At 66.6% G+C, this 108756-nt stretch carries 120 protein-coding genes, 1 pseudogene and 1 riboswitch (2 of these 122 running past the window's edge); of the genes and pseudogenes, 58 read left to right on the top strand and 63 right to left on the bottom strand.

Annotation, left to right across the window (positions count from 1 at the left end):
- From ACT2FV_RS09835 to ACT2FV_RS09825, 3 genes are all read right to left on the bottom strand, one after another.
- On the bottom strand, positions 1 to 1560 hold the 5' portion of the coding sequence (locus tag ACT2FV_RS09835; RefSeq protein ID WP_444503768.1) for a DNA polymerase II. 813 nt of this gene lie to the left of the window's left edge; 1560 of the gene's 2373 nt are visible here — the first part of the coding sequence; it begins with the start codon at positions 1558 to 1560; its stop codon lies beyond the left edge, outside the window.
- A gap of 216 nt (positions 1561 to 1776) precedes the next feature.
- A complete protein-coding gene (locus tag ACT2FV_RS09830; RefSeq protein ID WP_444503767.1) occupies positions 1777 to 3423 on the bottom strand; it encodes an EAL domain-containing protein in 1647 nt (548 codons plus the stop codon).
- Positions 3424 to 3778: 355 nt separating this feature from the next.
- Complete coding sequence (locus ACT2FV_RS09825; RefSeq protein WP_059605184.1) at positions 3779 to 4090, bottom strand: hypothetical protein; 312 nt, start codon at positions 4088 to 4090, stop codon at positions 3779 to 3781.
- Between the two features lie 368 nt (positions 4091 to 4458).
- Here ACT2FV_RS09825 and ACT2FV_RS09820 point away from each other — a divergent pair, with 368 nt between their 5' ends.
- Positions 4459 to 4740: a transcriptional regulator gene (locus ACT2FV_RS09820; RefSeq protein ID WP_444503766.1), complete on the top strand. Its 282-nt coding sequence runs from the start codon at positions 4459 to 4461 to the stop codon at positions 4738 to 4740.
- A gap of 60 nt (positions 4741 to 4800) precedes the next feature.
- The gene (locus ACT2FV_RS09815) at positions 4801 to 5052 is read left to right on the top strand and encodes an energy transducer TonB family protein (protein ID WP_059604880.1); all 252 of its coding nucleotides are present in this window, start codon (positions 4801 to 4803) and stop codon (positions 5050 to 5052) included.
- A 193-nt stretch (positions 5053 to 5245) separates the two neighbouring features.
- On the opposite strand, the gene ACT2FV_RS09810 is transcribed toward ACT2FV_RS09815, so the two are convergent.
- Both ACT2FV_RS09810 and ACT2FV_RS09805 read right to left on the bottom strand, forming a co-directional pair.
- Positions 5246 to 5680, bottom strand: coding sequence for a phosphatase (locus ACT2FV_RS09810; RefSeq protein ID WP_124627747.1), 435 nt, complete (start codon positions 5678 to 5680; stop codon positions 5246 to 5248).
- A 325-nt stretch (positions 5681 to 6005) separates the two neighbouring features.
- Positions 6006 to 7364, bottom strand: a complete 1359-nt coding sequence (locus ACT2FV_RS09805; RefSeq protein WP_444503765.1) for an NAD(P)/FAD-dependent oxidoreductase — start codon at positions 7362 to 7364, stop codon at positions 6006 to 6008.
- A gap of 100 nt (positions 7365 to 7464) precedes the next feature.
- On the opposite strand from ACT2FV_RS09805, the gene ACT2FV_RS09800 reads away from it, so the two are divergent.
- On the top strand, positions 7465 to 8418 hold the full coding sequence (locus ACT2FV_RS09800) for a LysR family transcriptional regulator (protein WP_124627743.1): 954 nt from the start codon (positions 7465 to 7467) through the stop codon (positions 8416 to 8418).
- A gap of 49 nt (positions 8419 to 8467) precedes the next feature.
- On the opposite strand, the gene ACT2FV_RS09795 is transcribed toward ACT2FV_RS09800, so the two are convergent.
- The gene (locus ACT2FV_RS09795) at positions 8468 to 8665 is read right to left on the bottom strand and encodes a hypothetical protein (protein WP_444503764.1); all 198 of its coding nucleotides are present in this window, start codon (positions 8663 to 8665) and stop codon (positions 8468 to 8470) included.
- 192 nt (positions 8666 to 8857) lie between these two features.
- Between ACT2FV_RS09795 and ACT2FV_RS09790 the strand changes: the two genes are divergently transcribed.
- Both ACT2FV_RS09790 and ACT2FV_RS09785 read left to right on the top strand, forming a co-directional pair.
- Complete coding sequence (locus tag ACT2FV_RS09790; protein ID WP_444503763.1) at positions 8858 to 9763, top strand: helix-turn-helix domain-containing protein; 906 nt, start codon at positions 8858 to 8860, stop codon at positions 9761 to 9763.
- A 198-nt stretch (positions 9764 to 9961) separates the two neighbouring features.
- Positions 9962 to 10849, top strand: coding sequence for an NAD(P)H-binding protein (locus tag ACT2FV_RS09785; protein ID WP_444503762.1), 888 nt, complete (start codon positions 9962 to 9964; stop codon positions 10847 to 10849).
- 34 nt (positions 10850 to 10883) lie between these two features.
- Here the strand turns inward: ACT2FV_RS09785 and ACT2FV_RS09780 are convergent, their stop codons facing one another.
- Together ACT2FV_RS09780 and ACT2FV_RS09775 are read right to left on the bottom strand one after the other, a co-directional pair.
- Positions 10884 to 12086, bottom strand: a complete 1203-nt coding sequence (locus ACT2FV_RS09780) for a benzoate/H(+) symporter BenE family transporter (protein ID WP_444503761.1) — start codon at positions 12084 to 12086, stop codon at positions 10884 to 10886.
- A gap of 229 nt (positions 12087 to 12315) precedes the next feature.
- A complete protein-coding gene (locus ACT2FV_RS09775) occupies positions 12316 to 13341 on the bottom strand; it encodes a fatty acid desaturase (RefSeq protein ID WP_151047169.1) in 1026 nt (341 codons plus the stop codon).
- 313 nt (positions 13342 to 13654) lie between these two features.
- Here ACT2FV_RS09775 and ACT2FV_RS09770 point away from each other — a divergent pair, with 313 nt between their 5' ends.
- Positions 13655 to 14479 carry a phosphate/phosphite/phosphonate ABC transporter substrate-binding protein gene (locus ACT2FV_RS09770; protein ID WP_444503760.1) on the top strand — a complete coding sequence of 275 codons (825 nt, stop codon included), beginning with the start codon at positions 13655 to 13657 and terminating at the stop codon, positions 14477 to 14479.
- Between the two features lie 23 nt (positions 14480 to 14502).
- Here the strand turns inward: ACT2FV_RS09770 and ACT2FV_RS09765 are convergent, their stop codons facing one another.
- Complete coding sequence (locus ACT2FV_RS09765) at positions 14503 to 15243, bottom strand: GntR family transcriptional regulator (protein WP_059604908.1); 741 nt, start codon at positions 15241 to 15243, stop codon at positions 14503 to 14505.
- 1 nt (position 15244) lies between these two features.
- Entirely contained in the window at positions 15245 to 16930 is a 1686-nt protein-coding gene (locus tag ACT2FV_RS09760) for a sigma 54-interacting transcriptional regulator (RefSeq protein ID WP_444503759.1), read from the bottom strand.
- A gap of 133 nt (positions 16931 to 17063) precedes the next feature.
- Between ACT2FV_RS09760 and ACT2FV_RS09755 the strand changes: the two genes are divergently transcribed.
- The 17 genes from ACT2FV_RS09755 to ACT2FV_RS09675 all read left to right on the top strand — a co-directional run bounded on the left by ACT2FV_RS09755 (position 17064) and on the right by ACT2FV_RS09675 (position 31567).
- Positions 17064 to 17450: a phenol hydroxylase subunit gene (locus ACT2FV_RS09755; RefSeq protein WP_444503758.1), complete on the top strand. Its 387-nt coding sequence runs from the start codon at positions 17064 to 17066 to the stop codon at positions 17448 to 17450.
- Between the two features lie 16 nt (positions 17451 to 17466).
- Positions 17467 to 18462, top strand: coding sequence for a phenol hydroxylase (locus ACT2FV_RS09750; protein ID WP_124903239.1), 996 nt, complete (start codon positions 17467 to 17469; stop codon positions 18460 to 18462).
- Positions 18463 to 18498: 36 nt separating this feature from the next.
- Positions 18499 to 18768, top strand: a complete 270-nt coding sequence (locus ACT2FV_RS09745) for an MmoB/DmpM family protein (protein WP_059604920.1) — start codon at positions 18499 to 18501, stop codon at positions 18766 to 18768.
- 38 nt (positions 18769 to 18806) lie between these two features.
- Complete coding sequence (locus tag ACT2FV_RS09740; RefSeq protein WP_444503757.1) at positions 18807 to 20357, top strand: aromatic/alkene/methane monooxygenase hydroxylase/oxygenase subunit alpha; 1551 nt, start codon at positions 18807 to 18809, stop codon at positions 20355 to 20357.
- Between the two features lie 69 nt (positions 20358 to 20426).
- The gene (locus tag ACT2FV_RS09735; RefSeq protein ID WP_444503756.1) at positions 20427 to 20783 is read left to right on the top strand and encodes a phenol hydroxylase subunit P4; all 357 of its coding nucleotides are present in this window, start codon (positions 20427 to 20429) and stop codon (positions 20781 to 20783) included.
- Positions 20784 to 20808: 25 nt separating this feature from the next.
- The gene (locus ACT2FV_RS09730) at positions 20809 to 21873 is read left to right on the top strand and encodes an NADH:ubiquinone reductase (Na(+)-transporting) subunit F (protein WP_124627727.1); all 1065 of its coding nucleotides are present in this window, start codon (positions 20809 to 20811) and stop codon (positions 21871 to 21873) included.
- Between the two features lies 1 nt (position 21874).
- The gene (locus tag ACT2FV_RS09725; protein ID WP_059604931.1) at positions 21875 to 22231 is read left to right on the top strand and encodes a 2Fe-2S iron-sulfur cluster-binding protein; all 357 of its coding nucleotides are present in this window, start codon (positions 21875 to 21877) and stop codon (positions 22229 to 22231) included.
- Positions 22232 to 22256: 25 nt separating this feature from the next.
- Entirely contained in the window at positions 22257 to 23201 is a 945-nt protein-coding gene (locus ACT2FV_RS09720) for a catechol 2,3-dioxygenase (protein WP_444503755.1), read from the top strand.
- A 20-nt stretch (positions 23202 to 23221) separates the two neighbouring features.
- Complete coding sequence (locus tag ACT2FV_RS09715; protein ID WP_124627723.1) at positions 23222 to 23671, top strand: GlcG/HbpS family heme-binding protein; 450 nt, start codon at positions 23222 to 23224, stop codon at positions 23669 to 23671.
- Positions 23672 to 23731: 60 nt separating this feature from the next.
- On the top strand, positions 23732 to 25243 hold the full coding sequence (locus tag ACT2FV_RS09710) for a 2-hydroxymuconic semialdehyde dehydrogenase (RefSeq protein ID WP_444503917.1): 1512 nt from the start codon (positions 23732 to 23734) through the stop codon (positions 25241 to 25243).
- Positions 25244 to 25270: 27 nt separating this feature from the next.
- Complete coding sequence (gene dmpE / locus ACT2FV_RS09705; protein WP_444503754.1) at positions 25271 to 26053, top strand: 2-oxopent-4-enoate hydratase; 783 nt, start codon at positions 25271 to 25273, stop codon at positions 26051 to 26053.
- Between the two features lie 41 nt (positions 26054 to 26094).
- Complete coding sequence (locus ACT2FV_RS09700; protein WP_124903227.1) at positions 26095 to 27015, top strand: acetaldehyde dehydrogenase (acetylating); 921 nt, start codon at positions 26095 to 26097, stop codon at positions 27013 to 27015.
- A gap of 45 nt (positions 27016 to 27060) precedes the next feature.
- Positions 27061 to 28107: a 4-hydroxy-2-oxovalerate aldolase gene (gene dmpG, locus ACT2FV_RS09695; protein ID WP_444503753.1), complete on the top strand. Its 1047-nt coding sequence runs from the start codon at positions 27061 to 27063 to the stop codon at positions 28105 to 28107.
- Complete coding sequence (gene dmpH, locus ACT2FV_RS09690; protein WP_059604954.1) at positions 28104 to 28892, top strand: 2-oxo-3-hexenedioate decarboxylase; 789 nt, start codon at positions 28104 to 28106, stop codon at positions 28890 to 28892. Before dmpG ends, dmpH begins: the two co-directional genes overlap by 4 nt.
- A 24-nt stretch (positions 28893 to 28916) precedes the next feature.
- Positions 28917 to 29111 (top strand): 2-hydroxymuconate tautomerase, encoded by a 195-nt coding sequence (locus tag ACT2FV_RS09685; RefSeq protein WP_257129466.1) that lies wholly within the window; start codon positions 28917 to 28919, stop codon positions 29109 to 29111.
- A 36-nt stretch (positions 29112 to 29147) separates the two neighbouring features.
- Entirely contained in the window at positions 29148 to 29978 is an 831-nt protein-coding gene (locus tag ACT2FV_RS09680) for an alpha/beta fold hydrolase (RefSeq protein ID WP_059604957.1), read from the top strand.
- Between the two features lie 206 nt (positions 29979 to 30184).
- Positions 30185 to 31567: an OmpP1/FadL family transporter gene (locus ACT2FV_RS09675; protein WP_444503752.1), complete on the top strand. Its 1383-nt coding sequence runs from the start codon at positions 30185 to 30187 to the stop codon at positions 31565 to 31567.
- Between the two features lie 51 nt (positions 31568 to 31618).
- Here ACT2FV_RS09675 and ACT2FV_RS09670 read toward each other — a convergent pair whose 3' ends face one another.
- The 7 genes from ACT2FV_RS09670 to ACT2FV_RS09640 form a co-directional block, all read right to left on the bottom strand.
- A complete protein-coding gene (locus ACT2FV_RS09670) occupies positions 31619 to 33397 on the bottom strand; it encodes a sigma-54-dependent Fis family transcriptional regulator (RefSeq protein WP_226115330.1) in 1779 nt (592 codons plus the stop codon).
- 211 nt (positions 33398 to 33608) lie between these two features.
- Positions 33609 to 34610: a 2Fe-2S iron-sulfur cluster-binding protein gene (locus ACT2FV_RS09665; protein WP_444503751.1), complete on the bottom strand. Its 1002-nt coding sequence runs from the start codon at positions 34608 to 34610 to the stop codon at positions 33609 to 33611.
- A 56-nt stretch (positions 34611 to 34666) separates the two neighbouring features.
- Positions 34667 to 35653, bottom strand: a complete 987-nt coding sequence (locus tag ACT2FV_RS09660) for an aromatic/alkene monooxygenase hydroxylase subunit beta (RefSeq protein ID WP_151047145.1) — start codon at positions 35651 to 35653, stop codon at positions 34667 to 34669.
- 12 nt (positions 35654 to 35665) lie between these two features.
- On the bottom strand, positions 35666 to 35980 hold the full coding sequence (locus ACT2FV_RS09655; protein ID WP_059604967.1) for an MmoB/DmpM family protein: 315 nt from the start codon (positions 35978 to 35980) through the stop codon (positions 35666 to 35668).
- Positions 35981 to 35998: 18 nt separating this feature from the next.
- Positions 35999 to 36334 carry a Rieske 2Fe-2S domain-containing protein gene (locus tag ACT2FV_RS09650; protein WP_059604970.1) on the bottom strand — a complete coding sequence of 112 codons (336 nt, stop codon included), beginning with the start codon at positions 36332 to 36334 and terminating at the stop codon, positions 35999 to 36001.
- A gap of 7 nt (positions 36335 to 36341) precedes the next feature.
- Positions 36342 to 36602, bottom strand: a complete 261-nt coding sequence (locus ACT2FV_RS09645; protein ID WP_059605196.1) for a toluene-4-monooxygenase system B family protein — start codon at positions 36600 to 36602, stop codon at positions 36342 to 36344.
- A gap of 24 nt (positions 36603 to 36626) precedes the next feature.
- Positions 36627 to 38132 carry a toluene monooxygenase gene (locus ACT2FV_RS09640; RefSeq protein WP_059604973.1) on the bottom strand — a complete coding sequence of 502 codons (1506 nt, stop codon included), beginning with the start codon at positions 38130 to 38132 and terminating at the stop codon, positions 36627 to 36629.
- A 340-nt stretch (positions 38133 to 38472) separates the two neighbouring features.
- Between ACT2FV_RS09640 and ACT2FV_RS09635 the strand changes: the two genes are divergently transcribed.
- On the top strand, positions 38473 to 38889 hold the full coding sequence (locus ACT2FV_RS09635) for a LysR substrate-binding domain-containing protein (RefSeq protein WP_444503750.1): 417 nt from the start codon (positions 38473 to 38475) through the stop codon (positions 38887 to 38889).
- Positions 38890 to 38918: 29 nt separating this feature from the next.
- Here ACT2FV_RS09635 and dbpA read toward each other — a convergent pair whose 3' ends face one another.
- The 5 genes from dbpA to ACT2FV_RS09610 all read right to left on the bottom strand — a co-directional run bounded on the left by dbpA (position 38919) and on the right by ACT2FV_RS09610 (position 43954).
- On the bottom strand, positions 38919 to 40316 hold the full coding sequence (dbpA, locus tag ACT2FV_RS09630) for an ATP-dependent RNA helicase DbpA (RefSeq protein ID WP_151047143.1): 1398 nt from the start codon (positions 40314 to 40316) through the stop codon (positions 38919 to 38921).
- Entirely contained in the window at positions 40313 to 40510 is a 198-nt protein-coding gene (locus ACT2FV_RS09625) for a hypothetical protein (RefSeq protein WP_059604979.1), read from the bottom strand. The genes dbpA and ACT2FV_RS09625 overlap by 4 nt, the downstream gene beginning before the upstream one ends.
- Positions 40511 to 40905: 395 nt before the next feature.
- A complete protein-coding gene (mqo, locus tag ACT2FV_RS09620) occupies positions 40906 to 42567 on the bottom strand; it encodes a malate dehydrogenase (quinone) (RefSeq protein WP_444503749.1) in 1662 nt (553 codons plus the stop codon).
- Positions 42568 to 43069: 502 nt separating this feature from the next.
- Positions 43070 to 43399 carry a hypothetical protein gene (locus tag ACT2FV_RS09615; protein WP_124627703.1) on the bottom strand — a complete coding sequence of 110 codons (330 nt, stop codon included), beginning with the start codon at positions 43397 to 43399 and terminating at the stop codon, positions 43070 to 43072.
- A 66-nt stretch (positions 43400 to 43465) separates the two neighbouring features.
- Positions 43466 to 43954 (bottom strand): Lrp/AsnC family transcriptional regulator, encoded by a 489-nt coding sequence (locus ACT2FV_RS09610; RefSeq protein ID WP_124627701.1) that lies wholly within the window; start codon positions 43952 to 43954, stop codon positions 43466 to 43468.
- Positions 43955 to 44080: 126 nt separating this feature from the next.
- On the opposite strand from ACT2FV_RS09610, the gene ACT2FV_RS09605 reads away from it, so the two are divergent.
- Complete coding sequence (locus ACT2FV_RS09605) at positions 44081 to 45118, top strand: histone deacetylase family protein (RefSeq protein ID WP_124627815.1); 1038 nt, start codon at positions 44081 to 44083, stop codon at positions 45116 to 45118.
- Positions 45119 to 45188: 70 nt separating this feature from the next.
- Entirely contained in the window at positions 45189 to 46334 is a 1146-nt protein-coding gene (locus ACT2FV_RS09600; protein WP_444503748.1) for a branched-chain amino acid ABC transporter substrate-binding protein, read from the top strand.
- Positions 46335 to 46395: 61 nt separating this feature from the next.
- Here the strand turns inward: ACT2FV_RS09600 and ACT2FV_RS09595 are convergent, their stop codons facing one another.
- The 3 genes from ACT2FV_RS09595 to ACT2FV_RS09585 all read right to left on the bottom strand — a co-directional run bounded on the left by ACT2FV_RS09595 (position 46396) and on the right by ACT2FV_RS09585 (position 48964).
- Positions 46396 to 47271, bottom strand: coding sequence for a mechanosensitive ion channel family protein (locus tag ACT2FV_RS09595; RefSeq protein ID WP_444503747.1), 876 nt, complete (start codon positions 47269 to 47271; stop codon positions 46396 to 46398).
- Between the two features lie 371 nt (positions 47272 to 47642).
- Positions 47643 to 48377, bottom strand: coding sequence for a fucose-binding lectin II (locus tag ACT2FV_RS09590; protein WP_124903207.1), 735 nt, complete (start codon positions 48375 to 48377; stop codon positions 47643 to 47645).
- 197 nt (positions 48378 to 48574) lie between these two features.
- Complete coding sequence (locus ACT2FV_RS09585; protein ID WP_059604998.1) at positions 48575 to 48964, bottom strand: fucose-binding lectin II; 390 nt, start codon at positions 48962 to 48964, stop codon at positions 48575 to 48577.
- A 453-nt stretch (positions 48965 to 49417) separates the two neighbouring features.
- On the opposite strand from ACT2FV_RS09585, the gene ACT2FV_RS09580 reads away from it, so the two are divergent.
- Positions 49418 to 49822: a hypothetical protein gene (locus tag ACT2FV_RS09580; protein ID WP_059605000.1), complete on the top strand. Its 405-nt coding sequence runs from the start codon at positions 49418 to 49420 to the stop codon at positions 49820 to 49822.
- Positions 49823 to 49937: 115 nt separating this feature from the next.
- On the opposite strand, the gene ACT2FV_RS09575 is transcribed toward ACT2FV_RS09580, so the two are convergent.
- Together ACT2FV_RS09575 and ACT2FV_RS09570 are read right to left on the bottom strand one after the other, a co-directional pair.
- Positions 49938 to 50747 carry a TlpA family protein disulfide reductase gene (locus tag ACT2FV_RS09575; RefSeq protein WP_444503746.1) on the bottom strand — a complete coding sequence of 270 codons (810 nt, stop codon included), beginning with the start codon at positions 50745 to 50747 and terminating at the stop codon, positions 49938 to 49940.
- A 229-nt stretch (positions 50748 to 50976) separates the two neighbouring features.
- Positions 50977 to 51990 (bottom strand): hypothetical protein, encoded by a 1014-nt coding sequence (locus ACT2FV_RS09570; RefSeq protein ID WP_444503745.1) that lies wholly within the window; start codon positions 51988 to 51990, stop codon positions 50977 to 50979.
- Between the two features lie 153 nt (positions 51991 to 52143).
- Between ACT2FV_RS09570 and ACT2FV_RS09565 the strand changes: the two are divergent.
- Positions 52144 to 52248, top strand: a pseudogene (locus tag ACT2FV_RS09565) (class I SAM-dependent methyltransferase); the annotation flags it as partial.
- 47 nt (positions 52249 to 52295) lie between these two features.
- Here ACT2FV_RS09565 and ACT2FV_RS09560 read toward each other — a convergent pair.
- On the bottom strand, positions 52296 to 52772 hold the full coding sequence (locus tag ACT2FV_RS09560) for a GNAT family N-acetyltransferase (protein WP_444503744.1): 477 nt from the start codon (positions 52770 to 52772) through the stop codon (positions 52296 to 52298).
- A gap of 131 nt (positions 52773 to 52903) precedes the next feature.
- Between ACT2FV_RS09560 and pdxR the strand changes: the two genes are divergently transcribed.
- From pdxR to ACT2FV_RS09535, 5 genes are all read left to right on the top strand, one after another.
- Positions 52904 to 54382: a MocR-like pyridoxine biosynthesis transcription factor PdxR gene (gene pdxR, locus ACT2FV_RS09555; protein ID WP_444503743.1), complete on the top strand. Its 1479-nt coding sequence runs from the start codon at positions 52904 to 52906 to the stop codon at positions 54380 to 54382.
- A 125-nt stretch (positions 54383 to 54507) separates the two neighbouring features.
- Positions 54508 to 54807 carry an ArsR/SmtB family transcription factor gene (locus tag ACT2FV_RS09550; protein WP_059605012.1) on the top strand — a complete coding sequence of 100 codons (300 nt, stop codon included), beginning with the start codon at positions 54508 to 54510 and terminating at the stop codon, positions 54805 to 54807.
- A gap of 20 nt (positions 54808 to 54827) precedes the next feature.
- Positions 54828 to 56180: a pyridoxal phosphate-dependent decarboxylase family protein gene (locus ACT2FV_RS09545; RefSeq protein ID WP_444503742.1), complete on the top strand. Its 1353-nt coding sequence runs from the start codon at positions 54828 to 54830 to the stop codon at positions 56178 to 56180.
- A 140-nt stretch (positions 56181 to 56320) separates the two neighbouring features.
- Positions 56321 to 56788 carry a cupin domain-containing protein gene (locus tag ACT2FV_RS09540; RefSeq protein ID WP_124627681.1) on the top strand — a complete coding sequence of 156 codons (468 nt, stop codon included), beginning with the start codon at positions 56321 to 56323 and terminating at the stop codon, positions 56786 to 56788.
- 69 nt (positions 56789 to 56857) lie between these two features.
- The gene (locus tag ACT2FV_RS09535; RefSeq protein ID WP_444503741.1) at positions 56858 to 57679 is read left to right on the top strand and encodes an SDR family NAD(P)-dependent oxidoreductase; all 822 of its coding nucleotides are present in this window, start codon (positions 56858 to 56860) and stop codon (positions 57677 to 57679) included.
- A 105-nt stretch (positions 57680 to 57784) separates the two neighbouring features.
- On the opposite strand, the gene surE is transcribed toward ACT2FV_RS09535, so the two are convergent.
- The 3 genes from surE to ACT2FV_RS09520 all read right to left on the bottom strand — a co-directional run bounded on the left by surE (position 57785) and on the right by ACT2FV_RS09520 (position 59787).
- Positions 57785 to 58564, bottom strand: a complete 780-nt coding sequence (surE, locus tag ACT2FV_RS09530; RefSeq protein WP_151047125.1) for a 5'/3'-nucleotidase SurE — start codon at positions 58562 to 58564, stop codon at positions 57785 to 57787.
- 193 nt (positions 58565 to 58757) lie between these two features.
- Entirely contained in the window at positions 58758 to 59060 is a 303-nt protein-coding gene (locus ACT2FV_RS09525) for an AzlD family protein (RefSeq protein ID WP_162999222.1), read from the bottom strand.
- Positions 59050 to 59787, bottom strand: coding sequence for an AzlC family ABC transporter permease (locus ACT2FV_RS09520; RefSeq protein ID WP_444503740.1), 738 nt, complete (start codon positions 59785 to 59787; stop codon positions 59050 to 59052). Before ACT2FV_RS09520 ends, ACT2FV_RS09525 begins: the two co-directional genes overlap by 11 nt.
- Before the next feature lie 125 nt (positions 59788 to 59912).
- Between ACT2FV_RS09520 and ACT2FV_RS09515 the strand changes: the two genes are divergently transcribed.
- Together ACT2FV_RS09515 and ACT2FV_RS09510 are read left to right on the top strand one after the other, a co-directional pair.
- Positions 59913 to 60371, top strand: coding sequence for an Lrp/AsnC family transcriptional regulator (locus ACT2FV_RS09515; RefSeq protein WP_006486309.1), 459 nt, complete (start codon positions 59913 to 59915; stop codon positions 60369 to 60371).
- A 216-nt stretch (positions 60372 to 60587) separates the two neighbouring features.
- On the top strand, positions 60588 to 61157 hold the full coding sequence (locus ACT2FV_RS09510) for a hypothetical protein (protein WP_059685249.1): 570 nt from the start codon (positions 60588 to 60590) through the stop codon (positions 61155 to 61157).
- An 80-nt stretch (positions 61158 to 61237) separates the two neighbouring features.
- On the opposite strand, the gene ACT2FV_RS09505 is transcribed toward ACT2FV_RS09510, so the two are convergent.
- The 3 genes from ACT2FV_RS09505 to ACT2FV_RS09495 form a co-directional block, all read right to left on the bottom strand.
- On the bottom strand, positions 61238 to 62098 hold the full coding sequence (locus ACT2FV_RS09505) for a hypothetical protein (protein WP_151047121.1): 861 nt from the start codon (positions 62096 to 62098) through the stop codon (positions 61238 to 61240).
- 62 nt (positions 62099 to 62160) lie between these two features.
- Positions 62161 to 62493: a DUF2322 family protein gene (locus ACT2FV_RS09500; protein ID WP_124627670.1), complete on the bottom strand. Its 333-nt coding sequence runs from the start codon at positions 62491 to 62493 to the stop codon at positions 62161 to 62163.
- 44 nt (positions 62494 to 62537) lie between these two features.
- Entirely contained in the window at positions 62538 to 63230 is a 693-nt protein-coding gene (locus tag ACT2FV_RS09495) for a flavin reductase family protein (RefSeq protein ID WP_444503739.1), read from the bottom strand.
- Positions 63231 to 63435: 205 nt separating this feature from the next.
- Between ACT2FV_RS09495 and ACT2FV_RS09490 the strand changes: the two genes are divergently transcribed.
- Both ACT2FV_RS09490 and ACT2FV_RS09485 read left to right on the top strand, forming a co-directional pair.
- Positions 63436 to 63762 carry a thioredoxin family protein gene (locus ACT2FV_RS09490; protein ID WP_124903189.1) on the top strand — a complete coding sequence of 109 codons (327 nt, stop codon included), beginning with the start codon at positions 63436 to 63438 and terminating at the stop codon, positions 63760 to 63762.
- A gap of 10 nt (positions 63763 to 63772) precedes the next feature.
- On the top strand, positions 63773 to 64192 hold the full coding sequence (locus ACT2FV_RS09485; RefSeq protein WP_059605044.1) for a secondary thiamine-phosphate synthase enzyme YjbQ: 420 nt from the start codon (positions 63773 to 63775) through the stop codon (positions 64190 to 64192).
- A 57-nt stretch (positions 64193 to 64249) separates the two neighbouring features.
- Here the strand turns inward: ACT2FV_RS09485 and atsR are convergent, their stop codons facing one another.
- Genes atsR through ACT2FV_RS09470 form a run of 3 tightly spaced genes read right to left on the bottom strand, consistent with a single transcriptional unit; the run spans position 64250 to position 67498 of the window.
- Positions 64250 to 66061: a hybrid sensor histidine kinase/response regulator AtsR gene (gene atsR / locus ACT2FV_RS09480; protein ID WP_444503738.1), complete on the bottom strand. Its 1812-nt coding sequence runs from the start codon at positions 66059 to 66061 to the stop codon at positions 64250 to 64252.
- 9 nt (positions 66062 to 66070) lie between these two features.
- On the bottom strand, positions 66071 to 66571 hold the full coding sequence (locus ACT2FV_RS09475; RefSeq protein ID WP_059605050.1) for a molybdopterin-dependent oxidoreductase: 501 nt from the start codon (positions 66569 to 66571) through the stop codon (positions 66071 to 66073).
- 48 nt (positions 66572 to 66619) lie between these two features.
- Positions 66620 to 67498: a response regulator gene (locus tag ACT2FV_RS09470; RefSeq protein ID WP_151047117.1), complete on the bottom strand. Its 879-nt coding sequence runs from the start codon at positions 67496 to 67498 to the stop codon at positions 66620 to 66622.
- A 353-nt stretch (positions 67499 to 67851) separates the two neighbouring features.
- Between ACT2FV_RS09470 and ACT2FV_RS09465 the strand changes: the two genes are divergently transcribed.
- Positions 67852 to 68442: a tetratricopeptide repeat protein gene (locus ACT2FV_RS09465; protein ID WP_151047115.1), complete on the top strand. Its 591-nt coding sequence runs from the start codon at positions 67852 to 67854 to the stop codon at positions 68440 to 68442.
- Between the two features lie 120 nt (positions 68443 to 68562).
- Positions 68563 to 69390 (top strand): hypothetical protein, encoded by an 828-nt coding sequence (locus tag ACT2FV_RS09460; protein ID WP_059605061.1) that lies wholly within the window; start codon positions 68563 to 68565, stop codon positions 69388 to 69390.
- 217 nt (positions 69391 to 69607) lie between these two features.
- Here the strand turns inward: ACT2FV_RS09460 and ACT2FV_RS09455 are convergent, their stop codons facing one another.
- On the bottom strand, positions 69608 to 70624 hold the full coding sequence (locus ACT2FV_RS09455) for a 1-aminocyclopropane-1-carboxylate deaminase (RefSeq protein WP_124903185.1): 1017 nt from the start codon (positions 70622 to 70624) through the stop codon (positions 69608 to 69610).
- 191 nt (positions 70625 to 70815) lie between these two features.
- Between ACT2FV_RS09455 and ACT2FV_RS09450 the strand changes: the two genes are divergently transcribed.
- Positions 70816 to 71316 carry an Lrp/AsnC family transcriptional regulator gene (locus tag ACT2FV_RS09450; protein WP_444503737.1) on the top strand — a complete coding sequence of 167 codons (501 nt, stop codon included), beginning with the start codon at positions 70816 to 70818 and terminating at the stop codon, positions 71314 to 71316.
- Between the two features lie 290 nt (positions 71317 to 71606).
- Positions 71607 to 73328, top strand: coding sequence for a ubiquinone-dependent pyruvate dehydrogenase (gene poxB / locus ACT2FV_RS09445; RefSeq protein WP_124903311.1), 1722 nt, complete (start codon positions 71607 to 71609; stop codon positions 73326 to 73328).
- Between the two features lie 22 nt (positions 73329 to 73350).
- On the opposite strand, the gene ACT2FV_RS09440 is transcribed toward poxB, so the two are convergent.
- Positions 73351 to 74268, bottom strand: coding sequence for a LysR family transcriptional regulator (locus tag ACT2FV_RS09440; protein WP_151047111.1), 918 nt, complete (start codon positions 74266 to 74268; stop codon positions 73351 to 73353).
- A 121-nt stretch (positions 74269 to 74389) separates the two neighbouring features.
- Here ACT2FV_RS09440 and ACT2FV_RS09435 point away from each other — a divergent pair, with 121 nt between their 5' ends.
- Together ACT2FV_RS09435 and ACT2FV_RS09430 are read left to right on the top strand one after the other, a co-directional pair.
- Positions 74390 to 75373, top strand: a complete 984-nt coding sequence (locus tag ACT2FV_RS09435; protein WP_059605075.1) for an aldo/keto reductase — start codon at positions 74390 to 74392, stop codon at positions 75371 to 75373.
- 223 nt (positions 75374 to 75596) lie between these two features.
- Entirely contained in the window at positions 75597 to 76187 is a 591-nt protein-coding gene (locus ACT2FV_RS09430) for a class I SAM-dependent methyltransferase (protein WP_444503736.1), read from the top strand.
- A 57-nt stretch (positions 76188 to 76244) separates the two neighbouring features.
- On the opposite strand, the gene ACT2FV_RS09425 is transcribed toward ACT2FV_RS09430, so the two are convergent.
- On the bottom strand, positions 76245 to 77381 hold the full coding sequence (locus ACT2FV_RS09425; RefSeq protein ID WP_151047109.1) for an acyltransferase family protein: 1137 nt from the start codon (positions 77379 to 77381) through the stop codon (positions 76245 to 76247).
- Between the two features lie 429 nt (positions 77382 to 77810).
- Between ACT2FV_RS09425 and ACT2FV_RS09420 the strand changes: the two genes are divergently transcribed.
- Both ACT2FV_RS09420 and ACT2FV_RS09415 read left to right on the top strand, forming a co-directional pair.
- Entirely contained in the window at positions 77811 to 78182 is a 372-nt protein-coding gene (locus ACT2FV_RS09420) for a hypothetical protein (protein WP_444503735.1), read from the top strand.
- A gap of 119 nt (positions 78183 to 78301) precedes the next feature.
- Positions 78302 to 78868 (top strand): hypothetical protein, encoded by a 567-nt coding sequence (locus tag ACT2FV_RS09415; RefSeq protein ID WP_444503734.1) that lies wholly within the window; start codon positions 78302 to 78304, stop codon positions 78866 to 78868.
- 30 nt (positions 78869 to 78898) lie between these two features.
- On the opposite strand, the gene ACT2FV_RS09410 is transcribed toward ACT2FV_RS09415, so the two are convergent.
- Positions 78899 to 79774: a LysR family transcriptional regulator gene (locus ACT2FV_RS09410; RefSeq protein WP_059605089.1), complete on the bottom strand. Its 876-nt coding sequence runs from the start codon at positions 79772 to 79774 to the stop codon at positions 78899 to 78901.
- 160 nt (positions 79775 to 79934) lie between these two features.
- Here ACT2FV_RS09410 and ACT2FV_RS09405 point away from each other — a divergent pair, with 160 nt between their 5' ends.
- Both ACT2FV_RS09405 and ACT2FV_RS09400 read left to right on the top strand, forming a co-directional pair.
- Positions 79935 to 81254 carry a DUF3422 family protein gene (locus ACT2FV_RS09405; RefSeq protein WP_444503733.1) on the top strand — a complete coding sequence of 440 codons (1320 nt, stop codon included), beginning with the start codon at positions 79935 to 79937 and terminating at the stop codon, positions 81252 to 81254.
- 43 nt (positions 81255 to 81297) lie between these two features.
- Positions 81298 to 81501, top strand: coding sequence for a hypothetical protein (locus tag ACT2FV_RS09400; protein WP_151047101.1), 204 nt, complete (start codon positions 81298 to 81300; stop codon positions 81499 to 81501).
- A 76-nt stretch (positions 81502 to 81577) separates the two neighbouring features.
- Here the strand turns inward: ACT2FV_RS09400 and ACT2FV_RS09395 are convergent, their stop codons facing one another.
- The 6 genes from ACT2FV_RS09395 to ACT2FV_RS09370 all read right to left on the bottom strand — a co-directional run bounded on the left by ACT2FV_RS09395 (position 81578) and on the right by ACT2FV_RS09370 (position 85426).
- Positions 81578 to 82813 carry a hypothetical protein gene (locus tag ACT2FV_RS09395; RefSeq protein ID WP_444503732.1) on the bottom strand — a complete coding sequence of 412 codons (1236 nt, stop codon included), beginning with the start codon at positions 82811 to 82813 and terminating at the stop codon, positions 81578 to 81580.
- 15 nt (positions 82814 to 82828) lie between these two features.
- Positions 82829 to 83284: a DUF3304 domain-containing protein gene (locus ACT2FV_RS09390; protein WP_444503731.1), complete on the bottom strand. Its 456-nt coding sequence runs from the start codon at positions 83282 to 83284 to the stop codon at positions 82829 to 82831.
- Positions 83278 to 83769: a DUF3304 domain-containing protein gene (locus ACT2FV_RS09385; RefSeq protein WP_444503730.1), complete on the bottom strand. Its 492-nt coding sequence runs from the start codon at positions 83767 to 83769 to the stop codon at positions 83278 to 83280. The genes ACT2FV_RS09390 and ACT2FV_RS09385 overlap by 7 nt, the downstream gene beginning before the upstream one ends.
- Entirely contained in the window at positions 83763 to 84347 is a 585-nt protein-coding gene (locus ACT2FV_RS09380; protein WP_444503729.1) for a hypothetical protein, read from the bottom strand. The genes ACT2FV_RS09385 and ACT2FV_RS09380 overlap by 7 nt, the downstream gene beginning before the upstream one ends.
- 85 nt (positions 84348 to 84432) lie before the next feature.
- A complete protein-coding gene (locus ACT2FV_RS09375) occupies positions 84433 to 84888 on the bottom strand; it encodes a DUF3304 domain-containing protein (RefSeq protein ID WP_059605221.1) in 456 nt (151 codons plus the stop codon).
- 196 nt (positions 84889 to 85084) lie between these two features.
- On the bottom strand, positions 85085 to 85426 hold the full coding sequence (locus tag ACT2FV_RS09370; protein WP_444503728.1) for a hypothetical protein: 342 nt from the start codon (positions 85424 to 85426) through the stop codon (positions 85085 to 85087).
- Between the two features lie 219 nt (positions 85427 to 85645).
- On the opposite strand from ACT2FV_RS09370, the gene ACT2FV_RS09365 reads away from it, so the two are divergent.
- On the top strand, positions 85646 to 86080 hold the full coding sequence (locus ACT2FV_RS09365) for a GNAT family N-acetyltransferase (protein WP_444503727.1): 435 nt from the start codon (positions 85646 to 85648) through the stop codon (positions 86078 to 86080).
- Positions 86081 to 86096: 16 nt separating this feature from the next.
- On the opposite strand, the gene ACT2FV_RS09360 is transcribed toward ACT2FV_RS09365, so the two are convergent.
- Entirely contained in the window at positions 86097 to 86993 is an 897-nt protein-coding gene (locus ACT2FV_RS09360; RefSeq protein ID WP_444503916.1) for a LysR substrate-binding domain-containing protein, read from the bottom strand.
- A 122-nt stretch (positions 86994 to 87115) separates the two neighbouring features.
- On the opposite strand from ACT2FV_RS09360, the gene tam reads away from it, so the two are divergent.
- A complete protein-coding gene (gene tam / locus ACT2FV_RS09355) occupies positions 87116 to 87901 on the top strand; it encodes a trans-aconitate 2-methyltransferase (protein WP_444503726.1) in 786 nt (261 codons plus the stop codon).
- A 41-nt stretch (positions 87902 to 87942) separates the two neighbouring features.
- Here tam and ACT2FV_RS09350 read toward each other — a convergent pair whose 3' ends face one another.
- Positions 87943 to 88533: a GNAT family N-acetyltransferase gene (locus ACT2FV_RS09350; RefSeq protein ID WP_059605117.1), complete on the bottom strand. Its 591-nt coding sequence runs from the start codon at positions 88531 to 88533 to the stop codon at positions 87943 to 87945.
- 291 nt (positions 88534 to 88824) lie between these two features.
- On the opposite strand from ACT2FV_RS09350, the gene ACT2FV_RS09345 reads away from it, so the two are divergent.
- Positions 88825 to 89157 carry a hypothetical protein gene (locus ACT2FV_RS09345; protein WP_444503725.1) on the top strand — a complete coding sequence of 111 codons (333 nt, stop codon included), beginning with the start codon at positions 88825 to 88827 and terminating at the stop codon, positions 89155 to 89157.
- Here the strand turns inward: ACT2FV_RS09345 and ACT2FV_RS09340 are convergent.
- The 4 genes from ACT2FV_RS09340 to ACT2FV_RS09325 all read right to left on the bottom strand — a co-directional run bounded on the left by ACT2FV_RS09340 (position 89147) and on the right by ACT2FV_RS09325 (position 93654).
- Complete coding sequence (locus tag ACT2FV_RS09340) at positions 89147 to 91597, bottom strand: phosphocholine-specific phospholipase C (RefSeq protein WP_444503724.1); 2451 nt, start codon at positions 91595 to 91597, stop codon at positions 89147 to 89149. The two genes, ACT2FV_RS09345 and ACT2FV_RS09340, sit on opposite strands and share 11 nt — an antisense overlap.
- 91 nt (positions 91598 to 91688) lie before the next feature.
- A complete protein-coding gene (locus ACT2FV_RS09335; protein ID WP_239007155.1) occupies positions 91689 to 92018 on the bottom strand; it encodes a hypothetical protein in 330 nt (109 codons plus the stop codon).
- The gene (locus ACT2FV_RS09330) at positions 91994 to 92674 is read right to left on the bottom strand and encodes an HAD family hydrolase (protein WP_151047208.1); all 681 of its coding nucleotides are present in this window, start codon (positions 92672 to 92674) and stop codon (positions 91994 to 91996) included. The genes ACT2FV_RS09335 and ACT2FV_RS09330 overlap by 25 nt, the downstream gene beginning before the upstream one ends.
- A gap of 35 nt (positions 92675 to 92709) precedes the next feature.
- On the bottom strand, positions 92710 to 93654 hold the full coding sequence (locus tag ACT2FV_RS09325; protein ID WP_151047085.1) for a choline ABC transporter substrate-binding protein: 945 nt from the start codon (positions 93652 to 93654) through the stop codon (positions 92710 to 92712).
- Positions 93655 to 93915: 261 nt separating this feature from the next.
- On the opposite strand from ACT2FV_RS09325, the gene ACT2FV_RS09320 reads away from it, so the two are divergent.
- Positions 93916 to 94596 carry an MgtC/SapB family protein gene (locus tag ACT2FV_RS09320; protein WP_124905974.1) on the top strand — a complete coding sequence of 227 codons (681 nt, stop codon included), beginning with the start codon at positions 93916 to 93918 and terminating at the stop codon, positions 94594 to 94596.
- A 43-nt stretch (positions 94597 to 94639) separates the two neighbouring features.
- Positions 94640 to 95407, top strand: a complete 768-nt coding sequence (locus ACT2FV_RS09315; RefSeq protein ID WP_124627620.1) for a DeoR/GlpR family DNA-binding transcription regulator — start codon at positions 94640 to 94642, stop codon at positions 95405 to 95407.
- Here the strand turns inward: ACT2FV_RS09315 and ACT2FV_RS09310 are convergent.
- The 4 genes from ACT2FV_RS09310 to ACT2FV_RS09295 all read right to left on the bottom strand — a co-directional run bounded on the left by ACT2FV_RS09310 (position 95362) and on the right by ACT2FV_RS09295 (position 99391).
- Entirely contained in the window at positions 95362 to 95682 is a 321-nt protein-coding gene (locus ACT2FV_RS09310) for a hypothetical protein (RefSeq protein WP_444503723.1), read from the bottom strand. The genes ACT2FV_RS09315 and ACT2FV_RS09310 overlap by 46 nt on opposite strands.
- A gap of 198 nt (positions 95683 to 95880) precedes the next feature.
- Complete coding sequence (locus tag ACT2FV_RS09305; protein ID WP_444503722.1) at positions 95881 to 97362, bottom strand: aldehyde dehydrogenase family protein; 1482 nt, start codon at positions 97360 to 97362, stop codon at positions 95881 to 95883.
- A 22-nt stretch (positions 97363 to 97384) separates the two neighbouring features.
- Positions 97385 to 98335 carry an agmatinase gene (gene speB, locus ACT2FV_RS09300; RefSeq protein ID WP_151049822.1) on the bottom strand — a complete coding sequence of 317 codons (951 nt, stop codon included), beginning with the start codon at positions 98333 to 98335 and terminating at the stop codon, positions 97385 to 97387.
- Positions 98336 to 98500: 165 nt separating this feature from the next.
- Positions 98501 to 99391 (bottom strand): helix-turn-helix transcriptional regulator, encoded by an 891-nt coding sequence (locus tag ACT2FV_RS09295; protein ID WP_444503721.1) that lies wholly within the window; start codon positions 99389 to 99391, stop codon positions 98501 to 98503.
- Between the two features lie 197 nt (positions 99392 to 99588).
- Here ACT2FV_RS09295 and ACT2FV_RS09290 point away from each other — a divergent pair, with 197 nt between their 5' ends.
- The 3 genes from ACT2FV_RS09290 to ACT2FV_RS09280 all read left to right on the top strand — a co-directional run bounded on the left by ACT2FV_RS09290 (position 99589) and on the right by ACT2FV_RS09280 (position 102674).
- Positions 99589 to 99933 (top strand): cupin domain-containing protein, encoded by a 345-nt coding sequence (locus tag ACT2FV_RS09290; protein WP_059447616.1) that lies wholly within the window; start codon positions 99589 to 99591, stop codon positions 99931 to 99933.
- A gap of 222 nt (positions 99934 to 100155) precedes the next feature.
- Positions 100156 to 101616 carry an NAD(P)/FAD-dependent oxidoreductase gene (locus ACT2FV_RS09285; protein ID WP_444503720.1) on the top strand — a complete coding sequence of 487 codons (1461 nt, stop codon included), beginning with the start codon at positions 100156 to 100158 and terminating at the stop codon, positions 101614 to 101616.
- 137 nt (positions 101617 to 101753) lie between these two features.
- The gene (locus ACT2FV_RS09280) at positions 101754 to 102674 is read left to right on the top strand and encodes a LysR family transcriptional regulator (protein WP_151049816.1); all 921 of its coding nucleotides are present in this window, start codon (positions 101754 to 101756) and stop codon (positions 102672 to 102674) included.
- Between the two features lie 12 nt (positions 102675 to 102686).
- Here ACT2FV_RS09280 and ACT2FV_RS09275 read toward each other — a convergent pair whose 3' ends face one another.
- Genes ACT2FV_RS09275 through ACT2FV_RS09265 form a run of 3 tightly spaced genes read right to left on the bottom strand, consistent with a single transcriptional unit; the run spans position 102687 to position 103686 of the window.
- Positions 102687 to 102890: a hypothetical protein gene (locus tag ACT2FV_RS09275; protein WP_444503921.1), complete on the bottom strand. Its 204-nt coding sequence runs from the start codon at positions 102888 to 102890 to the stop codon at positions 102687 to 102689.
- 49 nt (positions 102891 to 102939) lie between these two features.
- Entirely contained in the window at positions 102940 to 103308 is a 369-nt protein-coding gene (locus ACT2FV_RS09270) for a hypothetical protein (protein WP_444503719.1), read from the bottom strand.
- 21 nt (positions 103309 to 103329) lie between these two features.
- A complete protein-coding gene (locus ACT2FV_RS09265) occupies positions 103330 to 103686 on the bottom strand; it encodes a winged helix-turn-helix transcriptional regulator (RefSeq protein ID WP_124905964.1) in 357 nt (118 codons plus the stop codon).
- A gap of 137 nt (positions 103687 to 103823) precedes the next feature.
- Between ACT2FV_RS09265 and gstA the strand changes: the two genes are divergently transcribed.
- On the top strand, positions 103824 to 104462 hold the full coding sequence (gene gstA, locus ACT2FV_RS09260; RefSeq protein WP_444503718.1) for a glutathione transferase GstA: 639 nt from the start codon (positions 103824 to 103826) through the stop codon (positions 104460 to 104462).
- Positions 104463 to 104480: 18 nt separating this feature from the next.
- Here the strand turns inward: gstA and ACT2FV_RS09255 are convergent, their stop codons facing one another.
- From ACT2FV_RS09255 to ACT2FV_RS09245, 3 genes are all read right to left on the bottom strand, one after another.
- A complete protein-coding gene (locus tag ACT2FV_RS09255; protein WP_444503717.1) occupies positions 104481 to 105491 on the bottom strand; it encodes a sodium:calcium antiporter in 1011 nt (336 codons plus the stop codon).
- Positions 105492 to 105575: 84 nt separating this feature from the next.
- Positions 105576 to 105759, bottom strand: a riboswitch (yybP-ykoY riboswitch).
- Between the two features lie 139 nt (positions 105760 to 105898).
- On the bottom strand, positions 105899 to 107314 hold the full coding sequence (locus tag ACT2FV_RS09250; protein WP_151049808.1) for a heavy metal sensor histidine kinase: 1416 nt from the start codon (positions 107312 to 107314) through the stop codon (positions 105899 to 105901).
- A complete protein-coding gene (locus tag ACT2FV_RS09245; protein WP_151049806.1) occupies positions 107311 to 107982 on the bottom strand; it encodes a heavy metal response regulator transcription factor in 672 nt (223 codons plus the stop codon). Before ACT2FV_RS09245 ends, ACT2FV_RS09250 begins: the two co-directional genes overlap by 4 nt.
- A 265-nt stretch (positions 107983 to 108247) precedes the next feature.
- Between ACT2FV_RS09245 and ACT2FV_RS09240 the strand changes: the two genes are divergently transcribed.
- Entirely contained in the window at positions 108248 to 108622 is a 375-nt protein-coding gene (locus ACT2FV_RS09240) for a hypothetical protein (RefSeq protein ID WP_444503716.1), read from the top strand.
- A gap of 88 nt (positions 108623 to 108710) precedes the next feature.
- Positions 108711 to 108756 carry the start of a hypothetical protein gene (locus ACT2FV_RS09235; RefSeq protein ID WP_444503715.1) on the top strand. It continues 248 nt past the right edge of the window, so 46 of the gene's 294 nt are visible here — the first part of the coding sequence; its start codon is at positions 108711 to 108713; its stop codon lies beyond the right edge, outside the window.

Below are 108756 nucleotides of genomic sequence, written 5' to 3'. Positions count from 1 at the left end.
CGACGCGAGGCGGGGATCGAAGAACCGGCAGCCGGTCGAGCCGAGCACGCCGTAGAACGAATTCATGATGATCTTCAGCGCCTGCGACAGCGGTGCGTTGCGCTGGCGTTTCGCTTCGTCGCGGCCTTCGGACACGCGCCGCACGATGTCGGGCAGGCAATGCGCGGTGCGCGAGAAGCGCGCGCCGAGAAAGCCCGGCACCGACGTGTCGTCGCCCGGATGCGCGAGCCCTTCGATCAACCCGGCCGGATCGATCAGGAACGTGCGGATGATCGACGGATAAAGGCTCTTGTAGTCGAACACGAGCACCGAGTCGTACAGGCCGGGCCGCGAATCCATCACGAAGCCGCCGGGACTGTTCTGGCCCGTCACGTCACCGAGGTTCGGCGCGACGTAGCCGAGCCGGTGCATGCGCGGCAGGTAAAGGTGCGTGAACGCGGCGACCGAGCCGCCGGTGCGATCGGCCGCGAGGCCCGTGACGGTCGCGCGTTCGAGCGCGAAGGACAGCAGGTCGGCCTTGTCGAAGATGCGCGTGACGAGTTCGCAATCCTTCAGGTTGTAGCGCGCGAGCGCGGGCCTGTCGTGATCGAAGCGACGCTGGATCTCGTCCATCCGCTGATACGGATTGTCGATCGACTTGCCTTCGCCGAGCAGCGACTGCGACACGTATTCGAGGCTGAACGACGGGAACGTCCACGTCGCCGATTTCAGCATGTCGATGCCGTCGAGGATCAGGCGGCCGGCCGCGCCCGCGAAGAAATGGTCGGGCTGCTGGCCGTGCGCGCGCCACTCGAGCACGCTGCCGCCGCGGCCGAGCTTCAGCGGCACGCCGTATTGTTCCGCGTGCGCATGCAGGATGCGCAGGTCGAACTGCACGAGGTTCCAGCCGATCACCGCATCGGGATCGTATTCATCGAACCATTCGTTGAGGCGTGTGAGGATCTCGGCCCGGCTGTCACAGTAGTCGAGACGGAAGTCGACGGCCGACGCGTCGCCGTTCGGCGGGCCGAGCATGTAGACCTGCCGTTGTCCGCAGCCATCGAGCGCGATCGAATAGAGCTCGCCGTGGACGCTCGTCTCGATGTCGAGCGACACGCAGCGCAGTGTCGGCCGATAGCCGGTCGCGGGTTTCAGTTCGGCGTCGGTCAGCGTGCCGTCGTGGCCGGCCGTGCCGCGAAACAGCACCGGTGCGGTAATGAAGCGCTCCATCGCGTAGCGGTCGGGCGGCTGCACGTCGGCTTCGTAGACGTCGACACCGGCCGCGACGAGGCGTTTCTGGAGTCCGGACAGGTGGCGGTAGCGGCGGCAATAGAGGCCGGCCACCGCGCGCTGGCGGAAGTCGCGCAGCGCGAGCGGGCGCAGTTCGGCATCGCGTTCGCCGGCGAGCGTGCGTTCGGCGAGCGCCTGCTGCTCGACCGGCACGAACGCGACGGCTTCCTGCGGGCGCAGCCGCACGCGGCGCGGACCGTGTTCGGTTGCCAGCCAGAACTCGATCTCGATGCCGGATGCGGTGTCCCGCCAGTGGCGGGTGAGGATGAAACCTTGCTCGAACTCCGTCAAAACGCTTGCTCGTCGTGGATGCCCAGGCGGCGGATTTTAGCGCCTCTCGCGCGGTTCCCGCCGAAGGGCGGATCGATGGCATCAGGTGGCAGGAAGCCGCCGCGTGACCCGCCACGCAGCGCATCGACCGCGTGCGGCAGCCGGCGTCGCGTGCGGACCGGACGACGCGTGTGCGTCACGTATTCGCCGACCGGGCGTTTAGCGCCGATGCGGCATTCAAGCCGGCATCGGCGCGAAATTCCGCTTCAGGTGTTCCGCTCGCCGTGGCCGCTGATACAGATAGCCCTGCGCGTACTGAATCCCGACCGCATGCAGTGCGCGATGCTGCTCTTCCGTCTCCACGCCCTCGGCAATGATCTTCAGGCCGTAGTGGTGGGCGACCGCCGCGATTCCTTCGATCAGTTTCGCGTTGCCCGTCGTGAGCTGCGAGATGAACTGTCGGTCGATCTTCACGTAGTCGAACGGAAAGCGCGACAGCATGTCGAGGTTGCTGTGATGCGTGCCGAAGTCGTCGATCGCGAACTTCGCGCCTTTCGCGCGCAGTGTGGCGAATATCTCGGTGGTGCGCGGATTCTTCTCGAGCAGGATGCGCTCGGTCACTTCGAGGACCAGCGTGCTGCCCTGTGGAAGCCTGCCGATCGTGTCTTCGACGACGGACACGAAGCGCGCGCGTTCAAGATCCTTCGGCGCGACGTTGATCGCGATGCGTAGCGGTACCGACGGCGCGAGTGCGGTCAGTTCCGATACGGCCCTCCGAAGCACGAACTCGGTCACCTTCGGCAGGACCGCACTTGATTCGACCTGCGGCACGAACACGGCCGGACTGATGGCTCCCCATTTCGGATGGTGCCAGCGCAGCAGCGCCTCGACGCCGACAGTCCTGCGCGTTTCGACTTCGACGATCGGCTGGTAGACGACATGAAATTCGTTGCGCTTCAGCGCATTGCGAACGGCCTTCAGCAACAGCCGGCGCGGCGCCATCGCGAGCAGGTACGTGGCCGCTACGAGGCCGTTGACCAGCAGCGCGATCGTCAGGCAGATGAGTCGGTAGCGCCGCTGCACCTGCGAAACGTAGGGTTCCGCCGAGCTGACGGAGACTGTGAATGGCCACGCGTTCGACGCGATCTTGCTGCCGGTGGCCGGCGCCGCGCTGAGTGACGGGACGAACGCACCATGCTGATCGATGCTTCCTGCGCCCTCGATCGACAGGGTGGCCGTTTCCGCCCCGAAGCGGGTTCCGTGCGCGAGCACGTCCGCCACATAGTCGCCTTCGACCAGATAAAGGACGCCGGAGTCGGGCACGGTCGCGCGAAACGCCACCAGCACCGGAACGTCACGCTGAAACGGCGTTTGCCGAAGCAGCGTGATGGCCGTCATCCCCGGCGCTGGCGCGTGAATGTAGGCGTCGAGCGGGACGTTGATCGCGCCCAGCGCCGACGAGCAGGTGACGCGACCGCTGTTCGCCAGCCCGACGGCTCGAAGATAGCGCAGGTGAGTGCCCACTTCGGCGAGCGTCCTGAAGATCGTCGTGCAGGGCCGCCCGACCAGCGCGTTCAACTCATCCGGATGCCGCGTGCGAATCCCGTCGAGGATGCGGTCGACCGATATCACGATGTCGTTCGCGACGTCGCTTTCGTGCCGTGCAATCGAGTCTCGCGCCAGACGCCCTGCAACGACGAGCGCCAGCACGAACACGACGATGCAGACGATCAGGGCAACCGGGAAGACGATGTGCGACCACGCGCCGCTGCGCTGGAACGCGGGTTTCGGGCGCGGTGCGAGCGCGGATGGTCCTCGGGTCGTACTTGTTGTTGTGCGCATGTGAATGCAGGTCGAACCGGTCGATGAATTGGCGCGAGGCATTCGCCGTGCCTGGCCGGGGCACCGCGGCTCGCGCCCAAATCGGGACGCAAATCGATTCTACGCTCGCGAAACGCACGAAGCGGCATCGCGGCGGGAGCACAGGATTCGAGGCGCTCTTTCGTAACATACATCGACAACGGATGTATGTCGGTATCGCACACCCAAAAAAAACCCGGCCGCATCGATGTGCAGCCGGGACAGAAGACACCGTCTCTTGGCACGAGGATGGTGCGCGGCAAGTATAAGGCGTGTTACGCGCGATTACGAAATATTGTTATTCAAAAAATAGCGCAATATCGAGATTGATGCTTGGCGAGAAATATTTGCATCGCGCGTCACATCCGGCGACCGCGCTTCAGAAGTCGTTGCGCATCTTGTGGAGCAGGTCGCGAGGCGATTGATGCGTGTCCATGGCGGTGAGGACGTCGGTCAGGAACCACGGCAGGTTCAGTTGCGTATCGGAATCGCCGACGCAGATGCGGATCGGCGGCGCCTTCGACGCCGCGCGGGAGCCGGGCGCTGCGCCGGCGGACGTCGAGGACGGCACGCAATTTCTCGCTTGCTGCGCAACGGGCGCGGTGGCATTGTCCGTGGCGGTGCCGGCGACCGCCGGCAAGCTGACGGCGGCAAGCAGGGTCAGGATGGCGAAAGGGGCGGCGCGTTTCATGCGATTCTCCGGCGATGCACGTTCGACACCGTCGGCGGGCCCGAGTTCGGCAGGTTGCCGATGCCGCACGCGTGACAACATCGGCATGTCCGACGCGGTCGAACGCGGTGCGTGAGTGGTCTCGCGCACAGGATCGATCATTCAAACGTCAAGAATCGTTTGGATCCCCGTCAGACGCTTGCGATGCTGAATGCGCTCATTTATCGTGCCGCCACGACGGCGCCGATACAGGGCGTCGAGCCAGTTCGCAAGGAGCATTCGTCATTACCGCATTCAATCGTCGCACGCATGTTCGTGCCTTTCTCGTCGCATCGGTCGCGTATCTCAACCTGTCACAGCCCGCGTCGGCGGCCTATACGGAATCGTGGATGAGCGACCACGACGTCAAGGAATACGCACACCAGGTCAAGCATTCACCCGCGGCAGCGAGCGGTGCGGCGGCCGTGAAGCCGGGGCAGCAAACCGGTTCTTCGCGGTCGAATGCGCCGGCCGCGGCGCATGCCGACGCGAAACCCGTGTCGAAGGCGCACGCGGCACCCGCGAAGACCCGCAAGGTCGAGCATGCGGTCGGCATCGATCCGAAGGCGCCCGTCGTTGCGAAGCCGAAGGCCGTGCGGGCGACGCACAACAGCGCGGCCATCCAGCACTGACGTTGCACGCAGGCCGGCGCGTATCGATAACCGAAGCGTTCGAGCATCACGGAGAAACCCATGTCGCTGATGGACCGTCTGCTGTCACGCGGCGTGCAGAACGGCGCGTCGAGAAGGCGCGTGATCGTGCGTGTCTGGCTCGACGAGCACGGGCGTGTCCGCGATCTCAAGGTCAGGCGCAGTTGCGGCGACGCCGCGCTCGACGAGAAGGCGCTTCACGCGATTGCGGTCATGCGCTTCCCCGGCGGTCATCTTGGCTCGGGCGGGAAATCGGCGAAGCGCTGGCACGATCTCGATTACCCGGTGGACTGACGGCGCGTCGAGGCTATCCGTCACGGCGCTTCAATCCCGTGTAATCGTAGAAGCGGCTTCCGGCGGCGATCTTCTCGCCGCCGCATGCCGCCTGGAAATCCGTCTCGCGCTTGTTTTACAGCATCTTCACGATGACCCGCGCGCCGTTGCGATACACGTCCCGCGCGAGCCGGCCCGTATGCAGGTGCTCAGGTCAGTGCAGGCCTGCCGATGCGATCGAGCGCATCGTGTCGGTGATGCGCACGCAACGCGACAGGCCGAACGTTTCGGCTTCGCGGCGTTCCGGTTCGCTGCTCGCGACGGCCACCGCGCGCTCGGGCGGCACGCCCAGCGCCTGCAGCGCGATGTCGAACGGATGCTGGCTTGATACGGAGTCCTGCTGATTGGCGTCGGTCACGACGACCGAGAAGCGGTCGAGGTTCGCGCGGCCGAACTGGCCTTCGAACATGTCGCTGAGCCGGGCGGCAGGCAGCGTCGTGACGAGACCGAGTCGATATCCTTGCTCCGACGCGCTGTCGAGCCACTGGATGATCGCATCGCGCTGGTTGCGCGATTCGTGCGAATCCGGTGTCGCTTCGATCTGCGCGAATGCGGCGTCGAGACGGGTGACGATGGCTTCGATGACCACGGTGATTCCTCTCCTGAGACGTGACGATCCGTTCGCGGACGGGAATGCCCCACACCTTAGCGTCGATCCGGAAATTACAACCAATTAATATTTATAGTCGACTCATACGATTCGACTAATGAATGGGGCGGTGAGCCAACACCGGCGCGGGATGCGCCCGATCCCATGTTTTGCGGATGATTTGCATCGTATCGACGGGCTTCCATGTGATGCACCAAACGTGCGCACGCAACGAATGCACCGGATGTGTGCGGATGAAAAAAACGGCGTATCGGGCGAGGTGCGCCCGATACGCCGTCTTGCGATGCCGTGTGGCAGTCTGCGATCAGTGCAGCTTGATCGACGGCTGGTTGAGGCTTTGCAGCCAGTGGCTCAGTGACTGAAACAGCGCGCGCTTCAGTCCGTACACGCTGAACAGATGCTTGCGGTACAGGAACTTGTACAGCCCGATCGCGGCGAGCCCGTCGACGATCAGCGAGCGCGAACGCACGCCGAGGTCGGCCTGATACACGGCACCCGCCCGGCCGAGCGACACGACGGTGCCCGCGTCGCGGAACGTGAAGCCCGGCGTCGGCTTGCCGGCGAGGCGCCGCGCGAGCGCATCGCCGAGGTACACGGCCTGCTGGTGCGCAACCTGTGCGCGCGGCGGCAGAAAACCGCTCGCATCGGCCGACGGACACGCGGCACAATCGCCGAACGCATACACGTGCGGATCGTCGGGCGTCTGCAGCGTGTCGGTCACGATCACCTGATTCGACCGGTTAAGCGCGATGTCGCCGAGTTCCCGCAGCATCGCGGGGCCCGCGACGCCGGCCGCCCAGATCGTGATGTCGCTCGCAAGCCGCTCGCCGGTCGCGGTCATGACCGCGTCCGCGCCGACTTCCGCGACGCGCGTATCCGTCAGCACGTCGACGTTCATCGTGCGCAGTTGCGCCTGCATCCTGGCCGACAGCCTTTCGTCGAGCGCCGGCAGGATGCGCGGGCCGCCTTCGATCAGCCGGATGTGTACGTCGCGCGCCGACACCAGTGCCTTGAAGCGATACGTCGTCAGCTGCTGGATCGCATGACGCAGCGCCGCGGCCAGTTCGACACCCGTCGCGCCCGCGCCGATCACGTTGATGCAGATCGGTGCCGCGCGCCGCGCCGGCTGCTGCTCGGCCAGGTGGTTCGCCTTCGTGCAGGCGGCGAGGAACTTGCGGCGGAAATCCTCGGCCTGGTCGAGGTTTTCGAGCGGCAGCGCGTGACGCGCGGCGCCCGGCACGTTGAAGAAGTTCGTCACGCTGCCGACGGCCAGCACCAGATCGTCGTAGCCGAGCTCGCGTTGCGGCAGGATCTCCGTGCCGTCCGCGTCCTGCACCGGCGCGATGGTCGCCGTGCGTGCCGCGCGGTCGACCCGCTGCAGCGCGCCCTGCACGAAGCGGAAGCCGTGGCGCTTCGCCTGCGCCGCGTATTCGATCGAGTGCGAGGCCGGATCGCGATGGCCGGATGCGGCTTCGTGCAGCAGCGGCTTCCAGAAGTGCGTCGGGTAGCGGTCGACGAGCACGACGTCGGCTTGCCCGCGGCGGCCGACCGTGTCGCCGAGGCGCGTGGCGAGCTGCAGGCCGCCGGCGCCGCCGCCGACGATCACGATGCGCGGCACGCGCGGTGCGCGATCCGTTGCAAGGGTAGGCGTGATGTGGTCCATGTTGTGGCTCCCGCTGATGACGATTCGGATGACATTGCTCAAGAACCGACGATATAGTTTTGAACCTACGCGAACAATTTAATGTTTATAAGCAACTCATATGTATTCACTTATAGGAAAGGCCGCGACGTTCCGGCAGCTGAAGGCGCTGGACATGATTGCGCGGCTCGGCAGCGTGTCGCGCGCGGCCGAGGAGCTGAACCTGACGCAGCCGGCCGTGTCGCTGCAGGTTCGCCTGCTCGAGGAGGCGGTGGGCGCTGCGCTGCTGCAGCGGGTGGGGCGCGGCGTGCAGCTGACCGCGGCCGGTGAAATCGTGGCGCGCTATGCGCGCGAGATCCTGTATCTGTGGAGCGAGGCCGGCGACGAAGTGGCCGCGCTGACGGGCGACCTCGGCGGCACGCTGCGGATCGGCGCGATTACGACGGCCGAGTATCTGATTCCGCCGCTGCTGGTGAAATTCACCGCGACGCGCCCGCACGTGAAGACCTATTTCAAGGTCGGCAATCGCGACGACATCATCCGCATGCTCGCGACGCATGAAATCGATCTCGCGGTGATGGGCAGCGCGCCGAGGGAGCTGCGCACGCACGCGGTCGAGTTCGCGAAGCATCCGATGGTGTTCGTCGCGGCGCCCGGCCATCCGCTGATGCAGCGCAAGCGCGTCGCGCTGAAGGATCTCGAATCCGCGCACCTGCTCGTGCGCGAACGCGGTGCGGGCACGCGCTCGACCGTCGAGAGCCTGTTCAAGACGGCCGGCCATCGCTTCCATGTGGGCTCCGAACTGTCGAGCAACGAGGCGATCAAGCAGATGGCCGAAGCAGGGCTCGGCGTCGCGTTCCTGTCGTTGCACGCGTGTGCACTCGAGTTGCGCACCGGGCTGCTCGGGCAACTGCCGTTTCCGGGCAACCCGATCGAGCGCGAATGGTATGTGGTCACGCTCGCCGACCGGCGGATCTCGCAGGTGACGGGGCTGTTTCGCGACTTCCTGATCAAGCAGGGCGCCCCGGTGATCGACGGCGCGACGGTGGCGCCGCACGAGCGGCGGCGCAAGTAGGCGCACGTCGGGGACGCGGGCGGCGTGTGCGAGCCGTGCGTTCCGTCGGTCAAACGATCCCGAAGTCGTCGTTGCTGTCGGGAATCGACGCGAGCAGCCGTTCGAGGCGGTACCAGCCGATCATGCGCAGGCACCGCGCGGCGAGGGTGGTCCGGTTGTTGCGGGGAGCGGGGCCGGCAGGACGGCGAGCCGCACGGGACGGCGAAGCGAGGATGAACGCCGCGCGTCGTGGGCAGGAATGGGGCATGACGGTCTCCGTAGGTGTCGGATGAGGCCATCGTAATCGTCGCGGCGCCCGTCCGCGCGCAGGCAAGGATGCGGCGGAGCAGGAACGGATGATCTTTTTCTGCCCGGCGCGGGAACGGCGGTGCGCGCCCGGCAAGCGGCCCGGAAAAGCGTCACAATGCGCGTTCGACACCCGATCTGGTGGAGGGGAACCATGAGCGATCCGATTCTCGCCGCGCCGGCTGACAACGGCGTGCCGGTCAGCCTGCGCTCCAGCCGCGGGCTCGGCTGGCGCGGCTTCGGCGCGTCGCTGCTGGAGATTCGCGCCGGTACGTACCGGATTCCGGCCACGGATCATCACCGCATCGGTGTGCATATCGGCTCGCCCGTGCGCGCGGATTGCGTGTGCGACGGCGAACGCGTGTCGCGCATCCAGGCCCACGGCGACATCGACGTGATTCCCGCCGGCCTGCCGGGCCAGTGGACCGACAGTGCCGACTGCCGGATCCTGCACGTCGCACTCAGCGACACGTTCGTGCGGCGCACGTTCGAGCAACTCGAGCTGAAGCCGTCGCAGGCGCAGATCCGCCGGCGGCTGCAGGTGCGCGATCCGCGCCTGCAGCACATCGCGTGGGCGATGGCCGCCGAACTCGAAGCGGAAGACGCGTCGGATCCGCTCTATGCGGAGAGCCTGTGCACGGCGCTCGTCGCGCGGCTGGCCGACAGCCAGCCGGTGTTTCGCGAGCGCCGGCGTATGCTTGCGCCGAAAGCGGCGGCGCGCGTGATCGACTATGTCGAGGCCAACCTCGAACGCCGCATGACGCTGGCCGAGCTCGCGGCGCTCGTGTCGATCAGCGTGCCGCATTTCAAGGTGCTGTTTCGCGAGACGCTCGGGATGCCGGTGCATCAGTACGTGGTGCGGCGCCGGGTCGAGCGTGCGAAGGCGTTGCTGCTCGAAGGCCGGCTCAGCATCAGCCAGATCGCGCTCGAAGCCGGGTTCGCGCATCAGAGCCACATGGCGAACTGGATGAATCGCGTGCTGGGCGTGACGCCGACGGAGGTCGCGCGCTCCGGGGCGCGTGGCGGGCTGCGGCTCGCTTATGACGGCGAGGACCGTTGATCGACCGCTGTGCCGGATTGGACCGCGCGGGGGCCGACGATCGGCGAGCCCATGATTTGCCGGAGCAGGCGACGCGGCGGACACACTCGGCAACCGTGTAATTCGTCATCCGTTCCTGTTCCGATCATCCGTCCGTGCGCGTCACGTTGGCTGTGAGCGCCGAGAATCACTGCACCATCATCCCCCCGGGAGCGGATCGTGTTCGTGATCTTCGGAGCATCAGGCAACGTCGGACTGTCGACTGTAACGACCTTGCGCCAGGCAGGTCATCCCGTGCGCGCGGTGCTGCGCACCGCACGCCAGCGCGAACGCTTCGCGCAACTCGGCTGCGACGTCGCGATCGCCGATCTGGCGGACGCCCGCGCGGTCGCCGCGGCGATCGATGGCGCGCAAGCCGTGCAGATGTTGTGCCCGGTGCCGATCGCCGACAGCGACCCGGCGGCAACGATGGAGCGGACGATCGACCTCGTGACCGGCGCGCTCGTCGCGAATCCGCCGCCGACGCTGCTCGCGCTGTCGGACTACGGCGCCGAGCGCGACGGCAACACGGGCATCACGCGGCTCTTTCATCGTCTGGAGGAAAGGCTGAGGACGGTCCCGACGCGGCTCACGCTGCTGCGCTCGGCCGAACACCTGCAGAACTGGGCCCGCGTGCTGCCCGTCGCACTCGCAACCGGCGTGCTGCCGAGCTTTCACCATCCGGTCGACAAGGTGTTTCCGACGGTCTGGGCGCCCGATGTCGGTGTCGCGGCGGCGCGGCTGCTGCTCGATTCCGCCGAAACCGGCAACCGGCCGCGTATCGTCAGCATCGAAGGGCCGCAGCGGGTGAGCGTGCGGGGCATCGCGGATACGCTCGGCGCGGTCGCGGACCACGAGATCGTCGCGCGCGAACTGCCGCGCGACGCATGGACCGCGACGCTGTTGCGCGCGGGGCTCAGCGAGCGTCATGCGCAACTGATCGTCGATCTCTATGACGCGCACAACGCGGGGCAGATCGATGTCGAGGCCGGCGTGTCGGAGCGGGTGTATGGCGCGACGACACCGGCGGAGGCATTCGCCAAGCTGGTGCGCGAGCATGCGCGGTGAGCGACGCGGCGGCTGAGCGGGCGCGCGCCGCGCGTTACGTTTGCCGCCGCGCCCAGCTCGTCACCCCATACGCGATCGACCCGATCACGATCCCCCAGAACGCGGACCCGAGCCCGAGCCATGTCATCCCCGATGCGGTCGCGAGGAACGTGATCACCGATGCCTCGCGATGCGCTTCGTCCTCGAAGATCCCGTGCACGTTCGCGCCGATCGCGCCGATCAGCGCGAGCCCCGCGAGGATCGCGACGAACGCCTTCGGCAGTGCAAAGAACAGCGTGACGATCGTCCCCGCGAAGAGCCCGCCGATCAGGTAGATCACGCCGTTCGCGATGCCCGCGATATAACGCCGGTCCGGATCCTCGTGCGAATCCTTGCCGGTGCACAGCGCCGCGGTGATCGCCGCGACGACGATCGTGATTCCGCCGAAGCACGCGACGACGAGCGACATCACGCTGGTTGCGGTGATGATCGGCCGCGCCGGCGTGTGATAGCCCGACACGCGCAGGATCGTCATCCCCGGCAGGAACTGGCCGGTGAGACTGACGACGACGAGCGGCAGCGCGAGGCTGAGCGTGGTGCCGAGCGTCCATTCGGGCGCGATGAAGATCGGCCGCGCGATGCTCGGCGACACGTTGCCGAGATGCGCCATCCCGAGCAGCGTCGCGAGCGCGGCGCCCGTCAGCAGCACGAGCACGATGCTGTAGCGCGGCAGCAGGCGCTTGAAGATCACGTATGCCGCGATCATCCCGAACCCGAGCACCGGCTGCGCGGTCGCGGCGGAGAACGCATGCATGCCGAACGGCAGCAGGATCCCCGCCATCATCCCGCACGCGATGCCGCGCGGAATGTGGCGCACGAGCCGGTCGAAATAGCCGGTGATGCCGATCACGAGGATGATCAGCGCGGCCGTGATGTACGCGCCGACGGCCTGGTTCAGCGTCAGCTGCGGAAAGAGGCCGACGAGCAGCGCGGTGCCGGGCGCTGACCATGCGGTCACGATCGGCACCTTCAGTTTCCAGCTCGCGAAGAGGCCCGACACGCCCGCGCCGATCGAGATCGCCCAGACCCACGACGCCACCATCTCGTTGGAGACATGCGCGGCCTGCGACGCCTGAAAGAAGATCGCGAGCGGGCCCGCGTAGGAAATCAGCACCGCGAGAAAGCCCGCGGTCACCGCGGAGACGGACCAGTCGTTGCCGATCGAGCGGATCGCGCCGGGCGAGGTGTTCGGTTGCATCGTCGTAGAGGAGTGCGGCGCGCGGCCGGGCGGCTGAGCCGGGGCGAATGATTGTCGGAGGCCCCGGACGATCCGTCATTCTGGGCATTGCCGCCGAAATTGGCAATTTGCCGATGAAGATCGGTGTTGTCGGCTTTTCGTAAGAAATGCGCGTCGGGGCGGCCGTGCTGCATTGCGCGGGCGTCGTCGCATCGGACGCCTTCACGGCGAAGCGCGACTCACTCAAGCACTACGTACTGATCTGAAGATACCCGTCGACGGCGGCGACCTTCGCACCACTGCCCGTCGACAGCGACGCCGTGCCCTGGTCGAACGGATGCACGGGCGTGTCGGTTGGCGTCCACGCATGGCGCGCCAGCAATTCGCGATAGCCGCCGCGGATCACGAAGCCGCCGCATTTCTCCGCATACGCATCGCGCCGCATCCGGTACGCGCGCGGCAGGTCGTACCACGGCAGCGTCGGCAGGTCGTGATGCACGAGGTGATAGTTGTTGTTCAGGTACAGCAGCCGCATCGCGAAGCCGGCTTCGTTGATCGCGATGCGCGCCTTCGGGTGCCGCGCGGCGCGATGCTCGTACAGCGAACGGATCATCGCGAGCGACAGCGCGGGCCACGTGATGGCCAGCAGGTAATACCACCACGGCACGCCGATTGCCCACTGCAGCCATGCGAGCAGCGCGACCACGCAGGCGGCGTGCGTGATCCACATCCGCAGATGGCGGAAGTCGCCGCGCCGGAACGCGGCGAATGCGTCGGCGAACATCGCGGCGACGCTCGTCGGCGGCCCGAACACGAGGCGTCCGGCGAAGGTGGTGCGCGCAACCGTCAGCATGCGACGCCAGCGCGGCAGCCGCGCCCACCGCTCGCGCGACACGTAGTTCGTTTCCGGATCGACGCCCGGCACGGTCAGGTCCTCGTCGCGGTGATGGTCGAGGTGCGTGTCGCGATAGAGCGTGTACGGATACCAGATCGTCAGCGGCGGGTAGCCGAGCAGCCGGTTCACGAACGCGGAACGCGTCGGATGGCCGTGCAGCAGCTCGTGCTGCAGCGACAGGTGCCACGCGCCGAGCAGGATCAGCGGCGGCGTCGCGGCGGCGAGCGACAGGCGCTCGGCGCGTACGAACAGCAGCACGGCGAGCCAGCCGCCGTAGATCGCGACGACCAGCAGCCACGTCGGCCACTCGGTGCGGGCAGTGAAGCGGGCGTTGAGTGCGGCGATCGCGCGCGCGTGGTCGACGTCGAAGTATTCGGCCATGGTGCTGGGGCGGGATGAAGCGGGTGATTCGGGTGCTATACGGGTAACGGGTAGCGGACGATCGCGCCGGCGTGGGCCGCGACGCTGTTGACAGACACGGGGCGCGGCTCGCGGTCGGCCGCTACAGCGGCTTGCGACGGTGTCGCGACACTGGAACGCTAACCGGCTCGCGTAGTCAGGCCAACCAAGCAATTCGCATTTGCTTATCGTTGCGCGGCAGATAAGCATTGACCGCCCCTGCGCGTGCCGGACCGGCGCGAACCCCGGGCGAACGGGCTTTCTCCAACGCATCGCCGATGCGTAGAATGCACGCATGAGCCCATGGATCGCCGGACTGCCGATGTACAACGTGACGCCGCGCCACGCCGCACTGTGGCGCGCGTTGCTGCGTGACGCGCTCGATGCGTTCGCGCGTGCCGGCGGGCCTGCCGGCGTCGCGCTGCTCGACGAGCCGTTCGGGGATCTGCATGCGCTGTGGCACCGCAACGACTTGCTGTTGTCGCAGACATGCGGTTATCCATACCGGATGCTCGGATTGCGCGATGCCGTGCACCTGATCGCGACACCGGCATTCGATGCGCCCGGCTGCGACGGCGCGCGCTACAGCAGTGTGCTGGTGGTGTCGGCGCGCGTGCACGCAGGCGGCGCGACGACGCTGACTGCCTGTCGCGGATTGCGGGCAGCATTCAACGGCGCGGATTCACACAGCGGGATGAACGCGTTCCGGCATGCGGTCGCGCCGCATGCGCATGACGGGCGTTTCTTCAGTTCGGCCGTGTCGTTCGGCTCGCACCTGAACGTGCTGCGCGCGCTGGCGGCAGGCGTTGCCGATTGCGCGGCGATCGACTGCGTGACGTTCGCGTATGTGCGTGATGCACTGCCCGAGTTGTTGAACGACGTCCGGATCATCGGCATGACGGCGTCGGCGCCGGGCTTGCCGTTGATTGCGTCGAAGGCGCTGGACGCAACGCTGGCAGGCGCGTTGCAGGATGCGCTCGATCGTGCGGTCTCGGTCGATCCGGCGCGGGCGAACGCACTGCGGCTGAAGGGTTTCGAGCGTCTGCCGCCGAGTGCCTACGACACGATTGCCCGGCTCGCGCAGGACGCGGCCGCGCACGGGTATCCCGAGCTGGCGTGAGCGCAGCGTCCGCGCAACGGTGGCTAGAACGGCAAGGTGCCGGGCGGCGCGTTGCGTACCACGGCGAGCGTCGTGCCGATATGATCCTCGAGCGCGAGTGCCGCGCGCGCATCGGCGCGGCGCATCGCGGCCTCGAACAGGCATGTGTGCTCCGCATGCACGTCGCGCTTCGAATCGCCGAGCCCGATGCACACGCGCCGATAGCGTTCGCTTTGCTGCGACAGCATGCGCAGGATCAGGTACGTCCAGGGCGTCGCGGCCGCCGAAATCAGCGCTTCGTGAAAGCGCCGGTTGCACGCTTCCCATGCGGCGCGGTTTTCGATGGACACCGGCTGCTCCCAGGCCGACAGCATGTCGAAACTCTGCCGCACGCGTTGCGCCCATGCGTCGTCGCCGCGCCGCACGGAGTCGCGCAGCGCATCGACCTCGATATGAATGCGCAGCCGCGTGATGGCTTCGAGATCGTCGACCGACATCGGCGTCACGCGAAACCCGCGCTGCCCTTCGGCGACGACCAGCGCATCGCTGACGAGCCGCGTGAGCGCCTCGCGCAGCGTGCCCGCGCCGACGCCGTACACGTCCTTCAGATGCTCGACGCGCAGCTTCGTGCCGGGCGGGTGATGTCCCTCGATGATGTGTTGCCGGAGCTGGTGATACGCATGCTCGCTGAGCGTGCGGGCATGCGGCTCGGCGGCGTCGGCGTCGGCCGGCTCGTGCGCCGGCGGCGGGTCGTCGAACGGATGGGCGGGCAGGATGGTGTTCATGTCACGCGTCCTCCTGATCCTGTTTGCGGTTGAGCCGATAGCTGAGTTGCGCGCGCGTCAGGCCGAGCAGGCGCGCGGCGGCCGACAGGTTGCCGTTCGCGCGGTCGACGGCCTCGTGCAGCAGCGCCCGCTCGAGGCCGTCGAGTCCGCCGCCGCCCTGCAACTGGTCGAGGATGGCGCCGCAGTCGATCGACATCGCGGCCGCCGGCCGGATCTGCCCGGCCCGATCGACCGTCGCGCCACCGGGCGCGCCGACGCCGGGGAACGGGTCCTTCGCGTCGACCGGACGGTTCGGGCGCGACAGGATCACCGCGCGCTCGATCAGGTTCTCGAGCTCGCGCACGTTGCCGGGCCAGCGGTAGCCGCGCAGCGTGTCGTAGGCGTAGTCGGTCAGCGTCGGCGTCGGCTTGCCGTGCACGGCCGCGAAGCGTTCGAGCATTGCGTCGGCGAGCGGCGCGATGTCGTCCTGCCGGTCGCGCAGCGGCGGAATCAGCACGGGGTAGACGTTGATCCGGTAATAGAGATCGGCGCGAAAGGTGCCGTCGCGCACGGCCTGCTCGAGATCGCGGTTGGTCGCCGCGACGACGCGGACATCCACCTTCCGGCCCTCGGTCGCGCCGAGCCGCTCGACCTCGCCCTCCTGAAGCACGCGCAGCAGCTTTGCCTGTACGTCGAGCGGCAGCTCGCCGATCTCGTCGAGAAACAGCGTGCCGCCGTCCGCGCGCTCGAAGCGGCCGGCGCGCGCGGCTTGCGAGCCCGTGAACGCGCCTTTCTCCGCACCGAACAGTTCGGACTCGATCAGCGCATGCGGAATGGCCGCGCAGTTGATCGCGACGAACGGCTTCTGCGCGCGCGGGCTGAGGCCGTGCAGCGCACGCGCGAAGCGTTCCTTGCCGACGCCCGTTTCGCCGGTGAGCAGCACGGCGACCTTGGTCGGCGCGGCCGTTTCGAGCAGCGCATAGGCTGCACGAAATGCGTCGGAACGCCCGACGAGCCGGGTCCGGCTGTCGTCCGGCGCGATCTCGAGGCGCAGCGATTCGACTTCGGTCTGCAGATCGCGGATCGTGTTGATCAGCGAGTCGGCCTTGAACCACGAGGAGATCTCGTCGGCATCCGGCCATTCCTCGGCTGGCTTGCCGACGATCGTGCAGTGCGGGTCGTGCATGCCGACGCAGGCCGTTTCCTTGAACAGGATCGTCCGGCCGATGAACGCGCTGGTGTAGCCCGTCGCATAGCCGATCAGCATCCAGCAGACGGGTTCGGGCTGCGGCCCGAACGTGCGGCGGTGCACGTCGGCCTCCCATGAATGTTCCCAGCGGTACTCACAATAGAACGCGCCCGTCGCGGGATCGGCCTCGAAGCGCAACGGCGTGACCTGAACGGCGCCTTCGAGCATGTGCAGTTGCGGGCCGACATGGAACATGTCGAACAACGACGCGCCGCTGCGAATTTCGCGGGCGAGCGCGGCGTCCCGTTCTCCGGCGGCGAAGCCGACCCGCGTGAAGAAGCGTCGCGTCTGTGCCGGTCCGACGCTTTCCATCAGTTCCTGGCGCAGCGTCGCCAGTGCGCCGGCATGCAGCAGCACCATCCGCTGACCGGCCAGCCAGATGCGACCGTCGCTCGCCGAAAAATGGATCAGCTTGCGCAGGTCGGTGTCCGGCGGCAATGGGGGCAGGCTGGGCCGCATCGTGTCTCCTCCGTCGAGATTTCTCGTGATTTTCAAGATTTTCGCCAGCGGCGCCGCGGCGGGCGGATCGATTTGATCATTTCGTCAAATGCGTTCGACGGTGTTGCTCAAATGATGAAAAGCGCCACCGGATATGGGTTCAGGCGCGGTCGCCGGCGAGCGATTTCCGTTCTGGTTAACCGCCATTGTGGATCGCGAATTTGAACTTCGCGTCAGGGCTTTCCCTCAATTATCGAGATTTTTTGAGCGCGTGCCCGCACGTGGCACGGATGCTGCATTGAAGTGCGGCATGGAGGCGACACCGATCATGAATCAGCACCCGACCGATCTTTCCCCGCTCGACCCTGGCCGCAAGTGCGCACGCGTGACCGGCACGAACGTGCGCGGCTTCGTCGAATTCGAGTTTTCGCTCGGCGGCGCGCCGGATCTGTTCGTCGAGCTGACGTTGTCTCCTGCCGCCTTCGACGCGTTCTGCCGCGAACAGCAGGTGACGCGGCTCGACGTCGAAGCGAACCCATGACCTTGAGGAGCAAGAAGTGACCATCGAGCTGAAGACAGTCGACATCAAGCCGCTCCGGCACACCTTCGCGCATGTCGCGCAGAACATCGGCGGCGACAAGACGGCGACGCGCTACCAGGAAGGCATGATGGGCGCGCAGCCCCAGGCGAACTTCCATTACCGGCCGACCTGGGACCCGGACCACGAGATCTTCGATCCGTCGCGTTCGGCGATACGGATGGCGAACTGGTACGCATTGAAGGATCCGCGCCAGTTCTACTACGCGTCGTGGGCGACGACGCGCGCGCGCCAGCAGGACGCGATGGAGTCGAACTTCGAGTTCGTCGAATCGCGCCGGATGATTGGCCTGATGCGCGACGACGTGGCCGCGCAGGCGCTCGACGTGCTGGTGCCGCTGCGCCATGCCGCGTGGGGCGCGAACATGAACAACGCGCAGATCTGCGCGCTCGGCTACGGTACCGCGTTCACCGCGCCCGCGATGTTCCATGCCATGGACAACCTCGGCGTCGCGCAGTACCTGACGCGCCTCGCGCTCGCGATGGCCGAGCCCGACGTGCTCGATGCGGCCAAGGCCAGCTGGACGAACGACGCCGCATGGCAGCCGCTGCGCCGCTATGTGGAGGACACGCTGGTCGTGGCCGACCCGGTCGAGCTTTTCGTTGCGCAGAACCTCGCGCTCGACGGCCTGCTGTATCCGCTCGTCTACGACCGCTTCATCGACGAACGGATCGCGCTCGCGGGCGGCTCGGCCGTCGCGATGCTCACCGCGTTCATGCCGGAATGGCACGCCGAATCGAATCGCTGGATCGACGCGGTGGTGAAGACCATGGCCGCCGAATCCGACGACAACCGCGCGCTGCTCGCCCGCTGGACCCGAGACTGGTCCGCACGGGCCGACGCGGCGCTCGCACCGGTCGCGGCGCGCGCGTTGCAGGATGCCGGCCGGGCAGCGCTCGACGAAGTGCGCGAGCAGTTCCATGCACGCGTCGCAAAGCTCGGCCTCGCGCTCTGACGCCGCGCATACCCCCTCAATCCAAGGAAAGCCAGCATGTCGAACGTATTCATCGCCTTTCAGACAAATGAGGACTCCAGACCGATCGTCGACGCGATCGTCGCCGACAACCCGCACGCGGTGGTGGTCGAGTCGCCCGGGATGGTCAAGATCGACGCGCCGGACCGGCTGACGATCCGCCGCGAAACGATCGAGGAACTGACCGGCACGCGCTTCGACCTGCAGCAGCTGCAGGTGAACCTGATCACGCTGTCCGGCCACATCGACGAAGACGACGACCAGTTCACGCTGAGCTGGTCGCACTGAACGCCGCGCAACACGCACCGACAACACCGGAGACACGAATGGACACGCCAACGCTCAAGAAAAAGCTCGGCCTGAAGGACCGCTACGCGGCGATGACGCGCGGCCTCGGCTGGGAGACGACTTACCAGCCGATGGACAAGGTCTTCCCGTACGACCGTTACGAAGGCATCAAGATCCACGACTGGGACAAGTGGGTCGACCCGTTCCGCCTGACGATGGATGCGTACTGGAAATACCAGGGCGAGAAGGAGAAGAAGCTGTACGCGGTGCTCGATGCGTTCACGCAGAACAACGCGTTCCTCGGCGTGACCGACGCGCGCTACATCAACGCGCTGAAGCTGTTCATCCAGGGCGTGACGCCGCTTGAATATCTCGCGCATCGCGGTTTCGCGCACGTCGGCCGGCACTTCACCGGCGAGGGCGCGCGCATCGCGTGCCAGATGCAGTCGATCGACGAGTTGCGGCACTACCAGACCGAAACGCACGCGATGTCGACGTACAACAAGTTCTTCAACGGCTTCCATCATTCGAACCACTGGTTCGACCGCGTCTGGTACCTGTCGGTGCCGAAGTCGTTCTTCGAGGACGCGTATTCGTCGGGGCCGTTCGAGTTCCTGACGGCGGTCAGCTTCTCGTTCGAATACGTGCTGACGAACCTGCTGTTCGTGCCGTTCATGTCGGGCGCCGCGTACAACGGCGACATGTCCACCGTCACGTTCGGCTTTTCCGCGCAGTCGGACGAATCGCGTCACATGACGCTCGGCATCGAGTGCATCAAGTTCCTGCTTGAGCAGGACCCGGACAACGTGCCGATCGTGCAGCGCTGGATCGACAAGTGGTTCTGGCGCGGCTACCGGCTGCTCACGCTGGTCGCGATGATGATGGACTACATGCAGCCGAAGCGCGTGATGAGCTGGCGCGAGTCGTGGGAGATGTACGCGGAGCAGAACGGCGGCGCGCTGTTCAAGGATCTCGCGCGCTACGGCATTCGCGAGCCGAAGGGCTGGCAGGACGCCTGCGAAGGCAAGGACCACATCAGCCACCAGGCATGGTCGACATTCTACGGCTTCAACGCGGCGTCGGCGTTCCACACGTGGGTGCCGAACGAGGACGAGATGGCGTGGCTGTCCGCGAAGTATCCCGACTCGTTCGACCGCTATTACCGCCCGCGCTTCGACTACTGGGGAGAGCAGGCGAAGGCCGGCAACCGCTTCTACATGAAGACGCTGCCGATGCTGTGCCAGACCTGCCAGATCCCGATGCTGTTCACCGAGCCCGGCAACCCGACGAAGATCGGCGCGCGCGAGTCGAACTACCTCGGCAACAAGTTCCATTTCTGCAGCGATCACTGCAAGGAAATCTTCGACCACGAGCCGCAGAAGTACGTGCAGGCATGGTTGCCCGTGCACCAGATCTATCAGGGCAACTGTTTCCCGCCCGATGCGGACCCGAGCGCGGAAGGCTTCGATCCGCTCGCCGCGGTGCTCGACTACTACGAAGTGCAGATGGGCCGCGACAACCTCGATTTCGACGGCTCGGAAGACCAGAAGAACTTCGCGGCCTGGCGCGGCCAGGCCACGAGCAACTGATCGATACACAACCTTGAACGAGACCGGCGTACGCGCGAATGCGCAAACGCCGGCCGACAGGAGACAAGCATGACCGTCATCGCGCTCAAACCCTACGACTTCCCGGTGAAGGACGCGGTCGAGAAGTTTCCGGCGCCGCTGCTCTACGTGTGCTGGGAAGACCACCTGATGTTCCCGGCGCCGTTCTGCCTGCCGCTGCCGCCCGACATGCCGTTCGGCGCGCTCGCCGACAAGGTGCTGCCGCCCATCTACGGCTATCACCCCGACTTCGCGAAGATCGACTGGGGCCGCGTCGAGTGGTTTCGCTCCGGTGAGCCGTGGACGCCCGACGCAGCGAAGAGCCTGGCCGACAACGGCCTCGGGCACAAGGACCTGATCAGCTTCCGCACGCCGGGCCTCGACGGCCTCGGCGGCGCGAGCTTCTGACCGCCACGCGGACGAGCGAACCATCATGAGCCACCAACTTACCATCGAGCCGCTGGGCGTCACGATCGAGGTCGAGGAAGGACAGACGATGCTCGATGCCGCGCTGCGCCAGGGCATCTACATTCCGCATGCGTGCTGTCACGGCCTGTGCGGCACCTGCAAGGTCGCGGTGCTCGACGGCGAGACCGATCTCGGCGACGCGAACCCGTTCGCGCTGATGGATTTCGAGCGCGAGGAAGGCAAGGCGCTCGCGTGCTGCGCGACGCTGCAGGCCGACACCGTGATCGAGGCCGATGTCGACGAGGAACCGGACGCGGAAATCATTCCGGTCAAGGACTTCGCGGCTGAAGTGACGCGCATCGAGCAGCTCACGCCGACCATCAAGTCGATCCGACTGAAGCTGTCGCAGCCGATGCATTTCCAGGCGGGCCAGTACGTGCAGCTGGAGATTCCCGGTCTCGGGCAGAGCCGCGCGTTCTCGATCGCGAACGCGCCGGCCGACGTCGCGGCCACCGGCGAGATCGAGCTGAACGTGCGGCAGGTGCCGGGCGGGCTCGGCACCGGCTACCTGCACGAGCAGCTGGCCACCGGCGACCGCATGCGGCTGTCGGGCCCGTACGGGCGCTTCTTCGTGCGTCGCTCGGCCGCGCGGCCGATGATCTTCATGGCTGGCGGATCGGGGCTGTCGAGCCCGCGCTCGATGATCGCGGACCTGCTCGCCAGCGGCGTCACCGCGCCGATCACGCTGGTCTACGGCCAGCGCAACGCGAAGGAGCTGTACTACCACGACGAATTCCGCGCGCTCGCCGAACGCCACCCGAACTTCACGTACGTGCCGGCGCTGTCCGAAGGCGCGCCGGATGCCGGCGGCGACGTCGCGCAAGGGTTCGTGCACGACGTCGCGAAGGCGCATTTCGACGGCGACTTCTCGGGGCACCAGGCATACCTGTGCGGCCCGCCCGCGATGATCGACGCGTGCATCACGACGCTGATGCAGGGGCGCCTGTTCGAGCGCGACATCTATCACGAGAAGTTCATCTCGGCGGCCGACGCGCAACAGACGCGCAGCCCGCTGTTCCGGCGGGTGTGACATGGATGCGGGTCGCGTATGCGGGACGGTCAGGATCGCGCAGACCGACGAGCGCTATGCGTGCGTGTCGGGCGAGTCGTTGCTGGCCGGCATGGCGAAGCTCGGCCGCCGCGGCATTCCGGTCGGCTGCCTGAACGGCGGGTGCGGCGTGTGCAAGGTGCGCGTGCTGCGCGGCGCGGTGCGCAAGCTCGGGCCGGTCAGCCGGGCACACGTCAGCGCTGAAGAGGAGAACGACGGCTATGCGCTCGCGTGCCGTGTGGTGCCGGACGGCGACGTGGAACTGGAAGTGGCTGGCCGACTGAAAAAGCCGTTCTTCTGCGGCGCGGCCCGTGCCGGCGCGCCGACGATCGACAAGTAACCAGGAAACCAGGAGGAGACACATCATGGGTGTGATGCGTATTGGTCATGTCAGTCTGAAGGTGATGGACATGGAAGCGGCGCTGCGTCATTACGTGCGCGTGCTCGGCATGCAGGAGACGATGCGCGACGCGGCGGGCAACGTCTATCTGAAATGCTGGGACGAATGGGACAAGTATTCGCTGATCCTGTCGCCGTCCGACCAGGCGGGGCTCAAGCACGCCGCGTACAAGGTCGAGCACGACGCCGACCTGGACGCGTTGCAGCAGCGTATCGAGGCATACGGGATCGCGACCGAGATGCTGCCCGAAGGCGCGCTGCCGGCGGTCGGCCGTCAATTGCGGTTCCTGCTGCCGAGCGGGCATGAACTGCGGCTGTTCGCGAAGAAGGAGCTGGTGGGCACCGCGGTCGGCTCGCTGAACCCCGATCCATGGCCCGACGATGTTCCGGGCTCGGCCGTGCACTGGCTCGACCACTGCCTGCTGATGTGCGAACTGAACCCCGAAACCGGCGTGAACCGTGTCGAGGAGAACACGCGCTTCATGGCCGAGTGTCTCGACTTCTATCTGGCGGAACAGGTGATGGTCGGCCCCGGCAACACGATCCGGGCCGCGACATGGATGTTCCGCAGCACGACGCCGCACGACATCGCGTTCGTCGGCGGCCCGAGCAACGGCCTGCATCACATCGCGTTCTTCCTCGACGACTGGGCCGACGTGCTGAAGTCGGCCGACGTCATGGCGAAGAACAAGGTGAAGATCGACGTCGCGCCGACGCGGCACGGCATCACGCGCGGCACCACCATCTATTTCTTCGATCCGAGCGGCAACCGCAACGAGACGTTCGCGGGGCTGGGTTATCTCGCGCAACCCGATCGCCCGGTCACGACGTGGACCGAGGAGGAGCTCGGGCGCGGGATCTTCTTCCACTCCGGCGAGCTGAACGAAGCGTTCACGACCGTCTACACCTGAGCTGCAAGGAGCCCAGCGTCATGGATCGAAACGACACGAACCGCAGCATCGACACGCGCGCGATCGACTGGCCCGCCGCGGCGCGCGCGGCGCAGGCGGCGGCCGAGGCCGCCGAACGGCTCGGCGTGCGCGTCAACGTCGCGGTCGTCGATGCGGCCGGACTGCTCGCGGCATTCGTCCGCATGCCCGGCGCACCGTTGCATTCGATCGATATCGCGATCGACAAGGCGTACACGGCCGCGAGCTTCGGTTTGCCCACCGGCGCGTGGCACGCCGCATTGGCGTCGCACTCGGACGCGGTGCGGCAGGGCCTCGTGCTGCGGCCGCGCTTCGTCGCATTCGGCGGCGGGTTGCCGATCGTCGAAGACGGCGCGTTGATCGGCGGCATCGGCGTATCGGGCGGCAGCGAGGCGCAGGACGAGCAATGCGCGAACGCGGGGCTCGATGCGGCCGGCTTCGGCGGGCCATGACGCACGGCACGCAAACGCGCTCCACGAACCCACGGATTGACGACTATCGGCACACACATCATGTACGACACCGAACCCATCGCCGCGACACGCGGCCCCGTCGGCGGGCAGCCGGAACCGCGGCTCGTCCGCAACTTCATCGACGGTGACTATCGCGCGGGCGAACGCTGGTTCGACAAGCGCTCGCCGCTCGACAACGCGGTGATCGCGCGCGTCGCCGAAGCGAGCCGCGCGGATGTCGACGCGGCGGTACAGGCCGCACGCGCGGCGCTGGCCGGCCCGTGGGGCGGCCTGACCGTCGCGCAGCGCGTCGAGCTCCTGTATGCGGTGGCTGACGGCATCACGCGCCGCTTCGACGATTTCCTCGAAGCCGAAGTGGCCGACACCGGCAAGCCGGTGAGCCTCGCGAGCCATATCGACATCCCGCGCGGCGCCGCGAACTTCAAGGTGTTCGCCGACGTGGTGAAGAACGTGCCCGGCGAAACCTTCGAGATGGCGACGCCGGACGGCGCGGGCGCGCTCAACTACGCGATCCGCCGGCCGGTCGGCGTGGTCGGCGTGATCTGCCCGTGGAATCTGCCGCTGCTGCTGATGACGTGGAAGGTCGGGCCCGCGCTCGCGTGCGGCAACACGGTGGTCGTGAAGCCGTCGGAGGAGACGCCGCAGACGGCCGCGCTGCTCGGCGAGGTGATGAACGCGGCCGGCGTGCCGCGCGGCGTCTACAACGTCGTGCACGGCTTCGGGCCCGGCTCGGCCGGCGAATTCCTGACGACCCATCCGGGTGTGAACGCGATCACGTTCACCGGCGAGACGCGCACCGGCGCGGCGATCATGAAAGCCGCGGCCGACGGCGCGCGGCCCGTCAGCCTCGAGATGGGCGGCAAGAACGCGGCGATCGTGTTCGCCGATTGCGATTTCGATGCGGCCGTCGAGGGCACGCTGCGCTCGTGCTTCGCGAACGCGGGGCAGGTTTGCCTCGGCACCGAGCGTGTGTATGTCGAGCGTCCGCTGTTCGAGCGTTTCGTCGCCGCGCTGAAGGCCGGTGCCGAACGGCTGCGGCCCGGCCGCCCGGAAGCGGACACGACCGGCCTCGGCCCGCTCATCAGCCAGGAGCATCGCGACAAGGTGCTGTCGTATTACCGCAAGGCGGCCGAACTCGGCGCGACGGTCGTGACGGGTGGTGGCGTGCCCGACATGCCGGAGGACCTGCGCGGCGGCGCGTGGGTGCAGCCGACGATCTGGACCGGCCTCGGCGACGATTCGCCGATCGCGCGCGACGAGATCTTCGGGCCGTGCACGCTCGTGATGCCGTTCGATTCCGAAGCCGAGGTGATCGGCCGCGCGAACGCGAATGCGTATGGGCTGTCGACCGCGATCTGGACGACCAACCTGTCGCGCGCGCACCGCGTCGCGGCGTCGATCGACGTCGGCATCGCGTGGGTCAATTCATGGTTCCTGCGTGACCTGCGTACCGCGTTCGGCGGCGCGAAGCAATCGGGCATCGGCCGCGAGGGCGGCGTGCATTCGCTCGAGTTCTACACGGAGCTCCGCAACGTCTGCATCAAGCTCTGACCTTCTGTTAATGACCGGAAAACTCTTATGGACTCCACGTTGATTACCACGCTGGGCGACTGGCTGTACGACGCGATGACGTCGCGCGAGCCCATCGCGCCGCTGACGTCGCAGCACGAGGACCTGTCGGTCGACGACGCGTACCGGATCCAGCAGCGCTTCGTGCAGCGCCGCCTGGATGCCGGCGAGACCGTCATCGGCAAGAAGATCGGCGTCACGTCGAAGGCGGTGATGGACATGCTCGGCGTCTACCAGCCCGACTTCGGCTACCTGCTGTCGGGCATGGTGTACGGCGAGGGCGAATGCATCGCGCTCGACACGCTGATCCAGCCGAAGGCCGAAGGCGAGATCGCGTTCGTGCTGAAGCGCGACCTGCTCGGCCCGGGCGTGACGAACGCGATGGTGCTCGCCGCGACCGAGTGCGTGATGCCGTGCTTCGAGATCGTCGACTCGCGCATCCGCGACTGGAAGATCCGCATCGGCGACACGGTGGCCGACAACGCGTCGTGCGGCGTGTTCGTGCTCGGCGACCGGGCGGTGAGCACGCGCAGCGTCGATCTGTCGACCTGCGGCATGGTGCTCGAGAAGAACGGCGACGTGATCGGCACCGGCGCCGGCGCGGCCGCGCTCGGCTCGCCGGTCAATGCCGTCGCATGGCTCGCCAACACGCTCGGCCGCCTCGGCATCCCGCTGAAGGCCGGCGAAGTGATTCTGTCCGGCGCGCTCGCAGCGATGGCGCCGGTCGGGCGCGGCGACAACTTCCGCGTGTCGATCGGCGGAATCGGCGCGTGTTCGGTGCGGTTCGCGTGAGCGCCGCCCGTTCCCCTTTCCACGCAAACGAGGAATTCCCCATGACCCGAAAGATCCGTTGCGCGCTGATCGGTCCCGGCAACATCGGCACCGACCTGCTCGCCAAACTGATGCGCAGCCCCGTGCTCGAACCCGTGTGGATGGTCGGCATCGATCCCGATTCCGATGGCCTGAAGCGCGCGCGCGAACTCGGCCTCAAGACCACCTCGGACGGCGTCGACGGCCTGCTGCCGCATGTGCAGGCCGACGGCGTGCAGATCGCGTTCGACGCGACGAGCGCATACGTCCACGCGGAAAACAGCCGCAAGCTGAACGCGCTCGGCGTGCTGATGATCGACCTGACGCCGGCCGCGATCGGCCCGTACTGCGTGCCGCCTGTCAACCTGAAGGATCACATCGGCTCCGGCGAGATGAACGTGAACATGGTCACGTGCGGCGGCCAGGCGACGATTCCGATGGTGCGCGCGATCTCCCGCGTGCAGCCGGTCGCGTACGGCGAGATCGTCGCGACCGTGTCGTCGCGCTCGGTCGGCCCCGGCACCCGCAAGAACATCGACGAATTCACGCGCACCACGGCCGCGGCCGTCGCGCAGGTCGGCGGCGCGAACGAGGGCAAGGCGATCATCGTGATCAACCCGGCCGACCCGCCGCTCATCATGCGCGACACCGTGCACTGCCTGACCGAAACCGCGCCCGACGAAGCGCGCATCGTCGAATCGGTGCACGCGATGATCGCCGACGTGCAGCGCTACGTGCCCGGCTACCGGCTCGTCAACGGGCCGGTGTTCGACGGCAACCGCGTGTCGGTCTATCTCGAGGTCGAAGGTCTCGGCGACTACCTGCCGAAATACGCGGGCAACCTCGACATCATGACGGCCGCCGCCGCGCGCACCGCCGAGATGTTCGCCGAGGAACTGCTGGCCGGACGCCTCACGCTGGCATCGGCCGCCCAGGCGGCCTGACGCCGGCAGACGCGACTTCCACGACCGGACAAGAAAGGAACGGCAATGAATCTCAAAGGCAAACGAATCACCGTCCACGACATGACGCTGCGTGACGGCATGCACCCGAAGCGTCACCAGATGACGCTCGACCAGATGCGCTCGATCGCGAGCGGGCTCGACGCGGCCGGCGTGCCGCTGATCGAAGTCACGCACGGCGACGGCCTCGGCGGCTCGTCGGTCAACTACGGCTTTCCCGCGCATACCGACGCGGAATACCTCGCCGCGGTGATCCCGCTGCTCAAGCGCGCGAAGGTGTCGGCGCTGCTGCTGCCGGGCATCGGCACCGTCGACCACCTGAAAGAGGCGCACGCGCTCGGCGTGCATACGATTCGCGTCGCGACGCACTGCACCGAGGCGGACGTCTCCGAGCAGCACATCGCGATGGCGCGCAAGCTCGACATGGATACCGTCGGCTTCCTGATGATGAGCCACATGAACAGCCCCGACGGGCTGGTGAAGCAGGCGAAGCTGATGGAGTCGTACGGCGCGAACTGCATCTACATCACCGATTCGGCCGGCTACATGCTGCCCGACGACGTGAAGGCCCGCCTGGCAGCCGTGCGCGACGCGCTGATGCCTGAAACGGAACTGGGTTTCCACGGCCACCACAACCTCGCGATGGGCGTCGCGAACTCGATCGCCGCGATCGAGGCCGGGGCGAACCGGATCGACGGCGCGGCGGCGGGGCTCGGCGCCGGCGCCGGCAACACGCCGCTGGAAGTGTTCGTCGCCGTCTGCGAGCGGATGGGCATCGAGACCGGCATCGACGTGTGGAAGATCCAGGACGTCGCCGAGGATCTCGTCGTGCCGATGATGGACTTCCCGATCCGCATCGACCGCGACGCGCTGACGCTCGGCTATGCGGGCGTGTACGGCTCGTTCCTGCTGTTCGCGAAGCGCGCGGGCGAGAAGTACGGGATTCCGGCGCGCGACATCCTCGTCGAGCTTGGCCGGCGCGGCATGGTCGGCGGGCAGGAGGACATGATCGAGGACACCGCGCTGACGCTCGCGAAGGCGCGCGCGGCGCAACCGAAGCGGGAGGCCGCATGAATCTGACGACCGACACGATCGAGTCGCTGGCCGCGCATCTCGACGACTGCATGCGCGAGGCGCGCGACACGCCGAAGATCACCGACCGTCATCCGGAGATGGACTGGGACGACGCGTACGCGGTGCAGGATGCGATCCGCCGCCGGCAGCTTGCGCGCGGCGCGCGGATCGTCGGCTACAAGGCCGGCCTGACATCGCACGCGAAGATGCGGCAGATGGGGGTGGACACGCCCGTGTTCGGCTTCCTGACCGACGTTCATGACCTGCCCGACGGCGGCGAGTGCGATACGTCCGCGCTGATTCATCCGAAGGTGGAGCCGGAGATCGCATTCGTGACGAAGGCCGAACTGAAGGGGCCGGGCTGCCATGTCGGCGCGGTACTCGCCGCGACGGACTTCGTCGTCGCCGGGATCGAGGTGATCGACAGCCGCTACCGCGACTTCAAGTTCGACCTGAAGAGCGTGGTGGCCGACAACACGTCGGCCGCGCGCTTCGTCGCGGGCGGCCGGCCGCTGGCTGTGGATGGCGTCGACCTGCGCACGCTCGGCATCGTGCTCGAGAAGAACGGGCTGCCGGTCGCGTTCGGCGCCGGTGCGGCCGTGCTCGGGCATCCGGCCGCCGCGATCGCGATGCTCGCGAATCACCTGGGGGCGCGCGGCGAATCGATTCCGGCGGGCAGCCTGATCCTGTCGGGCGGCATCACGGAGGCGGTGGCCGTCGCGGCCGGCGACAACGTGACGCTGCGCGTGCAGGACATCGGGTCGGTCGGCCTGCGATTCATCTGAACGTTCCGAACGCAAAGGGAGGCCATCGTGCCGGTAGCACATCTGTACATCCTGGAAGGCCGCGACGACGACAAGAAGGAACGCCTGATCGCCGAAGTCACGGAAGCCATCCATCGCTCGCTCGACGCACCGCTCGAATCGGTGCGCGTGATCATCACCGAGATGCCGAAGGCGCACTTCGGGATCGGCGGGCAGAGCGCGAAGAAGCGCGGGCGCTGACGCGCCGCGCACCATCGAAATCGACTGGAGGACGTCATGTCAACCAATCCCGAACGGGGCCGCCGGATCGTCGCGGGCGGCCTCGACACCAACTATCACGACGTCGGCGACGGGCCGCCCGTGCTGCTGATCCACGGTTCGGGGCCGGGTGTCACGGCCTACGCGAACTGGCGGCTCACGATGCCCGCGCTCGCCGAGCAGTTTCGCGTGATCGCACCGGACATGGCCGGATTCGGCGAAACCGAGCGGCCGCGCGATTACGTGTATTCGATGGATCACTGGGTCGACCACGCACTCGGCCTGCTCGATGCGCTCGGCGTCGAGCGCGCGCACGTGATCGGCAATTCGTTCGGCGGCGCGCTGGCGCTCGCGCTGGCGATCCGCGCGCCGGAGCGTGTCGGCCGGCTCGTGCTGATGGGCGCGGCCGGCACGCGCTTCACGCTGACCGAAGGGCTCGACGCGGTGTGGGGCTACACGCCGTCGATCGCGAACATGCGCGGCCTGCTGGACATCTTCGCGTTCGATCGCACGCTCGTGAACGATGAGCTCGCGAAGCTGCGCTACGACGCGAGCGTGCGGCCCGGCTACCAGGAAGCGTTCGCGAACATGTTTCCGGCCCCGCGCCAGCGCTGGGTCGATGCGCTCGCGAGCGACGAGGTGAAACTGCGCGCGCTGCCGCACGACACACTGATCGTCCATGGCCGCGAGGATCGCGTGATTCCGCTCGACAGCTCGATGAGGCTGCTGGAACTGCTGCCGAACGCGCAACTGCACGTGTTCGGCAACTGCGGACACTGGACGCAGATCGAGCATGCGGCGCGGTTCAACCGGCTGGTGATCGATCATTTCAGCGAGTCGACGGACTGATCGACCCGCGCCGACGACGGTATGCCGTGCGACGGCGCGCGGCAGGTTGGGTGGGGCACGAGGAATCGCATGTCGTGATCGTGCGGATTGCCGGACGGAGGCCGGCGAGATCCCGCTGATCGCGAGCCGGGCGCAATTTCAAGCGATGGATAGCAGCTTTCTAAACGATTAGCACTATTTAATTATAAATGGGTAAGGAGACGTCCGTGAAAGGCATGTATGTTCGATTGGCAGTCGTGGCATGCGCCGCGGCATGGGGCACGCATGCGCGTGCGACCGACGTGTTCAATCTCGAAGGCTATGGTCCGGTCTCGCGCGCGATGGGCGGGACCGGCGTGGCCTACGACGTCGGCGGGGCGGCGATGATGCTGAACCCGGCCACGCTCGGCCTGATGACCGAGGGGCGCTATGTGGACCTCGGGCTCGACGTGGTCACGACCAACATTCACGTGAAGAACGCGTCGACCGGCGAGGGCGCCACGTCGGGCAATCACGGCAACAACAACGGGCCGTATTTCGCGCCGCAACTGGCCGTCGTCTATCGCCGCGCGAACTATGCGTTCGGCATCGGCGCGTTCGCCGAAGGCGGGCTCGGTACGCAATTCGGCGGCAGCAGTTTCCTGTCGCGGACGGCGACCAACAACGTCGATACCGGGCTCGACCAGTTTTCGCGGCTGCTGGTGCTGCGCGTCCCGCTGTCCGCGGCGTACAACGTGAACGACCGGTTGACGGTCGGGGCGTCGCTGGACGTCGTCTGGACCTCGCTCAACCTGGGATCGCTGCTCGACGTGTCCCAGATCGGCACGCTGGCCGCGCAGCGCCGCGTGTCCGGGTCGCTGGTGCCGGCGCTGCTGAGCGTGCCCGGCCTGTCGGGCGGCTACGTCGGGTTTTCGCACAGCGGCATCGTCGGCGGCGGAGCCGACGCCTGGGGTGTCGGCGGCAAGCTGGGCCTCACGTACCTGCTGACGCCCGACACACGGGTCGGCATGGCGTACAGCTTCAAGACCGCCGTGGGCGATCTGCGCGCCGGACATGCGAATCTGACCGCCGTCAGTTCGGTCGCGGGCAATATTCCGATGAGCGGCGACATCGTCGTGAAGGATTTCCAGATGCCGGCCCAGTTCACGATAGGTATCAGCCACCGCTTCAACGACCAGTGGTCGGTCTCGGCCGACTACCAGCGCGTGTTCTGGTCGAGCGTGATGAAGGACCTGAACATGAGCTTCACGCAGGCCGGAACCGGCGCGAACCTGAACCTGTCGATCCCGCAGAATTATCGCGACATCAACGTCTTCGCGGTCGGCGCGGAATATCGCTACAACGCGAAGCTGACGCTGCGTGCGGGGTTCCAGTACGCGCAGGAGGCCGTACCGAACGACACGTTGCTGGCCGTCGTTCCGGCGATTCCGACGACGCACCTGAGCGCGGGCGCGTCCTACGCGTTCGACAAGGACGATCTCGTCAGCTTCGCACTATCGGTCGGCCTGCAAAAGACGTTGTCGAACGGCAGCCAGCCGAACACCGCGGTGCCCATCGTCGCAACGCACTCGCAAATCAACGCGGTCGTCGGATATCAGAAGCGCTTCTGACCGGACGCCGGGCGACGCGCATCGATGCCGCGTCTCCCGGCGCTTGTCGGGTCATTCGGCGGCGATGCCGTACTTGCGCAACCGGTAGGCCAGTGTCGGCCGGCTGATGCCGAGCACACGCGCTGCCAGCGAGAGGTTGCCGTTTGCCTCGGCGATCGCGGCGCGCAGCATCGCCACCTCGGTTTCGGCGAGCCCGGGGCGGGCGCCGGGGCCGGTCGAGGCCGGGGCCAGGGCCGTCTCGACCGGCTCGTCCATCAAGGCGATGTTGCCACTGCGTTTCAGAATGAACGACGACACGTCGATTTCCTCGCCGGTCGTGAACAGGTGGCATAGGTCGAGCGCACCGCCGTCCTCGGCGAGAATCACCGCGCGTTCGATCATGTTCTCCAGTTCGCGCACGTTGCCGGGCCAGTCATAGTTGAACATCGCGTCGACCGCGCGCTCGCGAAAACCGGTGATGTGCTTGTCGTGCTTCTTGGCGAGCCGCTGAAGGAACCAGTTCATCATCAGCGGGATGTCGTCGCGCCGTTCGCGTAGCGGCGGCACCTGGATCGGAAACACGTTGAGGCGGAAAAAGAGATCCTCGCGGAATTGCCCGGCCTTGACGGCTTCCCGCAGGTTGACGTTCGTTGCGGCGATCACGCGCACGTCGATCTTGCGCGTCCGTGTGTCGCCGACGCGCTCCAGCTCGCCCTGCTGAAGCGCGCGCAACAGCTTGCCCTGCGCGGTGAAGCTGAGCGTGCCGATTTCATCGAGAAAGAGCGTGCCACCGTCGGCCCGCTCGAACCGGCCGGGCCGCGACGAGGTCGCGCCGGTATAGCCGCCGCGTTCGACGCCGAACAGTTCGGATTCCATCAGGTGTTCCGGAATCGACGCGCAGTTGACGGCCACGAACGGCTTCTCGGCCCGCTTGCTGAGCCGATGCAGGTTGTTCGCGAACACCTCCTTGCCGACCCCGCTTTCGCCGAGAAACAGCACGGTGGCCTCCGTGGGTGCCACCTTGTTGACCATGTGGCACACGGTGTTGAAGCCGGCCGAGATGCCGACGACGCCGAAACTGTTTTCGGGCGCGCGCGCGATCCGCTCGGCGATCCGGCTGGTGGCCGGCGGCATGGTCTGCGGCTCGAGCGACCATTTGACGAAATCGCCGATCTGCAGGAAGCGCAGATCGTCCTGCGGATCGTCCCATTCCTCGACCGGCTTGCCGACGACGCGGCATTTTGCATGCCCCATCCCGCGGCATTCGATTTCCCGCCACAGGATCGGCCGGCCCATGAACGAGCTGGTATAGCCGCACGCATAGCCGATCAGCATCCAGCAGACGGCGTCGTTGCCGATTCCGTAACTCGCGATGTGCGCCTCCGCCTCCGACGAGTCGATCAGATAGAAGTCGCCGAAATAGTGGCCGCGCTCGACATCGATGTCGAGCGCGATCGGTTCGCAGTGGACGATTCCTTCGAGCGAGACGAGCTGCGGGCCGGCCAGGAAGTCGTCGTAGGTGTTGAAGCCGGCTCGCACCTTGCGCGCCATGGCGGCATCGTGCGTGCCGGCCTGGTAGCCGATGCGGGTGATGAGGCCGCGTGCGGTTTCCTTGCCGAGGCTCTCGATCAGCTCCTGGCGCAGCGCGCCGAACGAACTGATGTGCATCAGCATCATGCGCTGGTCGTCGAGCCAGATCCTGCCTTGCTGGGGCGCGAATCGCAGACGCTTTGCGAGGTCGTGGATGGCGGGTACGCGAATCTCCGGATGCCCGGCATCGCGCGGAGAATGTCCCGCGCGATGCCGGGGCGCGGAACCCGGTTTGCCGTCGTGCATTTCGCTCCTTGACATGCTTGCCTCGCTTGCGGCCGGTTCGGCCGGTGCTCCCCTGTGCTGGTGATGCATGTGGCGCACGGGAACATGCATGCCGGCACGCATTGCGACCGAATCGCCCGGGTCAGCTTAGCGGGTGCGTGTCGTCGTGGCGATTGGTGAAACTACGCGCGGGAAATTCGCAGAGGAATGCATGCGGCCCGCCCGGGCGGCCCGCATGCAACGGGGGTCAGACGAATCGATCGAAGTGGAGCTGCGCGAAGGGGACCTTGTGCCGGAGCATCAGCAGGTCTTGCACGGCCTCGATCATGGGCGGCGGGCCCGCGAAGTAGAAGCGGTAGCGGTCGAGTGGTTGCGCGAGCCCGCGCTCTGCCTCGTCGTGGACGAAGCCCGTCGCACCGTGCCATGGCTGCGACGCATCCGGGGCGGACAGCACGACAGAAACCGACAGTCGTTCGTGCGCCAGCGCATCGAGTTCCGCCGCGGCGCCGAGATCCGCCTGCGAGCGCGCGCCGTAGAAGAAGTGGACACGCGGGGATCCCGGTTGCGCCAGCGCGCCGCGTGCGATCGACAGCATCGGTGCGAGCCCCGAGCCGCCGGCGATGCAGACGATGTCGCGGGCGTCGTCGTCGCGCAGGTAGGCGTGCCCGTAAGGCCCGTCGAGCAGCACGCGCTCGCCGATGGCGATACGGTCGAACAGCGCGTTGCTGCCCGCGCCGCCGGGCAGGCGCCGGATGACGAACCGCCAGAGGCCGTCGCCGTTCGGCAGATTCGACATCGAATAGGCGCGCGCGCCTTGTGCCGAAGGCGGATAGAGGAGTGCATACTGGCCGGCGCGGAACGCCGCCTCGCCCGGGGCGCGGAACGTGAATTCGCTCATGTCCGGCGTCACGCTGCGACGCGCGATCAGTTCCGCCTCCCGGCGCGACGCGGTGACGACGGGCAGGTAGCTGTCGTCGCAGCGCACGCGGATCGTGCAGTCGCCGGTCGGGCGCGACTGGCATGCGAGCCGCTTGCCGCGCTTGCGATCGCGTTCGGAGAGGCCCGGTGCGTCCGGCCACAGCGTGTCCATCGCGCCGGACACGAGCTCGAAGCGGCAGGCGCCACAGCCGCCCACGCTGCATTCGTGCGGCAGTCCCACGCCGGCACGCAATGCGCCGCGCAGCAGCGCGTCTTCCGACGCGTCGACGGCGAATGTCGCGCCGCCTTCAATCGTGATCTGATGTTCCATCTTCAGGTTCCGCGTTACGGGGGCCGGCACGGGCCGGCCCCGGGTTCATCCAGCGGTCACAGGCCGATGCCGCGCCGGAATTCGCCGACCGCCGCGCGCGCACGCGCTGCCGCATCCTGCGCGTCGGGCAGTGCATCGCAATACGCGTCGATGGCGGCATCCGCGAGCGGCGCCCACTTGTCGATCCAGGCTGCGAGCACCGCGCGGTTGCCGTCCTGTTCCAGCGCCATGCGCACGAGCTCGCCTGCCCAGCGGCGATGCCGTTGCGCGTCGGCCAGTTGTGCATCGGTCAGCAGGCCGAGCAGCGTATCGCCGTTGTGGCGGGCCGTCTGGCCGAGCGTGCGCAGCACGGTCTCGTCGATGGCGGGCCGTGCGACCAGGTTCAGCGCGACGAAGCTCTCGGCCCAGTCCCATGCGACGAGCGCTTCCTCGACGAGCCGCCGCCAGCCCTGCCATGCGGGGCTCTGTTCCCAGATGCGACGTTCGTCGCTGGCGAAGCCGAGATCGGGAAAGGCCTGCGACAGCTCCCTGGTCCGATACGCGGTATGCGTGAGCCAGCGCAGGGAGTCGGCCGTCTGGTAGGCGGCGCAGTTGGAGATCGTCGACGCGGGCGCGAGCTGCGTCAGATAGGCGGAGCCCATCTGCAGCGCGTGGAACAGGTAGCGCGCGGGGGTATACAGATGCGCGAGGTGTTCCGCCCAGTCGCGCCCGAGCATCGTGTCATGGCCGCGCGACGAGAACTGGTCGAGCAGACCGAAGACGTATGTCTCCTGGCCGTCCTGCAGCATGTTGTAGGTGCGATAGACCAGCTCGTCGGGATCGCGGAACGCGTTCCAGTCGGCGTGTTGCAGCGGCGACGCGTTGCGGTATCGCTTGAACCACTGCGCCATCCCGAAGTTGGGGTCCAGTTCGAACGGCGCGTCGGGGTTGTCGGTCGTGTAATGGAGGTTGGTCGAGACGATCTCGTATTCGCTCGGCTTGCGCCGCCGCGCGGCCAGATGGCTCCACGTCTTGAGCGGCTTCAGGATTTCGGGTTGCGTCATGCTGGTCTCCGGTCAGAGCGTCTTTTCGTAATAGAAGCGGACGTAGTCGTCCGTCGTCTCGATGCGGCCCGCGAACGAGCTGAGGTTGATTTCCAGTTCCGACATCTTGAATGGCCGGCCGAGCGCGGCCTCCAGGGTCGCGCGGCGCAGGACCAGTTCGCCGTCGGTGTCGATGCGCACGTAGGCGAGCTTGTCGTCGATGCGGATCTCCTTGTCCGGGTTGTCTTCCTGGGCGGCTTCGATGACGCCGGCCGTGATGCTGCTCGCGCGCAGGATGGGGCCGACGCGGTTGTTGCGATAGGCGTCCGCCGTGTTGTCGTGACTCATGGTGTGTCCTACGTCAGGTCAGGAATGGGCGAAGAGCGGTTCGACGCCCTCCACGGCAACGAGGATGTCGTCCCCGTCGAGTTTCACGGCATATTCCGCGAGCCGGCAGTCGCCGGGATTGATGCCCTTGCCCGTATTCGCATCGAAGGTCCATTGATGTGCGCGGCACATCAGTACGCGGCCGTCGAACTTGCCTTCCGCGAGCGGAATGTCCTGGTGCGGACAGATGCCCTGGAACGCGCGCGGCTCGCCCCCTTCGGGGCGGACCAGCACGATCACGTGCCCTTCGACCTCGACTTCGGTCATGTCGCCTTCCCACAGCTCGTCGAGCGTGCATGCTTTGTGAAATGTCATGTCGGCCTCACGCGTCGCAGAAAATGAACTCGAGCGCTTCCATCGGCCGGATGTCCGTCTCGCCGAGCCGCGCGTCGCGCGGGAAGAACGTCTCGCTGCCCTGGCGCCGCACCCTCACGACCTTGTCCGGCCGCGGCGCGACGCGCCGGCCGACCGAGTGATGCGCGGCCGCGGCCGCGACCTCGTCCATGGTGTTGTCGGTATCGACCGCCACGAGCTGCAGCAGGAAGTCGTACTGGAAATTGGAAATCACCGGAAAAAGTGCCATGTCGTCCTCCATTGATCGGCCGTCTTACGCGGCTTTCTGTTGATTGCCGCGATTGCGGTAGGCCTCGACCCACGCGTATCGATGTGCGTCGTCGCCGCTCTCGCCGGGGGCGAGGCTCATGTACTTGAGTGCGCCCATCAGGTCGGGCGGCTGGATATGCCCGGCGAGGAAGCGATCGACGAGCGTCATGTGATCGCGATAGCGCAGCGGATCCTGCTGGAAGACCCAGCGGTCGATTTCGGAGTTGAAGTGATAGGTGCGGCCGTTGTAGTCGAGCGGGTAGTCCTTCACGTTCCAGCCGTTGCCGGGAATCGCGCAGATCGGCAACTGGCTCATGTTGCAGACGATCGGCAGGGTTTCCGGCATCGTCAGGTGCGTCCGGCCCGCGACCAGGTTGTCGATGATGACGTCCCAGGCCTTGCCGAACGTGTCGTTCCAGCCGGGATACTTCTCTTCGAGCCAGTCGCGGCAATCCGGCGTCATGCCGGCGGCGGGGTTCCACCAGATGGTCGGCCGCCAGAACCAGATGCCCATCTGGTACGCGTGATGCTGGTAGTCGAACTCGTTGATCATCTGATCCCAGTACCACGGCAGGTCGAGGCCGAGATCGATCAGCGTGCGTTCGAACTGGCCGACGATCCACTCGCGCATGAACTCCTTGAACGATTGCTTGCGGTGATGCAGCGGCGTCGCGTAGTCCATCGAGGTGCCGGTCAGCAGGCAGAAGAGACGCCATGCGCGGGCGATGGCGACGTCGACGAGCTTCTGCGCCTCTTCCTTGCGGCCGTTCGCGATCAGGATCTGCAGCGCGGGGCCGCCAATCTGCGCATGGCGCGATTCGTCGGTCTGGATGCTCGAGATCAGGCTCGCGAACGTGAAATCGCCGGCTTCGGCGGCGTCTGCGGCGAGGCCCAGGAACTGCATGTTGGTGAAGCCGGTTTCGAACGCGAACGTCAGCATCACGGCGATCTCGAGCGCGCTGCGCGACATGAACAGGTCGTCGAACGTGCTGCGCGCGGCGATCGCACCCCACTCGTTCGTGTGATAGGCCTTGTGGGCCCAGTCGAACTGACGGTCCTTGTGGCAGTAATCGTGCGGGAAATACAGCTGCAGTTGCCCGTGGCGGTTTTCGTCCAGCATGCCGAACGTCGCCATGTTGCGCATGCCGGGGGCGCGGCCGAAGCGGGCCATGCGCGCTTCCGCGCTCATGGCGGCGTATTCGCCGAGCGCGATGGCGCCGTAGTGCGACTTCAGGATCGACAGCCAGCCGGGATCGGCCTCCTCGAACATGCGGCTGCGCTCCAGCGCGGCCTTCACGGAATAGGCGCCGGCGTCCTTTTCGCGCTGAATGCGGACGTATTCGGAATAGGAAGTCTTGTACGGCTCGTCGTAGGCTTCCCACGTTTCCATCGGAATGCCTTGCGCGCCAGTCATGATCTCGGGGAAAAGGTCGGACTCCGTAACATATCGGGGGGTCCAGTTCGTCGAGCGGGCAATGTCGTACCACGCCGACCGTTCCAGTAACGCCATGGTCATGTCTCCTTGATTGGGATCGTTCGAACCGGTTGTCTGCGCACGGAGGGTGTCGCGCGAGGGGCCGGTGTGAATGACTGAGCAAGGGCAGTGCCAGGAACGGGCTGCAACGGGAATGTGTGCGCTGCAAAAATCCCGACATTCCTGGTTTGGCGGTATGAAGGGCGCGGCAGGTATTTGGTATGGTGCGACGCACAAGCAACCTGGAATCAGGCCGATTTGATGATTTGGTCAAGCGAGTCCGGCCTGCGCGCGACGAACCCTGCTGATCTTTTGATAAAAATCTCGATATTCGTGCGTCGACAGTCGGCGATGCGCGCTCGCTTCACGGCCCGGCGTGGCTGTTTTCGGTACGAAGCTGGCGCGGCGGACGGCATGCAACCGAGCTGGGAAGGAGGCGCGACCGGCAGCCGCTCGCGAAGCGGCGTTGGCGGACGAACCGTTCATTTTCTATGCGGCGGACGGTGACGACGAAGGGCAGCTGGCGATCCTGCGGCGGGTGCTCGGCCGGGCGCCGCGCATCGTGCACAAGGTGAGCAGCACGCTGTTCGTGCTGGCGCTGGCGCTGGCGGGGGCCGGCCTCGGCGTGGCGCTGGTGCCGGCGCCGCTCAGCCGGATCGCGGCGCCGAACATCGTATACCGGAAACTCGCGGGCAACGTGCCGGGCGCCGAACTTGTCGTGCTCTGCCGGATCGGCGGGGAATGGGGAGCGGTACAGCAGTATCTGGCGATGCTGGGCGGGCGCGCCGCGTAAGCGTTGCGGCCCGCGCCGGCATCACGCCGTCATTCCTCGTCCATCAACCGGACCTTGACGCGCTTGCCCTTGATCTTTCCCGCATTGAGCTTGCGCAGCGCGTCGTGCGCGACGCCACGCTCGATCGCGACGTAGGTCGAGAACTCGGTCACGTTGATCTTGCCGATCTGCTTGCCGTCGAACCCCGCGTCGCCGGTCAGCGCGCCGAGCACGTCGCCCGGCCGGATCTTGTCCTTGCGGCCGCCGAGGATCTGCAGCGTTTCCATCGGCGGCAGCAGCGTGTCGTTGCCGGCCGGCTTCAGTTCCGCGAGCGGATACCATTCGACTTCGCGCTTCTGCGCCTGCTCGATCGCGCCGACGCGCCCCATCTCGTCCATGCTGGCGAGGCTCAGCGCCCAGCCTGCCTGGTCCGCGCGGCCGGTGCGGCCGATGCGGTGCACGTGCACTTCGGGGTCGGGCGTCACGTCGACGTTGATCACCGCCTCCAGCTGTGCGATGTCGAGCCCGCGCGCGGCGACGTCGGTCGCGACCAGCACCGAGCAGCTGCGGTTCGCGAACTGGATCAGCACCTGGTCGCGTTCGCGCTGTTCGAGCTCGCCGTGCAGCGCGAGCGCGTGGAAGCCCTGTGCGTGCAGCACGTCGAGCAGGTCGCGGCATTGCTGCTTGGTGTTGCAGAACGCGATCGTGCTCACCGGCCGGTAGTGGTTCAGCAACTGGCCGACCGCGTGCAGCCGCTCGTTCTCGGTCACTTCATAGAAGCGCTGGCGGATCTTGCTGTCGTCGTGGCGCTCGGCGAGCTTCACTTCCTTCGGATTGCGCAGGAACTGCTGGCTCAGCTTCGCGATGCCGTCCGGATAGGTCGCCGAGAACAGCAGCGTCTGGCGCGTCGTCGGGCACATCCGCGCGACCTTCGCGATGTCGTCGAAGAAGCCCATGTCGAGCATCCGGTCGGCTTCGTCGAGCACGAGCGTGTTCAGCGCGTCGAGCTTCAGGTTGCCGCGGTCGAGGTGATCCATGATGCGGCCCGGCGTGCCGACGACGATATGCGCGCCATGCTCGAGGCTCTGCGCCTGCGGCCGCATCGGCGTGCCGCCGCACAGCGTCAGCACCTTCACGTTTTCCTCGGCGCGCGCGAGGCGGCGCACTTCCTGCGCGACCTGGTCGGCGAGCTCGCGCGTCGGACACAGGATCATCGCCTGCACGTCGAAGCGGCGCGCGTCGAGGCGCGCCAGCAGCGCGAGCGAGAACGCGGCGGTCTTGCCGCTGCCCGTCTTCGCCTGCGCGATGAGGTCCTGGCCGGCCAGCGCGATCGGCAGGCTCGCGGCCTGGATCGGCGTCATGTCGACATAGCCGAGCTGCGCGAGGTTCGCAAGCGAGGCGGGCGTCAGCGGCAGTGCGCTGAACGGCGTGGCGGTCGGCTGGGTCATTCCACGTCTCCGAGGTAGGGGCGGCCTTCCATCTGTTCGTAGACGACGTTGCCTTCGTCATCTTCGAAACGTTCGAGGTAGTTGCGCGCGCCGCACAGCGGGCAGCGGAACAGCAGCCCCTGGCCTTCGTCCTTGATGACGACGTCGGACTGTTCCCACTGCGTGCCGCAGCTCTGGTTTCGGCAGGTAAACAAGGTCTTTCTCCAACTGAATTCGGTTGATGTGGCGCCCGGGCGGGCGCGGCAACGGCGTGCGGCGCTCGCGCGGCTCGGGCGCGGGCCGCATCGGGCGTCGCTTAGATTGCGTCGATGCGGATGATGGATCGGGCGGCGACGGGGTCGCGCGTGCCGCAATTCTAGCGGAAGCGAGGAGGCGAATGCGGACGATCGGCTGCGAGGGGCCGGTTGCGGACGACCGGTTGCGGGCGACCGGCTGCGGGCGATGCCTGCAAGGACAGCGCGCATTCAGCGCCCGTTGTTTCCGGAAAACAGACCCCGATCGCCGCCATGACGAAAAACGGCCGCCCCGGAGGGCGGCCGTGTAGTGCGGCGCAACGGTGCCCTGCGGTGCCGCGCGGCACCCGGACGCGTTACAGCGCCATGTCGGCCGCTGCTTTTGCGGGGCGCGCCGGGGTGGTTCCCGTCGCCTGCGACGGCGCCGTCAGGTCGATCTTCGGCGGCGGCGAGAGCTGCAGCACGTCGCTCGTGTAGGTCCATTCCTCGACGACTTTCGCCGGGCTGTCGTTCAGCTTCGTGCCGTAGCTCGGCACGATCTGGCGGATCTTCTGCTGCCATTCGGGCGTCGCGACCTTGTCCTTGAACACCTTCTGCATCAGGTTCAGCATGATCGGCGCGGCCGTCGACGCGCCCGGCGATGCGCCGAGCAGGCCCGCGATGCTGCCGTCCTGCGAGCTGACGATCTCGGTGCCGAGCTTCAGCACGCCGCCCTTCTTCGGGTCGCGCTTGATGATCTGCACGCGCTGGCCGGCCTGCCACAGGCGCCAGTCTTCCTTCTTCGCGTCCGGGAAATATTCCTTCAGCGCGTTGAAGCGGTCGTCGTCGGACAGCATCAGCTGGCCCGCGAGATACTGGACGAGCGGAAATTCGTCGACGCCCACGCGCATCATCGGCGCGACGTTGTGCAGGTTGGTGCTCTTCGCGAGGTCGAAGTACGAGCCGTTCTTCAGGAACTTGGTCGAGAACGTCGCGAACGGCCCGAACAGGATGATCTTCTTGCCGTCGATGATGCGCGTGTCGAGGTGCGGCACCGACATCGGCGGCGAGCCGACCGACGCCTTGCCGTACGCCTTCGCGAGGTGGCGCTTCACGACCTCGGGGTTGTCGGTCACGAGGAACGAGCCGCCGACCGGGAACGCGCCGTAGTCCTTCGCCTCGGGGATGCCCGACGCCTGCAGCAGGTGCAGCGCGCCGCCGCCCGCGCCGATGAACACGAACTTCGCGTCGACGGCTTGCGGCGGTTCATCCGAATGCAGCTTGACCCACGACACGTGCCACGTGCCGTCGGCGTTGCGCGTGATCTCGCGCACTTCGCTCGACAGCGACAGCGTGAAGTTCGGCTGCGTTTTCAGGTAGCCGACGAACTGGCGCGTGATCTCGCCGAAGTTCACGTCGGTGCCGATCGGCGTCCACGTCGCGGCGACCTTCTGCTTGCGGTCGCGGCCCTCCATCATCAGCGGCACCCACTGCTTGATCTGGTCGTAGTTTTCCGAATACTGCATGCCGCGGAACAGCGGGCTCGCCTGCAGCGCGTCGTAGCGCTTCTTCAGGAAGCGGACGTTGTCGTCGCCCCACACGAAGCTCATGTGCGGCGTCGAGTTGATGAACGAGTGCGGATTCTTCAGCACGCCCTGCTTGACCTGCCACGCCCAGAACTGGCGCGAGATCTGGAACGACTCGTTGATCTCGATGGCCTTGGAGATGTCGATCCTGCCGTCCGCCTTCTCCGGCGTGTAGTTCAGCTCCGCAAGCGCCGAGTGGCCGGTGCCCGCGTTGTTCCAGCCGTTCGAGCTTTCCAGCGCGACGCCGTCGAGGCGTTCGACCATCGTCATCGACCAGTCGGGCTGAAGCTCGTGCAGCCACACGCCGAGCGTCGAGCTCATGATGCCGCCGCCCACCAGCAGGACGTCGACCTTCTTCGTATCGGCCGCGTGCGCGGACGACGCGGCGACGCACAGCGCGAGCGCCGACAGTATTACCCGTAACGTTTTGATCACAGCAGATCCCTTCTTCAACTTGGATGCATCGGTTTGCCATGCCGCCCGGCCGATGCGGATTCGCGTTCGGCCCGCGCATCCGGATATCCGGACCGCGAATCCGGAACTCCGGACCGGCCGCGTTCGCCGTTGCATTTGCGCACGCGAAGCCGTTGCGAAGGACACCTTCGGATCGGCTTCATGCGCTCGCGCAATCGCATGCTTCACGTTCGCGCCACGCGTGCGCAAGCCCGTGCTGCAGGCCTCGCCGGACGGCGCTTCAGGCTGCGTCGAAAGAGGCCGCGCACCATGCGTTCCGCGGGGGCGGGATGGCAAGGGGCCGTAATATAACCGAACTCGATTCCCGTGTCGCACGCGCGGAATATCCTTGTTTTCGTGGGGTTTCTTGCGTGTCCGGGTTTCCGGAATGACGGTGCGCGGAACCGGAAAAATGGCGGGAACGGACGGGGCGCGACGCGCGCGATATCGATACTGCATCCGGACCGCGGCGTTGCACCGCGATCCGTTTCCGATCACTTCATCACTTGGACGAACCGCTCCGGCAGAACTGGTCGTACCCCAGCGCCGAATTCGCGAAGCCTTGCGCCTTCGCGAGTTCCCACGGACGCTCGCATTGCTGCGTTCGCTCGCACCATGCGTAGCCGGCCGAGCCGATGCAGCCGTGCGCGTCGCGATCGCCGCCGACGACCGGCGGCGCGGCCTGGGCTGTTTGCGCCGTTTGCGAGGCCTGTGTGTCGTGGCCGGCGACATCGGGCGGGAGCGGATAAACCGGCTCATTCGCGCACGCGGCCAATGCAAACGCGCAGGCGATCATGGCGGCAATCGACGCGGAAGAAATGAAATGCTTCATACGGTAGCGCTCCATGGGATGAGGTTCGACGGTGGATGCCCGCGAACGGGCGCTTGAACGATTCGATCACGCATCCGGCACCGGCACGCGCGACGAGAACTTGACCTCGCGCAGCGCGAGGCTCGACTGGATCGACGACACGCCGGCCTGCTTCCTCAGCACGCGTTCGACGAATTCCGCATACGCGTCCAGATCGGCGGCGACGACCTGCAGGATGTAGTCGGCCGCGCCGGTGATCTTGTGGCACGACGTCACTTCGTCGTGACGCCGCATCACGTCCTCGAAGTGGTCCGAATCCTGGTCCGAATGCATGTTGAACGTGACCTGCACGAACGCGAACACGTTCATCCCGAGCGCGCGGCGGTCCAGGTTCGCCTGGTAGCCGGTGATCACGCCTTCGTCCTCGAGCCGCTTGCGCCGCCGCCAGCACGGCGTGACGCTCAGCGACAGCCGTTCGCCGAGCGTCGCGTTGGAGAGCGCGCCGTCTTCCTGCAGCAGGCGGAGCATCGCGCGATCGACGCCGTCCAGTTCCACCGAAGCGCGATTTTTGCTCATTCCAGGGTCTCCGTAGGCGGTTTTCTCAAAATTGTATGAAACGGGGAGGCGAAAAGCAAAGTTATTGCCGGCCGGCGTCAATAGACTGTTGCCATCCCCTTGAAGCATTCAATGCAACGGTCAACCATGCTCACGGTCTACAGCAGCGATCACCATCTGCATCGCGGCGTCGAACTGAAGGACGGCGCGATCACCGATTCGTTCGAGAACCCCCTTCGCGCCGAGACGGTGCTCGCGCAGGTCCGCGCGTCCGGTCTCGGTGACGTGATCGCGCCGCGCGCGTTCGACCGCGCGTGCTATGCCGGCGCGCACAGCGCGCGCTATGTCGACTTCCTCGCCGGCGCATGGGACGAATGGACCGCGACCGGCCGCACCTGCCAGGCGCTGCCGCTCGTATGGCCGGTGCGCGCGATGCCGTCGGCCGCGACGCTGCCCGACTTCATCGACGGCAAGCTCGGCTTCTTCGCGATGGATGCCGGGGCACCGATCAACGCCGGCACGTGGGACGCGGTGAGCGCGAGCGCGAACTCGGCGCTCACCGGCACCGACCTGCTGTCGAACGGCGGTGCGCGCGCGGCGTTCGCGCTGTGCCGCCCGCCCGGCCACCATGCGGGCCGCGAGTACATGGGCGGCTACTGCTACCTGAACAACGCGGCGATCGCCGCGCAGCACGGCATCGCGAGCGGTGCCGCGCGCGTCGCCGTGCTCGACGTCGACTTCCACCACGGCAACGGCACGCAGGACATCTTCTACGCGCGTTCGGACGTGCTGTTCGCGTCGCTGCACGGCGAGCCGGCCGTGTCGTACCCGTACTTCTCCGGCTACGCGGACGAGCGCGGCGCGGGCGCGGGCGAAGGCTTCAACCTGAACCTGCCGCTGTCGAAGGGCACGCAGTGGGACACCTATGCGACGGCGCTCGGCCAGGCCGCCGCCGCGATCGCGAAGCACGCGCCCGACCTGCTCGTCGTGTCGCTCGGCGTCGATACGTTCGAGCACGATCCGATCAGCCATTTCAAGCTGCGCTCGCCCGACTACCTGCGGATCGGCGAAGCGCTCGCGCGCCTGAACCTGCCGACGCTGTTCGTGATGGAAGGCGGCTACATGGTCGAGGAAATCGGTATCAACGCGGTGAACGTGCTGCTCGGCTTCGAAGGGCGCGCGTGACCGCATCGCTTCGCCTGCAATCAACGACGGTCCTGATCACGAACCAAGAGCGACAAGGAAGGAGACGAACATGAATCGACATCGGAAGAAAACGGCATGCGCGACCGTGGCCGCGCTGGCGTGCGCATTGCCTGCGTTGTCCGCGCACGCGGACGACGTCGTGCGCATCGGGCACGTCGCGCCGCTGACCGGTGCGATCGCGCACCTCGGCAAGGACAGCGAGAACGGTGCGCGGCTCGCGGTCGAGGAGATCAACGCGAAGGGGCTCGTGATCGGCGGCAGGAAGGTCACGCTGCAGCTCGACGCGCAGGACGACGCAGGCGACCCGCGCACCGCGACGCAGGTCGCGCAGCGGCTCGTCGACGACAAGGTGGTCGGCGTCGTCGGCCATCACAACTCGGGCACGTCGATCCCGGCGTCGCGCGTCTATCGCGATGGCGGCGTCGTGCAGATCTCGCAGGCCGCGACCAACCCGACGTACACGCAGCAGGGCTTCAAGACGACCTATCGCGTGGTCGCGACCGATGCGCAGCAGGGGCCCGCGCTGGCGATGTATGCGGCGAAGAACATGGGCATCAGGACGGTGGCCGTGGTCGACGATTCGACCGCCTACGGGCAGGGCCTGGCGACCGAGTTCGAGAAGGCGGCGAAGTCGGCCGGGATGAAGGTCATCTCGCGCGACGCGACCAACGACAAGGCGATCGACTTCCGCGCGATCCTCACGAAGATCAAGGGCGAGAACCCCGACGCGATCATGTACGGCGGGATGGATGCGACCGGCGGCCCGCTCGCGAAGCAGGCGCGCCAGCTCGGCATTCGCGCCAGGATCCTCGCCGGCGATGGCGTGTGCTCGACCGACCTGCCGAAGCTCGCGGGCCCGGCATCGGACAACGTCGTGTGCTCGGAAGCCGGCATCGCGCTCGAGAAGATGCCGGGCGGCGCGGCGTTCGTGAAGCGTTACGACGCGCGCTATCACCAGCCGATGCAGGTGTATGCGCCGTTCTCGTACGACGCGGTGTACATCATCGTCGACGCGATGAAGCGCGCGAACTCGACGGATCCGGCGAAGGTGCTCGCCGCCATGCCGGCGACCGATTATCGTGGCGTGATCGGCGAAACGAGCTTCACGCCGCAAGGCGATTTGAAGCATGGCGCGATCTCGGTGTTCACGTACAAGAGCGGCAAGAAGGCGCTGCTCGATATCGTCCGGATGTGACGCAGGCGGGGCGCACGGCGCGGCTTGCGCCGTCGTGCGCCCGGTTGCGTCGCGACGCGCGTCACGATGCCTGCACGCGGCGCGGGTCGGCCCGGCGCTGCTGTTCGGCGTCGTGCACGATGTGCAGCTCGCGCGTGCGGATGGGCAGTACGCAGTCCGCATCGGCAAGCGTCTTGCGCACCTGGCGCGCGAGGCGCCAGCGCAGCGCCCAGAACGTGTCGGTGTGCGTCCATACGCGCATGTTCGCGATCGCCGTGCTGTCGTCGAAACGCATCACCATCACGTCCGGTGCGGGATCCTGCAGGACGTCGGGGTCGGCCTCGGCCAGCGCACGCAGCGCGTCGAGTGCGCGATCGATGTCGTCGTGCACGGACACTTCCACTTCGAGATCGAGACGGCGCGTCGGATTGCGCGTGTAGTTGCGGATCGCGCTGCCCCACAGCGCGCTGTTCGGCACGTATTCGCAGATGCCGTCCGGCTTGGTCAGCCGCGTCATGAAGAGCCCGACCTCGTCCACCGTCCCGGCGACGCTCGAGCCGCCGTCGATGAAGTCGCCCACCTTGAATGGCCGCAGCAGCAACAGCATGATGCCGGCCGCAATGTTCTGCATCGTGCCCTGCAACGCGAGCCCGATCGCGAGGCCGGCCGCGCCGAGCACCGCGACGACGCTCGCGGTTTCGATGCCGAGCTGCGACAGCGCGCCGACGATCGCGACGATGCGGATGCCCCACACGGCGACGTCGCAGAGGATCGGCCGCAGCGTGTCGTCGACGCGCTCCTTGTTCGCGAGCAGCCGGTTCAGCCAGCGGCCGATGCGTTTCGACAGCCACCAGCCCGCGACGAGCAGCGCGAGGGCGGCGCAGAGCCTGACCGAGAGTGTGGACAACGCGTTCCACAGGAACGTCCAGCGTTCGGGATGAAGATGATCGAGAAACATGACGGGATTCCGGGTTGAGCGGGCAAGCGCGCGACGGGTGCCGGCGTCCGTCATGGTCGGACGGGCATGCGCTCGCGCGTCGGCAGCCCTCGACTGTACACGCCATGCGGGTTTTCGCGCGAACGCATGGGTGACGGCACGCGATCTCCGGTTTCGCGGCCAGCGCGTTGCGGCGGTGTGGTTTCCCGCGGAAACGGGCTCGTGGGATGCCCGTGCTACGACCTCGACCTCGACCTCGCGCCGCTCGCAGACGCACGGTTCGCGATGCCGGCCGCAGGCGGCGAATGCGGCCGTGCTGCCCGCGCCGTCGGGCAGCGTCGATGCGGTCGCCACGCCGGACGGCGTGGCGAAGATCGACAGGATCGCGCTGCTTAGCCCAGCGGCCAGTTCAGGATCGCGATGCCGTCGTTGTAGTCGCCGTCCGTGCCGTCTTCCGAGCCGACCAGCCCGAAGTAGGTTTTCTTGAAGATGTCGACCTGGCGCGAGCCGATCTTCGACGGCTTGCCGTTCGCCGTCACGACCACGCGCACCTTCCCCTTGCCCGAGTTCACGATCTGCGTGTTCAGGTTCGCGTCCTGCGTGCCGGCGCCCTGGAACGTCGCGGCCGGCTTCGGGTTGTCGTCGACATAGACTTCGATCGTCTGCTGCGCGGCCGAATTGACCAGCGCCGTCACGCCGAACGCGATGTTCGGCGGCAGGTTGAAGATGCCGTCGCGCTCGCCGCCGCCGGTCGTTGTGGGTTCCGGCTGCGCGGGTTGCGGCGTCGCCTTCGAGAAGTAATTGACGACCGCGCCGACGCCGAATTTCGCCGCCGCGCCGGGCAGTACACCGGGCGCGCCGGCCCACGTCACCGTGCACGCGATCACCTGGCCCGCCGCGTCGGCCTTCACCTTGTTCTGCCAGCTGCCGACGTCGAAGCTGTACGGGATGGTCGCGATGTCGACGAACACGTCGTATTGCGGCAATTTTTCCACGAGCTGCGCGGTCATGAACTGACGCATCCGGTCGAGCACCGCCTGGTCGCCGTTTGCCTGTACGGCGGTTGCGTCGTTGCCGGCGAGCTGCAGAAGCGCATACAGGTCGTCGTGGGTAAAGGGTTGTGTCATGTCGTCCTCGTTTTGATGGATTGTCTTGCGTGACGCGGCCGGCGATCGGATTTCGCCGTGTCGCGCGTGGCGCAGCGCGCGGGCTACCGATGGTGGCCCGCACGGATCGCAATGCGCGGTGGGCTCCGCCGTCATTGCGATCCGGAAAGCGGCGCGCCGGACATGCCGCGCCGCGAATTTTCGTCAGCGTTGGTCCGTCAGCCGATCGGCCATTGCAGCACGACGATGCCGTCGTTGTAGTCGCTGTCGTGACCGTCTTCCGACACGACGATTCCGAAGTTGACCGTGAACGGCGAGCCGTCCGATTTCTTGCCGTTGATCGGCGCGAGGCGGGCGTCGGTGGCCGACGGCTTGCCGTTCACCGTCACTTCGAAGCGGAGCTTGCCGTTGCCGGAATTCAGCGTGGCTTCGCGCGGGCCGTCGCGCGTGGTCAGCTTGTGATAGGCGGCGGGTTCCTTGCTGTCACCGATGAACAGTTTGATGTGCTGCTGCTCGGCGGCATTCGCGAAGAAAATCGCGCGGAAGTCGGTGTTCGGCGGAATCGAAAACTCGCCGGCGCGATTCGAGGACGTTTGAGAGTCGGCCATGCTTGCCTCCTGAAGGTCGGTGGATAAGGCGTTTTGTGCGTCGCGCAAACGTTTGCCGTTTCAAACGCGACGCGGCCAGCATGGCGAAAAATAAATAAAAAAATATTCGGCCGGGAATGGAAATTGTCCAGAAAATCGGAGATCGAAACAGTTTGATTTAATGATGATCATTTAATCGGATATGGTTCTGAATATCCGCGAAATGATATCGCTGCGCGTCACGCTTATTTGAACAATGAATGGGTGCGCGGGCGGGAATCGCCGGAGGATCGGGCTTCGGTGCCCGTCGGGGCGGGCTGATTCATTCCTTCGATGTTGCGATGCGCTCGCCTGATACACCTGACAGGCGATTAATTTCGAGATTAGAGGTATCGTGCACGGAGCGCGCGCGCTCGATATTCGGCGGCTTTTATTCAATTGGCCCGCTTGCCGGGCCCTTAAGAGGACAGTGCGATGACGAAACCCGATATTCTGAAAGGCGAGATCAAGGGGCAGGCTCAGGACGCAGACCGTCACAACCTGGCGCGGCCCGCGGTGAATGGCGCGTTGTGGGCGCGCGGCCTGACGACGCAGCGCGTGGCGGACCTGTTCAGAACCCTGCCGGGCCTTCCGGGGCACTGGATGCAACTGCAGAACGAGGTCAACGCAGGGAATCGCTATTTCTACGGCGTCCAGAACGGTCACCAGACGACCGACGAAGGTAAGGAACTGATCCGCTGGATCGCCGACGCGGTGGTCAGCGCCGCGCAGAGGGCGGGATTCGATTTTCCGTTGCAGCAGCTTCGGTTCACGGCCGATACGGGCTGGTTGAAGCTTCAGCGCGTGTCGGGGCGCGTGATGGTGTTGTCGAGGCCGTAAGCGTGGCGGGCGGCTGTCGGCGTATCGACATGTCGTGGGGCGGGTCAGCCGCGGCAGCGGGAACGCGCGCTGCCATCGACGATCGATCATGGCCTCGCGCAGGCTGCCGACGGGATCACTGACCGAAGCGCTGCGCCACCGCGTCCTTCAACCGCGCGGCGGTGATCTCACCCATGTGCGATTCGACGAGTTCGCCCTTCGCATCGAAGAACAGCGTCGTGGGCAGCCCGTGCGACCCGTACGCATGCATCGCATGCAACGGCGGATCGAGCAGCACGTTGTCGAAGCGTAGCCCCTGCTGTTCGAGGAACGCGCGCACCGCCTGCGCGTTTTCCCCCTGGTTGAGCATCAGCACCGTGATGCCGGGATGCTCGCGCTGCGCTTGTTCGAGGATCGGCATCTCGCGCCGGCAAGGCGCGCACCACGTTGCCCACAGGTTCACGACGACCGGCTTGCCGGCAAAGCGTTGCGGCAGCACGGGCGTCGAATCGAGCGCTTCGAGCTGCATCGCGGCGAACGGCGGCGCGGTGCGCTGCAGCGTCGCGAGCGTGCCTTGCGCGATACCCCATGCGGCGAGACCCGCGACGATGCCGGCTGCCACCGGGCGGCGCAGGGCGGGCAGGCGACGCAGCCGCCACACGGCGAACACGAGCGCGGCGGCGATGCCGATGCGCCAGTCGAAGCCGCCGTCGCCGAGCGCGATGATGGCGCGTGGCGCCGTTGCATATTCGCGCCACCATTGCACGACGTAGCCGATGCGTGCGGCGACCAGCCCGAGCAGCAGCACGTCGAGGATCAGGCTCGACGCGGTCTTGTGCTGGCCGTCGGGCGGGCGGCGCTGGATGAAGCGGGCGACGAGCCACGCCAGCAGCGCGGCGGCGGCTACCGCGACGACGCGGATCGAGAAGGGACCGATGCTCAACATGGGAAGAAAAGGGGTGCGGGGATCGTGGTTCGACCGGTGAAGGCGACACCGTTGCCGGTCATGTGGCGTTTCGACCCTGTGCGACGCACGCGGGTTCCCGTTAGCGCTCGCGACATGCGTCGCTCTGCGCCCGCGAATTGCATGCCGAGTACCAGCATTCAGGATGACGTTGCTTTCGTCGAAGCGTCTCGAAGCATCAGGTCGACTGACGATCGCGCGGCACCGGCAATTACTGCCTGTTTCCGCCGGAGCCAGGCGCCGCGCCGCCGAGCCGGTACGCGGTGAAGAACTCGTACCACGGCGAACCCTGACCGACCGGCACGCCGAGTGTCGACGTCCGCTGCTTCAATGCCGCGAACACGTCGTTGATACGCGCGGCCTGCGCGGCATCGCTGAACGGACGCGGCTTCGCCCTGCCGGCCGCGAACGCGCCGTAGGCGATCGCGAGCAGGCGCGCGCTGTCGTCGATCGAGAAGATCGACCCGCTGATCGCTTCGACGAAGCGCGGCCGGTCCGCTTCGCGCGATGCGGCGATGCACTGGAACACGATCGCCGACACTTCGTGCAGGTCGTTCGCGCGCAGCAATGCCGGCAGGCGTGCGGCGATCCGGTCGGCCGGTTCCTCATGCAGCGCGGCGCCGAAGTCGAGCACGGCGGCCATCGGGTTGTCGTCCTGCTTCACGCGATCGAGCGCCGATGTGGACGCGGCGACTGCTGCCTGTGCGACGGCGCCGGGCGCGCCGCGCAGCACGTCCGCCACCTGCTCCTGCCACTCCGGAAAGATCATCCGCACATTGCCGAATTGCTCGCCGCCTTGCGCGGCCGGATTCCACCGGTAGACGATCGTGCCGCCGTGAATGAACGGCGAATACAGATGCTCGGGCGTTTGCGGCAGCGGCCGCCGGTTGATCGGCAGCCATGCGAGCGTCAGCCAGTCGTAGCGGCCGGTGGCGGGCACCGACGGGCTCGAACTCGCGACGACCTGCCAGGTGCCGCGGTTCGCATAACGCCGGCGCGCGTCGGGCACCGCGACGGTTTGCTGTTTCGCGGTATCGAAGTAGGTCGTGCCGGTCACGTTGTCGCCGCTGTCCGGGGCCGGCGTGAGGGTGGCGACGACCCACGATGCACCGTCGGCCGAACGATAGTCCGACGGCTGCAGCGTGGCGACGTCGTGCACCATGCGCGTTTCGGCGGCGACGGGGCTCGGCGGAAGATGGGCGGGACCGGCGACGATACTCGGCATGGACATTCCTCGGAATCGGGTGCGTATCGGCGCACGCGAACCGAACGAGAAAGTGAGCGGCGCCGCGTGTCGTCTCTCGTAACTGTAGAACGCCGCCGCCGGAAACGGAAACCGGACGCGGCGGCGGCCACGCTCTGGAAATCGGCTGCGGCGCGCGACGGGTTGTCGAAGCATTTCGCGGGCTGGTCGCTGCCGCCGCCTGACCGCGTCGACCCGGACACGCAGAAGCCGTGGTCGCGCGCGCCGCTGTTCCGGTAGATCAAGGCGCGGCCGCTGGCGTGAAGCCGCCGCCGCGTGCGGCATGATCAACGTGGCAAGACCTTCCGGTAGATCACGAATCCGGTTTTTTCCGCGACGGCGTCGTAGAGCCGCATCGCGGTGTGATTCGTCTCGTGCGTTTGCCAGTACACGCGTTCGGCGCGTTGCGCCTGCGCGGCGTCGTACACGGCTTCGATCAACGCGCGGCCCACGCCCTTGCCGCGTTCGCTCTCGAGCGTGAAAAGATCCTGCAGATAGCAGGTTGGCCCGATCAGCGTCGTGCTCCGGTGATACAGGAAATGCACGAGCCCGACGAGCCGGCCGTCGCGTTCCGCGACACGCGCATGCACGGGCTCGTAGCCGTCGAAGAAGCGCGACCACGTGAGCTGCGTGATCTCGCGCGGCAGCGCGGTGTCGCCGAAGCGGCCGTAGAAGCGGTTGTAGCCGTCCCACAGCGGCAGCCAGTTGTCGAGATCGTCTTCGCGCACGGGGCGGACGGTCAGGCCGGTGTTGGTAGCGTTCATGGTCGCGAACCTTTCGAGGATGGATGAAATGAAGCGTTGCCGGCGCGGCCGGAAACGAGAACGGACATCCACGATAGAAAGTTCGTGGCACCATGTGTAGACCCATGACATTCCCACATTCTGGAGCCACGATGGATTACTCGGTGCTGCTGTCGACCTTCGAGCGCGAGGCGGAGCCGCACGCTGCCGCGCGGATGTCGCAGCAGCAGCGGCTGTACGCGTGTCTGCGCGACGCGATCCTGAGCGGCCGGATCGCCGAAGGCGCGCGGCTTGCCGCCTCGCGCACGCTGGCCGACGAACTCGGCATCGCGCGCAACTCGGTGCTGTACGCGTACGAGCGGCTCGCGTCGGAAGGTTTCGTGACCGGCACGCGGCAGGGCACGGTAGTCGCCCGGATGGGTTTGTGCGGGTCGCGGATCGCCGCTGCGGCGCCCGCCGGCGATGCGGCGATGCTGTCGCGGCGCGTCGCGCAGGCCGAGCGCGCGACGAGCGGCCTCGACGAATCGCTGCCGTTCATGCCGGGCGTGCCGGCCGTCGACGAATTCCCGCTCGCGCAGTGGCGGCGCTGCGTCGAACGCGCATGGCGCACGGCGGGGCCGGCGCAGCTCGGCTATCAGTCCGTGGAAGGCGACGCGGTGCTGCGCGACGCGATCGCCGGTTATTTGCGCGCATCGCGCGGCGTGCGTTGCGACGCCGCGCAGGTGATCGTCACCGACGGCACGCAGGGCGCGCTCGACCTGTGCGCCCGCGCGCTGGCGGACGCGGGCGACGTCGCATGGATCGAGAACCCCGGCTACCACGGTGCGCGCAACGCGTTTCTCGCGGCCGACCTGCGCGTCGAGCCGATCGGCGTCGATGCGCAGGGGCTGGCGCCGCATCCGGACGACTGGCGCGATCGTCCGCCGAAGCTCGTCTACATCACGCCGTCGCACCAGTATCCGCTCGGCGCGGTGATGAGCCTCGAACGGCGGCTCGCGCTCGTCGCGCGGGCGCGCGCGGCCGGCGCATGGATCGTCGAGGACGACTACGACAGCGAGTTTCGCCACCACGGCACGCCGCACGCGGCCGTGCAGGGGCTCGCGGACGATGCGCCGGTGATCTACCTCGGCACGTTCAGCAAGGTGATGTTTCCCGCGTTGCGGCTCGGCTTCATGGTCGTGCCGCCCGTGCTTGCGCAGCCGCTGCGCGACGCGGCGGGCGCGCTGATGTTGCAGGGCCGCGCGGTCGAGCAGCGCGCGCTCGCGGATTTCATCGAGGCCGGGCATTTCACGCGGCATCTGCGGCGCATGCGCCGCGTGTATGCCGAGCGGCGCGACGCGCTGCACGACGCGCTGGCGCGGCGATTGAGCACGCGGCTGACGGTATCGGGCGGCGCGGGCGGCATGCATCTGTCGGCGCGGCTCGACGTGCCGCTGGCGGACACGGCGCTGAGCCGCGTCGCGCAGGCGCACGGGCTGATCCTGCGGGCGCTGTCGTCGTTCTGCATGCCGGGCACGGCGCACGGCTACAACGGGCTCGTGCTCGGCTACGGCGGCGTGCCGGCCGAGCGGATGGACGCGCTCGCGCGGCGGATCGGCGAGATGATCGACCGCGCGTTGGCCGGGCGGTGACGTCGGATGCGGCGCGGTAGCGGGCGACCCGGCTTCGAGCGCGACAGCGAACGCGGAAATCCCGGAAGCAGTTGCCCACGTTTCGTCATTTAGCTAATATTCGAAACGTTAAACGAGGCCGAACCATGGACGACGTCACCCGCATCAGCGCACTGGCCAACGAAAGCCGTCTGGCCGTGATGCGCTGGCTCAAGCAGCCGCGCAAGCATTTCCCGCCGCAGCCGCATGGCGACTTCGACGAGCTCGGCGTGTGCTGCACGTACATCACCGAGAAGCTCGGCATCGCGCCGGCGACGACCACGCGCCACATGCGCATCCTCGCGGATGCCGGGCTCGTGCGGGCGACGCGCGTCGGCAAGTTCACGTACTACAAGCGGATCGACGATGCGCTGCATCAGTTGGGCCGCGATCTCCTGCAACTCTGATCTTCACAGAGGCAAACGACATGGACGAACTCGCCCTGCTGGCCGACGCCGACCGGCGCGCGCACGCGTATCTCGCCGCGACCGGGGAACGGCGCGCCTATCCCGATGCGGCCGCGCTCGCCGGACTTGCGGCCTTCGACGAACCGCTGCCCGATACGGGCTACCCGGCCGACGACGTGCTGCGCCTGCTCGACGAGCGCGGCACGCCTGCCACCGTCGCATCGAACGGCCCGAACTACTTCGGCTTCGTGATCGGCGCGACGCTGCCGGCCGCGGCGGCGGCCGAGCGACTGATGCTTGCGTGGGACCAGTGCGCGTCGTCGTTCGCGAATTCGCCGGTGGCCGCGACGATCGAGCGGCAGGCCGCGCGCTGGGTCGTCGACGTGCTCGGGCTGCCCGAAGACAGCGCGGTCGGCTTCGGCACGAGCGCGACGGCCTGCACGCTGGTTGCGCTGGTTGCGGCGCGGCGTGCGCTGCTCGCGCGCAAGGGCTGGGACGTCGACGAAGAAGGCCTGATCGGCGCGCCCGAGGTGAAGGTCGTGCTCTCCGAGCTTGCGCACATCACGGTGAAGAAGGCGCTGCGGGTGCTCGGCTTCGGGATGAAGCGCCTGAGCGTCGCGCCGGTCGACCCGCACGGCCGCATCGATCCCGCGCAATTGCCGCCGCTCGACGACATGACGATCCTCTGCGTGCAGGCCGGCGAAGTGAACACCGGCGAGTTCGATCCGTTTGCGACGCTGATTCCGCGCGCGAAGGCCGCCGGCGCGTGGGTGCACGTGGATGGTGCGTTCGGGCTGTGGGCGCGCGCGTCGTCGAAGCGCGCGCTGACCAACGGCATCGACGGCGCGGACAGCTGGACCACCGACGGCCACAAGTGGCTCAACACGCCGTACGACGGCGCGATGGTCATCTGCCGCGACGCGGCCGCGCTCGCGACCGCGATGAACAGCGATGCCGTTTACCTGAGCGGCGCGCAGGACGCGCAGAAGAACCTCAACCTCGAGTTCTCGCGGCGGGCGCGCGGCATTCCGGTGTGGGCCGCGCTGCGCGCGCTCGGCCGCGCCGGCGTGGCGACGCTGGTCGAACGGCATTGCGCGCAAGCCCAGCGCGTCGCCGACGGTCTGCGCGCGGCCGGCTACGACGTGCTGAACCGCGTCGTGCTGAATCAGGTGCTCGTGCGCGCCGGCACCGACGACGAGACGATCGCGATCCTTCAGGCCGCGCAGGATTCGGGCGACGTATGGTTCGGGCAGACGGTGTGGCAGGGGCGGCCGGCGTTCCGGATCAGCGTGTCGTCGTGGCGCACGGAGGACGAACACATCGATCGCCTCATCGCGTTGCTGACGAAGCTGCGCGGCGTGCACGCGGGCTGATCGGCGTCGCCAGGTCGCGGTAGACGACGCGCATGCCGGTGATCTCGTCCGCGTAAAAATGTCGGACAATAGCGCGGCATGCTCGCCGCGCCCGCCCGGGCGGCGCGTTCAACCGCTGCATTGACGCTGACGAGATCCCCATGTCCACGACACCTCCCCGGGAACTGCTGAAAGCCGCCGACATCGCGAAAATGGAACCGACCCGCGCGGTGCATTCGCTCAATCCCAACGCCGTTCGCCTCAAACGACAGCTCAGCGACCTGACCGGCCTCACGCAAATCGGCGCGCACCTGCTCACGCTGATGCCCGGCCACGAATCGGCCGAGTATCACCGCCACCTGTACGAGGAAGAATGCGTGTACGTGCTGTCCGGCACCGGCACGGTCACGATCGGCGAACGCACGTGCGAAATCGGGCCGGGCGACTTTCTCGGCTTTCCGCGCGGCGGCGATGCACACGCGTTGCAGAACACCGGCGACGTGCCGCTGGAACTGTTCATCCTCGGCCAGCGCCTCGAACACGACGTCTGCGAATACCCGAGAATCGGCAAGCGGCTTTACATCGCCGGCGAGCTCGAGGATTTCGTCGAGCTGCCGAAACGGCCGTAGACGCCACGCATCCGCATCGGCCGTCGTCATGCTTATGATGCGGGAACGCCACTGACAGGATTCCACGCCATGGACGCGCCGCATCCGCCGATGAATGCCCCCATCTCCGAAACGGAACCTGAAACCGAAACCGTCACCGAGCCGCGCGGGTCGCGCGTGCAGCGGCCCGTCGCGCTCGTCACCGGATCGACGTCGGGGATCGGCGCGGCCATCGCGCGACGACTGGCGGCGGACGGTTATGCGGTGATCCTGCATTCGCGCAATTCCGCTGCAACCGGTCGCGCGATGGCGCGCGAACTCGGCGCGGCCTACGTGCAGGCGGATCTCGCCGACGATGCGCAGCGCGTGCGGCTGATCCGCGACGCGGTGGCGGTGCACGGCCGCCTCGACGTGCTGGTCAACAACGCGGGCGTCAGCCGCGTGATTCCGCACGACGATCTCGCCGCCGCGACGCCCGACGTGTGGCACGAGATGCACGAAATCAACGTGATTGCGCCGTTCCGGCTCGTCGCCGAAGCGCAGCCCGCGCTGCTCGAAGCGGCGTCGAGCGGGCGCGCCGGGTGCGTGATCAACGTCAGCTCGCATGCGGGCGTGCGGCCGAAGGGCGCGTCGATTCCGTACGCGGCGGCGAAGGCCGCGCTCAATCACACGACGCGCTTGCTGGCGCGCACGCTCGCGCCGGCGATTCGCGTCAATGCGGTGGCGCCGGGGCTCGTCGATACGCCGCTGACCGCCGACTGGACCGCCGCGCAGCAGCTCTGGCGCGAGCACGCGCCGATGCGCCGCGCGGCGACGCCGGACGACGTCGCGCAGACGGTCGCGCTGCTCGTCGCGTCCGATTACGTGACGGGCGAGATCGTGATGCTCGACGGGGGATTGAACCTGACCTGACCCGGGGAACAGGTGATGCGGCCGGTGCGGTGAGGCGGCGGGGCGGCGTTGTGCCGGGGTGATGCGCGCCGGCGGCGAAGCCGCCAGCCGGTATCACCCCCGACGTCAGCCGAGGCTCGACCGCAGCCGCGCGAGCGCCTGGTCGTGCGTGCGTTCGAATTTCAGCGGCGTGACCGCGATGTAGCCTTCGTCGAGCGCGACCGTTTCCGAATCCGCATCGTCGTCGCGCGGTGCGCGCGCCAGTTTAAGCCAGTGATACTCGATGTCGCGCGGATCGCGCCCCGATACGATTTCGACGCCCTGCAGCGTGCCGGTGCCCTGGTTCGTCACCTTCAAGCCGCGCACGTTGTCGGCCGGCCGCGCCGGGAAATTCACGTTGAGGCACGCGTCGCTGTCCCAGCCGGCCGCGACCAGCCGGCGAATCACGTCCGGTGCATGCGTGAGCGCCGTATGCCACGGCACCGCGTTGCGGTCGCGGAAGGCCTGGCTCAGCGCGATCGCCGGCACGCCGACCAGCATGCTCGTCATCGCTGCGCCGACGGTGCCCGAGAACACCGTTTCGGTGCCGAGGTTCGCGCCGCGATTCACGCCGGACAGCACGACGTCGGGCCGCGCGTCCTTCATCAGGTGGCTGACCGCGATCGCGACGCAATCGCCCGGCGTGCCGCGCACGGCGAAGCGGCGCTCGCCCTTGCGATGCACGCGCAGCGGTTCGTGCAGGCTCAACGAGTGCGACGTGCCGCTCTGGTCTTCCGCCGGGGCGACGATCCAGACTTCACGTGCCAGTTGCGTGGCGACCTGTTCGAGCACTTCAAGGCCGGGGGCGTCGATTCCGTCGTCGTTGGTGAGCAGGACGCGGTCGAACAGCGGGCGGGTTTCTTGCATCGGGATGATCCTCGCAGGCAGGCAATGAGGGGGAAGGCATCGCGGGTACAGCCGCAAGGCTAGCATCCCGTCGTGACGCGTGCCGTGTCAGGCAGCGCCGCGGCCGGCGCGCGGATGCGAAAACGGGCGCATGGCGCGCCCGTTTTCCGGTTCGAGGTGCCGCCCGCGCGGCGTTCGGAACCACGTTGGCCGATTACCCGAGCAGATGCCGCAGCAGGCCGGCCGATACGACCCCGACGATGACGGTCGGCAGGATCGACAGGCGGGTCGCCGCGATCAGCGTGACGGCGAGTGCGAGCAGATCGGCCGGGCGTGTCGACACGAAGGCCGGCGCGATCACCGAGATCAGCACGCAACCGGGCACGTTCTCCATCACCGACGCCATCCGCGGGCTCAGCGTGCGGTTGCGCAGCAGCACGTAGCCGAGCACGCGCGACAGGTAGGTCGTCGACGCCATCAGCACGATGGTCGCGACCGTCGCGAAATCAGGCAGCATCGCGCGGCTCCCACAGCAGCGCGGCGATCAGCCCCGCGCACGCGCCGGCCGGGACGTACCACGCGCCGGCCACGGCCAGGTGCGTGGCGGCCGCGACGACGAGGCTCACGAACCACGGACGGCACGCGCGCATGCCTTTCCACATCCCGCGCAGCAGCACCAGAAATACGGCCGTGAACGCCATGTCGAAGCCGTACTGCTCGACGTTGCCGATCGTCGGGCCGACCGCCGCGCCGAGCGTCGTCATCGAGATCCACGTCAGGTACAGCCCGGCGCACACGCCCGCGTAATAGGGAACGCTGATGTGCGTGGCGGAGCGCGAACGCGCGTCGGCGAGCGACATCGCCCAGCTTTCGTCGCACATGAAGAACAGCGCGGCGAACGCGCGGCGGCGCGGCAGGCGCCGGATGTACGGCGCGAACGCCGCACCCATCAGGATGTGGCGCGAATTCACGAGGAACGACATCGCGACGATCAGCGCAATGTGCGGCGGCGACGTCCACAGATGGATCGCCGCGAATTCGGAGCCGCCGCCGAAATTCAGGCCCGTCATCATCGGGACCTCGAACAGGCTCAGCCCTTTTTGCGCGGCCTGCGCGCCCAGCACCAGCGCGAACGGCACGAAACCCAGCATGACGGGCAGCGCCGCGCGCAATCCGCGGCCCATCTCGGCGACATAGGCGGGCTTGTCGCGAAGCCCGGACGACGTTGAAACGCTACTGCTCATTACTCCTCCTACGGGGAGGAGGATTGTCTGCTTTTTTGACTCGAATCGGGTTGCGTTGCGGATCGATATTCTTGAGAATTTGGCATTGAGCGAGTAATTTGCGATTTTTTTGGAATTTGATGCCAATGAAGCTTGACGCTATCGACCGGCGGATCCTGAGCGCGCTGCAACGCGACGGCCGCATGCAGAACGTGGAACTCGCGCACGAGGTCGGGCTGTCGCCGTCACCGTGCCTGCGGCGCGTGCGGCTGCTCGAGGAAGCGGGCGTGATCGAGAAATACGTTGCCGTGCTGAACCCGGCGAAGGTCGGCAAGGGGCTGACGATCTTCACGCGCGTGTGGCTGAAGGGACAGGACGCCGAATCCGTGAACCGCTTCGCGGAGGCCGTCCAGCAGATGCCGGAAGTGGTCGAATGCCACCTGATGGCCGGCGACTGCGATTTCCTGCTGCGCGTGGTGGCGGCCGACATCGACGACTACCGGCGCTTCCAGATGGAATACCTGACGCGCATCCCGGGCGTGCTGAGCGTGAAGACCGACATTCCGATGCAGAAGGTCAAGCTCACGTCGGCGCTGCCGACGTGACGCGGCACGGGCGCTTGACGACGACCCGGCGAATCGTCACCGGCCGGTGACATTTGGCCGATACACTGAGGGACGAGCCGCCTCGCCGCGCGCCGGCAGCATCACGGTGCGACTTCGATGCGCAAGCAACTAACGGTCAACCGCGAGGGGATCGACGAATACGCGCGCAGCGCGATGCGATCCGCCGGGCGGTGCGTCTTTCTTGTCGGGCCATTCATGCAGCCATTCAACAATCCGTGGAATTCGCTGGAAATCGTCAAGCTCGTGCTCGGCGTGCTGACGCCGTTGTCGGTCGCGTGTCTCGGCTGGCTCGTCGCGCGCCGGCTGAAGCGGCTCGAGCTCGTGCAGTGGACCAACCAGCGGCTGATCGAGAAGCGGCTCACGCTGTACGACACGGTCGCGCCGCAGCTCAATGCGCTGCTGTGCTTCTACACGTGGATCGGCTACTGGAAAGACATCTCGCCGGACGACGTGATCCGCGCGAAGCGCGAACTCGACCGCACGTTTCACATCTACCGCTACCTGTTCGACGACGACGTGTACGACGCGTATCACACGTTCATCCACGCGTTGTTCGAGATGCATACGGGGCCGGGGCGCGACGCGCGGATTCGCTCGCTGATCCAGTCGCCGGACGGCGACCGCAGCGTGCACGGCACGTATGAGTGGAAGGCCGCGTGGTCCGAGCGGTTCTCGACCGCGAACGTGACGGACAAGGCCGATGTGGTGCGGCACTACACGCGGCTGATGGAGCGGCTGCGCGTGGCCCTCGGCGCGAATCGCTGACGATTGCTGACGCGGCAGCGCCGGCCGCCCGAGCGACGGGCGGCCGGGAGCGATGAATCAAGCGAACGCCACCGCGCCGATCACTGTTTCCTGCAAGCCACCTGATAATCGATCACGGTATTCGCCGACGGCGTGTCCGGCTCGCCGCCGGCCGTCGTCACACCGAGCACGCCGGCCGCGCTCCGATACCGCAGCGCGCAATACCCCATGCCGGTGCCCGAGCACGCTTCGGCTTCGATGATCCCGTGCTTCGCGAGCGTGGCCGCGCCGTCCAGCGGGTCCGGCCTCTCGCGCGGACGCAGCGGCTGCCAGCCACGCGAGATCAGGATCTTGCGGGCCGCGTCGAGTGGCTTGCCGTACACGTTGGGCACGACTGCACGGCCGTGGCAGTACGTGCGTTCGGCGGCGACCGCGGTCAGCCGCAAGCCGCCATGCGCTTCGCGCAACTCGCCGACGGGCGCCGACGGGCCATCGCCACCCCAGACGAGCAGCGCGCCGCTTTCCAGCAACTCGACCGAGCCGAGCTGCCAGCCGGCCGAGCGTGCCGTATAGCCGAGCGCGACGAGCGTCGTGCCGTCGAAGACGCCGACATTTGCGTTGCGCGCGTAACAGATCGCGCTTGTGCCCGGCTTGAAACCGCTCGCGAACGTGACGACCGTGTAGCGGCCGAGCGGCGCTTCCGACGTCACGATCCAGCCGAGCTTCGCTACGTCGCGGCCGGCCGCGGTTGCGGTCTTCGCACGATATTGCGCACAGAACGCGTCGAGCGTGCCGTTCTCCGGCGAGTGCGGCAGCGCGCCGAGCGGAACCAGAGACGCGCCGGCGATATCGGAAGCCGTGCGCAGCGTCTCGGCGGACGCCGCGCCGCCGAGCGCGACACACGCGAGGGCGGCGATCGATGCGACGCGACGGGCAATCGGCTGGACAGTCATGCGACGCATGTGGAGGGTCTTCGGGAAAGAACGGGCATCGACCGTTTGCGTGCGTGCCCGTCGCCGGGCATTCAAGCCTTCGCGACCACGTCGATCCGCAGCGCCTCGCCGCCGTCGACGATCGCCAGCAGACGATCGACGTTCGGGTGTGCGCCCGGGCGGTTACGCGCGTCGGCGGTGTGCTCCGCGAACACGGCGAGGCCGTGCTCGGCGGCCTTCGCGTCGAGCGTGCCGAATACCTGCTTCAGGTAGTTGTACACCGCGAGCGAGCCCTGCTTGCCCGGCTGATTCTCGATGCTGGCGACCACGTCGCCGTTCGCGCCGACGAGATCGATGCGCGCGACACCTTCGATGGCCGGCAGTTGCGCGAGGTTGTCCTTGAATACTTGGGTCGGTTGAATCACTGAAACACTCCGTCGGTTCGGTCATGGGTCAATCGGCCAGTATCTTATCCGATCGACATGCCCGCTTCGCGCGCGCGGTCGATGTCGGGGCTGCGATAGGCGCGCTCCGGAATCTCGGCGAGCCGTGACGCATGCACCTGATGCGGCGCGAGGCCATAGAACTTCTGAAAACTCATGATCAGCGGCGACCATTTGTCCGGATCGATGCGGTCCGCATGACCGTCCATCAGCAGGTCGGGATGTACGTGAACGCGCTGGATGCGCACCTCGAACACGCGGATGTGGCCGCGCAGGTCGGGTGCTTCGTCGCCGATGCCGTGCGTGGCGGCGACCACCGCTTCCAGATGCACCGGACATTCGAGCGCGCGCGGCGGTGCGATGGTCTGCGAGGCCGTTTCGGTGAGCCCGGCGGTGCCGAACTTGTCCGGTTCGTACACGTAGCCGCGTGCCTGCTTCGACTCGGGCACCGGATGCGTGCCCGTCGTGCGCGCGATGCGGTCGACGGCCTGCGCCTGCGCCGCCGACGGCAGGTTCAGCACGCATTCGCCGGTGCGCATCAGGTTGTGCGTGGTCTGCGAGCTGGCGGCGAGCCCGAGCATGCAGCGCCAGCCGAGCCAGAACGCGGACGACATCGGCGCAAGATTGGCCGTGCCGTCCGGATTCAACGTGCTGATCAGCACGACGGGCGTGCCGAAATAGAGGATGTTCGGTTCAGTGATGCGATGCGCAGCGTTCATGGTCGGTCCTTCGTTGACGGGATCAGTTCGCATGCTGATCGCGTCGCCGCCGCGCGGCGCTCCGATTCTTGTCATGTCATCCGCACGGCGCGGGCGCCCTCGGCATCGCGCGTGCTTTTCCGCTAGAGTAGGAAATCGAAGGTCGCATGTGCCGCCCACGCCGGCGCGCCGCGGCCACGTTCCGCAATTGCACACGAGGGGCCCGATGGACATCGAGCAACGCTACACCGCCAACGCGCCGACGCGCGCGGAAGTCGACGCACTGGCCGGTGCGACCGTCATCGAATTCGGCACGAACTGGTGCGGAATCTGCGCGGGCGCGCAGCCTGCGATCGTCGCGTCGTTCTCCGCGCATCCGGCCGTGCGGCACCTGAAGATCGAGGATGGCCCGGGTCGGCCGCTCGGCCGTTCGTTCGGCGTGAAGCTGTGGCCGACGCTGGTATTCCTGCGCGACGGGGTCGAAGTCGCGCGCGTCGTGCGCCCCGCCGATGCCAGGCAGATCGAGGCCGACGGCTTCGCCGCGCTCGCCTGAGGTCGTCGTCATGCAACAGGCCATCACGCATATCGGTGTCGACGCGCGCGGCAGCGGCCTCGTCGAGTTCACGCCGCAAGTGCGCGCATTCGTCGATCAGCAGGCCATCCGCACCGGGCTGCTGACCGTGTTCTGCCGCCATACGTCCGCGTCGCTGCTGATCCAGGAGAATGCGGATCCGTCCGTGCAGCGCGATCTCGAACGTTACTTCGCGACGCTCGCACCCGAAGACGACACGCGCTACGAGCACGACACGGAAGGCCCCGACGACATGCCCGCCCATCTGCGCACGGCGCTTACGCAAGTGCAGCTGTCGATCCCGGTCGAGCACGGACGCATGGTGCTCGGCACGTGGCAGGGCATCTATCTGTTCGAGCATCGTCGCGCCGCGCATCGGCGTGACATCGTGCTGCATTTGATCGGCGAGTAAGCGGGAAACGCGCAATGGGCCGCTGGAAGGCCTGCCCGTCACGCACCGCGGCCACGCTCAGCCGAGCAGCTTCTCGAGGAGCGCGCCAAGTTCGCGCAGGTGAACGGGCTTCGGCAGGAATGCGTCGAACACCCGCTGGTTCTCGCGCAGCGCGGCCGATTCGTATGCGCTGACACCGAGAATCGACGGAAACTTTCCGTCGTCGTCCGGTTGCGCGACCATCCGGATGCGGCGCGCGACTTCGAAGCCACTCACGTCCGGCAGTTCGAGATCGAGCACGACGAGGTCGTAATGCATCTCGCCGAAACGGGCGATGCCTTCCTGCCCGGTGCCGCACAGGTCGACGTCGAGGCCGAGCGCCGAGAGCATCGCGCCGAGCGTTTCGCGCGCGTTGTCGTTGTCGTCGACCACGAGCGCGCGGCGGTTGCGATGCGCGGCGGCGGCCGGCCACGCGGGTGCGTCGCCGGTCGTTTCGCTGGCATCCGGCACCTCGGCCGGCAGCGTCACGACGAACTCGCTGCCTTCGCCGACGACGCTGCGCACGTCCACGTGGCCGCGCAGCGTCGTCACGATCTCGCGCACGACCGCGAGCCCCATCCCGATTCCGTCCACGTGCAGGCCGACCGCGTCGTTCGCGCGGTAGAACGGCTCGAAGATCTTCGACAGATGCTGCTTCGCGATACCGGCGCCCGTGTCCCGCACGGCGAGTTTCAGTTGCCGGCCGGCCGGCGCGTCGACGAGCATGATCGATACGTCGATCGATCCGTCGACGGTGTATTTCACCGAATTCTCGATCAGGTTCGACAGCACCTGACGCAACAGCTTGCGATCGGAGCGGATCGCGAGGTCGTGCGGCTCGACGCGCTGCGCGACGGCGATCCGCTTGGTCGCGATCTTCGCGCGCAGCGGATCGAGCACCTCGGCGAGCAGCGACGCCATGCCGACCGTTTCGGTTTCGGCGAGGCGCTTGGTCGAGCGCAGCTTGATGTAATCGGTGAGGTCCTTGACCAGCGCTTCGAGCGACGACGCGGAATTCTGCAGCCGCCGGATCGTCTTCAGGTTGGCGTCGGACTGCGGCCGCGCGAGCAGGATCTCGATCGAACCGCAGATCGCCTGCAGCGGCGTGCGCAGTTCATGGCTGACCATTCCGAGGAACGCGTTCTTCGCCTCGATCATCTCGAACGCGCGATCGGATGCCTTGCGCTCCGCATCGAGCGCGGCGTCCTGTCGTTCGAGCAGGGCGTCGCGCGTGCGCATCGTATAGAACAGCAGCAGGAACAGCGCGCACAGGATCACGCCGAGGATGATGCCGAGCGACACGATCGCCCGCTGCTTTTCCTTCAGCTGATGGAACGTGAAATCGCGCTGCGCCATCTCGATCGCGCGGAAGTAGTTCGCAAGGCCGTTGACCTTCGGCCAGTACGCGTTGACGTCGTCGATCACGTGCGGCGCAACGTTCGGTGCGTCGCGCAGCAGCGGCACGTCGTGCTTCAGGCGCGCCATGAATGCGCCGAGCACCGCGATTTCCGCGCGCGCGCGCGGGATGCGCAGCCAGTATTCGGACACTTCAGACGGCCGCTGCAGGAACCCGAACGACACCGACAGGCTGTCGAGCTGGATCTGCACGTGGTCGAAGTCGTCGTCCACGTGCGTCGAGTAGAGGATCAGCTGGCGGTCGAAGCGCGTGTAGGCGTTCCGGTATTGCGCGGCCGTCCAGAACACGCCTTCGCGCGGTCCTTCCAGCACGCCCTCGTTGACCGAGGTCGCGAGCAGGTCCCACAGCAGGAATGCCCATGCGGCGAATCCCAGGATCCACAACGATCCCAGGATGAGGATGATCTTTCTGTTCTTCCACCGCCCGCGCATCATGTCGCGCGTTTACTTCACGGTCAGGCCGATGATCTGCCATGCGAACTTGGCTTCGCCGAGCGGCGTCTTCAGCTCGTCGGGATACTGGTCGCGCGGATACATGATCCACAGCGGGCCGTAGTTGTCGTTGCCGAGCACCTTGCCGTTCATCGTGCGTGCGAGGATCACGCCGTACTTGTCGGCGTCCGACACGGGGATCGTGAACGTGTATTCGTCGATGCAGCGGAACTCGATCTGCGTGCCGTGCGCGTCGACGGTCTTCAGCACGTCGGACAGGCGCGGGCCGGTGAAGGTCGCTTTCGGTGTCCAGCTCGTCGACGTGACGATCGTGTGCTGCGGCAGTGCCATCAGCGCCTGCTCGGTAAAGACGAACGTCGTCTTGCCGGGCTGGTTGCTGCGGCCGATCTTGCCGTCGACGGTGAACGTGAACGACGCGGCCCAGCTCGCGGCGGCCATGCCGAGCAGGCCGGCCGTGATCAGGGTCTTGATCCAGAGGGTCGAAATTCGCATGTGTTTCCCTTTTTCGTGTTCGTGTGGTGGCCGGTTCTCGTCGTGGTCTCAGCTCGCGGCGGCGGCCGTGGCCACCGGCTGCGTGATCTTCAGTTCGCGCGCGACTTCGGCGAACAGGATCGGCAGGCGCACCGGCTTTTCCTCGCAGCGCGCGTTGTAGTGCGACACGATGTGCGCGATCTCGTCCTCGCTCGCTTCGCCGGTGGAGATCTTGCCGGTCAGCAGGAAGATCGGCGCGCCGCCGTTCTCGCTCGAGCGGATGCCGCGCACGAGCTCGGCGGCCGTCTGGTCGCCGAGCATCCAGTCGAGGATGTAGCCGTCGAAATCCTCGACTTCCAGCGCCTTGCGGAACGACGCGCCGTCATGGTACGGAATCGCGTTCACGCCTTTTTCGATGAAGTATTCGCACACGGTCTCGGCGACGTCCCGCGAATCGTCGACCACCGCGATCCGCGCCGCGTACACGGTCGGCTGGCTCGAGCGCAGTTCGATGACGTCGACCGGATAGAGGCGGCCTTCGCGCGCGTGCTGGCGTTCGGTGACGATCCATTCGCCCTGCCACTGCAACGCGACGAAATCCGTTTCGGCCTGGCTGCTGGCCTTCGCCGAGATCGCCGCGCGGCAGCGGAAACGGCGCGACTCGATCACGAGCGTCGCGTCGATCATCTCGGCGGCGGCCGGCTGTGTACCCTTGTCGTCGAGCAGGATCGCGGGCGGCACGCCGAAGTGCGTCGCGATGTCCTGCAACTGCGACAGGTTCCACGGGATCAGGCCTTTCATCTTGCGCGTGACGACCGAGAAACTGAGGCCCAGCACGTTCGCGATCGTCGTGTTGTGACTGCGCGGCGGAATCCCGTTGCGCGTCAGCAGATCGCGCACCTTGGTTGCGGTAATGAGATCGACATTGGCCTGCTCGCTATTGGACATCTCGACGGGGTCTCCTGGTTTTAGCGACGAAGAGCATATTCAAAAGTGACGCGATACGCAAACTTTGAAATCGCGAATCACCTTGACATGCCATTTTTCTCCATTATTATTGCTCACCACGTCACTATTGTTTGCCGCGTCAGGTTGAGGCGCCGGTGTCGACAACGGTCGGCCCAGCGAAAAGCGGCAGCCCGCGCGTGACTGAACGATACGAAGAGAGCCTGAGAGAGCCGTGGACCGCGTGTCGGCGTGGGTGAATTGTATTCGCCCCGCCGCGCGCGAGCCGGGTACGCGCTCGCGGGGTGAGATAGCGCGAAGCAGTGCGGCGCAAATAAATCGAGGGAAAAGTAAAAATGGTTCGCCGTTTTCTGGCACCGGGGCTGCTGTTGTTGCTGTTGGCCGCGTGCGCGCAGGATCCGTCCGTCACCGGCAACACGGTGCGGATCTGCGATGACACCGGGTGTTCCTATCGCCCTAAAGATCAGGTCTCCTATCAAAAAAGGGACGATTCCGACGATCGCGAGGATCCTCGCATCGTTTCATTGAAGCAGGCCGCGAAGACGCAGCCGAAGGCCGCCTACGACCTCGGCCTGCGTTATTTCCGCGGCGATGGCGTGCGCCAGGACAGCTACCAGGCACTCAAGTGGATGCGCGATGCCGCCGAGCGCGGCGACCTGAACGCGCAGAAGGCGCTCGGCAGTTTCTACCTGTTCGGCCTCGAGGAGATGGGCTCCGATCCGCGCGAAGCGGACAAGTGGCTGTCGATCGCCGCGGGCCGCGGCGACAAGGAATCGAAAAAGCTGCTCGAGCTCGCCCGCAAGGCGAAGAAGGACGACGAGGACGACTGGAAATGGCGCACGCAATGGCGTGACGTCTATTACGGCTACTGGTACTCGGGCTATCCGTACTACGGCGTCTGGCATCAGACGTACTGGTACTACTGACCGGGCCGAAAGCAACGGAGGCGGCTGCGGGGAGACCACCATCGCGCGCCACGCCGGGGGGCTTATCAAAGTTCGCACGAACACATAAGCCGAACAACGACTCTATCGATCGACAACGACATGAAGACCATCCTTTCCCAACGTCTCACTCAAGGTGCGCTGGTTGCAGCGCTTTGCGCGTCCGTCGCCGGCTGCGGCGGCATGGTGACGCCCGGCGGCCAGAACGCCGGCGTCACGGGCGCTGCCGCGGGCGGCGCGAGCGCCGGTGCGGATTCGCAACTGCAGCGCTGCGCGTCGCCGCTCGGCACGATCGCGGTCGACGACGGCCGCAATGCCGACTGGTGGGGCCCGTTCGGCAGTGCGACCAAGGTGACGAGCATCGACCCGCTGTTGCGCCTGGCCGTCCAGCAGTCGAACTGCTTCGTGATCACGTCGATCGGCAACCAGAAGAGCGATGCGCGCCTGTCGCGCATCACGCAGCTGCAGCGCAACTCGGGCGAATACCGTGCGGGTTCGAAGCAGCACAAGGGCCAGCGCGTCGCGGCCGACTACTACATGGAACCGCAGATCGTGATCAACGATTCGCCGATCGGCGGCATCGGCAGCATGATCGGCGGGCTGATCGGCAACAGCGCGATCGCGGCGGTGGCCGGGCATCTGCAGACGAAGGCGTCGGTCGTGACGCTGACGCTGTTCGACGTGCGCTCGGCCGTGCAGATCGCGGCGTCGGAAGGCAGCTCGACGGCGACCAACTACGGCGCGGCGCTGGGCGGCCTGGGCGGTGGCGTGGGCGGCGGTCTCGCCGGCTTCTCGACGACGCCGGAAGGCAAGGCGACGGTCGTCGCGTTTATCGACGCGTGGAACAAGATGGTCGTCGCGCTGCGCAGCTACAAGGCGCAGGACGTCAAGGGCGGCCTTGGCCGCGGTGGTCAATTGCAGGTCAACTGACGTTCCGGGCCGGCGCTGCATGTCCTGACGTGCAGCACTGGTCGAACTGGGTGCATCCGGTGCATCGCGGCGTGCGTGCCAGTCTGTGCGGCACGCGCGTGAGAACGACGGCCTGGTCGGATCGAAGCGGCCGTCCAGTGGGAATCGGCAAGAGGCGGCACACCGGCGAGGCGGCGCCGACTTCGCGCATGCCTCGCCGGCGTGCCGCATCGCGCGATCAACCTTCCCGAAAAATCCCGCTATATGCACTCAACGCCGGCACCCCGCCAAGGTGCGCATACAGCACCTTCGACCCTGGCTCGAATTCCCCGCGCCGCACGTGGTCGATCATCCCGTGCATCGATTTCCCTTCATAGACGGGATCGGTCAGCATGCCTTCCAGCCGCGCACACAGACGAATCGCCTCCAGCGTGCCATCGTTCGGCAGTCCGTATTCCGGCCCGGCATAGCGCGTGTCGAGCACCACGTCCTTCTCCTCGATATCGCGCCCCAGCCCGACCAGCTCGGCCGTGTGCCGCGCGATGCGCGTGATCTGTTCATGTGTGCGCTCGGGCGTTGCCGACGCGTCGATGCCGATCACGCGGTCCGCGCGTCCGTCGGCCGCGAAGCCGACGACCATCCCCGCCTGCGTGCTGCCCGTGACCGAGCAGACCACGATGTAATCGAACTTGAAGCCAAGTTGTGCTTCCTGCTCGCGCACTTCTTCCGCGAAGCCGACGAACCCGAGTCCGCCGAGCGGATGCTCGGAACACCCGGCCGGAATCGGATACGGCTTGCCGCCCGCCTGCCGCACGCTCTCCATCGCTTCTTCCCAGCTGCGGCGAATGCCGATGTCGAAACCGTCGGCAACGAGCCGCACGTCGGCGCCCATCATTCGTGACAGCTGGATGTTTCCGACACGGTCGTACACCGGATCCTCGTAGTTGACCCAGTGCTCCTGCACGAGCACGCACTTCATCCCGAGATGCGCGGCGACGGCCGCGACCTGGCGTGTCTGGTTCGATTGAATGCCGCCGATCGACACGAGCGTGTCGGCGCCTTGCGCGAGCGCGTCGGGGACGAGGTATTCGAGCTTGCGCGTCTTGTTGCCGCCGAAAGCGAGGCCGCTGTTGCAGTCCTCGCGCTTCGCATACAGCTCGACCTTGCCGCCGAGGTGCGCGCTCAGACGCCTGAGCGGCTGGATCGGCGTCGGGCCGAACGTGAGCGGATAGCGGGGGAAACGTTGCAGGTTCATCGACAAGCTCCGAAAGGCTGTGGGCGGGAATTCGCATCGGACGGGGGCGGCCGGCGCGCCGTGTCCCAATGGAAAAATGATAGGCAGGACGGCGCGAAATGAGCTTGCGAAATTAATAACGAGGGCCTACGTTGTCGATGAGATGAGGATCAGATGGATAATTTTTGTTCGTAAAAAGTCCAGGAGACGCAATGAAATTAGATCGCGGCAATGCCTTGCCGGCCGCCGCCGCGCCGGTGCTCGACCGCATCGACCGCGCGATCCTGCGGCAGTTGCAGCAGGACGCGTCGATCTCGAACGTGAGCCTCGCCGCGAAGGTGAAGCTGAGCGCGCCGGCGTGCCTGCGGCGCGTCGAACGGTTGAAGGAGATGGGGCTGATTCGCAGTATCGTCGCGCTGCTCGACCCGAAGCCGCTGGGTGCCGGGATGCTGGTCGTGATCGGCTTCGTACTCGATCGTTCGACGCCGGAGGCGTTCGCCGAATTCGAGAAGGCCGCGCAGAAGGTGTCGGGGTGTGTCGAATGTCACGTGGTAACCGGCGAATTCGACTACTTCATGCTGGTCCGCACGCGCGACAACGAGAGCTTCAACCGCTTGCACGCGGAACAACTGCTGTACCTGCCCGGTGTGCGGCAGGTGCGTTCGTTCATGGTGCTCAAGGAGATTCTGTCCACGCACGCACTGCCGGTGTAGCGCATCGCGATGTGGTCGGCCGCGCAGGCTGCGTTGACGGCATGCGGGCCGGGAACGCGCCGCCTCGCAGGGCAGCTCCGTCGAGAAAACGACTGGCGTGCCGCGCTCTGCGTTGCCGCGTCGCCGCGCCCGTCCGCCGCCGCGTCGCTGCGTCGCCGCGTTGCCGCGCGTGATGCTCGCATCGTCACGACGCCGCGCGGCACGATCGCGTATGCTCGTCCCGTCAGCGGCGACGGCGGCTGCCGTAGCCGGATCAATCGTGTAACGACCGATCAATGAGCGAGGGCATGATGGCTAGACAGACGATGGCGGAATACCTGGCGAAGACGCTGGCGGCAGCGGGCGTCGAGCGCATCTGGGGTGTGACGGGCGACAGCCTGAACGGGCTGTCGTTCAGCCTGAGCCAGATCGGCTCGATCCGCTGGATGCATACGCGGCACGAGGAAAGCGCCGCGTTCGCGGCCGGCGCCGATGCCGCGTCGACCGGCCGGCTCGCGGTGTGCGCGGGCAGCTGCGGCCCCGGCAACCTGCACCTGATCAACGGCCTCTACGACTGCCATCGCAATCACCAGCCGGTGCTGGCGATCGCCGCGCACATCCCGTCGACCGAGATCGGCCTCGGCTACTTCCAGGAAACCCATCCGCAGGAGCTGTTCCGCGAGTGCAGTCATTTCGCGGAACTCGTGACCAACGCATCGCAGTTCCCGCGCGTGCTCGCGCGCGCGATGCGCACCGCGATCGAGGAGCGCGGCGTCGCGGTGATCGTGCTGCCGGGCGACATCGCGCTCGGCGACGGCCCGGAAGAGGCGCCTGCGTGGAGCGGCTCGGCGCCGCCGTCGATCCTGCCGGCCGACGCCGATCTCGACCGGCTCGCGGCGCTGCTCGACGCGTCGGACGCGGTCACGCTGCTGTGCGGCAGCGGCACGCAGGGCGCGCACGACGAAGTGGTCGCGCTGGCCGACACGCTCGGCGCGCCGGTCGTGCATGCGCTGCGCGGCAAGCAGTTCGTCGAATGGGACAACCCGTTCGACGTCGGGATGACGGGGTTGATCGGCTTCAGCTCGGGCTATCACGCGATGGAATCGTGCGACACGCTGCTGATGCTCGGCACGGACTTCCCTTACCGGCCGTTCTATCCGACCAACGCAAAGATCGCGCAGATCGACTGCAAAGGCTCGCAGCTCGGGCACCGTGCGCCGCTTGCGTTGGGGCTCGTCGGCACGGTGAAGGAAACGATCGCTGCGCTGCTGCCGCGCCTCACGCGCAAGACGCAGCGGCGCTTCCTCGAGAACGCGCTGAAGCACTACGCGGCTGCGCGCAAGGGGCTCGACGATCTCGCGGTGGCCGAGCCGCCGGGCCGCGCGATTCATCCGCAATACCTGACGAAGATCGTCGACGACGTCGCGGCCGACGACGCGATCTTCACGGCCGACGTCGGCACGCCGACGCTGTGGGCCGCGCGCTACCTGACGATGAACGGCAAGCGCCAGCTGCACGGCTCCTTCAACCACGGCTCGATGGCGAACGCGATGCCGCAGGCGCTCGGCGCGCAGGGCGCGCATCCGGGGCGGCAGGTCGTGTCGCTGTCGGGCGACGGCGGGCTGTCGATGCTGCTCGGCGATCTGCTGACCGCGCGCCAGCTCAACCTGCCGATCAAGATCGTCGTCTACAACAACAGCCTGCTCGGCTTCGTGTCGATGGAGCTGAAGGCGGCCGGCTATCTCGACACGAACGTCGACCTGAGCCCGACCGACTTCGCGGCGATCGCGAAGGGCGCGGGCATCTTCAGCGTGCGCGTCGAACATTCGGAGAACGTCGAGCAGGCATTGCGCACGGCGTTCGCGCATGACGGGCCGGCGGTCGTCGACGTCGTCACGTCGAAGTACGAACTGGCGATGCCGCCGAAGATCGAGCTCGCGCATGCGAAGGGCTTCAGCCTGTTCATGCTGCGCGCGATCCTGAGCGGGCGCGGCGACGAGATCGTCGAGCTGGCGAGGACCAACCTGCGGTGAAGTGGCGGAGCGGGGCGAACCGTCAGTCGTCCGACGCGTTACCTCCCGCAGCCGTCCATTCGCGCACGGCTTCGACGAACAGCCGCAGGGCGGCTGGCGGATGCCGGTTCGCCGGATAGTAGAGGCACAGGCTGTCGAATGTCTGCGCCCATTCGGGCAACACGCGCACGAGCCGGCCGTCGGCCAGATGCTCGGCGACCCGCGCGTGCGTGACCCATGCGATGCCGATGCCGGCGAGCGCCGCGTCGACCATCAGCCCCAGGTTGCCGAGCGTCATCGGCCCGTCGACGTCGACGCTCACGCGCTTGCCGTCGCGCATCAGGTCCCATCGATAGAGCGCGCCGCTTTCGAAGCGGAACCGGATGCACCGGTGGCGCGTGAGGTCCTGTGGCGTGTCCGGCGCGGGGTGCCGCGCCAGGTAGTCGGGCGACGCCACCGCGACGAAGCGGACAGCGTCGCCGAACCGCACGGCGATCATGTCGCGCGGCACGTCCTCCCGCACGCGGATGCCGGCGTCGAAGCCGTGTTCGACGATGTCGATCAGCCGCGAATCGACGACGAACTCCACGTGGATGTCCGGATAGCGCGCGACGAAGCCGGGCAGCACATGCCGGATCAGCGGGCGCGACGCGGATTCCGACGCGCTGATCCGGATCTGGCCGGACGGCCGGTTGCGGGCGGTCGCGGCGTCGTTCATCGCGTCCTCGAGATCGGCGACGGCGGGCCGCACGCGCAGCAGCAACTGTTCGCCGGCTTGGGTCAGCGCGACGGAGCGGGTCGTGCGGTTGAACAGGCGCACGCCGAGCCGCGCCTCGAGATGACGGATCGCATGGCTCAGCGCCGACGGCGACACGCCGAGGATGCGGGCCGCGCCGCTGAAGCTGCGCTGTTCCGCGATCGTGATGAAGGTCGTGAGTTCGCCGAGGCCAGTGCGCAGCATTAATGAAATTCCCTCAATAATGCATGAAATGTTACGCCGATTGTTGAGACGTATCCATCAACCTACACTCGCTTCCTCGGGCATCCCGTCAATCGTCTTCACCTTTCAGCAGGAGAAAGTCATGCAAAAGCGCATGCTTGGAAAGAGCGGCCTCGAAGTCTCGGCAATCGGGCTCGGCTGCATGGGATTGAGTTACGGCTACGGTCCGGCCACCGACAAGGCGAGCGGCGTCGCGCTGATTCGCGCGGCGTTCGAACGTGGCGTGACCTTCTTCGATACGGCCGAAGCGTACGGCCCGTTCGTCAACGAGGAGCTGGTGGGCGAGGCGGTGGCGCCGTTTCGCGATCAGGTCGTGATCGCCACCAAGTTCGGTTTCGAGAATGGCGAGCCGATGAAGGGCGTCGACAGCCGGCCGTCGCAGATCCGCGCGGTGGCCGACGCAGCGCTCAAGCGGCTGAAGGTCGACCGCATCGATCTGTTCTATCAGCATCGCGTCGATCCGAACGTGCCGATCGAGGACGTCGCGGGCACCGTCAAGGATCTGATCGGCGAAGGCAAGGTCGCGCACTTCGGGCTGTCGGAAGCCGGTGAGCAGACGATTCGCCGCGCGCACGCGGTGCAGCCCGTCGCGGCGCTACAAAGCGAATATTCGCTGTGGTGGCGCGAGCCGGAGGAGCGCATCCTGCCGACGCTCGAGGAGCTCGGCATCGGCTTCGTGGCGTTCAGCCCGCTCGGCAAGGGTTTCCTGACGGGGGCGATCGATGCGAGCACGACGTTCGATGTGACCGACTTCCGCAATATCGTGCCGCGCTTCTCGGAAGAAAACCGCAGGGCCAACGCGGGCCTCGTCGACCTGCTCGGCCGGATCGCGGCCGACAAGGGCGTGACGCGCGCGCAGATCGCGCTGGCGTGGCTGCTGGCCCGCAAGTCGTGGATCGTGCCGATTCCGGGCACGACGAAGCTGCATCGGCTCGACGAAAACGTGGGCGCGGCCGCGGTGGTGCTGACGACCGACGAACTGTCGGCGATCGAGACGGCGCTGCGCCAGATCACGATCGTCGGCGAGCGGTATCCCGCGCAGCTTCAGCAGCGCGTCGACCGCTGATCGGGCAGCCGTCGGTTGCACGGCCCGCATCGATGACGCAATCAGGGACAATCTTCACGTCGCCTTAAGTTTGCATTTCCTAGAATCGATTGATCGCCGCGCGAGCGCGGCGGACCGATTTGTTCAGGAGGATGCACGTGAAAGAACCTCGTGTCGTCGTAGCCCTGTTGCAGGCAGTCATTGGCACGTCGAAGCTGAAAGCGCAACCGCGCAAGGTTGGCCGATGATCTGGCCGAACGCGTTGCGTGTCTCGGCACTGTTCGTGCGCGAGTGGGTCGGCCGCCCGGCCGCGGTGGGCGCGTTGTGCCCGAGTTCGCGGCATCTGGCGCGCGAGATGGCCGATGCCGTGCCGGACGGCGACGGCCTCGTCGTCGAGCTCGGCGGTGGCACCGGCGCGATCACCGCCGCGTTGCTCGAACGCCGCGTCGCGCCACGGCGCCTCGTGGTGGTCGAGCGGTCGCCGGCGTTCGTGCAGCACCTGCGACGCCGCTTCCCCGGTATCTCGATCGTGTCGGGCGACGCGCGACAGCTCGAGCGGCTGCTGCCGTCCGACGCGGCGGTCGATGCGATCGTGTCCTGCTTGCCGCTGCGCACGCTGCCGCGCCAGGACGTGACGGCGATCGTCGGGCAGTGCGAGCGCGTGCTGTCAGTCGACGGCGTGATGATCCAGTTCACCTACGATTTGCGCGTGCCCGAGCGTCACCCGCTGCGCGATCCGGCATTTGTTGCCGACGCCAGCCGGATCGTGTGGGCAAATATTCCGCCCGCGCGCATCGTCACGATGCGCCGGGCCGCGATCGGACAGGCGGCGTGATGCCCACATCGTGCCGCGCTTCCTTTCATCGACCCTGCGGATGCCGTCGGCCGCGGCTCATGTCGCGGCGTCCGGCACGCGCGGCGCGGGCCGCGACGCGGCCCGCCGGATGATGCGGTCGAGCGGCGTCGCGTAGCCGCGCGCGACGGACGCGCTCAATCCGGCCGACAACACCAGATACGCGACGAGCAGCACGAGCTTGCCGTTGCCGTGCATGGTGGCGGGCGGCCACACCGTGCGCAGCGCGCCGAGCGCGATCAGGTGAAACAGGTACAACTCGTAGCTGAGCCGGCCGCTCCAGCGCAGCGGCGCGAGCGCGCGGCCCGGTGCTCGCTCGCCGCGGGCATGCGCGCCGATCAGCAGCACGGCTGTGCCGAGCGCCATCGCGGATACGCCGATCACATGGCTCTGGGCGATCGGCCACGCGAGATAGAGCACGGTCATCGCGATCGCGGTCAGCCATTGCACGGGCGCGGCCGCGAGCCGCTGCCAGCCGGCGCGTCCGGCCAGCACCGCGGTGCAGCAGCCGATCGCGATTCCGTCGAAGCACGCGAAATACGCATACAGAAACCCGCCTTCGTCGCTCGCATGCGTGAAGCGGTACACGGGCCCGATCGCGACGACCGCCAGCCAGAACGCGAACAGTCGCGCGTCGCGGCGCAGGGCGATGCACAGCAGCGGAAACGACAGGTAGAACATCTCTTCGACCGACAGCGACCACAGCACGCCGAGCGCGTAATTGACCCATCCATACGTGCCGATCAGCACGTTCATCCAGAACGTCAGCGACGCGAGATTGACGAGCCAGAACGACACGGCGACACCCTGCGGCGCGTGGTTCAAGAAGATCGGCACGCCGGTCGCCGCCAGCCCGTTGACAAGCGCGAGCAGCAGGAGCAGGCACGGGACGATGCGCGCGATGCGCGACACGTAGAACGCGCGCACGTCCACCGCGCCGAGGCTGCCCCAGCGGCGGCGCGCATTCGACGTGATCAGGTAGCCGGAGATCACGAAGAACATCGTCACGCCATAGTTGCCGTTGCGGACCACCGCGTGCACCGCGTCCCAGCCGAACATGCGCGCGACGGACGTGTCGCGCAGCGAATACGGGATGTTGAAGTGATGCAGCAGGACGAGCAGGATCGACACGCCGCGCAGCACGTCGATCCGGGCATTGCGCGGCCCGGCGCTCATTGCGGCCGGCCCGGTTGCGCGCGAGCCGGCCGCGCGGCCGGGAACGTGTCGCGTGAATGCCGCACGGTGTCGGATTGGGCGTCGGGCAGCGTGGGGCGCCAGGGGTTCAAGCAGGACTCCATCGGATCGGGATCGGGGCGACATGTGCGATGCAGGCTGGACAACCGGAAGCGGTGGAGCGTGCGTGCAATTAAAGCGCCGTCCGGCATCGAGGACGCCGGACGTCACGGTGGCACAAGTGTATCGGTGGATCGTTGGCGATTGTCCTGTCAGCGTTGACGGGGCGCACGCCGCGCAACCCGACCGGTATGTGCTGCTCTTCCGGCATGCCGTTTTTTGCACTGCAAAGCCGTTTTTTTGCACGGAATTTATGCGGCGCCTTCTAAGCTCGGGATGTGTCCAACAGCCAGGACGCCCTCCGTCCGCACCATGACCTTCATCCATCCCGTACCCGGGTGCGACATCGCCGGCCGCCAGCTGCGTGCCGGCGCGCGCACTACCGTCGTCCCGCTCCCGCCGCCGCGTCCGCGCCTGCGGTTGCCCGTCACGCTGACGGCCGACACCGGCGCGCTCGCGCTCGCGCACGCCCGGCTCGCGGCGCTGCTGCATTCCCCGCTCGGCGTGTATGTGGTCAGCGCGCGTACCGTGCGCGACGTGATCCATGTGGAATTCGACATCGCGCCGGAGAATCTCGACTTCACGCTGCACATGCTGATCGCGCAGCAGGTCGATGCCGTGATCGGTCCCGTTGCCCGCCGTCTGCGCGTGGCGACGCAGGATCGTCAGGCCGGGGAACGCTGATTGCTCGTACGTTACGGTTTGCCGCCGATTCGCCGGCCGTCGTGCTGTCCGCGGGCCGGTCGCGGCGAGCGTTTGTGCGCCGCGTCGCACGCGGCGCCGGCCCTCGACAGGGAGGATCCATGCACCTCATGGAAGAAGTGCAGACTACGCGTCCGGCAAGCGGCCGCGTGCGCGTGGCGGCGTTGCCGTCGGGCACGCAGCTTGCCATGCAGCTGCGGGTGACCGTGCGCGCGGCGGAGGTGCTGCTGCGTCAGGCGATCCGGCTGCCGGATCGCCATCAGTGGTCGGTCGACCTCGAACGTGTCGACGCGGCCGGCGGACCGCTGGCCGCCTGGGATTCGCACGTGACGCTGCGCATCGCGAAGACGTTCGCGCCGTCGGCCGATGCGAACACGCGCGCCGGCGATCCCGACCAGGTTGCGGTCGACATTCGGCTGTTTCTTCCGGAGCAGGCGTACCTGGGCGAGCAGCGCGTCGGCATCTTCGGCCGGCGGCACGGCAACCGGTTCGGGGCGACGCTGTCGGTGACGGCCGGGTCGCAATGGGGCGGCCGGCGTATCGAATGCATTCCGCCTGCCGGCCGGCATGTGCATGGCGACACGCTGGAAGCGCTCGTCGACACGGTGGCGGGCATCGTCAACGCGGCGCTGCTCGCGGCCGGCCATCCACGGCCCGGCGGTTCGTGACGGCGCAGGCGGCGCGCGCCCGACCGCGGTTCAGGCGTCGGCGGTCTGCCCGGTTTGCCGCTGCAGGTCTTCCATCAACTGCTCCGCGAGAAAGTCGCACGGCGGGCGCTTCGATTTCGTGCTGCGCGCGAGGATCAGCTCGAGCGGTGGCAGATCGGGCAGCCCGTGTGAGCGGCCGAGCATCGACAGCTGCGCGGGGATCGCGCAGCGCGCGAGCGGCGCGACCGCGAGGCCGGCTTCGACCATGCTGAGCAGCCCGAGCAGGCTCGGGCTTTCATAGGAGGTGCGGTACGGCACCTTCGCGCGTTCGAGGCTGCGGATCGCGTTCTCGCGCGCAACGCTGCCCGGCATGAACACCGCGATCGGCAGCGGCCGTTCTTCCCACACGCGCGGCCCGTTCGTCATCGCGGCCCATGCCATCGGCTCGTGGCGGATGAAGTCGCCGGTCAGCCCCTTGATGCGCGTGCCGCACACGAGATCGACGGTGCCTTCCTTGATCAGCGGCGCGAGCGCGCTGCTCGGCAGCCCCATCACCTGGATCTCGACCTTCGGGTAGGTCGCCGAGAATTTCTTCAGGACCGACGGCAGCAGCGACGACGCATAGTCGTCCGGCACGCCGATCACGACCTTGCCGGTCACTTCCGGCCGCACCACGGCCGCCCACGCCTCGTCGCGCAGCGCCAGCATTCGTCTGGCGAATCCCAGCAGCACCTCGCCTTCGCGCGTCAACACGATGCTGCGCGGTTTGCGCACGAACAGCGGCCGGCCGATCGCGTCTTCCAGGCTCTTGATCTGCATGCTCACGGCCGACTGCGAGCGGTTCACCGCTTCGGCGGCGCGGGTCATGTTGCCGGTTTCCGCGACGGCGACGACGGTGGCCAGCACGTCGTGATCGAGCATCTTCATGGGTATCAGGAAAACTGAACGTAACGATCAGCATTATGCGTTTTTATTGTTGCTGTGTGTCTGCCATAGTGACATCGAGCCTGCCGTATCGTTCGATGCGGTGCGGCCAACACGCCGGCGAGCCCGGCACGCAGCGTTGAACAGGAAGAGTGGTGTACCAATGATGGATCATCCGTTGCGCGCCGCGCTGGCCGCGGAATTGCATGCCCGGCCGTTCCTGCGGCTCGCCGAAGCCGTGTCGCTCACGCACTACGCGATCTACGCGGACGGCCAGCCCGATATCCACGAAACGCTGCTGCACGCACTGTGCCGTGACACCGGCATTGCCGTGCCGCAGGACGGTGCGACCCACTATGCGGTGCAGTCGCCGTGCGGCTGGCATCTTAAGTGGGAGCGGCACACCGAATTCTCGACGTTCACGTTCGTCGCGCCGCGTCGCGACACGGGCTATTTCGACGATCTCGCGATCGAAGGCATTCCGGCTGCGTGGTTCGCGCGGCTCGCGGGCATCCGCTTCGTCGCGGTGCGCATGGAGCTGCTGACGGGCGACGCCGCGCGGCTCGTGTGCGGTGACATGCGCCGCTGGATCGACGGGCCCGCGCTTGTCGGCAGCAACGTGCTCGGCGGTGGCAAGGTGTTTTGCGACTGGCACGTGCGCGACGACGGCTTCATGCGCTTTCTCGTCGTCGACGAGGATTTTCGCGAGGAGCAGGGCGGCCGACTGCTGCAGCGCCTGTATGAAATCGAGACGTACCGGATGATGGCGCTGCTCGCGTTGCCCGTCGCGCGCCGGATGAGCCGCGAGCTCGACGAGATCCACGCGGCGCTGCACGCATTGATGCAGCGGATGGACGCGAGCGGCGCAGACGGCGACGACACGGCGCTGCTCGTCAAGCTCACGCATCTCGCGGTGCGGGTCGAATCGCTGTCGGGATCGGGCGCACGTTTCAGCGCGTCGCGTGCGTACGAAAAGCTCGTGCTGGCGCGCATCCACGAATTGCGCGAGGAACGCATCGAAGGGATGCCGACGATCGCCGAGTTCATGGAGCGGCGCTTCGCGCCGGCGATGGAAACCTGCCGCAGCGTGTGGGCGCGTCACGAGCAGATCGCCGCGCGGATCGCGCGAGCGGTCGACCTGCTGCGCACGCGCGTGAATCTCGCGCAGGAAAAGGACGTGACGCGCTTGCTGGCCGGCATGGAGCGCACCGCGCGCAATCAGCTTCACTTGCAGCACGCGGTCGAAGGGCTGTCGGTGGCGGCCATTTCGTACTACGTGCTGTCGCTCGCGACGGCGGCGTTCAAGGCACTGCACGTGATGAACCTGCCGGTCGATCCCGAACTGGCGGAAGGCCTGCTGATCGCGCCGGTCGTCTTCGCGGTGATTCACATCACGCGGCGCACGCGTGCGCAGCTGGCGCGATCGGAGGCGGCGCACGACGGCATGCCGGTGCAGTCGGCGGCATTGAAGCAAGTTGGTTAGAACATCGAAAACATAAACAGGTAAAACAGGTAAAGGAGTGGAGATGACTTTTTCGCAGAGGCAACCGGGGTTTTACAGCGGTTTCGATGCCGCGTTCGACGAACCGGCACCGGATGAGCCGGGCGCGCCGGAAGCGCCGCGCGTGACCTCGTATCAGGCCGTGCTGCAGGAGCCGATGACGTCGCTCGTCGGGAATACGCTCGACCGGCCGGACGTCGCGGCGGTGGCGATTCTCGGGTACAACTGACGCGGGGCCGGATGCGGTTGGCGCCCGGTCGCGTGTGCGGCCGGGCGGGCTTGCTGATTGGCGTGGTGTGTACTGCTCAGTCGCCGGAGAGGTCGCCGATCGACGCGCCGTGCGGAATCTGGCCGGATGTGACCTGCCTGACGTATTCGTCCTGCGCATCCTTGATGTTCTTCGACACGTTGCCGAGGACTTTTTTCACGTAATCCTTCGCGGCGTCGGTCTGGCGTGCGACCCAGCCTTTTTCTTCGATTTCGCGCAGTTGCATGAATACCCCGTCGCCGAGCGACACGTTGTTGAATGGCGTGATCGTGTTGTGTACGAAGTTGTCGAAGAACGCGATGACTTCCGGTGACAGTTTTGGCGGGTGCACCCATGCGGTGGCCAATGCGCGCACGGTCTTGTCCGAGATGTCGTCGACTGTCCGGCGTTCGCCGAAGGTGAACTGCGGGACCTTGGAATTCGGATCCTGGCTCTTGTAGTACCAGTCTCGGCCCTTGTAGTCGGGCAAGCCGCGGCCGTGTGGGAAGACCGTGTTGTAGACGTCGGCGTCCACGGTGTTGATGAACAGGCTGTTGCCGGTGCTTTCGTGCGCGGTGCGATCGTGGACGTAACGTGCCCATGATACGAACAGCTTCTGGTGCTCGAGAAAATGCGTTTCGAGCGGGCTACTAGATTTCGGCAGCATCGCGGTGTAGGCCGCGAAGAGGTCATTAACCGTGAGATTCTTGCCGTTGACGTTGACGGTTTTTCGAAACTCGAATTCTCTCGCGAACGTGGGATTGACCTGGCGAAGTTTGGCTAGCGGTTGAAGTGGCACGCCGGCAGCCCATGCCCGATCGAGCATGTTGAGTGCGGATATGCATGCCAATTCGGCCGACTTTTGATCGTCGCCTTCTCGAAAGCCGCCACCGACATCCGACTGGCTGCCTGGATAGACGATTTCGAGCAAGTTCTTATGATCTGGCGATTTCCTCGGAGAATCTAGGTTCTTGTAAAACCGCAATTCCGTTGCCGCAACATGACCCATTCCCTCGTAGTACGTCGCGTAGATGCCTAGCTCATCGCTGCTTTTTGCGTGGGCGTTATAGAGTCGACCAATATTCGAAAGATGATCGAGGTCGTCAAGGCTTTGTCCGAATCCATCAAAAAAGAAGCTCAGGTAGATTTCTTGAACACAACGAAAACATGGTGTCGGCGGTTCAGGCGGAAGTTGATTGCTGACACTGGCGGCTCGGGCAACGCGTGATGCACCGGATGCGGAGTCAGGCTGACCGGGTGCAGCGCTTTGCGCATACGCAGTTTCGTTCGACATCCTTCCCTCGCTATCCTAGTTGGTATTCGGAATATGCGGCTTCGTCGGCAGTTCGACCCACTTGGCGTCGATTTTTCTGTCCGGCAAGAAATGAAATTCGATGTATCCGTCGTGTTTGTTTGGCAAAGAGGGAACCGGGCTATCTGTTTCGTATACGTCGTTCGGCAAATCTTTTTTGTACTGCTCCTGGGTCAGTTCGTAGACGATCTTGATATGCCATGTCTTTCTGTTTCGTGGCACGCTCATGCAACATACCGTTCCTCCGCCTCCGCCGGATTCATGTGCGTTGGAACCGCCGGCACCAAAGCCATCGATCGTGAAAAGCGCAATGCTTCGATCTGTATAGTTGTAGCCCGTAACGCGATAAGGACCGTAGCTCGTTGTCTGCGCATGCACCCACCACGCCCCGCCGAGCAGGAGCACCGCGACGACGATCGGGTTGCGAATGAGACGGCGAAGAAAATTCAGCATGTCGATGTTCCTGTCATTCGGTTCGTCGTGGACGACGCGTTGCTCGTGGTATTCGGGTTGCGCGGACCGGTCGGGTATTCGACCCATTGGGCTTCGATCTTGCGGTCGGGCAGGAAATGGAACGCGATATAGCCGTCGCGTTTGGTTGGCAGCTTCGGGACGGCAATGTCCGTCTCGTAGATTTCCGGCGACAGATTCCTGGCATCTTCTTCAGGCGTCAGGTCGTATGTGACCTTGAGGTGCCAGGTGTTCTTGTCGCGCAGCACCTCCATGCAACAGGCCATGCCTCCACCGCCGCCGAATTGACGGGCGTGCACACTGCCGTCACCGAAACCGTCGACTACGAAGTTGTACACATCCCGGTCGGTGTAGTTGAAACCCGCGACGCGATACGGCCCGTCGCGCTCGGCATGTGCCTGCATACCCCACAAGCCGCCAGCGATCGCGATCCCTATTGCAGCCACCCGACGCATTCCCCTCAACATTCGCCTCTCCCGCCACTCAACCGGCTTCGGGCTGCGCATCCACCGCCGCCGTCATTGCCTGCTGCCGCTCGGCCGCATAACCCGCCAGCGGATGCCCATCTTTTCAGAGAAAACGAGTCTTTTATATTGTTTTTCGCTGTAGTGCCAGCGGCAGCGGTACCTTCGAGAATCGCGGATCTGGCTCGGGTCAGTAGACCTTTGTCGCCGGCGTCGTTCATTGCCCGTTTTCGGATATCGTCGGCGACGGCCTTGGCAGGCCCTTTCAGAAACTTGTCGTTCGCCATCTTCTCGGCGGTGGACGCGATGTCGCTTGCCACCTTCTTGCCGGTGCCGACCGTCTGGTTGGCAAGGTCGCGGCCCATCCCGTCGTAGTACATCTTGTAGATGCCGCGCTCATCGTTTGTTTCCTCGTGTGCATTGAACAGTCGAAGGATATTCGACGGGTGATCGACATCCTTTAGCCCTTGCGCAAATCCATCAAAAAAGGAAGGATTGGTAGATTTCCTGATGGCAGCGAAAGCAAGGGCTTGGTGGTTCGGGGGGAAACTGCGCGCTGACGCTCGCTGCGCGCGATGCACGGGAGGCACCGGAGGCGGAATCGGATTGGCTTGAGTTGGCGCTTTGGGCAGGACTGGTTTCGTTCGACATGCTGCGCTCGCTATCTTAGTTTGCGTTCGGGATGTTTGCCTTGATTCGACGTTCGACCCACTGCGCCTCAATCTTTCGATCGGGCAGAAAATGAAATGCGATATACCCGCCATGCTTGTTTGGCAGAGGGGGAACGGGAATGTCGGTTTCGTAAACCTCATTCGGCACATTCTTTTGAGCCTGCTCTTTGGTCAAGTCATAGATGATCTTGATATGCCAGGTCTTTTTCCCTCGAGGGACATCCATGCAGCATACGATGCCACCGCCTCCTTGGGATTCGTGCGCATATGATCCCCCTGCGCCGAAATCGTCGATCTGAAAGCTGTAGATGCTTCGATCCGTGTGGTTATAGCTAATGACCCGATACGGTCCGTATCCTCCTGTCTGCGCATGCACCCACCACGCACCACCGAGCAGCATCACGGCGATCGCGATCGGGTTGCGAATGAGACGGCGAAGAAAATTCAGCATGTCGATGTTCCTGTCAGTCAGTTCGTCGCGCGCGACGCGTTACTCGTGGTATTCGGGTTGCGCGGACCGGTCGGGTACTCGACCCATTTGGCTTCGATCTTGCGGTCGGGCAGGAAATGGAATTCGATAGATCCGTCGTGTTTGTTGGGCAACGAAGGGACGGGGATGTCACTTTCATCTACATCGTTCGGCAAATCTATCGATAAGGACCGTAGCCAGCAGTCACCGCATGAACCCGCCATGCCCCGACAAGCAGCGGCACGGCGACCACGATCGGGTTGCGAACGAGCATCGTATCGTCCAGCGCGCCGTCGACGAGCGCGATGAGGCGCAACGGGCCCGTGTGCTCGATCCGCCGCGCGCGATGCCAGTCGCGCAGATCGTCGTGCCGCTGCTCCGCGGTCGTGCGTGGCCATTGCGTTGGCAGCGGCAACGCGCGCGCCAAATCGCGAAACAGCTTCATGGAGGCAGCGTCGCTCATGTACGGGGTGTCAGTGCGGACTTCATTTTCGCGGCGCTGCGGCAGCATTCCGAACATACGCCTTCGGGCAGGCGTGGCAGCGGATAGTCGAGGCTGTTCGGCCCCGAGAAGCAGTGGCTCCCGGCGTCACGAAACGGCGGGTTCCGGATGTGCCCGTCGTTTGTATGTTCGTCAAGATCGGCACAGTCTCGCGCTGCGGGCGAACGCGCTATAGTCGTGCGACGCCCGCCGCGAACCCTGCACGTTCGGCGGCTCATTCACGCACGTCTCCATTCCATGACCGCGCATCCCGCCGTTTCCCTTCAGCTCACCGACGCCGAACAACCGGCTGCCCGCGATTTCATCAGCCGCAAGCTCGGCGAATTCAACCACGCGATGACGGGCCGCAGCGACACGGCGGCGCTCGACGTCTACGTGACCGATCCCGCGACCGGCGAGGTCCTGGGCGGGCTCACCGGCCGAACCTCGCTCGGTCTCTTCTTCGTCGACCTCTTTTATCTGCCGGAATCGCTGCGTGGCGGCGGCGTCGGCAGCCGGCTGCTGCGCGAGGCTGAAACGGAGGCGAAGCGGCGCGGATGTGCCCGCGCGGTGCTGTACACGATTACGTTCCAGGCGCCGGATTTCTACCGGAAGCACGGGTACGAGGTGTTCGGCGAAGTGCCGTGCGAGCCGGAAGGGGCGGCGCGTGTGTTCATGGTCAAGACGCTATGAACGACGTTGCCTGACGTCACCGCGCCGGCGTCGCGCGCTCGACGATCATGTCGTATAGCGCCTGCGCCGCGGGCGACAACTGCGCGGCCCGGCGCTTGACCAGCACGAGCGTGCGCGACACCGACGGCTCGACGAGTTCGATCGTGCGGATCATCGGATATGCGTTCTTCTGGATCGCGAGCTTCGGCACCACGGCCGCGCCGAGGCCTTCGGCGACGAGTCCGAGCGCGGTCGAACTGCGCTGCACTTCGTAGAACGAATGCAGCGTCACGCCGCTCGTCTTCAGCGCACCTTCGAGCAGCCCGCGATTGCCGCTCACTTCGCCAGCGAAGATCAGCGGATGCGGCTGCAGCGCGGCCCAGCGGATCCGCCGACGCCTCGCGAGCGGGTGATCGTCGCGGCAGACGAGCACGTACGGATCATGCGTGAGGGGCACGCTGACGAGTTCGGGGTGCTGGTCGCCCGCGATGCTGATCCCGAATTCCGCTTCGCGGCGCAGCACGGCCTGCAATACCGACGCCGACGCGTGGTCGAGGATCTTCACGCGATCGTGCGGCCGGTGCCCGGAAAACGCACGCAGAATACGGGGGAGATACTGAACGCCGACCGTCGGCACGCACGCGATCGTCACGTCGCCGCGCTGGCTCAGGCCCGTTTCGCGGATTTCGGTCAGCGCATCCGACAGCTCGTTCAGCAGCCGGCGCGCCTGCGGCAGGAAACGCCGGCCGATTTCGGTGAGGGTGGTGCGGCGTGTCGTGCGCTCGATCAGCGCGACGCCGAGAAACGACTCGAGCTTGCGCAGCCGTTGCGTGATCGCCGTTTGCGTGACGTGCAGCGTGTCGGCCGCCTGCCTGAAGCTGCCGCCGTCGGCGATCGCGACGAAAGCCTGGACACCGAGCGTATCGATTTTCATCAGAAACATGAATCAATAACGATATTAAATTCATTTTACTGAAGAACGGCGAGATCGCAGAATGCGCTGCATCGATGGCTGTCGGTATTCCGGCACCGTCCACGCCGACCAGGAGGCATACCGTGACGACCCCACTCGATCAATACGCCAACCAGTACGTGCGATTCGAAGACGAACGCACGCGGCCCGTGCGCGACCTGCTGGCCGCCGTGCCGGATACGCGGATCCATACCGCGATCGACATCGGCTGCGGGCCCGGCAATTCGACCGAAGCGCTGATCGCGCGCGCACCCGACGCGACGGTTCGCGGGATCGACGCGTCGCCGGACATGATCGCGGCCGCGCGCAAGCGCCTGCCCGCGCTGCGTTTCGATCTCGCGGATGTCTCGGTCTGGGACGATCCGGGCGGCTACGACCTGATTCTGTCGAACGCGGTGCTGCAATGGGTGCCCGCGCACGACACGCTGTTTCCGTCGCTCGTCGGCCGGCTCGCGCCGGGGGGCCATCTCGCGGTGCAGATGCCCGACAACCTCGGCGAACCCGCGCACCGGCTGATGCGCGAGGTCGCCGCGGGCGGGCGATGGGCGGACAAGCTCAAGGGCGCGGCGCGCACCGAACGGTTCGACGCACGGTATTACTACGCGCTGCTGTCGCCGTTGTGTTCGCGGGTGGATGTCTGGCGCACGACTTACTACCATCCGTTGCGCGGCGGGGCCGATGCGGTCGTCGAATGGTTCAAGGGCAGCGCGCTGCGGCCGTTTCTCGCGGCGCTGGACGAAAGCGAACGCGACGCATTCGTCGCGCGCTATCGTGATGCGCTCGCTGGTCCGGACGGCTATCCGCTGCTCGACGACGGCACCGTGCTGCTGCCGTTCCCGCGCCTGTTCATCGTCGCGACGCGGAAGTGAGGCGAAAGCAGGACCGGGGCGGTGCGGCGGCCGGTCGTCGGTCAGGACAGCGGCCGCATCGATTCCGGATCGACCGTCCGGCTCTTTGCGGACTGCCCGTCACGCAGATCCTTGTACCAGAAGAGGGCGACTTCCCCGTCATTCGCGCCGTCGGCGTACAGGAAGCGGTCGTGGCCGCCGATGACGAAGCCGGCGCGCGCGTACGTGCAGCAGGCCGCGACGTTGTTCGCCTGCGTTTCCAGCCGCATGAAGCCGAACCCGCGGTTGCGCGCCCATGCTTCCGCGGCCGCCAGCAGGAACTGGCCGATACCTTGCCGCCGGCAACCGCGGTCGACCGCGAGTTCCGCGATCTCGGCCATCCCGTTCCAGCTTTCGGTGATCGCGACGAATCCCGCGAGGCGCCCGCCCGCGCTGGCGCGGAACAGCGCGGTGCCGCCGGACGCCTCGCGCGCCCAGCCGGCCGGGTCGAATCCGTAGTCCTTGCGCCGCACGGGCAGCGCGCGCAAATCGAGCAGATCCTGGTACGGCGCATTCAGCTCCCACGCGATCTCGAACGAAAAGTCGCATCCGTTCAGTTCGTCGGCGGGCAGATCGCCCGCCTGTTCGATGCTGATGTGCTCGGCTCGGTCCATGTGTCGGTGTCCTGTCTTCAGCGGGATTGCCGGGTATTCCCCCGGGGCGAGCGCCGCCGCCTTGCGGCGAGCCGGATCGCGCCCGTTCCTGATTCGAATTGCTGCGCTCGCACAATGCTTCCCTTCGCGGCGCGGTTCAACGCTCGATTATGCGGGATATCGGCGGCGACGCCGCACCTGGAACGGGTATGCAACCACGCCATGCATCGGCGCGGAACGCGAGATAGTCGGCGGTGCGTATCGAAATGATGATCGACTGCACCGACCGACATTCACCGGCACGGGAACACCATGTTGAATTCGACGCAGCGGGAAGCCGTCGGCGAAGCGTTTTCGCTCGACGCGAAGCGGCACGCAAGAACGATGACGTGGCACGCCGTCGACGCGATCGCGGATACGGGGCATCGCGTCAGCGATTTTCCGCACGCGATCGACAAGGCGGGCAATCTCGGCGACTTCGGCGACTTCGACGGCGCGCCGGCCACCGGGCTGTGGATCCTGGAAACCCGAGAACGCGCATCCGACACGGCCGTTCGGCGCGCTCTACGAAGACTGGCTGATGCGAGCCCCAGCCGAGCGACGCGCGCCGTGAGCGCGCGTCGCCGGCCGCTCGTCAGATGCTGATCGCGACCGGGCCTGCCAGCGGCGTGTAGCCGTCGTCGAAGAGGAACCACGCATCGTACTGGCCCGACGCCAGCGCGCTGTTCGCCGTGGACGAGAAGAGCAGCGAGCCCGTGCTCTTCGGCAGATACGCCCACGACTTGTAGCCGCCCTTGGTCGGCTGCGCGCCGCGCGGGTAGATGCCGACCCAGTTCTTCGGGCTGTGGCGCCAGGGCGGCACGACGTAGTCGAACCGCAGCGTGCCGTACGACGACCCCTGCGACGACAGCGCGGGCACGAACTTCCCGTTCGTATTGCCAATCGCCGAATCGGTCAGCAGCGCGCCCGCTTGCGTCTGCACGCAGCCGGCCACGCGGCGCAGGAAGTTCGGATCGTTCGCGTCGCGGATGCTCGCGTCGTACCAGCCTGCGTCGCCGTACCACGTGACGGCCTGCGTCGCGCCGGCCGGCACGCTGACCGACTGCGGCGTGTTCATGCCGTACGCGTTGTCGACGAGCTGGAACGTCGTCGGGCTCGATCCGGCGGTGTTGTCGAGCGTGATCTGCACGTTGCCGTTCTGCACGTCATAACAGAGGCTCACTTCGGCCGACGAACCGGTATTTCCCGACGCGCCGACGTTGCCACGGAACGTCTGCAGGAATCCGTTCGGCCCGTAGACCGAATAGTCGTAGCCACCGGCCGAACTCAGCGCGAGCGAATCGGACAGGGTCGTGCACGCGTTCGCGCCGGCGCCGATCGTGTATTGCCGCGGGATCGTGCTGGTGCCGTCGACCCACGCCTGCAGATGCACGCCCGCCGTGCCGGTATTGGTCATCGTCAGCGCGAGCGTCTTGCCGGACCGGTTGACCTTGCCCTGCACGAAGAACTCGTACGGCAGCCGGCATGCCGCATTGCGGCCGGTCGTTTGTGCCGGCACCGCGGTGGTGGTCGCCGGCGGGATGATGACCGTCCAGCCGTTCGGGTCCATGTTGCTGGCCGGGCTCGGGATCGCGGGCACCGTCTGGTCGGGATTCGTGAAGTCGAACGCCGACGTGAGGTCCCCGCACACGGTGCGCCGCCACGGCGTGATGTTCGTTTCCTGCAGCCCGAAGCGCGTTTCCAGAAAGCGGATCACCGACGTGTGATCGAACACCTGCGAGTTGACCTTGCCGCCTTTCGACCACGGCGAGATCACGAACATCGGCACACGCGGGCCGAGGCCGATCGGCACGTCGCCGCTGGCCGAGCCGTCGGACGCCGCGCCGCTGCTGCCGACGAATTCGGCCGCGGTCGAGACCGTCGACAGGCCTGTGCCCGCGTATGCGCTGGATGGCACGGCGGGCGGCACGTGATCGAACAGGCCGTCGTTCTCGTCGTACATCACGAGCAGCACCGTGCTGGCCCATACCTTCGGATTCGACGTCAGCACGTTGAGGACGTTGCTCACATACCATTCGCCGCCGCTCGCGGCCCACGACGGATGTTCGCAGTACGCGTAGGGCGCGGCGATCCACGATACCTGCGGCAGCGTGTCGTTCGCGACGTCCGCCTGCAACTGGCTGAACAGGCGCGTGTCGTATTCGGTGCCGCCACCCGTCGGGTCGATTTGCGTGCCGTTGAGCGCCGGCGCAAGCGGATCGTTCGCGCCGAGGTTCTGGTACTGCCTGAAGTTGAGGATGACGTTGTCACCGTAGTTGCCGTTCCACCAGAGATCCTTGCTGGAGCCGTTGTATTCGCCGTAACCGTGAGCGGCATCGAGCCCGTTGCCCTTGTCCTGATAGAACTTCCACGTGACGCCGGCTTCATTCAGCCGTTCCGGCATCGTGGTCCAGCCCGTGCCGGTCATCGTGTTGGTCGTGTACGGTGAGTAGCCGGGCACGTTGCCGCAGCAACCGGTCCACAGATACAGGCGGTTCGGGTCGGTCGGCCCGAGCATCGAGCAGTGGTAGCTGTCGCACACGGTGAAGGCGCTCGCCAGCGCGTAATAGAACGGGATGTCGTTCTGCGTGAAGTAGTACATTGTGCCGCTGGTCTTCGCGCCGGCCCAGTTGTCGTAGCGGCCGTTGTTCCATGCGCTGTGCGTGCCGTTCCAGCTGTGGTCGAGGTCTCCGTAATAGGTGTCGCCGTTCGCGCTGCCGGCCGGCGGCGACGGGTTGAACGGGAACACGTACGACAGCAGCCACGGCTGGCGCCAGACCGGATACCCGCTCGAGATCACGACGGGGCGCGGATCGCCGAAGCCGCGCGCACTGCGCAGCGTGCCGAGGTAGTGGTCGAACGACCTGTTTTCCTGCATCAGGATCACGACGTGCTTCACATCCTGGATCGTGCCGGTGACGGTTGCCGCCGGAATCGACTGCGCGCGCAGGATGCTCTCGGGCAGCATGCCGGTGACTGCCGTGGCGCCCGCGAGCTTCAGCGCATCGGCCAGGAACTGACGTCGTGTCGTGGATTTGTTTTGCATGTTCGCTCTCTGTCATGAATGGCCGGACGCCGCCGCGCTTCAAACGCCGCGCGTTGCAATGGCAGTCGCGCCGGACAAGGGCAGGTGCCCGTCAGTGGCAAGCCGTGGCGCAATGCAGGACCGGCGCGGCGGCCGGGCCCGATGCCGATGCGCGGTTCGCGGCGAGGTTGCCGGTCGCGCCGGAATCGCCATCGCCGCAACCGGCCAGCGTGCAGAGGAGTGCGATCATCAAAGCGCCGCGCCAGTGCGGAAAATGACTTTCCTTGCCGGCGGGCGGAGCGGGGTTGTCGTGACTCGATTCAAGTCGGATTCCTGAGTGATTGACGTGCGTCGTTCCTGTTCCTGCTTTCATTGCCCCTCCAGAAATGAAATGAACAGCGGAGAATAGCGCCCGTATCAGAACAACTTCATGACAGGCCATCCGCGCGCGCCGGCGACATGCGACAGCCTTGCATCGGGATTGGTCGCGACCGGATGCGTGACGTAGTCGAGCAACGGCACGTCGTTGATCGAATCGCTGTAGAAGTAGGTTCGTTCGAAATCCGACGGTGCGTAGCCGAGCGAATCGAGCCACGCGTTCGTGCGCACGACCTTCCCTTCGCGAAAACTCGGCACGCCGGTGCTGCGTCCGGTGAACCGTCCGCCCGGCGTGCCGTCGTCGGTATCGAGCTCGATGCCGAGTAGATGCTCGATTCCAAACTCGGCGGCGATCGGCCCCGTCACGAATACGTTGGTTGCGGTGACGATGCAGCAGAGATCGCCGCTCTCGCGATGACGATCGACGAGCGCGCGCGCCTGCGGCGTGATGGCCGGCCGAATCACCTCGTCCATGAACTGCGCGTGCCAGCGTTCGAGCTGCGCCCGTGGATAGCGGGTGAGCGGCGCCAGCGTCACCGCGAGATACGCGTCCATGTCGAGCGTGCCGGCCGCGTAGCGGCCGTAGTGCTCGTCGATCAGCGCCGCATGCGTGTCGTCTTCCAGCGAGCCGACCCGAGTGATGAAGCGGCCCCAGGCCTGATCGCTGTCGAGCGGCAACAGCGTGTGATCGAGATCGAACAGCGCGAGATTCCTGTGCATGTGAAAGTCCTTGTATTGCGTGGCTGCTGGCGTGCTCATGCGCCGATGAGTTTCTCGATCGCGTCCTTCGCGTTCTTCCCGTCGATGGTTGTGACGCCGTCGAGCCACTTCGACAGCACGCCCGGGTTCTTCCTCGCCCATTCCTTCGCGACCGCGACCGGATCCGCGTGATTCATGATCGGCACCATCAGCTGGTTCTCTTCGTCGGTCGTGAATTTCAGGTTGGTCAGCAGGCGGCCGACGTTCGGGCAGCGTTCGAGGTAGCCGGGCGTGACGAGCGTGTAGACCTTCGCCGAGCCGTAGTTCGGGCCGAACACGGCGTCGCCGCCTTCCAGGTACGCGATCTTGTAGTTGATGTTCATCGGATGCGGCTCCCACGCCAGGAACACGATCATCCGGTGTTCCTGCACCGCACGCGTCACCTGCACCAGCATCCCGGCCTCGCTGGACTCGACGAGCTTGAAGCCGCCGAGCCCGAATTCGTTCCTGTCGATCATCCGCTGGATCAGCGCGTTACCGTTGTTGCCGGCGCCGATCCCGTAGATCTTGCCGTCGAGCTGGTCGCGGAACTTCGCGATGTCGGCGAAGCTCTTCAGGCCCTTGTCCGATGCGTATTGCGGCACGGCCAGCGTGTAACGCGCGCCGACCAGGTTCGGCTGCGGCAGCAGGTGCACGGCGCCGGCGTCGACGAACGGCTTCACCGTCGGCGTCATGCTCGGATCCCAATAGCCGAGGAACGCATCGATCTGCGCCTTCTTCACGCCGGCCAGCACGATCGGCGGCGACGCGATCGTCTTGCTGGCTTCGTAGCCGAGCCCGTCGAGCAGCATCATCGCGACGCCGGTCGTGGCCGCGATGTCGCTCCAGCCGACATCACCGAGCGTCACCTTCCTGCAGACGTCGCCTTCGGATGCGTGAACGGGCGCCGTCGCGATCGACGCGAGCAGCATTGCGGCCAGCATCCATGCCTTCTTCATCATGTTGGTCTCCTAAGCAAGTGTTCCGGATCGGGTTGCGTGAGTGGTCCGACGATCGATCGTATTGATCGGATGAAACGAACGAACTTGGGTCTAGCCGTGCGGTTTTTCGTAACGTATATTAGAAAGCACAAATTCGCAAGTTCGCACAAAAATACAACCTGCGGCGCGTGCGAACCGTCAGCCGGACGAAAGCAGAACATGCCGGGCGGCGGTTCGGGCGGGTCGCGTTTCATCAAGTCGGTCGAAGAATGGAGGCATCGCATGATCAGTCAGATGGAAATCATCTCCCGCCTGTTGCTGGCCGCGCTGCTCGGCAGCATCATCGGCATCGAGCGCGAACGGCTGTCGTGGGCGGCCGGGTTGCGCACGCACATGCTGGTAGCCGTCGGCGCGGCGCTCGTGATGGTCGTGTCGGCGTTCGGCTTCGCGGACATCCAGAACGCGAAGAACGTGTCGCTCGACCCGTCGCGGGTCGCCGCGCAGGTCGTATCGGGCATCGGCTTTCTCGGCGCCGGGTCGATCATGCTGCGCGGCGAGATCATCCGAGGGCTGACGACGGCGGCGAGCCTGTGGGTCGTCGCGGCGGTCGGGCTGGCGGTGGGCGGCGGCATGTACATCGCCGCGATCGCTGCAACGGCGATCGTGCTGACGATCCTCGCCGGCCTGAAGCCGATCGAGAAGCGCTTCTTCGCCGCGAGGCAGCGCTGGGGCGTGCGTATCCTCGCGAGCCGCGGCGCGGTGAAGCTGACGTCGCTGCAGGCGATGCCCGGGATCGACCAGGCGCGCATCGTCCAGTTCGTCATCGAACAGGACGACGCGACACCGGACGACGACCGGATCCATGTGGTGTTCTCGAAGATGACGAGCCGCGAATTCCAGGTGGTCCGTCAATCCCTGCAGACCCTCGGCGGGGTCAAAAAGATGGAGGAGAGCGCCGCGTAGCCGCGGTTCGAATACCATTGACGTTCATTTCCAAGGACATTTCATGTGGCAAGAAGAGCGATATCAGAGGATCCGGCTTCTGTTATCGAAGATGCAGCGTGTCTCCACCGACCGGATCATGGCCGATCTGAACGTGTCGCGGGAAACCGTGCGCCGCGATCTCGTCGATCTGGAAGCGATGGGGGAGCTGAAGCGCGTGCACGGCGGCGCGGTGCAGGTGGGCGACGAAGCGCCGATCGCCGAACGCGCGCAGACGCACGTGAAGGCGAAGCAGGCGATCGCGCGCGCCGCGGCGCGGCTCGTCACGGGCTCGCAGACGCTGTTCATCGACGCGGGCACGACCACCACGCTGCTGGCCGAGGAACTGGCGAAGCTGTCCGGCCTCACGGTCGTCACGAATTCGATCGACGTCGCATTGAAGATGCGCTCGAGCGACCCCGGGCAGGCGAAGAACGAAACGATTCTGCTCGGCGGGATGATCGGCAGCCGCGCGGCCGCGACGGTCGGCGACGGGACGATCGCCGAGATCTTCCGCTATCGCGCCGATCTCGCGTTGCTGTCGCCGGTCGGCGTCGACCACGTGCGCGGCGCGACGAACTACGACCGGATGGAAACGGAAGTCGCGCGCGCGATGGTCGCCAACGCGGCGGACGTCGCGATCCTGGCCGACTTCAGCAAGCTCGGCACGAATAGCCGGATCGGCTTTTGCGAACCCGCGCGGATCGGCACGCTCGTGACGGACCAGAAGGCGGAGTCGGTCGACAGCTACCCGAGCATCAAGAAGGTCATCCGGAACATCGTGCTGTCGTGATGCGCGCGGCGGCGCGCCGCGTCATGTGAAGCGGCTGGCACGACGCGCTTGCGCCGCAGCATCGACAGTGACTGCGCCGCGGGTGCGGCCGGATCGTCGGTCGATGCCTGCACCGTCCGTTCGATCGCGCTCGCCTCGGCGCGCAGCGCTTTCACCATCGCCATCAAGTCATCGAGCCGCGCGCGCATCGCACGCGCGCTTGCCTGTTCCGCCGCCTCGCGGCGGCTCGTGTGCAGCGCAACCGGGTCGTCGTGCTCGGCACGCAACGCTGGCATGTCCATGCCACAGGCCGCACGTACGACGACGACTGGATGCATCTGTTCACGATCGAAAGCGGGAAGATCGCGACGTTTGTCGAATATCACGATACCGAGGCCGAAGCGGCGGCACATCGACCGTGACGACGCCGTATTCGCGCACGGACATCGTCATCATCGGAAGCGTGCATCGCATGCTTCGGCCGGCCGCCCCGGTCAATCGATCGCGCGCATCGCGTGGCGCAGTTCCTGGTAGCTGCGCAGGCCCGTCACGCCGAGTTCGCGTCCGATCCCGCTGAGCCCGAAACCGCCCCAGCACACGTGCGGGTAGATGAGCTGCGGTGCGTTGATCCACACGAGCCCGGCGCGCAAGCGTGCCTGGAACTGCTTCGCGATTTCCGCGTCGCGCGTCACGACGGTCGCGACGAGCCCGTAGCGCGTGTCGTTCGCGAGCGCGATCGCCTCGTCGTCGGTGCGGAACGACTTCACGCACGCGACCGGGCCGAACACCTCGTCAGTCCACAGCAGGTTGTCGACGGTCGGTTCGGCGACCACGACCGGCGCCATGAAGAAGCCGTTGCCGCCCCCCTCGGCGACGCACCCGCTGAACGCGACGCGGGCGCCGGCCGCGATGCCTTGCTCGAGCATCGCCTCCACGCGCGTGCGCTGCGCGGCCGAGATCAGCGGCCCCATCGCGACGTGTTCGGCGGAAGGCGGCGCGACGACGAGCGCGCGAACGGCCGTCTCGAACGCGGCCATGAAGCGGCGGTACACGCTGTCGTGCACAAGGATGCGCGCGGTGGCCGAGCACATCTGGCCCGCGTTCGTGAACGCACCGGCCACCGCCAGCGACACCGCGACGTCAAGATCGGCGTCGTCGCGCACGATCAGCGACGACTTGCCGCCGAGTTCGAGCGTCACGCGCTTCATGTCCTCGGCCGCGGCCTGCATGACCTTGCGGCCGGCGGCCGTGCTGCCGGTAAACGAGATCTTGTCGACCAGCGGATGCTCGGTCAGCGCCGCGCCGACTTCCGCGCCGCCGTTGACGACGTTGACGACGCCGTCGGGCACGCCGGCTTCGGCGATCAGGTCGAGCAGTGCGTGCTCGGTCGGCGACGTCAGTTCGGACGGCTTCATCACGACCGTGCAGCCTGCCGCCAGCGCGGGCGCGAGCTTCCACGCGGTCGTGACCATCGGGAAATTCCACGGCATGATCAGCGCGGCCACGCCGACCGCATCGTGAAAGCGTTCGGCCGCAACGGTGTCGCTGGGCAGCGCGACCGGCTCGGCCGCGAACAGCGCAGGGTTCTCGCACAGCTGCGCGTAGTACGCGAACGTCGCGGCGACGTCGCCGACGTCGGCGTCGGCCTCGAACGGCGGCTTGCCGCTCACCTGCATCTGCAGCGCCGCAAGGCGTTCGCGGTTGGCGTCGACGCGCGCGGCGATCGTCGCGAGCAGGCGGCCGCGCTCGGCGGGCGGCGTGTCGCGCCACGCGGCGAACGCGTCGCGCGCGGCGCGGACCGCGGCGTCGACGTGCGCGGCCGTCGCGAATTCCTGCCAGCCGATCGTCTCGCCGGTCGACGCATTGAAGATCGGCGCGCCGGCTTCAGCGGAATGCGTGTGCACGGATCGGCCGGCGATGCGCGCGGCGGGCAGCACGATGGCGGTGGCGGAAGGGGAAAGCTCAGCGGTGGACATGAACGTTTTCCTGTCGATCGGGTTAGCGGCAGGCGACGCCCGGCATCACGCAGAGCATCTCGAACGCGAGGTTCGCGCCGACGAGCGCGGTGGTGCCGGTCGGATCATACGGCGGCGACACTTCGACGAGATCCGCGCCGACGATGTTCAGCCCCTTCATCCCGCGAATGATCTCGAGACCCTGCTGCACCGACAGCCCGCCGATTTCCGGCGTGCCGGTGCCGGGTGCGAACGACGGATCGAGACCGTCGATGTCGAAGCTGAGATAGACCGGCGTGTCGCCGATGCGTTCGCGCACCTGCGTCATCAGCGGCGCGAGCGACGTGTTCCAGCATGCCTCCGCCTGCACGACCGTGAAGCCCTGCTGGCGGCACCAGTCGAAATCGTCCGCGTGGTAGCCGGTGCCGCGCAAGCCGATCTGCGTGACCTTGTCGCATTGCAGCAGGCCGTCCTCCACCGCGCGGCGGAACGGCGTGCCGTGCGCGATCTTCTCGCCGAACATCGTGTCGTTCACGTCCGCGTGCGCGTCGACGTGCACCACGGCGACCTTGCCGTACTTCTTGTGCAGCGCGCGCAGGATCGGCCATGCGATCGTGTGGTCGCCGCCGAGCGTGATCGGCCGGCAGCCGTTCGCGACGATCTCGTCATACGCTTGCTCGATGCGGCGCACCGAATCCTTCAGGTCGTACGGATTGGTCGCGACGTCGCCGATGTCGGCGACCTGCAGCGAATCGAACGGCGCCGCGCGCGTGGCCATGTTGTACGGGCGAAGCAGCACGGATTCGGTGCGGATCTGGCGCGGGCCGAAGCGCGAACCCGAGCGGTTCGACGTGCCGAGGTCCAGCGGCACGCCGACGAAGCACACGTCGAGGCCGTCGGTCGTGTCGGCCTGCGGCAGGCGCATCATCGTGGCGATGCCGCCAAAGCGCGGCATCTCGTTGCCGCCCATGGGTTGGTTCAGTTCGCGTTGCATCGGGCCGTCTCCTCTTTCTGGTGAAAAGCGATCGGCCGATGGTAGAGGAGAACGCGCACGCGAAGATCTTGAAGTCGCAACGTTTACATCGACGGCGCTCGATGCGAGTGGCGCTGCCGCATCGACGCGGCGTGACCGTCGGCGGACCGTCGGCGTCGGGTCGGATCAGCGCGCGATCGCGGGCGGCGGCGCGCGGTCGCCATCGTGGGCCGCGGCCGCACGAAACGCCGGCGCGGCCGAGCCCCATGCAGCAAGCTCGCGCTTCGTGCGCACACCGAGCTTCGCGAACGCGCGCTTCACGTACGACTCGGCCGACGCGACTCGCACGCCGAGGATGTCGGCGGTTTCCGGCACGGTCTTGCCGGAGATCAGATGCTTGCAGGTTTCGTATTCGCGCTTCGACAGCTTCACGCCGTCGGCCGCGATCCGCGCATCGAACTGCGCGAGCGGATGCACTTCGGGTGTCGGATGCGCGACGCGCCGCGCGGCGGTGGTCGACGCGTGCAGCTCGAGCAGCGGGAACAGCACGTCGCTGACGTTGCGAAAGCGGTTCATCTCGGCGAGCGTGAACGGCGGGCGGTCACGGCCGCGTTCCAGCGCGATCGAATGCTGCGCGTAGCGGGTGCCGCGCGCGAGCACGCATTCGTGGCCGATTCGCACGTCGTCGAACAGCCGCTGGCGGAATTCGCCGGGCGGAATCGCTGCGATATCGCGCACGACCAGCATCGTGCCCGTCTTGCCGCGCAGCCCCGCGAACAGCGGGTCGCTGTCGAGAAAGCGCTCGTAGTAGAGCGTCATCACGTCGGAGATCGCGGCAGTCGCGGTGCCGATGCCGCTGCTGCCGATCCATTCGCAGCGGTAGCCGGTGGGCATCGTGCCGTCGACGCGCGAACGTTCGACGTGCGCCACGTCCAGCGGTACCACGTCGTTCAGCAATTGCGTGAGACGCGGCACGAAGTGCGGCGTGCCGACCGTCTCGATCAGCTCGCCCAGCGCCTTGAACGACACGACGAAGCGGTCGGTGTCGCGGTCTGAGGGGTTCACGTTGAGCAGCATGCGGTTCCCCGGTGAAAAGCGGCCGCGATTTTAGCGTCCGAAGTCCGAAACGTCATTAGGGGGAAATGCGGTATGGCGTCCTGCGACCTGGCGCACCCCGGAAAACGCGACTTGTCCCCCCCGAAGGGGGGCATACCGGGGCAGTGTAAATGAGTAACTTTGTCTCTGCTTTTTCAATCCAGAGACGAAAGATTCAGATGACCAAACTGATCAAGGACATCCTGCCGCTCGGCGCAGGCATTGGCGAATTCACGAAGCTCGACTTCGGGATGGACGAAAGCGACTGGCGCGCGGCCGAAGGCAAGAGCGGCAGCTACCTCATCGGCTGGTGGGAAGGCAAGGTCGGCTCGGTGGAGTTTCCGGAAACGGCGGCGGACGAGGCGGTGTGGCTCGTCGAGGGCCGGATCGCGCTGACCGACGTGGAAGGCAACCGGAAGGAATTCACGCCGGGCCAGGGGTACCTGCTGCCGGCCGGTTTCGCGGGCCGCTGGGAGACGATCGAGGACGCGAAGAAGTTCTACGTGCTGCTCGAGAAGTCGTGATGTGAGCGACCGCCGCCGGGGTGTCGTCGTCGGATTGACGCGGGCCCGCCGGCGGTTGCGTTTTCGATCGACCGCAAGCGAAGTCCGTCGCGCTTTTGCCGACAGGACATATTGCGACTTGCGGTGCGTGCGCCGCAAGTCGCCATCGGCGAAATCGGCGAATGCGGCACGCCGCGCACGCTCGACCCGTGCGGGCTGCGATCACGTGGAATGGCTGGGATCATGGAAATGGAAGTCAACGAAGCAACACGGGCCGCACCGGCGCACGCACACGCCGCGCGTCGCGCACCGGTCGCACTGAGCGCCGCCGAGGCGCTCGCGAATACGAAGCTGTTCCCGTACTGGCTCGACAACCCGGCCGCACCGGCCACCGAGCCGGAACTCGTCGGCGACGCGACGGCCGACCTGCTGATCGTCGGCGGCGGCTTCACGGGGCTGTGGGCGGCCGTGCAGGCGAAGGAGCAGATGCCGCACCTGAACGTGGTGCTGATCGAGGCCGGCAAGGTCGCGCACGGCGCATCGGGCCGCGCGGGCGGGATCATCTCGACGTCGGTGATGCACGGGCTGCCGAACGCGGTGCGCGTGTTCCCGAACGACATCGCGCAGCTCGAGGCTTTCGGCCATCGCAACCTCGACGGCTTCGAGGAAACGCTGAAGCGCTACGACATCGACGCCGACGTCGAGTGGAACGGCGAGATGACGGTGGCGGTCGACCCCGAGCACATCGCGCACCTGAAGGGCGACTACGACCTGCATCGCGAATACGGACACGACGTCGTGCTGCTGAATCGCGACGAAACGCTCGAACAGTTGAACTCGCCGCTGTTCGCGGGCGCACTGTGGTCGCGCAACCGCAGCGGCATCGTGCATCCGGCGAAGCTCGCGTGGGGGCTCAAGCGCGCGGCGCTGTCGCTCGGCGTGAAGCTGTACGAACACACGCCGCTCACGAAGGTGACCGACGAAGGCGGCACGGTGTACGTGAAGACGCCGAAGGGCAGCGTGCGCGCGCCGCGCGTCGTGTTCGGCAGCGGCACGGCGAAGGTCGGCATTCCCGACATCAACCGCCGGGTGATGCAGGTGCGCGACCACGTGCTCGCGACCGAGCCGCTCACCGACGAACAGCTCGCGCGCATCGGCTGGAAGAATCGCCAGGGCGTGTACGACACGCGCACACAGCTGAACTATTTCCGGCTGACGAAGAACAACAACATCATCTTCGGCGGGCTGGTCAGCTATCACTTCGACGGCGATCCCGAGCCGCACCAGGACGGCGAGCGCGAAACCTACTACCGGCTCGCGGAGGCGTTCTACCGCACGTTCCCGCAGCTCGCCGACGTGCGCTTCTCGCACGCGTGGGGCGGCCCGATCGACTACTGCTCGCGCGGCTCGGTGTTCGCGAAGCGCTATCTGGGCGACAAGGCCGTGTTCGTCGCCGGCTACACGGGTTTCGGCGTCGCGGCGAGCCGGTTCGGCGCGTTCATGGGGCTGAACATCCTGTTCGATCGCGACAGCCCGGAACGCAAGCTCGACATCGCGAACCAGAGCCCGAGCTACATCCCGCCCGAGCCGATGCGCTGGGTCGCCGCGAAGATCACGTTCCATGCGTTCGACGGCGCGGATGCCGAAGGCGGCTGGAAGCGCGCGTGGATAAACGGGATCAAGGCGATGGGCTTCCCGATGTAGGCGACGCGCGATGTCCGCGAGCGACGCGTATGGCGCGTGCCGTTGCCGATGGCGGCGCGCGTCCGGCAAGGTTCATCGGCAAAGACGGCCGGTGTCGCGCCGGCCCGACAACGCGCTCAGGCGCAGCGGCTCGAAGCATGTTTTCGAATACCACCGATCTCGATCTCCGGCTCATCAGGGTCTTTCTCGCCGTCGTCGACGCACGCGGCATCACGGCCGCCGAGGCATCGCTCGGCGTGCGGCAGTCGACGATCAGCACGCAGCTGTCCGCACTGGAAGCGCGCGTCGGTTTCAAGCTGTGCGATCGCGGCCGCGGCGGCTTTCGGCTGACGTCGAAGGGTGAACGCTTCGCGGCCACGGCACGTACGCTGGTCGCGGCGACGTCCGAGTTCGTCGCGCGTGTGCGCGACATCGACCGCAAGCTGGTCGGCACACTGTCGATCGGCCTGATCGGGCAGGCGCCGCTCGTCGAAAACGCGCGCCTGGCCGATGCCATCGGCGCGTTCCGCAAGCGCGACCAGGCCGTCACGTTTTCGATGAAGGTCGCGTCGCCGCAGGAACTCGAGGAAAGTCTCGTCAACAACCAGCTCGATCTCGCGATCGGGTATTTCTGGCACCGCGTGCCGGGGCTCGACTACACGCCGTTGTTTACCGAGGAACAGGTGATCTACTGCGGGCGCGGCCATCCGCTGTTTCATGCGTCATGGCCGGTGTCGGCCGACGACCTGCAGGCGCACGACTGGGTATGGCGCACTTATCCGGTGCCGGAGGAGCAGTATCCGCTGCCGGAGCGGCGCGTGACCGCGAGCGCGGACAGCATCGAGGCCGCGACGATCCTGATCCTGTCGGGCGGCCATCTCGGCTATCTGCCCGCGCATTACGCGGAGCCGTTCGAGCAGCGCGGGCTCGTGAAGGCCATCGGCCGCGCGACGCTCAGCTTCGACGTGCCGCTGCATCTCGCGATGAAGCGCAGCGCGAGCGACAGGCCGATCGTCGACGCGTTCTGCGAGGATTTGCTGCGCGCGTTCAACATCAAGGCGGTCGCGCTGGCCGCGTAGCGCGGCACCTGCTCAGGCATCGATGCGTTCGACCTTGCCGACCAGCAGCCCGTACGACAGGCTGCCCGCGAGCGCCCAACCCGTCGACGTGACGTAGTTCGCGCAGATGATGCAGGTCGAGATCCTGGCCACATGCGCGGCGGCTATCGATGCGCAGCACGCGACCAGCAGCGCGCAGCGCAGGAGAAGCGGTTGGAATCGCGTAGCACGCGTCATGTGCGAAGCGCGAACGCGCGAGATGTGAACGCGTGCCGGGCAGGGCGGGTTACGTGCTTGCGCTGTCGTCGCGATATCCGCTCTTGCCGTCGAAGATTTCCTTGAGCGCGGCACGCAGCACGACCGGATCGTGCTCGCCGGGCGCGAGATGAATCACGTAATGCGTGTTGCCGTCGAGACGCGCGGCCGTGCTCTCATCGAGCTCGACTTCGATCGTGTCGCCCGTGAGGCGCACCGTCAGATCCTTCACGTGCGCGGTGAGCTGGTCGAGCACCATCACCTCGATCGACGTTTCCTCCGGAAAGCGCAGCAGCGAGAAGCAATAATTCTGCGCCGCGTCGTGGCAATAGATGTTCGCGCAACTTTCGTCGTCGTCGATGTCGGACGTTGCCGCGCCGACGGTGGCATGTAGTTCCATGATGTTTCTCTCGATGAGGGGTTATCGGGGCAGCGCGGCTTCCGCTTCAACCTCGCAGTGCGCATCGCGCGCCTTCAGCCACAACCCGAACTCGCGCATGACGTCGACGACGGGCCGCAGCCGGTCGCCGTCCGCAGTCAGATCGTACTCGACGCGCACCGGCACTTCCGGATACACGGTGCGCCGCACGAACCCGGCGTCCTCGAGCGCGCGCAGATCGAGCGTCAGCATGCGCTGCGAGATGCCCGGCATGTCGCGGCGCAGGTCGCTGAAGCGCTTCGGGCCGTCGAGCAGATACGACACGAGCAGCAGCCGCCAGCGGCCGCCGAGCAGGCGCATCGCTTCTTCCACGGAACATCCTGTCGCACTCGTTTTCATCCTGCTGAACCCCAGTTGGTAACTTTTTTGTGACTACGGCACAAACGACTGCCTTCTTCTCAGCGCTGCGCCGATGCGAGATATTAGCGCCCGCGTCGCGGCGAATCGAGAGTCGAACCACCCAACCAAGGAAACACATGAAGCTCTATCACGCTCCCGGCAGTTGCTCGCAGGCGATTCGCATCGTGCTGCGCGAAGCGGGCATCGACGCGAAGATCGTCACGGTCGACGCGCGCAAGCACCGGATCGAAGACGGTCGCGACTATTACGACGTCAACGAACTCGGCTACGTGCCGCTGCTCGAACTCGACGACGGCACGATGCTGCGCGAAGGACCGGTGATCGCGCAGTATCTCGCCGACCTGCGCCCCGACGCGGGGCTCGCACCCGCGTACGGCACGCTCGCGCGCTACCGGCTGATGGAATGGCTGAACTTTCTCGGCACCGAGATCCACAAGGGCTTCATCCCGCTGCTGTACGCGGTGCAGGCGGGGAAATACGTCGACCCGGCGCGGCAGAAGCTCGACAGCCGCTTCGCATGGATCGACCGCCAGCTCGACGGCAAGACCTTCGTCACGGGCGACACGTTCACGATCGCCGATGCGTACCTGTTCGCGCTGACGGGTTGGGGCAAGGCTGACTGGATGCGTTCGGTGTACAACGCCGACATCGACTTGAGCCGGTACACGAACCTGCGCGCGTGGTACGAGCGGGTGCGGGCGCGGCCGGCCGTGCAGCAGGTGCTGCAGGCCGACGCCCGGCCCGATGTGTCGTGATTGAAGCGCGTCGCGCGTTCAGCGCGTCAGCGTCACGAACAGATAGCCGACATACCCGGCCCCGTTTGCCAGTAACGCCCAGATCGCGAGCCCGCGCGCGCGGGCATTGACGCGCAGCCACACCGCCGCCGCGAGCGTGATGATCACGCCGGTCAGCACTTCGGGGCGCGGTTCCCACGGCGTCAGCATGATGCCGATCGCCGGCAGCAGCGTGCCCTGGAACACCATCGCGCCGGTGATGTTGCCGAACGCGAGCGTGTCCTTCTTGCGACGGATCCACAGCACGCTGTTGACCTTTTCCGGCAATTCCGTCGCGATCGGCACGATGATCAGCGACAGTAGCAGCGCGGAGATGCCGAGCAGGTGCGACACACCCTCGACGCCGTGAATGAAGCCCTTCGCCCCGCCGGCGAGCAGCGCGACACCGAGCGCGAGTTGCAGCGCGATGGTCGCCAGGTTGGTCGGCAGCCCGACGCGCGACAGGAACATCGCGTGCGGCGCCTCGGTGCCGTGCCCGGCATCGACGAGTTGCGTCGACGCGCGGAACGTCATCAGGACGTACGTCACGTAGATGCCGACCAGCATCGCGGCGAGCAGCGCGCGGACCGCCCACACGTGATGCGGAACGAACATGGCAATGGTGGCGAGTGCGAATGCGGCGATGAAGTAATTGAGGTCGCGCACGAAGCCGGTGCGCTCGGGCGCGATCGTGCCGGTCAGTCCGCGTGAGCGGATCACGGCGATCGTCATCAGGAAGGTCGTCAGCGTCGCGAGCATCAGCGGCGCGCCGAGAATCGCGCCGACGCCGATTTCCTCGTTCACGGCCGCGTTCGACGTGCCGCCCGCGAGCGCGAGCAGCGGCACCATCGTTTCGGGAAGCGCGGTGCCGACGGCGGCGAACAGCGAGCCGGTCACACCTTCCGAAATCTTCAGCCGCTCGCCGAGATGTTCGAGCGCATTCGTGAAGAGTTCGGCGGCGATCAGGATGACGATCAGCATGACCGCCAGTTCGACGAGCATCAACGTCATGCGGCACCTCCGCAGGCAGGCACGCAGGCAGTGGCGGAACGGACGCGGCGAACGAAACGCAGGGGGAAGTCTGGAAGGAACATGGGGACTCCGTGGTCGGACGTGGACGAACCATGACGCATCTGCCGACGTCCGACCAGGAACGACGCGATGCGTCGATGGTCTCGCCAGACCGATTAGGCCGAACGCGCCACGGCCGCAGGCCGAGTGTGTTGACGCGTTCGCTTTCCGGGGGATGGAAAGCAGGCTACTCCCCAAAGACGAAGGGCAGTCTAGCCGAGCTGGCCGCTTTCGGCAAGCGCGTGCGGCCATATCCATTCATGCGTGCGGTCAAGCCGTCTTGTGACGGATGCCCATGCAGTATCGGGAAGCAATCGGCATGCTCGCGCGGCGGCGTCATCCGCGTGTCACGAAACGCGGGCCGGGAAGTGAAGCGCGAAGGTCGTCCGTCCGTCGCGGCTCACGACCTCGACCTTGCCGCGATGCAGCTCGACGATCGACTTGACGATCGCGAGCCCGAGCCCGGTGTTGCGCGCCGCGCCGTGCCGCGACGAATCGATCCGGTAGAAGCGCTCGAAGATCCGCTCGATCTGTTCGGGCGCAATCGCGACGCCGCGGTTCGTGACCTCGACGACCGCGTAGCCGGGCCGGGGCGATACGGCCAGCTCGATCGTCGATCCGGCTTCCGCGTGTTCGAGCGCGTTCGAGACGAGGTTGCTGACGGCGCGCCGGAACAGTGTCGCGTCCGCGACGACCGGCGCTGCGCCGTGTACGTCGAGGCGCACGCCGGCCTCGTCGGCCAGCGCCTGGAAATACGACGCGAGCCGGCGCAGCTCGTTGCCGGCGTCGAGTTCGGCGGTCTTCAGGTGCTGCCGCGCATTGTCCGTGCGCGCGAGAAACAGCATGTTCTCGATCATCCGCTGCAGCCGTTCGCATTCCTCGATGTTCGAATCGATCAGCGCTTCGTATTCCTCGGTGGTGCGGGCACGCGACAGCGTGACCTGCGACGCGCTGATCACGTTCGCGAGCGGCGTGCGCATGTCGTGCGCGAGATCGGACGAGAACTGGGACAGCCGCACGAACGCGCGCTCGAGCCGGTCGAGCATCCGGTTGACGGACGTGGCGAGCTCGCGCAGCTCGATCGGGCCGCCGCGCGCATCGAGGCGCGCGGCCAGGTTGTGCGCCTCGATGCGCGACGTCTGCCGGCCGAGGCTCTCGACCGGACGCAGACCGCGGGACGCGACCGCGTAGCCGAGCGCGCCGACCAGGAGCGCGCCGAGCGCGGCCGCGAGCCAGATGTCGACGCGATAGCTTTCCAGCAGCGACTGGCGATCCGCCGCCGTGCGCGCCAGCGCAACCTGAATGGTTTCGCCCGACGGCAGCGTGGCGCGCGCACGGACGCAGCGCGACGTGCCGATGCCGGGCGGCGAGCACGTGAATGGGCTGGCCGCCGCGCCCGCTGCACCGGCCGGCTGCGGCCGCGCGATCACCGACGCGAGCGTATGGCCGGCTTCGTCGGTGTGTTCGACGAGCGGGCGGTTCGCGCCGTCGTAGATGCCGAGATAGACGCCCGGATGCGACAGCAGCACTTCATGGAAAACGGCCGGATCGGCGCGCACGGCGGCGGTCGAACCGCTCGCCCGCGCGAGCTGCAGGAACTGGTTGAGCTTGCCGGCGATCTCGATATCGTCGCGCCGGGTCAACTCGGCGGACAGCGAGCGATACAGGTACGCGCCGGTCAGCGCGAACACGAGCGCGGCCACGACCGCGAACGCGAGCGTCAGGCGCCGGAGCAGCGAATAGGGCGCGGGGCCGCCTTTCATGCGCGATCCTCGAGCACGTAGCCCATCCCGCGGATCGTGTGGATCAGCTTCTTCTCGTACGCGTTGTCGATCTTCGCGCGCAGGCGCTTGATCGCCGCATCGACGACGTTCGTGTCGCTGTCGAAATTCATGTCCCAGATCTGCGACGTGATGAAGGTGCGCGTCAACACCTCGCCCTCGCGTTCCGCGAGCAGCTGCAGCAGAGCGAACTCCTGCGCGGTCAGGTCGATGCGGGCGTCGGCGCGCCGCACGCGGCGCTTGATCAGGTCGACTTCGAGATCGGCGATGTGCAGGATCTCTCGGGAATTGCGCGGCACGCGCCGCAGCAGCGAACGGATGCGGGCAAGGAACTCCGCGTACGCGAACGGTTTGAGCAGGTAGTCGTCGGCACCCAGTTCGAGCCCCGTGACCTTGTCCTCGATCGCTTCCCGGGCCGTCAGCAGCAGCACCGGCGTCTGCTTCTGCGCGCGCAGCCGCCGGAGCACCTCGAAGCCGTCCAGTTCCGGCAGCATCACGTCGAGCACGACGAGATCGAAATCCTCGTGCAGCGCGAGGAACAGCCCGTCCTGGCCGTTCTCGGCCACGTCGACCGTGTAGCTTGCCTCCGTCAGCCCCTTGCGGAGGTACGACGCCATCTTGGGTTCGTCTTCGACTATCAGTATCCGCATGGTGGAGCAGGCGTTCGTGATTCCAGCCGGTCAGTGTAACGCGTGAGCTTACGGCGCAGCGCGTGCGCGAAAGATGACCGCCGGATGACGGAATTTTCATGAAGCGCGCGTGCGATGCGTCGCCGTACTTCATGAAAATTCCGTCATGTTTCGGCCATGTCGTCGTCACGCCGGCGGCGATAAGCTGCGGCCGTCTCGTATCCGGCGCGCGTCGTCGCGGCGCCGCTCCCGTTCATCCGGTCACCGTCTGCCTGATTCCGCATCCATGTCGTATTGGCGCAAATTCATCCTCGTTGTGCTGCTGGCGCTGTGCGTGCCGATCCAGTCGTTCGCGACCGTGTCGACGCAGTGCGCGGGTGCCGCCGCGCCGCATGCGGGGGCCGGTGCCGAGGCCCAGGCTGCGTCGCATGCGATGCCGAGCGCGCACGGCGAGCGGCATGAGCACGGCGACCACGCACGGCACGAGGCGCCTTGTTCCGCCTGCGGGTCCTGCTGTTTGGGCTCGGGCATGGCGGAGGTGCCTGCCGTGTCCGTTACGTCGGACGTCGGCCTCGCGGTCGTCACGTTCGCGCCGTCGACGGTCGTCGTGTCGTTCTTGACCGGCGGTATCGATCGGCCGCCGCGCCGGATTCCCGTCTAGTCCGTGTCCGCGGCCGACCGGCCGCGATCCGCAAACCGTGCCGGCGAACGCTCGACATCCGCCGCACGACTCACGACGAGAAACATCCATGCGATTGATTACTGCGGCGCTGCTTGGCGCGGCGGCGCTCGTGC

This window comes from Burkholderia sp. PR2 (assembly GCF_052372875.1).
In the GTDB taxonomy this organism is placed as follows: Bacteria; Pseudomonadota; Gammaproteobacteria; order Burkholderiales; family Burkholderiaceae; genus Burkholderia; species Burkholderia diffusa.
The sequence above is the reverse complement of the archived record's forward strand: the minus strand, read 5'-3'. Positions and strand labels throughout refer to the sequence as shown.

Coding starts and splice junctions, on each gene's coding strand:
- ACT2FV_RS09470 (WP_151047117.1), bottom strand. CDS start 67,498: ATGTCCAATAGCGAGCAGGCCAATGTCGATCTCATTACCGCAACCAAG.
- ACT2FV_RS09580 (WP_059605000.1), top strand. CDS start 49,418: ATGACGAAACCCGATATTCTGAAAGGCGAGATCAAGGGGCAGGCTCAG.
- ACT2FV_RS09385 (WP_444503730.1), bottom strand. CDS start 83,769: ATGTTGAGGGGAATGCGTCGGGTGGCTGCAATAGGGATCGCGATCGCT.
- ACT2FV_RS09650 (WP_059604970.1), bottom strand. CDS start 36,334: ATGACATTTCACAAAGCATGCACGCTCGACGAGCTGTGGGAAGGCGAC.
- ACT2FV_RS09670 (WP_226115330.1), bottom strand. CDS start 33,397: ATGTCAAGGAGCGAAATGCACGACGGCAAACCGGGTTCCGCGCCCCGG.
- ACT2FV_RS09320 (WP_124905974.1), top strand. CDS start 93,916: ATGATCAGTCAGATGGAAATCATCTCCCGCCTGTTGCTGGCCGCGCTG.
- ACT2FV_RS09805 (WP_444503765.1), bottom strand. CDS start 7,364: ATGGACCACATCACGCCTACCCTTGCAACGGATCGCGCACCGCGCGTG.
- ACT2FV_RS09315 (WP_124627620.1), top strand. CDS start 94,640: ATGTGGCAAGAAGAGCGATATCAGAGGATCCGGCTTCTGTTATCGAAG.
- ACT2FV_RS09405 (WP_444503733.1), top strand. CDS start 79,935: ATGATGGATCATCCGTTGCGCGCCGCGCTGGCCGCGGAATTGCATGCC.
- ACT2FV_RS09560 (WP_444503744.1), bottom strand. CDS start 52,772: ATGAACGCTACCAACACCGGCCTGACCGTCCGCCCCGTGCGCGAAGAC.
- ACT2FV_RS09700 (WP_124903227.1), top strand. CDS start 26,095: ATGACCCGAAAGATCCGTTGCGCGCTGATCGGTCCCGGCAACATCGGC.
- ACT2FV_RS09600 (WP_444503748.1), top strand. CDS start 45,189: ATGAATCGACATCGGAAGAAAACGGCATGCGCGACCGTGGCCGCGCTG.
- ACT2FV_RS09375 (WP_059605221.1), bottom strand. CDS start 84,888: ATGCTGAATTTTCTTCGCCGTCTCATTCGCAACCCGATCGCGATCGCC.
- ACT2FV_RS09790 (WP_444503763.1), top strand. CDS start 8,858: ATGAGCGATCCGATTCTCGCCGCGCCGGCTGACAACGGCGTGCCGGTC.
- ACT2FV_RS09585 (WP_059604998.1), bottom strand. CDS start 48,964: ATGGCCGACTCTCAAACGTCCTCGAATCGCGCCGGCGAGTTTTCGATT.
- ACT2FV_RS09370 (WP_444503728.1), bottom strand. CDS start 85,426: ATGTTCGGAATGCTGCCGCAGCGCCGCGAAAATGAAGTCCGCACTGAC.
- ACT2FV_RS09605 (WP_124627815.1), top strand. CDS start 44,081: ATGCTCACGGTCTACAGCAGCGATCACCATCTGCATCGCGGCGTCGAA.
- ACT2FV_RS09575 (WP_444503746.1), bottom strand. CDS start 50,747: ATGTTGAGCATCGGTCCCTTCTCGATCCGCGTCGTCGCGGTAGCCGCC.
- ACT2FV_RS09465 (WP_151047115.1), top strand. CDS start 67,852: ATGGTTCGCCGTTTTCTGGCACCGGGGCTGCTGTTGTTGCTGTTGGCC.
- ACT2FV_RS09285 (WP_444503720.1), top strand. CDS start 100,156: ATGGAAATGGAAGTCAACGAAGCAACACGGGCCGCACCGGCGCACGCA.
- ACT2FV_RS09495 (WP_444503739.1), bottom strand. CDS start 63,230: ATGAACGCTGCGCATCGCATCACTGAACCGAACATCCTCTATTTCGGC.
- ACT2FV_RS09730 (WP_124627727.1), top strand. CDS start 20,809: ATGAGCCACCAACTTACCATCGAGCCGCTGGGCGTCACGATCGAGGTC.
- dmpE (WP_444503754.1), top strand. CDS start 25,271: ATGGACTCCACGTTGATTACCACGCTGGGCGACTGGCTGTACGACGCG.
- ACT2FV_RS09545 (WP_444503742.1), top strand. CDS start 54,828: ATGGACGAACTCGCCCTGCTGGCCGACGCCGACCGGCGCGCGCACGCG.
- ACT2FV_RS09550 (WP_059605012.1), top strand. CDS start 54,508: ATGGACGACGTCACCCGCATCAGCGCACTGGCCAACGAAAGCCGTCTG.
- ACT2FV_RS09660 (WP_151047145.1), bottom strand. CDS start 35,653: ATGACGCAACCCGAAATCCTGAAGCCGCTCAAGACGTGGAGCCATCTG.
- ACT2FV_RS09275 (WP_444503921.1), bottom strand. CDS start 102,890: ATGACGCGTGCTACGCGATTCCAACCGCTTCTCCTGCGCTGCGCGCTG.
- ACT2FV_RS09680 (WP_059604957.1), top strand. CDS start 29,148: ATGTCAACCAATCCCGAACGGGGCCGCCGGATCGTCGCGGGCGGCCTC.
- speB (WP_151049822.1), bottom strand. CDS start 98,335: ATGCAACGCGAACTGAACCAACCCATGGGCGGCAACGAGATGCCGCGC.
- ACT2FV_RS09510 (WP_059685249.1), top strand. CDS start 60,588: ATGCAGCCATTCAACAATCCGTGGAATTCGCTGGAAATCGTCAAGCTC.
- ACT2FV_RS09655 (WP_059604967.1), bottom strand. CDS start 35,980: ATGAGTCACGACAACACGGCGGACGCCTATCGCAACAACCGCGTCGGC.
- ACT2FV_RS09570 (WP_444503745.1), bottom strand. CDS start 51,990: ATGCCGAGTATCGTCGCCGGTCCCGCCCATCTTCCGCCGAGCCCCGTC.
- dmpH (WP_059604954.1), top strand. CDS start 28,104: ATGAATCTGACGACCGACACGATCGAGTCGCTGGCCGCGCATCTCGAC.
- pdxR (WP_444503743.1), top strand. CDS start 52,904: ATGGATTACTCGGTGCTGCTGTCGACCTTCGAGCGCGAGGCGGAGCCG.
- ACT2FV_RS09365 (WP_444503727.1), top strand. CDS start 85,646: ATGACCGCGCATCCCGCCGTTTCCCTTCAGCTCACCGACGCCGAACAA.
- ACT2FV_RS09485 (WP_059605044.1), top strand. CDS start 63,773: ATGCAACAGGCCATCACGCATATCGGTGTCGACGCGCGCGGCAGCGGC.
- ACT2FV_RS09820 (WP_444503766.1), top strand. CDS start 4,459: ATGAGCGACCACGACGTCAAGGAATACGCACACCAGGTCAAGCATTCA.
- ACT2FV_RS09755 (WP_444503758.1), top strand. CDS start 17,064: ATGGGTTCAGGCGCGGTCGCCGGCGAGCGATTTCCGTTCTGGTTAACC.
- ACT2FV_RS09615 (WP_124627703.1), bottom strand. CDS start 43,399: ATGAAGCATTTCATTTCTTCCGCGTCGATTGCCGCCATGATCGCCTGC.
- ACT2FV_RS09760 (WP_444503759.1), bottom strand. CDS start 16,930: ATGCGGCCCAGCCTGCCCCCATTGCCGCCGGACACCGACCTGCGCAAG.
- ACT2FV_RS09395 (WP_444503732.1), bottom strand. CDS start 82,813: ATGTCGAACGAAACTGCGTATGCGCAAAGCGCTGCACCCGGTCAGCCT.
- ACT2FV_RS09525 (WP_162999222.1), bottom strand. CDS start 59,060: ATGCTGCCTGATTTCGCGACGGTCGCGACCATCGTGCTGATGGCGTCG.
- atsR (WP_444503738.1), bottom strand. CDS start 66,061: ATGATGCGCGGGCGGTGGAAGAACAGAAAGATCATCCTCATCCTGGGA.
- ACT2FV_RS09435 (WP_059605075.1), top strand. CDS start 74,390: ATGCAAAAGCGCATGCTTGGAAAGAGCGGCCTCGAAGTCTCGGCAATC.
- ACT2FV_RS09310 (WP_444503723.1), bottom strand. CDS start 95,682: ATGCCAGCGTTGCGTGCCGAGCACGACGACCCGGTTGCGCTGCACACG.
- ACT2FV_RS09710 (WP_444503917.1), top strand. CDS start 23,732: ATGTACGACACCGAACCCATCGCCGCGACACGCGGCCCCGTCGGCGGG.
- ACT2FV_RS09430 (WP_444503736.1), top strand. CDS start 75,597: ATGATCTGGCCGAACGCGTTGCGTGTCTCGGCACTGTTCGTGCGCGAG.
- ACT2FV_RS09640 (WP_059604973.1), bottom strand. CDS start 38,132: ATGGCGTTACTGGAACGGTCGGCGTGGTACGACATTGCCCGCTCGACG.
- ACT2FV_RS09330 (WP_151047208.1), bottom strand. CDS start 92,674: ATGCACAGGAATCTCGCGCTGTTCGATCTCGATCACACGCTGTTGCCG.
- ACT2FV_RS09305 (WP_444503722.1), bottom strand. CDS start 97,362: ATGTCCACCGCTGAGCTTTCCCCTTCCGCCACCGCCATCGTGCTGCCC.
- ACT2FV_RS09775 (WP_151047169.1), bottom strand. CDS start 13,341: ATGGCCGAATACTTCGACGTCGACCACGCGCGCGCGATCGCCGCACTC.
- ACT2FV_RS09535 (WP_444503741.1), top strand. CDS start 56,858: ATGGACGCGCCGCATCCGCCGATGAATGCCCCCATCTCCGAAACGGAA.
- ACT2FV_RS09420 (WP_444503735.1), top strand. CDS start 77,811: ATGACCTTCATCCATCCCGTACCCGGGTGCGACATCGCCGGCCGCCAG.
- dmpG (WP_444503753.1), top strand. CDS start 27,061: ATGAATCTCAAAGGCAAACGAATCACCGTCCACGACATGACGCTGCGT.
- ACT2FV_RS09815 (WP_059604880.1), top strand. CDS start 4,801: ATGTCGCTGATGGACCGTCTGCTGTCACGCGGCGTGCAGAACGGCGCG.
- ACT2FV_RS09520 (WP_444503740.1), bottom strand. CDS start 59,787: ATGAGCAGTAGCGTTTCAACGTCGTCCGGGCTTCGCGACAAGCCCGCC.
- ACT2FV_RS09460 (WP_059605061.1), top strand. CDS start 68,563: ATGAAGACCATCCTTTCCCAACGTCTCACTCAAGGTGCGCTGGTTGCA.
- ACT2FV_RS09735 (WP_444503756.1), top strand. CDS start 20,427: ATGACCGTCATCGCGCTCAAACCCTACGACTTCCCGGTGAAGGACGCG.
- ACT2FV_RS09280 (WP_151049816.1), top strand. CDS start 101,754: ATGTTTTCGAATACCACCGATCTCGATCTCCGGCTCATCAGGGTCTTT.
- ACT2FV_RS09475 (WP_059605050.1), bottom strand. CDS start 66,571: ATGCGAATTTCGACCCTCTGGATCAAGACCCTGATCACGGCCGGCCTG.
- ACT2FV_RS09250 (WP_151049808.1), bottom strand. CDS start 107,314: ATGAAAGGCGGCCCCGCGCCCTATTCGCTGCTCCGGCGCCTGACGCTC.
- ACT2FV_RS09265 (WP_124905964.1), bottom strand. CDS start 103,686: ATGAAAACGAGTGCGACAGGATGTTCCGTGGAAGAAGCGATGCGCCTG.
- ACT2FV_RS09715 (WP_124627723.1), top strand. CDS start 23,222: ATGGATCGAAACGACACGAACCGCAGCATCGACACGCGCGCGATCGAC.
- ACT2FV_RS09610 (WP_124627701.1), bottom strand. CDS start 43,954: ATGAGCAAAAATCGCGCTTCGGTGGAACTGGACGGCGTCGATCGCGCG.
- ACT2FV_RS09360 (WP_444503916.1), bottom strand. CDS start 86,993: ATGAAAATCGATACGCTCGGTGTCCAGGCTTTCGTCGCGATCGCCGAC.
- ACT2FV_RS09490 (WP_124903189.1), top strand. CDS start 63,436: ATGGACATCGAGCAACGCTACACCGCCAACGCGCCGACGCGCGCGGAA.
- ACT2FV_RS09455 (WP_124903185.1), bottom strand. CDS start 70,624: ATGAACCTGCAACGTTTCCCCCGCTATCCGCTCACGTTCGGCCCGACG.
- ACT2FV_RS09745 (WP_059604920.1), top strand. CDS start 18,499: ATGTCGAACGTATTCATCGCCTTTCAGACAAATGAGGACTCCAGACCG.
- ACT2FV_RS09515 (WP_006486309.1), top strand. CDS start 59,913: ATGAAGCTTGACGCTATCGACCGGCGGATCCTGAGCGCGCTGCAACGC.
- ACT2FV_RS09415 (WP_444503734.1), top strand. CDS start 78,302: ATGCACCTCATGGAAGAAGTGCAGACTACGCGTCCGGCAAGCGGCCGC.
- ACT2FV_RS09725 (WP_059604931.1), top strand. CDS start 21,875: ATGGATGCGGGTCGCGTATGCGGGACGGTCAGGATCGCGCAGACCGAC.
- ACT2FV_RS09390 (WP_444503731.1), bottom strand. CDS start 83,284: ATGCTGAATTTTCTTCGCCGTCTCATTCGCAACCCGATCGTCGTCGCG.
- ACT2FV_RS09765 (WP_059604908.1), bottom strand. CDS start 15,243: ATGAACACCATCCTGCCCGCCCATCCGTTCGACGACCCGCCGCCGGCG.
- ACT2FV_RS09245 (WP_151049806.1), bottom strand. CDS start 107,982: ATGCGGATACTGATAGTCGAAGACGAACCCAAGATGGCGTCGTACCTC.
- dbpA (WP_151047143.1), bottom strand. CDS start 40,316: ATGACCCAGCCGACCGCCACGCCGTTCAGCGCACTGCCGCTGACGCCC.
- ACT2FV_RS09340 (WP_444503724.1), bottom strand. CDS start 91,597: ATGCAAAACAAATCCACGACACGACGTCAGTTCCTGGCCGATGCGCTG.
- ACT2FV_RS09240 (WP_444503716.1), top strand. CDS start 108,248: ATGTCGTATTGGCGCAAATTCATCCTCGTTGTGCTGCTGGCGCTGTGC.
- ACT2FV_RS09410 (WP_059605089.1), bottom strand. CDS start 79,774: ATGAAGATGCTCGATCACGACGTGCTGGCCACCGTCGTCGCCGTCGCG.
- ACT2FV_RS09440 (WP_151047111.1), bottom strand. CDS start 74,268: ATGCTGCGCACTGGCCTCGGCGAACTCACGACCTTCATCACGATCGCG.
- ACT2FV_RS09590 (WP_124903207.1), bottom strand. CDS start 48,377: ATGACACAACCCTTTACCCACGACGACCTGTATGCGCTTCTGCAGCTC.
- ACT2FV_RS09540 (WP_124627681.1), top strand. CDS start 56,321: ATGTCCACGACACCTCCCCGGGAACTGCTGAAAGCCGCCGACATCGCG.
- ACT2FV_RS09325 (WP_151047085.1), bottom strand. CDS start 93,654: ATGATGAAGAAGGCATGGATGCTGGCCGCAATGCTGCTCGCGTCGATC.
- ACT2FV_RS09270 (WP_444503719.1), bottom strand. CDS start 103,308: ATGGAACTACATGCCACCGTCGGCGCGGCAACGTCCGACATCGACGAC.
- gstA (WP_444503718.1), top strand. CDS start 103,824: ATGAAGCTCTATCACGCTCCCGGCAGTTGCTCGCAGGCGATTCGCATC.
- ACT2FV_RS09255 (WP_444503717.1), bottom strand. CDS start 105,491: ATGACGTTGATGCTCGTCGAACTGGCGGTCATGCTGATCGTCATCCTG.
- ACT2FV_RS09740 (WP_444503757.1), top strand. CDS start 18,807: ATGGACACGCCAACGCTCAAGAAAAAGCTCGGCCTGAAGGACCGCTAC.
- ACT2FV_RS09450 (WP_444503737.1), top strand. CDS start 70,816: ATGAAATTAGATCGCGGCAATGCCTTGCCGGCCGCCGCCGCGCCGGTG.
- ACT2FV_RS09505 (WP_151047121.1), bottom strand. CDS start 62,098: ATGCGTCGCATGACTGTCCAGCCGATTGCCCGTCGCGTCGCATCGATC.
- ACT2FV_RS09795 (WP_444503764.1), bottom strand. CDS start 8,665: ATGCCCCATTCCTGCCCACGACGCGCGGCGTTCATCCTCGCTTCGCCG.
- ACT2FV_RS09290 (WP_059447616.1), top strand. CDS start 99,589: ATGACCAAACTGATCAAGGACATCCTGCCGCTCGGCGCAGGCATTGGC.
- ACT2FV_RS09770 (WP_444503760.1), top strand. CDS start 13,655: ATGAGCCCATGGATCGCCGGACTGCCGATGTACAACGTGACGCCGCGC.
- ACT2FV_RS09345 (WP_444503725.1), top strand. CDS start 88,825: ATGTTGAATTCGACGCAGCGGGAAGCCGTCGGCGAAGCGTTTTCGCTC.
- ACT2FV_RS09665 (WP_444503751.1), bottom strand. CDS start 34,610: ATGGAACATCAGATCACGATTGAAGGCGGCGCGACATTCGCCGTCGAC.
- surE (WP_151047125.1), bottom strand. CDS start 58,564: ATGCAAGAAACCCGCCCGCTGTTCGACCGCGTCCTGCTCACCAACGAC.
- ACT2FV_RS09295 (WP_444503721.1), bottom strand. CDS start 99,391: ATGCTGCTCAACGTGAACCCCTCAGACCGCGACACCGACCGCTTCGTC.
- ACT2FV_RS09830 (WP_444503767.1), bottom strand. CDS start 3,423: ATGCCTCGCGCCAATTCATCGACCGGTTCGACCTGCATTCACATGCGC.
- ACT2FV_RS09350 (WP_059605117.1), bottom strand. CDS start 88,533: ATGGACCGAGCCGAGCACATCAGCATCGAACAGGCGGGCGATCTGCCC.
- ACT2FV_RS09400 (WP_151047101.1), top strand. CDS start 81,298: ATGACTTTTTCGCAGAGGCAACCGGGGTTTTACAGCGGTTTCGATGCC.
- ACT2FV_RS09425 (WP_151047109.1), bottom strand. CDS start 77,381: ATGAGCGCCGGGCCGCGCAATGCCCGGATCGACGTGCTGCGCGGCGTG.
- ACT2FV_RS09720 (WP_444503755.1), top strand. CDS start 22,257: ATGGGTGTGATGCGTATTGGTCATGTCAGTCTGAAGGTGATGGACATG.
- poxB (WP_124903311.1), top strand. CDS start 71,607: ATGGCTAGACAGACGATGGCGGAATACCTGGCGAAGACGCTGGCGGCA.
- ACT2FV_RS09335 (WP_239007155.1), bottom strand. CDS start 92,018: ATGGCCTGTCATGAAGTTGTTCTGATACGGGCGCTATTCTCCGCTGTT.
- ACT2FV_RS09800 (WP_124627743.1), top strand. CDS start 7,465: ATGTATTCACTTATAGGAAAGGCCGCGACGTTCCGGCAGCTGAAGGCG.
- ACT2FV_RS09780 (WP_444503761.1), bottom strand. CDS start 12,086: ATGCAACCGAACACCTCGCCCGGCGCGATCCGCTCGATCGGCAACGAC.
- ACT2FV_RS09595 (WP_444503747.1), bottom strand. CDS start 47,271: ATGTTTCTCGATCATCTTCATCCCGAACGCTGGACGTTCCTGTGGAAC.
- ACT2FV_RS09645 (WP_059605196.1), bottom strand. CDS start 36,602: ATGGCACTTTTTCCGGTGATTTCCAATTTCCAGTACGACTTCCTGCTG.
- ACT2FV_RS09825 (WP_059605184.1), bottom strand. CDS start 4,090: ATGAAACGCGCCGCCCCTTTCGCCATCCTGACCCTGCTTGCCGCCGTC.